The sequence below is a fragment of the Burkholderia lata genome, from assembly GCF_902499335.1.
Lineage (GTDB): Bacteria > Pseudomonadota > Gammaproteobacteria > Burkholderiales > Burkholderiaceae > Burkholderia > Burkholderia lata_B.
The window spans coordinates 1-115343 of sequence record NZ_CABVQK010000017.1 but is presented as its reverse complement, the minus strand read 5'-3'; the positions used below and the strand labels follow the sequence as shown (position 1 = coordinate 115343).

The following is a 115343-nucleotide window of genomic DNA, read 5'->3' as shown; positions in this document are numbered from 1 at the left end:
ACTTCGAGCGTGCCGCCGCTCGCTGCCGGTGCGGCCGCGGGTGCAGCAGCAGCCGGTGCCGGCGCTGCCGCCGGAGCCGGTGCAGCGGCGGGCGCTGCCGCGCCGTTCGCCTGCGCCGCGGCGCCGCCTTCGAGCAGGATGATCAGCGAGCCTTCCGACACGGAATCGCCCACCTTGACCTTGATTTCCTTCACGACGCCGCCTACCGGGCTCGGCACGTCCATCGTTGCCTTGTCCGACTCGAGCGTGACGAGCGACTGCTCCGGCTCGACGGTATCGCCGACCTTCACGCCGATCTCGATCACCGGGACGTCCTTGTAATCGCCGATATCCGGCACCTTCACTTCGATCGCTTGACTCATCTGTTTCTGTCTCCATGGCCGCGCGCGCCCCTCGCGGGAGCGGCGCGCGGCATCACACGGCGTGTGCGTTAAACGGTCATCGGGTTGGGCTTCGACGGATCGAGGTTGTACTTGGCGATCGCTTCCGCGACCACCTTGCGCTCGATCGTGCCCTCGTCGGCCAGCGCGTTGAGCGCGGCGACGGTGACCCAGTGACGGTCGACTTCGAAGAAGTGACGCAGCTTCTCGCGGGTATCCGAGCGGCCGAAGCCGTCCGTGCCCAGCACGACGAAGCGGCGATCGATCTGGCCGCGGATCTGGTCGACCAGCGCACGGACGTAGTCGGTCGATGCGATGACCGGGCCCTGCGTGTCCTTCAGGCACTTCTGCACGTGCGACAGGCGACGCTCTTCGGTCGGATGGAGCAGGTTCCAGCGTTCGATCTCGTGGCCTTCGCGCGCGAGCTCGGTGAAGCTCGGCACGCTCCACAGGTCGGCGGCGACGCCCCAGTCGTTCTTCAGCAGTTCGGCGGCAGCGATCACTTCGTTGAAGATCGTGCCCGCGCCGAGCAGCTGGACGCGCGGTGCCTTCTGGTCGGCGTCGGCCTTCTTGAACGCGTACATGCCCTTGATGATGTCGGCCGCCACGTGCTCGCCCTGCGGAATCGCCGGGTGCTCGTAGTTCTCGTTCATCACCGTGATGTAGTAGTACACGTCTTCCTGGTCCGCCACCATGCGGCGCAGGCCGTCCTGGATGATCACCGCGAGTTCGTAGCCGAAGGTCGGGTCGTAGCTCACGCAGTTCGGCACCGATGCCGCCCACAGGAGCGAGTGGCCGTCTTCGTGCTGCAGGCCTTCGCCGTTCAGCGTCGTGCGGCCCGCGGTACCGCCGAGCAGGAAGCCGCGCGAACGCATGTCGCCCGCGGCCCATGCCAGGTCGCCGATCCGCTGGAAGCCGAACATCGAATAGAAGATGTAGAACGGCAGCATGATCTCGCCGTGCGTCGAGTACGACGTCGCCGCAGCGATCCAGTCGCACATGCCGCCCGCTTCGTTGATGCCTTCCTGCAGGATCTGGCCGGTTTCCGATTCCTTGTAGAACATCAGCTGGTCGGAATCTTCCGGCACGTACTTCTGGCCCTGCTGGTTCCAGATGCCGATCTGGCGGAACAGGCCTTCCATGCCGAACGTGCGCGATTCGTCCGGGACGATCGGCACGACGCGCTTGCCGAGCGCCTTGTCCTTCAGCAGGATGTTCAGGATCCGCACGAACGCCATCGTCGTCGAGATCTCGCGACCTTCACCCGTGCCCTTCAGCAGCGGCTCGAACGCGTCGAGCGCCGGCACCGGCAGCGACGTCGCCTTCTCGCGGCGATGCGGCAGGTAGCCGCCGAGGTCCATGCGCTGCTTGCGCATGTATTCGAGTTCCTTCGAGCCTTCCTCGAACTTCAGGTACGGCACGTCGGCGATCTGCTCGTCGGTGATCGGCAGGCGGAACTGGTCACGGAACTTCTTCAGTTGCTCGACCGGCAGCTTCTTCTGCTGGTGAGTGATGTTCATCGCCTGGCCCGACTCGCCCATCCCGTAGCCCTTGATGGTCTTCGCGAGGATGACAGTCGGCGCGCCCTTCGTGTTGCTGGCTTCGTGGAACGCAGCGTAGATCTTGTGCGGATCGTGGCCGCCGCGGTTCAGCGCCCAGATGTCGTCGTCCGACCAGTCGGCGACGAGCGCCTTCAGTTCAGGCGTGTTGAAGAAGTGCTCGCGCACGAACGCGCCCGATTCCGACTTGTACGTCTGGTACTCGCCGTCGACGACGTCCATCATGCGGCGCATCAGCACGCCCGACTTGTCGCGTGCGAACAGCGCATCCCAGCGGCTGCCCCAGATGACCTTGATCACGTTCCAGCCGGCACCGCGGAACTCCGATTCGAGTTCCTGGATGATCTTGCCGTTGCCGCGCACCGGGCCGTCGAGACGCTGCAGGTTGCAGTTGATCACGAACACGAGGTTGTCGAGTTTCTCGCGGCTCGCCATCCCGATCGCGCCGAGCGATTCCGGCTCGTCGGTCTCGCCGTCGCCGAGGAACGCCCACACCTTGCGGCCTTCCGTCTTCGTGATGCCGCGCGCCTGCAGGTACTTCATGAAGCGCGCCTGGTAGATCGCCATGATCGGGCCGAGACCCATCGACACGGTCGGGAACTGCCAGAAGTCCGGCATCAGCCACGGGTGCGGGTACGACGAAATGCCCTGGCCGTCGACTTCCTGACGGAAGTTGTCGAGCTGCTCTTCCTTCAGGCGGCCGAGCAGGAACGCGCGCGAGTACACGCCCGGCGACGAGTGGCCCTGCACGAACACGAGATCGCCGCCGTGCTGCTCGGACGCTGCGTGCCAGAAGTGGTTGTAGCCGACGTCATAGAGCGTCGCGGCCGATGCGAACGATGCGATGTGGCCGCCGACGTTCGTGTCCTTGCCTGCGCGCAGCACCATCGCCAGCGCGTTCCAGCGCGTGTACGAACGGATGCGGTGCTCGAGGTCCTGGTCGCCCGGGATCTTCGCCTGCGCGGCGACCGGGATCGTGTTGATGTACGGGGTATTGGCGGAGAACGGCAGGTGTTCGCCGTGCATGCGGGCGAACTCGATCTGCTTTTCAATCAGGTAATGCGCACGGCCGGTGCCCACGGAGGAGATCACGCCATCGAGCGACTCCAGCCACTCGACGGTTTCTTGCGGGTCGTCGTCACGTTCGGCGGCGACATATTTCATCACTTCGTTCGGTACAGCGGACATTCTCGTCTCCTGGGTCCTGGAATGTGAGGATCGCTCTCGTGCAGACGACGCGACGCGACCGGCTGCGGGCAAGCTCGAACGGATTGTAATGAGCGTGCGCGGGCATGCGCAACAAAATTTTCGAATTGTGAGATCTTTTCTCGCAATGCGAAATATTGCTGCGCTGCACCCATATTTCGGGGCGCTCAGGCACGCCGCGGCTGAACAAATCCGTTTCCGTTCAACATATCCGGTATAGGTTTTCCATGTATTGCGCTGCGCTACAATCCTGCCATGTTGACCGATCGGCTTTTCGCACGCTCGGCGCGACCGTCTGGCCCGCCGGCGGAGTCGCAGCCGTCCCGTTGGCACCACGGACCGTGGTGGTCCAATTCCTATTTGCTGACGCCCCTGCTGTCGATCCTCGTGTTCCTGGTGGTGATGAGCCTCATCCTGTGGAGCCTCAATCGCCGCGAACAGCAGCAGCAGGAAGACACCCTCTTCCGTAACGTCGCGTGGGCTCAGCAGCAGATCCGCCTGTCGATGACGGGTGCGCAGGAACAGCTCCAGGCGCTGTCGCGCGATCTCGCATCCGGCCGTCTCGACCAGAACGCGTTCCAGATGGCCGTCGCGGACGTGATGCAAACGCATCCGGAAATCCTCTACCTGAACTGGTACACGTCGCCCGGCGTGCAGCGCTGGCCGACCGTGCATCCGCCGCTGCTCGGCCAGCGGCTCGCGAAACCCGGCGAAGCGCAGATGCAGGACGCCGTGCGCGGCGCCTACGACGAGGCGCGCAGCACGCGCCGCCAGGCCTATTCGCCGCTGATCTACGACGACTTCGGCAACGGCTTCATCACGCTGCAGACACCGGTGATGCGCGGCGACCGCGAGTACCTCGGCGCGATCGCCGCGGTGTTCTCGGTCGAAGGCATCCTGAAGCACGACATCCCGCAAGAGCTGTCGTCGAAGTACAAGATCTCGATCACCGACGCGAACAACCGCGAGCTGTCGTCCACGTCGACGCGCCCGCGCCTACCGCGCGACTCGCACTACGACCTGCCGCTCGATCCGCCCGGCCAGGGGCTGACCGTGCGCGTGTATGCATTCCCGCAGCTCACGAATCTGACCAACAACACGCTCGTGTGGCTCGTCGCGGGCCTGTCGTGCTTCGTGCTGTGGAGCCTCTGGAGCCTGTGGAAGCACACGCGGCAGCGCTTCGAGGCGCAGCAGGCGCTGTACGCGGAAGCGTTCTTCCGCCGCGCGATGGAAAACTCGGTGCTGATCGGCATGCGCGTGCTCGACATGCACGGCCGCATCACGCACGTGAACCCGGCGTTCTGCCGGATGACGGGCTGGGACGAAACCGACCTCGTCGGCAAGGTCGCACCGTTCCCCTACTGGCCGCGCGACGCTTACCCGGAAATGCAGCGCCAGCTCGACATGACGCTGCGCGGCAAGGCGCCGAGCTCGGGCTTCGAGCTGCGCGTGCGGCGCAAGAACGGCACGCTGTTCCATGCGCGCCTGTACGTGTCGCCGCTGATCGACAGCTCGGGCCGCCAGACCGGCTGGATGTCGTCGATGACGGACATCACCGAGCCGAAGCGCGCGCGCGAGGAACTCGCAGCCGCGCACGAGCGCTTCACGACGGTACTCGAAAGCCTCGACGCGGCAGTGTCGGTGCTGGCCGCCGACGAGGCCGAGCTGCTGTTCGCGAACCGCTACTACCGCCACCTGTTCGGCATTCGCCCGGACGGCCATCTCGAGCTGTCGGGCGGCGGCTTCGACCGCGCGCAGGCATCGTCCGACTCGATCGACATGGTCGACGCGTTCGCGGGCCTGCCGGCCGCCGCGCTGACGAGCAGCACCGCTGATGCGCAAGAGGTGTACGTCGAAAGCATCCAGAAGTGGTTCGAGGTGCGCCGCCAGTACATCCAGTGGGTGGACGGCCACCTCGCGCAGATGCAGATCGCAACCGACATCACGACCCGCAAGAAGGCGCAGGAACTCGCGCACCAGCAGGAAGAGAAGCTGCAGTTCACGAGCCGATTGATGACGATGGGTGAAATGGCGTCGTCGATTGCTCACGAATTGAACCAGCCGCTCGCCGCGATCAACAACTACTGCTCGGGCACGCTCGCGCTCGTGAAGAGCGGCCGCGGCACGCCGGAGACGCTGCAGCCCGCGCTGGAAAAGACCGCGCAGCAGGCGCTGCGCGCGGGGATGATCGTCAAGCGGATCCGCGAATTCGTGAAGCGCAGCGAGCCGAAGCGCCAGCCGGCGCGCGTCGCGGACATCGTCGCCGACGCGGTCGGGCTCGCCGAAATCGAGGCCAGGAAGCGCAGGATCCGGATCGTCACGGAAATCCTCGCAAGAATGCCTATTATTTATGTCGACCCCGTGCTGATCGAGCAGGTGCTCGTGAACCTGATGAAGAACGCGGCCGAAGCAATGGCCGACGTGAAGCCGGCGTCGGTGGACGGCGTGATCCGCGTCGTCGCCGACATCGAGGCGGGCTTCGTCGACATCCGCGTGATCGACCAGGGGCCGGGCGTCGACGAAGCGACCGCCGAGCGCCTGTTTGAACCGTTTTACAGCACCAAGTCCGATGGCATGGGCATGGGGCTGAACATCTGTCGTTCGATCATCGAATCGCATCGGGGGCGTCTGTGGGTGGTCAACAACGTTGAGCCGGATGGCCGCATTTCCGGCGCAACGTTCCACTGCAGTCTGCCCATTGGGGAACCCGCTGATCTCGGCCAAGGGGGGCGCGAGGCATCGGCATCACATACCGTTACGGGAGAACTATGAATAGCCCTGTCACCACCACTCAGGAAACCGTCTTTGTCGTTGACGACGACGAGGCCGTACGGGACTCGCTGCGCTGGCTGCTGGAGGCGAACGGCTATCGCGTGCAATGCTTCTCGAGCGCCGAGCAGTTCCTCGATGCCTACCAGCCTGCGCAGCAGGCCGGCCAGATCGCGTGCCTGATCCTCGACGTCCGGATGTCGGGCATGAGCGGCCTCGAACTGCAGGAGCGCCTGATTGCCGACAATGCCGCGCTGCCGATCATCTTCGTCACGGGTCACGGCGACGTGCCGATGGCCGTCTCGACGATGAAAAAGGGTGCGATGGACTTTATCGAGAAACCGTTCGACGAAGCCGAGCTGCGCAAGCTCGTCGAGCGGATGCTCGACAAGGCCCGAAGCGAAAGCAAGAGCGTCCAGGAACAGCGTGCCGCGAGCGAACGCCTGTCGAAGCTGACCGCGCGCGAGCAGCAGGTGCTCGAACGGATCATCGCGGGCCGCCTGAACAAGCAGATCGCCGACGATCTCGGCATCAGCATCAAGACGGTCGAAGCGCACCGCGCGAACATCATGGAAAAGCTCAACGTCAACACGGTGGCTGACCTGCTGCGCCTCGCGCTGTCGAAGAAGCAGGCCTGAGCGAGCGCCGGCCGCGGCGGCCCTGCCCGCCCGGCCCGCAGCCAGCCCTGGCCGCCCCGCGCGATGCGGCCCACTCGCGCGGCGGCGGCCGCTCTCCCGGCGCACGAGCGCCGCGGCCATGACGCTTCCTGCTTATTCGCTGTCGGACGGCAGCAGGCGAACGGTATAATCGCGTGCTTTGCTGCGACGCTTCTGGCGCCGCACGACCGCATTCCAACTTCCCGGCAGGACCACCACCATGACAGCCCTCCTCATCGACGGCAACGCCCTTTCGAAGACCCTGCGCGCACAGGCCGCCGAACGCGCCGCCGCCCTGACAGCACGCGGCCACCAGCCCGGTCTCGCGGTGATCCTCGTCGGCGCCAACCCGGCGAGCGAAGTCTACGTGCGCAACAAGATCAAGGCGTGCGAGGACAACGGCTTCTTCTCGTTGAAGGATGCGTACCCGGCCACGCTGTCGGAAGCCGACCTGCTCGCGCGCATCGACGAGTTGAACCGCGACCCGAAAATCCACGGCATCCTCGTCCAGCTGCCGCTGCCCGCGCACATCGACAGCCACAAGGTGATCGAGGCGATCGCGCCGGAGAAGGACGTCGACGGCTTCCACATCGCGAACGCCGGCGCGCTGATGACCGGCAAGCCGCTGTTCCGCCCGTGCACGCCGTACGGCGTGATGAAGATGTTCGAGGCACACGACATTCCGCTGCAGGGCGCGAACGCGGTCGTGATCGGCCGCTCGAACATCGTCGGCAAGCCGATGGCGATGATGCTGCTCGACGCCGGCGCGACCGTGACGATCTGCCACAGCAAGACGCGTGACCTCGCCGCGCACACGCGGCAGGCCGACGTCGTGGTGGCCGCGGTCGGCAAGCGCAACATCCTGACCGCAGACATGGTGAAGCCCGGCGCGACGGTGATCGACGTCGGCATGAACCGCGACGACGCCGGCAAGCTGTGCGGCGACGTCGACTTCGCGGGCGTGAAGGAAGTGGCCGGCCACATCACGCCGGTGCCGGGCGGTGTCGGCCCGATGACCATCACGATGCTGCTGATCAACACGATCGAAGCCGCCGAGCGCGCCGCCGACGCGGCCGCCTGACCCCTGCCCGTTCAGCCGGCGTGCGATTCCGCGCGCCGGCGCCTCGCCGGCCTCGCCGCACTACACGGCGTCGGCCGCGCCACCAGACGTCTCCCCTCCGCATTCGACCCCGCGCCAATCGCGTCGTTAGAAACTAACGATTGGAAAGCGCGCGATGCGCCCCAATAATGTCGATATCGGGCGCCGCGTTGCCTTGCGCGCCTTACCCTTTTCACTCCGGTTCATCCGGCAACAGACAGGGAGTCTTATGTCCGCCAGCGCCAACACCAACCCGCTTCTCGATTTCTCGGGCCTGCCCCGCTTCGGCGAGATCCGCCCGGAACACGTGACGCCCGCGCTCGACACGCTGCTCGATGCCGCCAACCGCGCGGTCGAGACGGCAAGCGCGGCCGCGACGCCGGCAACCTGGGCAGAAGTCGTCGAGACGGTCGAGCACGCGACGGAGCCGCTCGGCCGCGCGTGGGGCATCGTCGGCCACCTGAACGCGGTCGCCGATACACCGGAACTGCGGGCCGCCTATGGCGAGAACCTGCCGCGCGTGACCGAATTCTGGTCGAGCGTCGGCCAGAACCTCGCGCTGTACGAGAAGTACAAGGCGATCGCCGCAAGCGCTGAATACGCGACGCTGTCCATCGAACGCAAGAAGATCCTCGACAACGCACTGCGCGATTTCCGCCTGTCGGGCGCCGAGCTGCCCGAGGACCAGAAGCCGCGCTTCGCCGAACTGCAGGAACAGCAGGCCGCGCTGTCGAAGGCATTCTCCGATCACGTGCTCGACGCGACCAACGCGTATGCGTACATCGTGCAGGACGAGGCCGAACTGGCCGGCCTGCCCGGCGACGCGATCGAGGCCGCCCGCGAAGCCGCGCAAAAGGACGCCAAGGAAGGCTGGAAATTCACGCTGCACTTCCCGTCTTACTTCCCGGTGCTGCAATACGCCGACAACCGCGCACTGCGCGAGACGCTCTACCGCGCCTATGCGACGCGCGCGTCGGAACTCGGGCCTCAGTACGGCGACGGCAAGGCCGAATGGGACAACACGGCGATCGTCGCCGATGCGCTGAAGCTGCGCCGCGAAGAGGCGCTGATGCTCGGCTTCCGCAATTTCGCCGAAGTGTCGCTCGCACCGAAGATGGCCGAATCGCCGCAGCAGGTGATCGCGTTCCTCGAGGATCTCGCGACGCGCGCGCGCCCGCACGCGGACAAGGACTGGGACGAGCTGCGCACGTTCGCCGCGAAGGAACTCGGCCTCGCCGAACTCGCGCCGTGGGACGTCGCGTACTCAGCAGAAAAGCTGCGCCAGCAGCGCTACGCGTTCTCGGAAAACGAGGTCAAGCAGTACTTCCCGGAGCCGGCCGCGCTGAAGGGCCTGTTCACCGTCACCGAGACGCTGTTCGGCGTGCAGATCAAGCCGGACGACGCGCCGGTGTGGCACAAGGATGTGCGTTTCTTCCGCGTCGAGAACCGCGACGGCTCGCTCGTCGCACAGTTCTATCTCGACCTGTACGCTCGCGAAGGCAAGCGCGGCGGCGCGTGGATGGACGATGCGCGTTCGCGCGCGAAGCGCGGCAGCAGCGTGCAGACGCCGGTCGCCTATCTCACCTGCAACTTCTCGGCGCCGGTCGGCGGCAAGCCCGCATGCTTCACGCACGACGAAGTCATCACGCTGTTCCATGAATTCGGCCACGGGCTGCACCATATGCTCACGCGCGTCGACGAACTCGGCGTGTCGGGCATCAACGGCGTCGAATGGGATGCCGTCGAGCTGCCGTCGCAGTTCATGGAAAACTTCTGCTGGGAATGGGACGTGCTGTCGTCGATGTCGTCGCACGTCGACACGGGCGCCGCGCTGCCGCGCGAGCTGTTCGACAAGATGATCGCCGCGAAGAATTTCCAGAGCGGGCTCGGCACGCTGCGCCAGATCGTGTTCTCGATGTTCGACATGCTGCTGCACGTCGACTTCGACCCGGCGGGCGCCACCGGCGTGACCGCGTTCGCGCGCGAGATCAACGAACGCTATCACGTGATCCCGCAAGCCGCGTTCTCGCGCTGGCCGAACACGTTCAGCCACATCTTCGCGGGCGGCTACGCGGCCGGCTACTACAGCTACAAGTGGGCCGAGGTGCTGTCGGCCGACGCGTACGCGGCGTTCGAGGAAGCGGCTGCCGAGAGCGGCAGCGTGCTCGATGCGGCGACCGGCACGCGCTATCGCCGCGAAATCCTCGAGGTCGGCGGCAGCCGCCCGGCGATGGATTCGTTCAAGGCGTTCCGCGGCCGCGAGCCGCAGATCGATGCACTGCTGCGCCACAACGGGATGGCTGCGCCCACGCACTGAGTGCGGCCCTGCCCGCTCGGCTGCATGCAAGCAAAGGCACCGCTTCGGCGGTGCCTTTTTTCATGGCGCGGGCGATGCGTCGTCGAACAGCGAGAACTGCCCGTGGCGCTCGGCCGTATCCTCGTCGATGCGCACGCCGACACCCAGCAGCCGCACCGCCTGCGCACGCCGTTGCAGCCCCTTCGCGAGCAGCGTGACGGCCGTGTCCGCATTCGTCGCATCGGCCACGCACTCGACCGTCGTGCGCTGGAAATCGGCGAAGCGGATCTTCACGTACAGCTTGCGGATCGAGCGCGCGGCGCCCGCCCGTTCGATCCGCGCGTCGAGCTGCACGACGAGGCGGCGGATTTCGTCCGCGCATTGCTCGAGCGTCGTCAGGTCGGTCACGTAGGTCGTCTCGACGCTGACCGACTTGCGCTCCTGGTCGGCCTGCACGGGCCGCTCGTCGATCCCGCGCGACAGTTCGTACAGCCGCCGCCCGAACGCGCCGAATTCACGGTGCAGGTCGATCAGCGGCCAGTCGCGCAACTGCGCGCAGGTCTGGATGCCGAGCCGGTCGAGCCGCGTGGCCGTCACCTTGCCGACGCCGTGCAGCTTGCGCACCGGCAGCGCCGCGACGAACGCGTCGATCTCGTGCGGCCGCACCACGAACAGCCCGTCGGGCTTGTTCCAGTCGGATGCGATCTTCGCGATGAACTTGTTCGGCGCGACGCCGGCCGACACGGTCACGCCGACCGTGTCGTACACGCGCTGGCGGATCTCCCGTGCAATCAGCGTCGCACTGCCCTGGCACCGGTCCGACCCGCTGACGTCGAGGTACGCCTCGTCGAGCGACAGCGGCTCGACGTCGGGCGTGTAGTCGCGATAGATCGCCATGATCTGCCGCGACGCCGCGCGGTACTTGTCCATCGCGGACGGCAGGATCAGCAGGTCCGGGCACTTGCGCATCGCCAGCGCCGACGACATCGCCGAATGCACGCCGTAGCGCCGCGCCTCGTAGTTGCAGGTCGCGATCACGCCGCGCTGGTCGGGCCGGCCCCCGACCGCGAGCGGCCGGTTGCGCAGCGACGGGTCGTCGCGCATCTCGACCGACGCGTAGAAGCAGTCGCAGTCGCAGTGAATGATCTTGCGCATGCGCGGCAGCGCGTCGCCCGGCGGCGGCACGTGCGGATCGGCAGGCGGAATGATGGTCGGGTTCACGGTGCCGATACTGTACAAAAACACAGTGCCGGTTTCAACTGTCGCGTGCGGCCACGCCCGGCGGCGCCGTACCGGCCCGCTTTGCGCGGATCGTACCGGCCGGGCGCCGACCGCGGCGCCTATACTCGTCTGCCGCAATACACGAAACGCGAAGGTGACGGATGAAGACGATCGGACTGATCGGCGGGATGAGCTGGGAATCGTCGGCCGAGTATTACCGGATGATCAATCGCCATTCGAAGGCGTTGCACGGCGGGCACCACAACGCGAAGAGCGTGCTGGTCACGGTCGATTTCGCGGAGATCGAAGCGCTGCAGCGCACGCACGACTGGACGGCGCTCGGCGAACGGATGGCCGGTGCCGCGCGACAGCTCGAAGCGGCCGGCGCCGATCTCGTCGTGCTCACCACCAATACGATGCACCGCGTATGCGATGCGATCGAAGCCGCGGTGACGCTGCCGTTCCTGCACATCGCCGATCCGACCGGCGACGCACTGCGCGATGCGGGTGTCGAGCACGTCGCGCTGCTGGGCACGCGCTACACGATGGAGTTGCCGTTCTACGCAGAGCGGTTGCGCGGCAAATTCGGAATGGAGGTGCTCGTGCCGGACGACCGGGGGCGCAACGACGTGCACCGGATCATCTACGACGAGCTGTGCCACGGCATCATCTCGCCGGAGTCGCGCGCGACGTACGTGACGATCATCGAGGAACTGGCAGAACGCGGCGCGCAGGCCGTGATCCTCGGCTGCACGGAAATCACGCTGCTGATCGGCGCGGACGACTCGCCGCTGCCGGTGTTCGATACGACTGCCCTGCATGCGAAGGCGGCGGTCGAGTGGGCAGCGCGCTGACACCCGCGCGCCGTCGCACGGCGTTCGATCGGATGCCACCACGCTCGCCGGCAACCATCACCGCATTTTCGTGGCCGGATTATTCCGTGTGACGGGAATTACCCTTCCGGAGCCCTCGTCGCCCTGCACACAACACCTTGCTCTCGCCCGCTGGACGGGGCTCGGCAGGCACAGCCCGCGAATCGGACGGCGCGCACCATGCGGCCTCGTCAACGCGACCGGTTATCCCTTGGTAATAAAGTGAACGCAAATTGGTTTGCGAGCGGAGTCGCTGCAATCGACGCTGCTCGTGCGATCTCTTTTTCCACCAACAGGAACCTCGACATGAATGGATTCAGCTCCGTGGTCGGTGCGCTGCTCGCCGTGTCGACCATGCTCAACGCGCACGCCGATCCCAACATCACCGCGTCGGCCACGGCGACGCCCAACGGCGGCTTCGACCGCATGACATGGGATATCACACCCGAGGTCGTGCCGACCAACGTCAATGCCAGTTACTACTGGGCCAACCAGCTGTCGTCCGAGCACGGCGGGCACGCGATCTATACCGGCATCCAGCCGCGCACCCAAGGCAGCAATCTGGTGATCTTCAGCGCATTCGGCACTGGCACGACGCCGCTGTCCACGAATTGCCGCGGTGGCGCCGACGGCGGCGCGGGAACATCATGCTCGCTCGCCTACGCATGGAAACCGGGTCATGCGTACCGGCTGCAAGTTGTCCATGCGCAGGCCGATCGCAACGACGGGCGCTCGACCGTCGAAGGCTTCATCACGGACGTCGCCACCGGCGTCACGACACCGACCGGCAGCATCGCCGTACCGGCGGACTGGGGCGGCCTGTCGAGTTCGGCTTACCTGTTCGATGAGTACTTCCCGTTCAATGGCGCATCAAGCGACCCGATGAAGCGGCCGTGCGTGCCGTATGCACGGTACACGACGTCATTGCCGCATTTCTATCTGAAGGATGTGGACTATCCGACGACCGAACGGTCGATCCGGCTGAATACGGGCAAGGACAAGTGCGCGGTGCTGGCCGGTACGCCGAATGCACGGGCTACGCTCGTCAACACGTCGACGTATCGGCTCGAGAACGGCTTCCTGCCCGGGAGCCCGGGCGCGCCGAAATAACATTCGGACGCGGAAAACAAAAAACCCGGCACGGGGCCGGGTTCTTGTCGACGAAGCGCGCATCGGTCACTTGCGCTGCACATCGTCTGGTGTGCTTGGTTGCGGGGGTAGGATTTGAACCTACGACCTTCGGGTTATGAGCCCGACGAGCTGCCAGACTGCTCCACCCCGCGTCAGAGAAATAAATTATAGGGTGAGGGAGTACTCACGTCAACACTTTTGTCACAATTTCTTCTCCGTTCATCGAGACGGCTGCGCGCGGCGCCTCCCCCGCCCCGCACGATGCGCGCGTTCGCGCCGCGTGCTCGCGGTAAGATGGCGGCCTTCGCATTCACCCCGCACGCACACTCCCGTTCATGAAAATCGCCACCTGGAACGTCAACTCGCTCAACGTCCGCAAGCAGCATGTGCTCGACTGGCTCGCGCAAAGCGGAACCGACGTGCTGTGCCTGCAGGAACTGAAGCTGCCGGACGAGAAATTCCCGCGCGCCGAACTTGAAGCCGCCGGCTACCGCAGCTGGTTCACGGGCCAGAAGACCTACAACGGCGTCGCGATCCTCGCGCGCGACACGCTGTCCGTCGACGAAGCGGACGTCGTGCGCAACATCCCCGGCTTCGACGATCCGCAGCAGCGCGTGGTCGCCGCGACGGTCGACGGTGTGCGCATCGTGTCCGCGTATTTCCCGAACGGCCAGGCGCCCGACTCCGACAAGTTCGTCTACAAGATGCAATGGCTCGACGCGCTGCAGGCATGGCTGCGCACCGAGCTGCAGCGCTACCCGAAGCTCGCGCTGCTCGGCGACTACAACATCGCGCCGGAAGACCGCGACGTGCACGACCCCGCGAAATGGGAAGGCCAGAACCTCGTGTCGCCGCAGGAGCGCGCGCATTTCGCGCAGCTGATCGAGCTCGGCTTCGTCGATGCGTTCCGCCGCTTCGAACAGCCGGAGAAGACCTTCACGTGGTGGGACTACCGGATGATGGCGTTCCGCCGCAACGCGGGGCTGCGCATCGACCACGTGCTGCTGTCGCCGGCGCTCGCGGAAACCTGCACGTCGTGCGAAGTCGATCGCACGCCGCGCACGTGGGAACAGCCGTCCGACCACACGCCCGTCGTCGCGGTCGTCGGCTGATCTCTCGGGGAGCCCGCGCGCGTTCAGCGCCGCGCGGGCGCCGGCCCGAGATGGGCCCACAGGAACCCGAATTCGGCCGCATCGGCTTCCGCGCGTTCCAGATCGTCGGCGCTGCCGTGGCCGCCGTCGGTGTTCTCCCAGTACCACACCTGTTCGTGACCGAGCCCATGCATGCGCGCGGCCATCTTGCGCGCATGGGCGGGATGCACACGGTCGTCCCGCGTCGACGTCGTCAGCAGTAACGGCGGATAAGCGACGCCTTCGCGCACGCGGTGATACGGAGAGTACGCGGCCAGCGCCGCACCTTCGTGCGGATCGTCCGGGTCGCCGTATTCATCGAGCCATGCGGCGCCCGCGTGCAGCTTCGGATAGCGACGCATGTCGAGCAGCGGCACGCGGCAGAGCACCGCGCCGAACAGCTCCGGCCGCTGCACCATGCACGCGGCAACCAGCAGCCCGCCGTTGCTGCCGCCCTCGATGCCGAGCTGCGCGGCGGTCGTCACGCCGGTCGCGGCCAGATCCTCGGCCACCGCGATGAAATCGTCGAAGGAACGCTGGCGGTGTTCGCGCTGCGCATCGACGTGCCAGCGCGGCCCGAACTCGCCGCCGCCGCGGATGTGCGCGAACGCCATCACGCCGCCGCGCTCGAGCCACCCGATACCGAACGCATCGCTGTAGCCCGGCAGGTTCGGGATCGCAAAACCGCCATAACCCGACAGCAGACACGGCCGCGCGACCCGCGCGGCACCGTCGGCCACGTCGAGTGCATCGCGCGGCCCGATCAGCGTGTACGGCACCATCGTGCCGTCTTGCGAGCGCGCGCTCGCGCGGCGCACGACGAGCCCGGCCGCGTCGAACTGCACCGGTGGCCGGTCGAGCAGCACGCGACGCGACGGCGCGTCATCCGCGCGGTCGGCAAGATCGGCCAGCCAGCATTCGGGCGGATCGAGATAGGTGTCGACGTCCACGTAAATCTCGTCGTTCAGCGTCGACTCGACGGGCTCGACGTCGATCTGCGCATCGCCCGGCCCCGGCCACTCGAACGGCCGGGAATCCCACGTCCACGTACCGTCGTCGGCCTGGCTCGGCTGCCACAGCATCGTGCGGTTGTGCACGTCGTCGAGCCAGCTCGCGATCAGCGTCGTGCGCGTATGTGTCCACGTGCACGCGGAGGTCGACGGTTGCGGCGCGAACAGCGTCGTGAGTTCGCGAGACCCGGCCAGGAACGCCTGCTCGCGGATCGCGAGCAGCGAACCGCCCGCATGGCGCACACCGTCGCAATCCCAGTCGAGGCGCGGCTCCAGCATGAGCCAGCCTTCCCAGAATCCGACCTCGACATGGGTCGGCACGTCGTAGCGCGCCCATTCGCCCGTGTCGGTCAAACGGTACGCATGTGCGTCGAAGAAATCGACGCTGCGCCACGCGACATGACGGTTGTCGATCGGATCGAACCCCGCGCCCGCGCTGATGTCGTCGGGTTCGCCGCTGAAGACGACAGGCGCATCGGCAAGCGCCGTGCCGCGCACCCAGCGGCGCGCTTCATACGGATAGCCGGCCGCAGTCGCATGCGCTTCGCCGCGATCCCAGCTCACGTAGACGGTATCGCGATCGATCCAGCCGACCGTGTGATGCCCCGGCTCGTCGATCGTGAAGCCGCCGTCGACGAAGCGCCGTTCGACGAGATCGAATTCGCGCACGACGACCGCGTCGGCGCCGCCCGGCGACAGCGACAGCAGCGCGCGATCGCCGTCCGGATACAGGATCGAGTCCTGCTCGAACACCCACGACTCGCCCTCCTGCGCACCGAGCGCGTCGACGTCGAGCAGCGTTTCCCACACCGGGTTTCCCGCGCGCCAGTCGTCCCAGCGCGTGCGGCGCCACAGCCCTTTCGGATGGAGATCGTCCTGCCACAGGTCGTAGGCCCAGTCGCGCCAGCGGGTCGGGATCACCGGGCGTTCGCGCGGCAGGTACGCTTTGGCGAGACGCGCCGTCAGCGCGCGATACGCGTCGTCGTCACGCAGCGCGGCGCGTGTGCGCGCATTCTGCTCGTCGACCCACGTGCGGGCGCGCTTGCTGTCGAGCGCTTCGAGGAAACGGAACGGGTCGGCCCCGGCGGGCCAGCGGAAGGAATCGGACATTGCGGATTGGCGGAATGGCAAGCTGCGTGCAAACCGCGATTATGTCCGATTGCGGCATGCGCGATGCCCGCGCATGCCGCGAATCGTGCTCAGGGCTCCAGATGGAGCTCCTGGATCTTGCGGGTGATGGTGTTGCGGCCGATGCCGAGCCGCTCCGCGGCCTCGACCTTGCGGCCGCGCGTGAAGTCGAGCGCCTCGCGGATCACGGCCGCCTCGAAGCGGCGTGCGAGTTCGTCCATCACGTCGGCCGAGTTCTCGCGCAACAGCCGCGCGACTTCGGTGCGCAAGCCATGCTCCCAGACCGGATAGCCCGCCGGCGCGCCGCCGTTCGGCGCGGCCGCGACAGGCGCGGACGACACCGGCACCGCACCGATCGCCGTTTGCGAGAGCGCCGTATCGCCGCCGCTGACGTGCGCGTCCGCACCGTCGCCCGTCGCGACCACCGGCGCACCGGCCGGCACGAGGTCAGGCGGCAGGTCCTTGATCTCGACCGTTTGCGCGGGCGCCATCACGGTCAGCCAGTTCGCGAGGTTCTCGAGCTGGCGCACGTTGCCGGGAAACGCCAGCGACGTGAGGTAAGCCAGCGCATCGTCGGACACGCGCTTCGGCTCGACGCCGAGATCGCGCGCGCTCTTCTGCAGGAAGTGGCGCGTGAGCAGCGCGATGTCCTCGCTGCGTTCGCGCAGCGCCGGCAGGCGCAGCCGGATCACGTTGAGCCGGTGGTAAAGGTCCTCGCGGAACAGCCCCTGCCGCACGCGCGATTCGAGATTCTGGTGCGTCGCGGCGATCACGCGCACGTTCGCGCGCAACGGGTTGTGCCCGCCGACTCGATAGAACTGCCCGTCCGACAGCACGCGCAACAGGCGCGTCTGCAGGTCGAACGGCATGTCGCCGATTTCATCGAGGAACAGCGTGCCGTTCTCGGCCTGCTCGAAGCGGCCCTGCCGCGTCGTCTGCGCGCCGGTGAACGCGCCGCGCTCATGGCCGAACAGCTCGGATTCGAGCAGGTCCTTCGGAATCGCCGCGGTGTTCAGCGCGATGAACGGCCCGTTCGCACGCGGGCTGTGACGATGCAGCGCACGCGCGACGAGCTCCTTGCCGGTGCCCGATTCGCCGGTGATCAGCACGGTCGCGGCCGAGTGCGACAGGCGGCCGATCGCGCGGAACATGTCCTGCATCGCGGGCGCCTGGCCGAGCATCTCGGGCGCCTCGGCCACGCGCTCGTCCTGCGGCGCGCCGGCGCGCAGGCTTTCTTCCACCGCGCGGCGGATCAGCTCGACCGCCTTGTCGACGTCGAACGGCTTCGCGAGATATTCGAACGCGCCGCCCTGGAACGCCGCGACGGCGCTGTCGAGATCGGAGAACGCCGTCATGATGATGACGGGCAGGCCCGGCAGGCGCTCGTGCATCGCCTGCAGCAACTCGAGGCCCGAGCCGCCCGGCATCCGGATGTCGGATACGAGCACCTGCGGTGTCTCGTGGTCGAGCGCGGCCAGCGCGTCACGCACGTTCGCGAAGCTCTTCGTCGCGAAGCTGTCCCGGGCGAGTGCCTTTTCGAGCACCCAGCGGATCGATTGGTCGTCGTCTACTATCCAGATCGGCTTCATAGGTCGGTCAGATATTGGTGAATCTGGTGAATCGCCATGCCGCCGCTCAATGGTCGAGCGGCAGCAGGATCTGAAATTCGGTACGTCCGGGCCGGCTTTCGACCTCGATCATCCCGTCGTGCTGCTGCACGAACGTCTGCGCGAGCGTCAGGCCGAGGCCGCTGCCGTCATCGCGCCCGGACACGAGCGGGTAGAAGATCCGGTCGCGGATTTCTTCCGGAATGCCGGGCCCGTTGTCGATCACGTGCAAGTCCAGTGCCAGCCGGTACAGGCGCTTCGCGATCGTCACCTTGCGCGCGATGCGCGTGCGCAACTCGATCCTCGCGTCGCCCTGCGCGATCCGTTCGCGCAGCGCCTGCGCGGCGTTGCGCACGATGTTGAGCAGCGCCTGGATCAGTTGCTCCTTGTCGCCGCGCAGATCCGGCACGCTCACGTCGTAGTCGCGCTCGATCGTAAGCCCGCGCGGGAATTCGGCGAGCATCACCGCGCGCACGCGTTCGCATACTTCATGAATGTTCACGTCGCCGACGATGTGCGGATGCCGGTGCGGCTCCAGCAACCGGTCGACGAGCGTCTGCAGGCGGTCGGACTCCTTGATGATCACCTGCGTGTATTCGCGCAACTCGCCGCGCTCGCGCTCGCCGAGCTCGAATTCGAGCAGCTGGGCTGCGCCGCGAATGCCGCCGAGCGGGTTCTTGATCTCGTGCGCGAGGTTGCGGATCAGTTGCTTGTTGACCGCGGTCAGGTCGTGGATGCGCTCCTCGCGATCGGTGCGCGACTGCCGCTCGTTCTCGAACAGCTCGACGAGCACGAAATCGGGCGAGGTCTCGAGGAAGCCGACGATCGCATGCACATGCAGCGGTTCGCGGCCGGGCCGGTCGAGCACGGTATCGAGGTGCGTCGCGTGAAAGCGCTCCTCGCCGATCGCGGTGATCGTCGATGCCAGCTCGTTCGCATTCGGAAAAATCTCGCCCCACGGCCGCTGCGCGAGCTGCCGCCGCGAGATGTCGAGCATCGCCTCCGCGGACGGGTTCGCGAACGCGATCCGCAGCGTCTTGCGGTCGAGCACGATCACGACCGTCGGCAGCGCTTCCAGCCCCGCCAGCAGGCCCGAGCGTGCGAGCCGCTCGTCGTCCGTCAGTCGCTCGGGCTGCCCCGCTTTCGCCTTGATCAGATTCTTCAGAACCATCTGCGTGCTTGTCGCGCCTCAACGGGCCAGAAAAGGAAAATCACCGGAACAAAAAAGGGACGGCTGGACGCCGCCCCTTTCAGACTCCGCCGTTCCCGCCGCAGGCCGCGCGACGGGAACGAACCGGCATGACGGCGCTGAATCGAAGCGCCATCGCCGATTACAGCGAGTAGTACATCTCGAACTCGATCGGGTGCGTCGTCATGCGGAACTTCGCCAGCTCCTGCTCCTTCAGCGCAAGGTACGCGTCCAGCATGCCGTCCGTGAACACGCCACCGCGCGTCAGGAACTCGCGATCCTTGTCGAGTGCTTCGAGTGCCTGGTCGAGGCCCGCGCAAACGGTCGGGATCTTTGCATCTTCTTCCGGCGGCAGGTCGTACAGGTTCTTGTCCGCTGCTTCGCCCGGATGGATCTTGTTCTGGATCCCGTCGAGGCCGGCCATCATCAGCGCCGTGAAGCACAGGTACGGGTTCGCCATCGGATCCGGGAAGCGCGTTTCGATACGGCGGCCCTTCGGGTTCGACACGTGCGGAATGCGGATCGATGCCGAACGGTTGCGTGCCGAGTAAGCGAGCTTGACCGGTGCTTCGAAGTGCGGGACCAGACGCTTGTACGAGTTCGTCGTCGGGTTCGTGATCGCGTTCAGTGCACGGGCGTGCTTGATGATGCCGCCGATGTAGAACAGCGCCAGTTCCGACAGGCCGGCGTAGCCGTTGCCTGCGAACAGGTTCTGGCCGTCCTTCCAGATCGACTGGTGAACGTGCATGCCCGAACCGTTGTCGCCGACGACCGGCTTCGGCATGAACGTCGCCGTCTTGCCGTACGAGTGCGCGACGTTATGGATGATGTACTTCGACCATTGCGTCCAGTCGGCGCGCTCGACCAGCGTCGAGAACTTCGTGCCGATTTCGTTCTGGCCCTGGCCCGCCACTTCGTGGTGGTGCACTTCGACCGGGATGCCGAGCTGTTCGAGCAGCAGGCACATTTCCGAACGCATGTCCTGGAACGTGTCGACCGGTGCGACCGGGAAGTAGCCGCCCTTCGTGCCCGGACGGTGGCCCGTGTTGCCGCCTTCGAATTCCTTGCCAGCCGACCACGGTGCTTCTTCCGAGTTGATCTTCACGAAGCAACCCGACATGTCCGTGTTCCACTGGACCGAGTCGAAAATGAAGAATTCCGGTTCCGGACCGAAGAAGGCCGTGTCGCCGATGCCCGTGCTCTTCAGGTACGCTTCGCCGCGCTTCGCGAGCGAACGCGGATCGCGCTCGTAGCCCTTGCCGTCGGCCGGCTCGACCACGTCGCAGGTCAGGACCAGGGTCGACTCTTCATAGAACGGGTCGATGAATGCGGCGTTCGGGTCCGGCATGAGCAGCATGTCCGACGCCTCGATGCCCTTCCAGCCCGCGATCGACGAGCCGTCGAATGCATGACCGCTTTCGAACTTGTCTTCGTCAAACGCCGAAACCGGCACCGACACGTGCTGTTCCTTGCCGCGCGTGTCCGTGAAGCGGAAATCGACAAACTTGCAGTCCTCGTCCTTCACGAGTTGCATGACGTCGGCGACGGTTTTACTCATAACCTCTTCTCCTGATTGAACAATTCCGGCGGACTGGGAACCGCCTCGTTTATCGAGCTGACCGGGGTCTTGCTTTGGCGCAGCGCGCCCCGATTCGACCGAATTCTATATAGCAGCTTCCGTGCCATCTCTGCGCACGACTGGCGCGAATCGCGCCGGCGCTCGTCGCGACGGGGCTGTGCTGCGCAATTCCGGGGCTCGGCTTCGCACCGCCTGCCAACCGAAAGCACCGCGATGGTGCAATCGTTGCAACGCGCCGCGCCCACGGAATCATTCTGGTGCATGCGCGCCATTCTGCACTCTTTTGGTGAACGCGTGTGGGGTGCGCGCACCGTACCCCACACGGACATCCGACCCGCGACGCCGCGCTAGAATGTTCGTTTGACCGATAGGAGACTCCCTGCCATGAGTACGCTCGACCAGCTTTACGCGAAGGCCGACGAACGCCGCGCACAAGCCGCGCTGAACTACGCCGGGGCGCTGCTGCCGGCCGAGGCCTTCGAACTGCTGCAGCTCGATCCGTCGGCACGGCTCGTCGACGTGCGCACCCGCGCCGAACTCGACTGGATCGGCCGCCCGCTCGTCGGTGACGGCCAGTACCTGCACCTCGAATGGACGCGCTACCCGGGCGGCGTGCCGAATGCCGAATTCGTCAACGAACTGAAGGCAGCCCTCCCGGCCGATACGCCCATCCTGTTCCTGTGCCGCAGCGCCGCGCGCTCGAAGCTCGCCGCGGTCGCGTCCACGCAGGCCGGCTTCACGAAGGCGTTCGACCTCCTCGAAGGCTTCGAGGGCGCGAAGGACGCCGAAGGCCACCGCAAGACGGTCGAAGGCTGGTGCTTCCGGAAACTGCCGTGGATCGGCGCCTGACGGCACGCCGCTCACGCCGGCTGCGACAACCCCATCGTCGAGCCGGGCGATGACATGCCGATGACGGGCCGCGTTGCGCGGCCCGTGGTTTTTGTGCGGCTGATCGAGGGGCCGCTCAGGCGCGCGGCGTATCGGGCTCGACGACGTCGCCGCCGAGCAGGTGCACGCCTTCGCGCAGCTTCACGTACGCGGCCGCGACCGCTTCCGGTTCGCCCTTCACACCAAGATCGATGTGACGGCGCGCGTAGATCCCGCCGCGCTCCGCATCGCCGACGCTCGGCAGGCTGAACACGCGCACGCCCGGGAAATCGCGCTCGATGCGCTCCATCAGCGGCGTGAGCGTCGATTCCGGCAGCTCGAACACGTACAGCGAGCGTTCCGCGTGCGGCGTTGCGTGATGCAGGTGCGCGTACTTCGTATCGAGCACCCATTCGATCATCGGCCACGCCATCACCGGGAAGCCCGGCACGAAGTGCAGGTCGCCGACCGAGAACCCGGGAATCCGGTTGTAGCCGTTCGGGATGATCGTCGCGCCCACCGGGAACACGCCCATGTTGAAGCGGTGCTGGTTTTCCGGCGAATCGAAGTCGACCGGCGTGGCCGGATCGGTGTGCGTTTCGCGGATCCGCTCCGAAATCAGCACCTTCGCGTCCGGATGCAGCTCGAGCGGCACGCCGAGCGCCGCGGCCGCGCACTGGCGCGTGTGGTCGTCCGGCGTCGCGCCGATGCCGCCCGTCGAGAACACGATGTCGCCCGACGCGATCGCGCGCGCGAGGGTCGCCGTGATGCGCGCCGGATCGTCGCCGACGTACTCGGCCCAGTCGAGCGTGAGGCCGCGTGCGCCGAGCAGCTCGATGACCTTCGCCAGATGCTTGTCCTGCCGGCGGCCCGAAAGGATTTCGTCGCCGATGATGATGATGCCGATGCTCATGCCTGCCCCATGTCGATTGCGGTGGCGCGCGAACTCGCACGCAGGTCCTCCAGCGCGCGCAGGCAGTAATGCCCGAACCACAGCGCCGAGAAGACGAGGATGAAAGCGTAAACCCAGATCATGGCCGCTGCGACGAACGGGAACAGCACCATCATCCAGACCGACGATACCCACACGAAGGTCGGCACGGTGCCGAGCAGCCCGGTCGCGACCCCGATGCCGATCAGCGGCCAGCGGTGCTGCCGCACGAGCGCCCGGCGCTCGTCGCGGCTCGCGTGCAGCGCGAGCGCGTCGTAGGTCATCACGCGGTACGTGAGCCAGCCCCAGATCACCGGCGGCAGCAGCGCGAAGAACGGCGGAATCAGCCACAGCGGGATCGTGACGACCAGCACGACGACGCCGGCCAGCGCCGCCCACAGCGAATTGAACACGCTGCCGAAGAAGGTGCCGCCCCGTTTCGGCTCGAGCGCCGCGAACTGCCGGTTCGCCAGGTGCTTGATCACGACCGGCATCGAAATCGTCGCGATCAGCAGCAGCACGGTCAGCACGATCAGCGGGATCGCGAGCGACACGACCACGAACGGCGCGACGACCGCGTGCAGCTGCGACATGCCGATCGCGTCGAACGCGCGGTACAGCATGGCCGTCAGCACGAAGCCGTCGAGCGCGCCGCGTGCGAGGTCCAGCAGCGTCTGCCACGAGAACCACAGCACGACGCCCCACAGGACGGCCGAGACGAGAAACGGCATCAGGGTGAGCCAGAGCATGCGCGGATGCAGTGCGCTCGCCAATGCCCGGACGAAGGAACGCAGCAAGTCGTTCATGCGAGCCTGTATCGACGGAGAAAAACGGGGAAAGGATAAACCACGCGGCCCGCATGCGCCAAAGCACATGCGGGCCGCGTGGGAGAGCCGCTCAACGTGAAGATGGCCGGATCAGGCCGATGCCGCGCCGCGCTTGGCGGGGAACAGGCGCCGGAAGATCCGCACGAACGCGAGGCCGTGCTGCGCCCAGAAGCCTTCGCCGTAGGACACGCCTTCGACCTGGTCGCGGATGCCGGTCGGCTCGACCGTGCGGTTCCACGACGCGGTGCCGAACATCATGTCCCACCACGGGAACAGCACGCCGAAGTTACAGCCGTACTTCGTGCCTTCGTGGCCGTAGCCGACCGCGTGGTGGCGCCGGTGGAAGATCGGGCTCACGATCAGGCGCTCGCCGAGCCAGCCGAACGACAGCCGCGCATTCGTATGCTGAATGCTCTGCATGAAGTTCGTGACCGCGGTGAGCACGACGAACTGCGACGGCGTCACGCCGATCACGAGCGCGATCGCCGCGAAGAAGCACGACTGGATCACGTCGTCGAGCACGTGGTTGCGGTCGTCGCACCACAGCGACATCTGGCGCTGGCTGTGATGCACCGCGTGCAGCTCCCACCAGATGCCGAACTTGTGCTGCCAGCGGTGATACCAGTAGCCGGCGAAATCGAGCACGACGAGATAGATCGCGAACGCGACGATCGGCTTCGACGTCACGCCCGGCCACAGATAGTCGAGGTTGAGGTTCGCGATGCCGTGCAGGCGCAGCCACGCCTGGAAGTTGTCGAACAGCGGCTGCAGCGCGAAGAAGAAGAACAGCGAGTAGATGCCGAGCTTCGCGATCGCCGTGTAGATCACGTCGACCCGCACGGCCCGGCGGTTCGTCCAGCGCTCGACGGGCAGCAGCGCCTCGAGCGGGCGCAGCAGCACGAACATCAGCACCATCTGCAGCGCGCCGACGATCACCCAGTACAGCGCGTCGTAGGTGTCCTCGTCATAGTCCATCAGGTTGAACTTGAAGAGGAGCGGCTGCACGACGTCGACGTACAGCCAGGTCTGGATGTCCGATACGAACGCATCGATCAGGTGCAGCATCGTTCTCCCCCGCCCGTCACGCGCCGTTCGCGGCGCGCCACGGCGCGCGGTCGTAGAAATAGATGCCGTGCGGCGAGCGGCCGACGGCAATCGTCTGCACCAGCTTGCGCGACGCCAGGTCGATGATCCCGACCTTCTTCGCGAAGCGGAACGTCACCCACAACGTTTTCTTGTCGGCGGACAGCTCCATGTCGTCCGGGCCCGGCAGCAGGCCGGTGATGTCGCCGACGTTGGTGAGCGTGTTCTCGTCGATGATGCTGATCGTGTTCGCGACCCGGTTCGTCACCGCGACGTGCGTGCCGTCGGCGAGCGAGCGGAAGTTGTGCGCGCCCTTGCCCGTATAGATCTGCTTGACGACCTTCTGGTTGCGCCAGTCGACCACCGCGACGTAATCCGCGCCGGTCATCCCGACGAGCAGGTACTTGTCGTCCGGCGTGAGCCACAGGCCGGCCGGCACCTTGCCGACCTTCATCTTCCACTTGACCGTCTGCGTCGGCAGGTCGATCGCCGCGATCTCGCCGGAGACCTGCAGCGACACGAGCAGCGTCTTGCTGTCCTTCGTGAACGCAAGGTGGCTCGGCATCACCGCGAGCGGCACGCGCTTCACGAGCTTCAGGTCGCGGCCGTCGTAGCCGTAGATGTCGACTCGATCGAGCCGCAGGCCGGCCGCCGCGAACCATTTGCGGTCGGGCGAGAAGCCGAGCTGGTACGGATCGTCGATCCCTTCGACGGTGCGCTGCAGCTTGCCCGTCTTCGGATCGAGGAACATCAGGCTGTTCGAGACCGAATTTGCAACGATCAGCGACGAATTGTCGGGCGTTGCCATCAAGTGATGCGGTTCCTTGCCGGTCGGCATCGTGCTGACGACTTCGCGGGTCTGCTGGTCGATCAGTGAAAGCGTCGCTTCGGCCGAGTTGAGGATGATCACGTTATTCGCGTGTGCGGCGGGCGCCAGCACGGCGGCGGCCAGCGCGAGCGTGCGGCCGAGGGAAAGGAAAGTGCGCATGAAGACTCACGTCGTGGAACAACCGTCATTGTAAAACGTTCAACCGGCCCGGCCGGTTGACCGAAGCCGGCATTGCGCCACTTCGACGCACGCCGCGGCGGCCCGGTCGGCCGGCGCGGCAGGCGCCGCGCGGCCGGCCGGGGCCGGCCGCCGGTGCGGGCCCGGGTAACCGATGTTGCGCTAGCGCTGCATCGACTCCCAGACCTTGTGCAGACGCTTGACAGAGACAGGTATCGGCGTGCGCAGTTCCTGCGCGAACAGCGAAATCCGCAATTCCTCGAGCAGCCAGCGGAATTCCGCAAGCCGCGAATCGGCGACGCCGCCGCGCTGCGACACCGCGCGCTGGTATTGCTGGGCGAGCGGCAACAGGTCAACCGACTGCTTCGCGTCGCGCGCCGGATCGGCCTTCAGCTTGTCGATCCGCAGCGCGATCCCCTTCAGGTAGCGCGGGAAGTGCGCCAGTTGCGCGTACGGCGTATCGATCACGAAGCGCTTGCCGACCAGCGCGGCGAGCTGCTGCTGCAGGTCCGCGTGGGCCTGCGCGAACGGCTTCGCCTGCGCCAGCTTCTTCACGAGCCCCGCGTATTCGGCCAGGATCTGGCCGACCAGCCGCGCGATTTCCTGCGCGAGCAGGTTCAGGCGGCTCCGGCCCTCGTCGCGGCGCGCGTGGAAGCTCGCGTCGTCGTCGGGCAGCGGGTCCTGCAGGCACGCGCGGTCGAGCGCCGTGTCGATCAGCTGGTCGCGCAGCTCGTCCTGCGTGCCGAGCGACATGTACTGCATCGCCATCTCGCGCAGGCCCGGCAGGTTCTTCTCGAGGAACTTGATCGGCTCCTTCAGCTGCAGCGCGAACAGCCGCCGCAGGCCGGCCCGGTGAATGCGCGTGGCCTCCTCCGGGGAATCGAACACCTCGACGTCGCAGTGCGTGCCGCGATCGACGAGCGCCGGGTAGCCGTACAGCGTCTGGCCGCGCCGGCGGATCTCCAGCAGCTCGGGCAGCTTGCCGAAATTCCACGTCGTCAGGTTCTCGTACAGCGCCGTCGCGCCGGCTTCCGCCGGAGCGGCCGTCTGCGGCGCCGCGCCCTTGCCGGCCTTCGCGTTGCGGCCGGCGGCACCGGTCGTGGCGGCAGCCACCGCCGCCGGCGCCTGGCCTAGGGGCTGGCCGTCATCGGCATCGCCGCCGGCCGCGATCGTCGACGCCGCCGCGATCTTCTGGAACTGCTGCTGCGCCTGCGCGCCCAGCTCCTGGCGAAGCTGCGCGAGATTGCGCCCCATCGCGAGCTGGCGACCGTGCTCGTCGATCACCTTGAAGTTCATGAACAGGTGCGCGGGCAGCGTCTCGAGCTTGAAGTCGGCCGTTTTCATCGCGATCTGCGTCTCGCCGCGCACGTCGGCGATCAGCGCCTCGACGAGCCCGCCCGCGCCGAAGCGCTCGCGGCCCATCCGCTCGACGAAGCCGGCCGCGTACTCGGGCAGCGGCACGCAGTGCCGGCGCAGCTTCTGCGGCAGCGATTTCAGCAGCAACTGCACCTTTTCCTTCAGCATCCCGGGCACGAGCCACTCGCAGCGGCGCGCGTCGACCTGGTTCAGCGCATACAGCGGCACCGCGAGCGTCACGCCGTCGCGCGGCGTGCCGGGCTCGAAGTGATACGTGAGCGCCATCTCGACGCCGGCCATCGTCGCGCGCTTCGGGAACAGCTCGGTCGTCACGCCGGCCGCCTCGTGGCGCATCAGGTCGTCGCGCGACAGGTACAGCAGGCGCTGCCTGTCTTCCGCCTGGCCGCCCTTCTTCACCTCGTCGCGGTACCAGCGCTCGAACGCGGCGCCCGTGTGAATCCCTTCCGGAATCGCCTGGTCGTAGTACGCGTAGATCAGCTCGTCGTCGACCAGCACGTCCTGGCGGCGCGACTTGTGCTCGAGCTGCTCGATGTCGGCGAGCAGCTTGCGGTTATGCGCGAAGAACGGCAGCTTCGTGTCGAACTCGCCTTCGACCAGCGCGCCGCGGATGAACAGCTCGCGCGCACGCGACGGATCCTGCTTGCCGAACGCGATGCGCCGGCGGTGGTAGATCGGCAGCCCGTACAGCGTCGCGCGCTCGTACGCGCTGACCTGCGCCGGGCGCTTTTCCCAGTGCGGCTCCGACAGCGATTTCTTCAGCAGGTGCGCTCCGATCTTCTCGACCCATTCGGGCTCGATCTTCGCGAGGCAGCGCGCGTACAGCCGGCTCGTCTCGACGAGCTCGGCCGCCATCACCCAGCGGCCGGCCTTCTTCGCCAGCACGGAGCCCGGCCACAGGTAGAACTTGATCCCGCGCGCGCCGAGATAGTGCGGATCGTCGTCGGCCTTCATGCCGAGGTTGCCGAGCAGGCCCGTCAACAGGGCCAGATGGACCTGTTCGTAGGTCGCCTCGACTTCGTTCAGCCGCCAGCCATGCTCGCGCACGACCGTCAGCAGCTGCGAATGGACGTCGCGCCACTCGCGCAGCCGCAGGTGCGACAGGAAGTTCTGCCGGCATGCGTCGACGAGCTGGCGGTTCGACTTCTTGTGCGCGACCGCCTCTTCGAACCACGCCCAGATCTTCAGCCACTGCAGGAACTCGGAACGCTCGTCGGCGAACCGACGGTGTGCCTGGTCGGCCTGCTCCTGCGCCTCGATCGGGCGGTCGCGCGGATCCTGCACGGACAGCGCGCTCGCGATGATCAGCACTTCGCGCAGCGACTGCTGGTCGCGCGCGGCGAGAATCATCCGGCCGACGCGCGGGTCGAGCGGCAGCCGCGCGAGTTCGCGGCCGAGCGGCGTCAGCGCGTTGTCGTCGTCGACCGCGCCGAGCTCGTTGAGCAACTGGTAGCCGTCCGCGATCGCGCGGCCGGGCGGCGGCTCGAGGAACGGGAACGATTCGATCGCCGTCAGGTGCAGCGACTTCATCCGCAGGATCACCGACGCGAGCGACGAACGCAGGATTTCCGGATCGGTGAAGCGCGCGCGCGCCTGGTAGTCGCTTTCCTCATACAAGCGGATGCAGACGCCGTCGGCCACGCGGCCGCAGCGGCCCGCGCGCTGGTTCGCGGCCGCCTGCGAGATCGACTCGACCTGCAGCTGCTCGACCTTGTTCCGGTACGAATAGCGCTTCACGCGTGCGAGGCCGGTATCGACGACGTAGCGGATGCCCGGCACCGTCAGCGAGGTTTCGGCGACGTTGGTCGCGAGCACGATCCGGCGCGCGTTCGACGCCTTGAACACCTTGTCCTGGTCGGCCGCCGAGAGTCGCGCGAACAGCGGCAGGATCTCGGTGTGCGGCGGGTGGTGCTTGCGCAGTGCCTCGGCCGCTTCGCGGATCTCGCGCTCGCCGGGCAGGAACACCAGCACGTCGCCGGGGCCTTCGCGGCACAGCTCGTCGACCGCGTCGACGATCGCGTCCATCAGGTCGCGCTCGGCTTCGCGCGCGGTCTTCACGCGGTCGCGGCCGCCCGTGCCTTCGGCGTGCTTCACCGCCGGGCGATCCTCGGCCACGGGGCGGTAGCGCATCTCGACCGGATACAGCCGCCCGCTCACCTCGATCACGGGCGCCGGGCGCTCGTCGGTGCCGAAATGGCGCGCGAAGCGATCGGCGTCGATCGTCGCGGACGTGACGATCAGCTTCAGGTCCGGCCGTCTCGGCAGGATTTCCTTCAGGTAGCCGAGCAGGAAGTCGATGTTCAGGCTGCGCTCGTGCGCCTCGTCGATGATCAGCGTGTCGTACGCCTTCAGCAACGGGTCGGTCTGCGTCTCGGCGAGCAGGATGCCGTCCGTCATCAGCTTCACGGACGCGCCCGGCGCGAGATTGTCGGTAAAGCGCACCTTGTAGCCGACCACTTCGCCGAACGGCGTGCCGAGTTCCTCGGCGATCCGGCGGCCGGTGGACGACGCGGCGAGGCGGCGCGGCTGCGTATGGCCGATCAGGCCCGTGCCGCCGGCCCCGAGGCCGCGGCCGAGATCGAGACAGATCTTCGGCAGCTGCGTGGTCTTGCCCGAGCCGGTTTCGCCGCAGACGATGACAACCTGATGACCGGCGATCTCGCGCGCGATTTCATCACGCTTGCCCGACACGGGCAGGCTTTCGGGGTACGTGATCGGCGGGACGGGGTTCGGTGCGACGACGGCGCGCGGCGGACGCTCGCGGCGCGGCGCGCGCTCGCCCGTTGCAGACGCGTCCTTCGCGGCCGCCTGACGCGCGTCGCCGCGCGGTTCGTCGCCGCGCGGCCCGCGCGGCGCGTGTGCAGGCTTGCCCGCCTGCTGTTCCTGCGGCCGGCGCGGCGGCTGGCCCTGCTGCTGGCGTGCATCGGCCGCACCATCCGGGTGCCGGGCCGACGGCGCTTTGGCCCGCGTCGGCGCGGGACTTTTAGGTACATTCGACATGGGGGCGCATTATAATCCCGCCCATGAATTCCCAAACCGACCTCCCTCCCGCCCAGACCGGCGCCACGACGCCGCCGGTTGCCGACGACTCGGCCGCCAGTCACGCGCAGTTCGTCGACTGGATGCGCTCCGTCGCGCCCTATATCCACAAGTTCCGTAACAGCACGTTCGTCGTGGGGTTTGGCGGCGAGGTGGTGCAGCAGGGGCTGCTGAATGCGCTCGTGTCCGACATCGCGCTGCTGCAGGCGATGGGTATCCAGATCGTGCTGGTGCACGGCTCGCGCCCGCAGGTCGAGGAGCAACTGAGCCTGCACGGTGTCGAATCCGAGTTTTCGCACGGCCTGCGCATCACCGATGCGCGCGCGCTCGAATCCGCGAAGGAAGCGGCCGGTGAAGTGCGTCTCGACATCGAGGCCGCGATCAGCCAGGGTCTGCCGAACTCGCCGATGGCGCACGCGCACATCAGCGTCGTGTCGGGCAACTTCGTGACCGCGCGGCCGGTGGGGATTCTCGACGGGGTCGATTTCGCGCATACGGGCATCGTGCGCAAGATCGACGCCGAATCGATCCGTCATTCGCTCGCGAGCCGCAAGCTCGTGCTGCTGTCGCCGCTCGGCTTCTCGCCGACCGGCGAGGCGTTCAACCTGTCGATGGAAGATGTGGCTTCGGCCGCCGCGATCGCGCTGCGCGCCGACAAGATCGTGTTCCTGACCGAAGGCCCCGGCATCGTCGACGACGAAGGCGAACTGATCCGCGAAATGTCGCTCGATGCGGCGGCCGAGCTGCTCGATTCCGGCAACGTCCAGGGCGACGACGCATTCTTCCTGAAGCATTCGATCCGCGCATGCCGCGGCGGCGTGACCCGGGCGCACCTGATTCCGCAATCACTCGACGGCAGCATGCTGCTCGAACTGTTCCTGCACGACGGCGTCGGTACGATGATCTCGTACGAGAACCTCGAAAGCCTGCGCGAAGCGACGCCGGACGACGTCGGCGGCATCCTGTCGCTGATCGAGCCGCTCGAGTCGGACGGCACGCTGGTGCGGCGCGGCCGCCACCAGATCGAACGCGACATCGACCATTTCTCGGTGATCGAGCACGATGGCGTGCTGTTCGGCTGCGCGGCGCTGTATCCGTACCAGCAGGAGAAGATCGGCGAGATGGCGTGCCTGACGGTCGCGCCGGAAGCGCAAGGCTCGGGCGACGGCGAACGCCTGCTCAAGCGCATCGAGCAGCGCGCCCGCGCGCGCGGCCTCACGCATATCTTCGTGCTCACGACGCGCACCGAGCACTGGTTCCTCAAGCGCGGCTTCGTCAAGGTCAGCGTCGACGACCTGCCGGAAGACCGCCGCAAACTCTATAACTGGCAGCGCAAGTCGCTCGTGCTGATGAAACAGCTCTGAGCGCAGGCACGACTGCCCTCCCCCAGTCCGATTACAGGAGAAGTACACGATGGCTCGAATGATCCAATGCGCGAAGCTCGGCAAGGAAGCCGAAGGCCTCGATTTCCCGCCGCTGCCGGGCGAACTCGGCAAGCGCATTTACGAGAGCGTCTCGAAGGAAGCGTGGCAAGGCTGGCTGAAGCAGCAGACGATGCTGATCAACGAAAACCGCCTGAACATGGCCGACCCGCGCGCGCGCCAGTACCTGATGAAGCAGACCGAGAAGTACTTCTTCGGCGACGGCGCGGACCAGGCGTCCGGCTACGTGCCGCCGACGGAAGGCTGAAGACGCGTTGGCGCGCGGCCGGCGCAAGTTGCCGGCCACGCGCTCCGGAGAAAGCGGCACCGTGTTTCGCACGGTGCCGTTTTCTTTTGGGCGCGCGTTCGGTGTGTTCCGGCCTCGCGCGGGGCGGTATTCCGTGCGGCTCAGCCGGCCGGCTTCAGCGCACCGCCCTCGCCCGGCTGCGCGTTCCCGCCTGCAGCAGGTTCCTCGCTGCCGCCTTCGGCGCCCCATTCGGCCGCGTCGCTGCGCTCGGCCGTCGACAGTTCGTCCGCGCGATACCCGGTGCGATTCAGCAGCGCCACCATGCAGACGAGCGACACGCACGCGTAAAGCCCCGACGCAACCGCGACACCGACGATGCTGCCGGTCGCATTGAGGATCGCCTGCGCGAGCACGGGCGTGCCGCCGCCGACGACGAGCGCGCTCAGCTGATACGCGAGCGACAGGCCCGTGTAGCGGATGTTCGCCGGAAACACGCGTGCGAGCACGCCGCCGACCGCGCCATAGAACATCGCCGACGGAATCGTCGAGATGCACATGCCCGCAACGGCCACCCAGTACGAACGCGTCGCGAGCGCATGGAACATCACGGGCATCAGCACGATTTCCGGAATCAGGATCCAGCACATCGCGCGGCGCATGTCGACCTTCGACACGAACCACGCGCCGACCGGCTGCATCAGGAACTGCACGACGAGCGAGATCGACAGGATGCCGAGGAACGTGCCCTGCGCGTAGCCGAGCTCCTTGGTCGCCCACGACAGCGCAAACGTACTGCGGAAGTACGTGACGTTGATCACCGGCAGCGTGCCGGCCGCGAGCAGCACGACGACCCAGTGATCGCGCACGACGTCGCGCAGCGGCAGCCTCACGGTACGCTTGCGCGCGAGCACGCGCTGCATGTCGGCCGACTCCTCGAGCTTCAGCCGGATCACCATGCCGATGATCACCAGCACGGCCGACAGCAGGAACGGAATGCGCCAGCCCCACATCAGGAATGACGGGGTCGGCAGCGCGCTCAGCGCGAAGAACGCGGCCGTGGCCAACAGGTTGCCGGTGGGCGAGCCCTGCTGCGCGAACGCCGCGTACAGGATGCTGCGATGCTTCGGCGCGTTCTCGCTCGCGATCAGCACCGCACCGCCCCACTCGCCGCCGACCGCGATGCCCTGCAGCACGCGCAGCACGACGAGGCCGGCCGGCGCCCATACGCCGATCTGCGCATAGCCGGGCAACAGGCCGATGCCGGTCGTGGCCAGCCCCATCATCACCAGCGTGATCACGAGCGCGGTCTTGCGGCCGACACGATCGCCGAGATGCCCGAACACGATGCCGCCGAGCGGTCGCGCGGCGAAACCGGCCCAGAACGTGACGAACGCAAGCAGCGTCGCGACGCCGGGATCCATCGTGCTCGAAAAGAACACCTTGCCGAACACGAGCGCCGCGGCCGTGCCGTAGATGTAGAAGTCGTACCACTCGATCGTGGTGCCGACGAACGCCGCGAAGGCGGCGCGGCCGGGCCGCGGTTGCGGCGCGGCGGCCGGGGATTGCTGACGGCTCATCGATGTCTCCATGTTTGTGTTTCGGGGGCGCGACTGTCGCGCGCCTTTCCCGGGTGGCCGGCATGGCGCCGCCGGCCGGCGGCGTCGTAGCTGCCGAGGGCGCCTAGCCGGGGGCCTCCCTCAGCACGCCGGCGTCGAGCAGTTGCTGCTGGAGCGCGGGATCGACGCCGAGGCGATCGAGCACCGCACGCGTGTCGCCGCCCAACGCGGGCGGCGGCGAACGATAGGTGGCCGGCGTGCGCGACAACTTCACCGGCGACGCCGTGCCGCGATATGCGCCGATCTCGACGAACAGGTTCCGGTGCAGCGCATGCGGATCGTGCGCGACGTCGGCCACCGTTCGCACCGGCCCGCACGGCACGCCGGCCGCCATCAGGTCGCGCGCGAGCGGTTCGCATGCGTGCGCGGCGAGCCGTGCCTCCAGTTCGGCCTTCAGTTCGGACCGGTGCGCGCAGCGGCTGCGGTTGTCGACGAAGCGCGGATCGCTTGCGAGCGCCGGCACGCCGAGATGCGCGACGAGCCGCGCGAACTGCCGGTCGTTGCCGACCGCGAGGAAGATCGGCACGGTCGCCGTGCGGTAGCTGTCGTACGGCGCGATGTTCGGATGCGCGTTGCCGCTGCGCTCCGGCTCGCGCCCGGAACCGAAGAAGTTCGGCAGGTGCGGATGCAGCAGCGACACGCCGCAGTCGTACAGCGCGATGTCGATCGACTGCCCGCGCCCGCTCTTCTCGCGCTCCGCGAGCGCCAGCAGGATGCCCGCGAGCGCATTGAGGCCGGTGACCATATCGACGATCGGCAAACCGATGCGCATCGCGTCGCCGTCGCGCTCGCCGTTGACGCTCATCAGCCCGGCCATCGCCTGGATCACCGCGTCGTAGCCGGGCAGGCCGCCGAGCGGGCCGTCGTCGCCGAAGCCCGTCACCGCGCAGTGGATCAGCCAAGGGAAACGCGGCTGCAGGTCGCGTGCGTAGTCCATCCCCCAGCGCGCGAGCGTGCCGGGCTTGAAGTTCTCGACGAGCACGTCGGCCTCGTCGAGCAGGCGCCACAGGATCGCGCGCCCTTCTTCGCGCGACAGGTCGAGCGCGAGCCCTTCCTTGTTGCGGTTCACGCCCGTGAAATACCAGGCGGTATCGCCGAGGAACGGCGGCCCCCAGCCGCGCGTCTCGTCGCCGGAAGGCGGTTCGACCTTGATCACCGTCGCGCCGTGGTCGGCAAGCGCCTGCGTGCAGTACGGGCCGCCGAGCACACGGCTCAGGTCGACGACCTTCAGGCCGTCCAGTGCGCCACGCGTCGTGCTCATCGTTCGACCTCCGGCAGCAGGTCGAGCGCGGTATCGAGCGCGACCGGCGTGCCGCGCAGCAGCGCGTCGTATGCGGCCGATTCGTCGTCGCGCGATGCCGGCGCGAGCGGATCGACCGGCAGCAGCTTGTGGCGCACGACCAGGTGCGCGAGCGCGAGACGCCGGAAATCCGGCGCGAGCCGCGCGCCCTCGCACGCCATCAGCACGGCCGCGCTTGCGTAGTACAGCGCGGACGCGGCCTGCCGCACGCGAGCGTCGTCACCTTCGGCCGCGACCCGCGCGAGCGCGTCGCAGGCGCGCGCGACGATGCGCCGCAGCGCCGCACGGCTCGCATCGGGCAGCGGCGCCGCGCCGAGGCGGTCACCAAGAAATGTGCGCAGCGCGTCGAGCGCGTGCTCGCGCTGCGCGGCCCGCGCGACATCGAGCGCGACGATGTTGCTCGTGCCCTCCCAGATCGAGCCGAGATGCGCGTCGCGCACGACGCGCGCATCGCTCCATTCCTCGATGTAGCCGGTGCCGCCGCGCACTTCCATCGCATCGCCCGTCACGCGCCGTGCATCGCGGCACGCGCGGAACTTGATCAGCGGCGTCAGGATCCGCACGCAGCGCGCGGCCTGCTCGTCGCCCGCATCGGCCTGCGGCAGCAGCAGCGCGATCTGCATGAACATCGCGCGCGCGGCCTCGGCCGGCAGCAGCATCTTTAGCAACTGGCGCTGCATCAGCGGCATCTCGATCAGCTTGCGGCCGAAGGCCTCGCGGTGCGCGGCGACGTGCAGCGCTTCGTTCAGCGCGCGCCGCATCAGCCCCGCCGCGCGCACGCCGTTCGACAGCCGCGACATGTTGATCATGTCGGCCATCTGGTGAAAGCCGCGGCCGATCTCGCCGATCAGGTACGCCTGAGCGCCTTCGAGCGCGATCTCGCCGCTCGCCATCGAACGGCTGCCGAGCTTGTCCTTCAGGCGCACGATCCGGTAGCGGTTGCGCGTGCCGTCCGGCAGCGTCTTCGGCAGCAGGAACAGCGCGAGGCCCTTGATGCCGTCCGGCGCGCCGTCGGGCCGCGCGAGCACCATCGCGAGATCGGCGTCCGCGTTCGAGCAGAACCACTTGTCGCCGGTCAGGCGCCAGACGGTCTCGCCGTGCGCGTCCGTCTCGCGCGTTGCCTGCGTCGCGATCCGGCCGACGTCGGAACCGGCCGCCTGCTCGGTCATGAACATCGCGCCCTGGTACAGCGTGTCGAAGTCGCGCGACGCAAGCATCGGCAGGTAGCGCGCGACGAGCGCCGGATCGCCGAAACGGCGCAGCGTACGCGTCAGCGAATCGGTCATGCTGACCGGGCAGCACAGCCCGAATTCCGCCTGCACGAACAGGAACGTCAACGCGTACTTGACGAGCGGCGGAACCGATTCGGATCCGTGGCTCAGCGACGCGAGCCCGAGCTCGGCATACGCGACGCGTTCGAGCGCGACATACGCGGGATCCTTGTCGATCCGCTGCACGGCCTCGCCGCGCCGGTTGCGGTGCTCGAGCACGGGCGGGTGCTTGTCCGCGCGCGACGCCCATTCGTCGAGCTCGCCCGACACGCGTGCGCCGAGCGCGCGCAGCCGCGGCTCGAGTTCGGCATAGTGCGCATCGCCGAGATGCAGCTTCAGCAATGCGCCGAGGTCGGGATCGGCTGTGAAGAAATCGATGCCCCGGCTGTCGGGGATGTTGGATGCGCCGGTGTCCGGCGTGCGAGCGGTGTCGTTCATGCGTGCGTCTCCTGGGTTGACTGCACGTCGGCTGGAGGCGGCGCCGCGGCGCCCGGCCAATCCCGTGCAAAGCCTTCCGCAGAGCGTAGGCGCGCGATCGATAAGCGTCCAATACAGGATTTATCCGGTACGATAGATATCGCTTATCGATGCCGACGCCGCGAGGAGACACCATGGAACTGAGGCAGTTGCGCTACTTCGTGGCAGTCGCCGAGGAGCTGCATTTCGGGCGCGCGGCGAAGCGCCTGTTCATCTCGCAGCCGGCGCTGAGTTTCGACATCCGCAAGTTCGAGGACGCGCTCGGCGTCCAGCTGTTCTCGCGCACCAACAAGAGCGTCGCACTGACCAACGCGGGCGAGGTGCTGCTCGGCGAAGCGCGCCGGCTGCTGCTGCAGGCGGCCGAGGCCGAACGCCTGACGGTGCGCTCCGCGTCCGGTCTCGCGGGCCGGCTGCGAATCGGCTTCGTCCATTCGATGCTGTATCGCGGGCTGCCGGACGCCGTGCGGCGCTTCGAGGCCGACTACCCGGGCGTCGAGGTCGTGCTGAGCGAAATGAACACGCAGGCGCAGGTGCAGGCGATCCAGCGCGGCCAGATCGATCTCGGCTACGCGCACTGGGGCCACTTCCCGCCCGAGGTCGAATCGACGCCCGTTTACACGGAACCGTTCGTCTGCTGCCTGCCGGCCGCGCATCCGCTCGCGAAGCGCAAGCAGGTCGCGCTCGCCGCGCTGGCCGCGGAGCCGTTCATCCTGTTCCCGCGCGAAGCGGCGCCCCACTATCACGACCTGATCATCGCGCAGTGCGTGAATGCCGGCTTCAGCCCGCTGATCCGCCACGAGGCACGGCTGTGGCAGACCATCCTGTCGATGGTCGACTTCGGAATGGGTATCGCGCTCGTGCCGCGCGTGCTGCAGCAGGTGAAGAGCGACCGGCTCGCGTTCCGGCCGCTGAAGGATGCGTCGCTCGAATCGCGCACGCTCGCGCTGAAGCGCAGCGGCACCGCCGAACCGGTTGCGCTGCGCTTCGCGGATTACGTGCGCGCATCGATCGACGCACTGCCCGCGCTCGCGGGCTGAGCGCACGGCCCCACCGTTACATCACGACTTCGCGTCGGGCTGGAGTACCGGCTGCGCGTGCCGATACCACACCGCGTACACGACCGACAGCGCAACCAGGAACGGAATGCCGAAGATCAGCGTCATGTGGAATTCGGCCGTGAAGTAAGTCGTCACCATCACCGCGAGCATCAGGCCCGCGCCGAGCAGCGTCAGCAGCGGAAAACCGCGCATCCGGAACGCGGGCGCCGGCAGGCCGAGCGCCGCCCGGCGACGCCGGAAACAGTAGTGCGTGACGAAAATCATCATCCACGTGAACAGCGCGCCGAACATCGACACCGCCATCATGATCGTGAACGACGCGTCCGGATACAGCACACTCAGCACGGTCGCCAGCGCGATGCCGAGCGTCGACAGCATCAGCGCGCCGAACGGCACGCCGCGTGCGTTCACTTCCCCGAGCGCCTTCGGCGCATGGCCCGCACGCGACAGGCTGAACATCATCCGCGTCGTGATGTAGAGCTGGCTGTTCATCGCCGACAGCGCGGCGATCAGCACGACGAAGTTGATCAGCCCGGCCGCGCCCGGCAGGTGAATCGCCTCCATCACCTTCACGAACGGGCTTTCGTCGCGCCCCGCCGCCGTCCACGGCACGATCGCGAGCATCAGCGCGAGCGTGACGAGGTAGAACAGCACGAGCCGCACGATCGTCGAGCGGAACGCACGCGTGACCGCACGCTCGGGATCCTCGGCTTCACCGGCCGCGACCGCGATCATCTCGATGCTCAGGTAGCTGAAGATCGATACGATCACCGCGACCCACGTGCCCCACGCCCCCTTCGGAAAGAAGCCGCCGTGATCCGTGTAATGGTGGAATCCCGCGCGGGCGGCACCGTCGCCGACCAGCCCCGGATTGCCGAACACGACATAGGCGCCGAGCATGATGAAGCCGACGATCGCCGCGATCTTCACGACCGAGAAGCCGTACTCGACCGCGCCGAACACGTCGACGCTGCGCGCGTTGACGAACACCAGCAGCGCGGAGAACCCGACGATCCACAGCCAGCCCGGCACGCCCGGAAACCAGTACTTCATGTACAGCGCGATCGCGGTGACTTCGGTGCCGACCGCGAGCACGATGCACGCCCAGTACGCGTAGCGCACGAGGAATCCGGCCCACGGGCTCACGTAATGTTCGGCATACGCGCCGAACGAACCGGAGGTCGGGTGCGCGACCGTCATCTCCGCGAGACAGCCCATCAGCAGCAGCGAGATGAACGCGCCGATCGCGTAGCTGACGAGCACGCTCGGGCCCGCGAAGCCGATCGCGAAGCCGCTGCCGAGAAAAAGACCGGTGCCGATGGCGCCGCCGATCGCGATCATCGCCATCTGCCGCGCGGAAAGCGTGCGACGCAAGCCTTGCTCGCGCGCCGCGATATGCTGGAATTGCCCTTCTCGTTGCATCGAGTGACCTCGTTCGAAAGCGATTGTCCGGTCGAAACGTCGACGGCGCGCGGGCCGGCGCCGGACCTGCCGGCCGCCGCGCGCCGCGTGCTCAGAACAGGTGGCGCAGGCCGGCCGCGACGCCCGTCTGGTTGCCGCGTCCGGGCATTTCCGTGAACGCGCCGCCCGTCACGCGGTTGTAGTCGACCGTCGCGTAGACCTGCGTTGCCTTCGACAAAGCGTACTCGGCCTCGAGCACGCCCGTATAGCGCTTGCCGCCGTTGCCGGCGACGCCGTTGACGTTGCGGATGTCGTCGTAATACACGACGCCCGTCACCGACACGGCCGGCGTAACCTTGACGCTCGCGCCCGTATAGAAGATCGCATCGCGACGCGGGTTGTCCGCGAATGCGCCGTAGGTCACGTCGCGGCCCGGCGCGTTCAGCAGCTGCTGGTCGAGCATGCCCGTGCGGTCGATGCCGCCGAGATAGCCCGCGTACAGCGTCGCCGCGCCGAACGCGTAGCGTGCGCCCGCGCCCCACGCCTGCTGCGCGCGGCTGTTCAGGTCGCGCACCTGCTGGTACGTCGCGCCGACCATCAGCCCGCCCTGCGTGTACGACACGTGCGTGCCCCAGTACGCATTCGCGCCGAGGCTGCCCGCGACACCGCCGAAGCCGTAGCTCGCGCCGACGTTCAGCCCGCCGAACGTGCCGTCGTAGCTGACGACGTTGCTCGCACGCCCTTGCGTGAGGAAATACGGCCACATGTTGGCCGTGTAGTTGCCGACCGTCAGCGGATCGAGATCGCCGAACAGGTTGAACGCCTCGGTCGCCTGGCGGCCGAGCTTCACGGTACCCCAGTCGCTCGCGAGGCCCACATACGCGTAGCGGCCGAACAGCGCGCCGTCGAGCTGCCCGTTCTGCGGCTCGAAGCCGCTCTCCAGCTGGAAGATCGCCTTCAGCCCGCCGCCGACCGCCTCACTGCCCTTCAGTCCCCAGCGGCTGTTCGTGATCGCGCCGTTGGTCATCTGCACGCTCGCATCGTTCGACGCGTCGGCATGCGTCGTATAGCGAATGCTCTGGTCGACGATCCCGTACAGCGTCACGCTGCTCTGCGCCATCGCGCCGCTCGCGGCAAGCGCACCCACCATCATTGGTAGTACGAATCGATTGATTGTCCTCATGTTCTCCTCCAGTCCTGTTCTCGTTTGTCGATGATTGCGTGACTGCACACCGCGCAATGCGGTGTTCCTGCTAGGTGCGTGCCGCGGGCAACGCGACGTACGCGACGAGTTCGACGCGCATCGCCGGATGTGCGAAACCCTGCACACCGACGCACGTCCGGTTCGGATACGGTTCGCGGAAGTGGCGCCGGTATTCGGTATCGAATTCGGGCATCGCCTTCACGTCGGACAGGTAGACGAGCACCTGCGCGACGTCGTCCATCGTCGCGCCGGCCGCCGCGACGGCCTTCGCGAGATTCGCGAGCGTGATGCGCGCCTGTTCGGCCATCGTGTCGCCGGCAATCGCCCCGGACGCGTCGACCGGCCCGTGCCCCGTAAACATCAACCCGCCCGCGCGGGTCGCCCACGAGAACGGTTGTGCGAGCTGCGGCAGGTCGACCGGGATCGTTTCAGCCATCGTGTCCTCCTTCGGATCGGGGTCGGGAAATTCAGGCGGCCTGTCGCGACACGCCGCCGAGCACATCGGCGATCGTGTTCGCGACATGGTCGACGTTCGCATCGTTCAGGCCCGCGATGCACATGCGCCCCGAGCGCAGCAGATAGACGCCGTGCGATGCACGCAACCGGTCGACGTCGGTCGCGGCCATGCCCGTGTAGCTGAACATCCCGCGCTGCGTGACGAGTGCGTCGAACGCGCGATCCGGCAGCCGCGCATCGAGCCTGGCCTTCAGTTCGCCGCGCATCCGTTTGATGCGCGTGCGCACCTGCGCAACCTCGCCTTCCCAGCGCACGCGCAGCGCATCGTCGTTCAGCACGGTCGACACGAGTTGCGCGCCGAACAGCGGCGGGCTCGAATAGGTGCGGCGCACGCCGGCCTGCAACTGGCTCAGCACCGTCGCGGCCTCGCCCGCGTTCGCGCAGACGATCGACAGCCCGCCGACGCGTTCGCCGTACAGCGAGAAGTTCTTCGAAAACGAATTGCCGACGATCGCGGGCAGCCCGGCATCGACGATCGCACGCACGGCCCACGCGTCGTCGGCGAGACCGTCGCCGAACCCCTGGTACGCCATGTCGAGGAACGGAATCAGTCCGCGCCGCGCGAGCACGTCGATCACAGCGCGCCACGCGTCGCGGCCGAGGTCGAGCCCTGTCGGGTTGTGGCAGCACGGCTGCAGCAGCACGACGCTGCGCGCCGGCAACGCATCGAGCGTGGCGAGCATCGCGTCGACGCGGATGTCGTTGCGCATTGCGTCGTAGTACGGATACGTGTGCACGTCGAGGCCGGCGGCCGAGAAGATCACGCGGTGGTTGTCCCACGTCGGGTCGCTGATCCAGATCGCGCTGTCGGGGAAATAGCGCTTCACGAATTCCGCGCCGAGCCGGATCGCGCCCGATCCGCCGAGCGTCTGCAGCGTCGCGATGCGCCCTTCCGCGAACGCCGCGCAGTCGTCACCGAACACGAGGCGCTGCACGCCCTGCCGGTACGCGGCGAGCCCTTCCATCGGCAGATACGTGTGGGGCGCACCGGCATCGCGTAGCCGCGCGGCCGCGATGCGCGTGCTGTCGAGGACCGGAATCCGGCCCGCGTCGTCGTAGTAGAGGCCGATGCTCAGGTTGACCTTGTGCGGATGCGCATCCTGCTGGAATGCCTGGAACAGCGAAAGGATCGGATCGCCCGGGTAGGCGGGAACGTGTTCGTACATGGCGGAATGACGGTAAAGGTTGAAGACGGCGGTACAACCGGCGGCACCACGTTGCGTCGGGATGAGCGGCCGGGACATGGGGCGCATGTTATCGAGGACGAAATAGAATGAGCTTCACTTTTCGATGACGAACCAGCCCGATTGCAGTAGAGTCTGCGCATCTCATCTCAAAAATTCACCGGATTCTGCGAAATGACCCTGGATCGAACCGACATGCGGATCCTCCGGCACCTCGAACGGGACGGACGCATCAGCAATCAGGACCTCGCGAACGCGGTCGCACTGTCGCCGTCGGCATGCCTGCGGCGCGTGAAGCTGCTGGAGGAACGCGGCGCCATTGCCGGGTATCGCTGCGCGATCGAGCCGAAGAAGGTCGGCGTCGCGTTCGAGGCGCTCGTGCATGTGTCGATGCGGCCGGACGTACCCGAGTGGCACGACCGGTTCGTGGAGGCGATCCAGCAATGGCCGGAGGTCATCGCGGCGCAGATCGTCACGGGCGGGTCGAACTACGTGCTGACGGTTCGCGCGCGCGATCTCGATCACTATTCGGATTTCGTGATCAACCGGCTGCACCGCGCCGCGGGCGTGATGTCGATCAACTCGAGCATCGTGCTCGCGACGCTCAAGCGCGACGGGTCGATCCTCGATCTCGTCGAGCCGTCGACGGCCGGCTGACCGGTCGTTGCGTGGACTCGAACAATATTTGCAGAAAGTGCTTTACAGACCCCAAAACTCCTGACATAATCTTTTCTTCTTTGGGCGGTTAGCTCAGCGGTAGAGCACTGCCTTCACACGGCAGGGGTCACTGGTTCGATCCCAGTACCGCCCACCAAAGAATTCAAGGCCCTGCGTCTCACGACGCAGGGCCTTTTCGTTTTGGCGTCGCGCCTGACTCCCGGCGCACACGCCATGCTGCGCCAGCTTACTGCGCGCGCCCCACCCGCTGCGCCGTCGCATCGAACGCGCGCTTCGCCTTGTCGACGATCTCGTCGACCTCCGCCTCGCGAATCACGAGCGGCGGTGACAGCAGCATCCGGTCGCCGGTCGCGCGCATGATCAGGTTGCCGTTGAAGCAGAAGTCGCGGCAGATCGTGCCGATATCGACGTTCGCACCGAACCGCTCGCGCCGGTTCCGGTCGCGCGCAAGCTGAACGCCCGCGACCAGCCCCGCTCCCGCAATCTCCCCGACGATCGGATGGTCGCCCAGCGCATCGCGCAGCCGGCGCTGGAAGTACGGCCCGATGTCGTTCTTCACGCGTTCGACGATCCCTTCGTCGCGCAGCAGCTTCAGGTTCGCGACCGCGACGGCCGCCGCGACCGGGTGGCCCGAGTACGTGAGGCCGTGGTTGAATTCGCCGTTGTCGATGATCGGCCGCGCCACGCGCTCGTGAATGCCGACGGCACCCATCGGCACGTAGCCCGACGTGAGGCCCTTCGCCATCGTGATCAGGTCCGGTTCGAAGCCGAAATGCTGATGTGCGAACCATTCGCCGGTACGGCCGAAGCCGCCGATCACTTCGTCGGCCACGAGCAGGATGTCGTACTTGCGGCAGATGCGCTGGATTTCCGGCCAGTACGTCGACGGCGGGAAGATCACGCCGCCCGCGCCCTGGAAGGGCTCGCCGATGAACGCCGCGACGTTCTCCGCGCCGAGTTCGAGGATCTTCGCTTCGAGCTGCTGCGCGCGGGCCAGGCCGAACGCTTCCGGCGTTTCACCGGCCGCCGCTTCGCCGAAGAAATACGGCTGGTCGATGTGCACGATGTGCTCGACCTTCGACGGCATCTGCTCGTGCATGTAGCCCATCCCGCCGAGCGTGCCGCCCGCGATCGTCGAGCCGTGATAGCCGTTCTTGCGCGAGATCACGTATTTCTTCTGCGGCTGCCCCTGCACGCGCCAGTACTGGTGCACGAGGCGCAGCACGGTGTCGTTGCCTTCCGAGCCGCTGTTGCAGTAGAAGAAGTGGTTGAAGCCCTTCGGCGTGACTTCCGCGAGCATTGCGGAAAGCTCGATCACCGGCGGGTGCGTGGTCTTGAAGAACGTGTTGTAGAACGGCAGTTCCTGGATCTGGCGATACGCGGCGTCGGCGAGTGCCTTGCAGCTGTAGCCGACGTTCACGCACCAGAGGCCGGCCATCCCGTCGATGATCTTGTTGCCGTCCGAGTCCCACAGGTAGACGCCGTCGGCCTTCACGATCACGCGGCTGCCCGCGCGGTTCAGCGCGCCCATGTCGGAGAACGGGTGGATGTGGTGCGCGGCGTCGAGCGCGCGATAATCGGCGGTCGAATGCGGTGACAAGGCTTCGTTTCGATCGGTCATGTTTCCTCCGGATAACGGTGCCGCACGCTCACACGTGCAGCAGCAGATGTCTGCGCTCCCACGAGCTGATCACGCGGAAGAACGCTTCGTATTCGGTGTCCTTCAGCGCCAGGTACGCTTTCACGAACTTGTCGCCGAGAATGCCGGCCAGCGGCGTGCTGGCCGCCATCAGCGAAATGCCTTCCTCGAGATTGCGCGGCAGCTGGTACGGCAGGTTGTAGCCGTCCGACGCGATCGGCTCGGTCGGTGCGAGCTGCTGGGTCAAGCCGAGATAGCCGGCCGCGAGCGTCGCGGCAAACGCGAGGTACGGATTGCAGTCGACGCCGGGAATACGGTTCTCGATGCGGCGTGCCGACGGGCCCGACTGCGGGATGCGGAAGCCGACCGTGCGGTTGTCGTAGCCCCACTGCACGTTGATCGGTGCAGCCATGAAGCGCGACAGGCGGCGATACGAGTTGATGTACGGCGCGAAGATCGGCATCAACGCGGGCGTGTACTTCTGCAGCCCCGCGAGATAGCTGTGGAACATCGGCGACACCGCACCGTCTTCGTTGGAGAACAGGTTGCGTCCCGTGCGCGCATCGGCCAGGCTCTGGTGGATGTGCATCGCCGAGCCCGGCTCGTCCTGCATCGGCTTCGCCATGAAGGTCGCGTACATGTTGTGGCGCAGCGCCGCCTCGCGCACGGTGCGCTTGAACAGGAACACCTGGTCGGCGAGCGACAGCGCATCGCCGTGCACGAAGTTGATCTCCATCTGCGCGGCGCCGACCTCGTGGATCAGCGTCTCGATATCGAGCCCCTGCATCTCGCAGTATTCGTAGATGTCCTCGAACAGCGAATCGAACTCGTTCACCGCCTCGATCGAATACGACTGCCGGCCGGTCTCCGCGCGCCCGGTGCGGCCGACGGGCGGACGCAGCGGCAGGTCGGGATCGGCGTTCATGTCGACGAGATAGAACTCGAGTTCGGGCGCGACGACCGGCTGCCAGCCTTTCGCCTTGTACAGGTCGAGCACGCGTCGCAGCACGTAGCGCGGCGAGATCTCGACCGGCGAGCCGTCGAAGTGCACGCAGTCGTGGATCACCTGCGCGGTCGGGTCGACGGCCCACGGAATCAGGCAGATCGTCGACGGATCGGGCACGCACACCATGTCGGGGTCGGTCACGCCGGTCAGCGTACCGTCCTCCGGATAGTCGCCGGTAACGGTCTGCACCATCACAGCCTGCGGCAGGCGCATCGACTCGCCCGATTCGAACTTGTTGCGCGGAATGATCTTGCCGCGCGCGATGCCGGCCATGTCGGGAATGATCGCCTCGACCTCGGTGATGCGGTGCTGTCGCAGGAATTCGCTCAGTTCGGGTTGCATGATCGGCCTCTATCAGTCGACGTCGGATGCGGCCGGCGACGGCATCGCGCCACCGGCTGCATGAATGCGATGCGTCATGCGCGCGCGGCACGCCGCGCCGAATGCCGCGAAGATGTCGCGCGACAGCGGCTGTTCCGCGTAGCGCCATTCGGGATGCCACTGCACGCCGAGCGCGAACGCGCGCGCGCCGCGCACGCTGACGGCCTCGACCAGTCCGTCGGGCGCGCTGGCCTCGACGACGAGCCCTGCGCCGAGCTGCGCAATGCCCTGGTCGTGCAGCGAATTGACCGTCGCCTCCTGCGCGCCGCGCGCGACCCGCTGCAGCAGGCCGCCCGGCGCGATCTGCACGACGTGCGCGGGGCCGTACTGCCGTTCGAGCGAATCGGCCGGCCGCTCGCGGTGATCGTCGAAGCCGGCCGTCGCGTGCAGCCGCTGATGCAGCGTGCCGCCGTAGGCAACGTTCAGCTCCTGCATGCCGCGACAGATCGCAAGCACGGGCACGCCCGCTTCGATCGCCGCGCGGATCAGCGGTAGCGCGGTCGCGTCGCGCGCGGGATCGTGCAGCGTGTCGGGCGCGCTCGCGGCACCGCCGTAATGATGCGGCTCGACGTTCGAATAACTGCCGGTCAACAGCAACCCGTCGACCGCCGCGACGATCGCGTCGGCCGGCTGGCGCGCGCCGAGCGCGGGCAACACGAATGCGAGCACGCCGGCGCCGTCGACGAGTGCGGCCAGGTACTTCTCCCCCGCCGTGTGGTTCGGATGCGCACCGCGCAGGATGCGGTCGGCGGTGACGGCTACGATCGGGCGAACACGCATGGGTGTCTCTCCGGCAATCGCGCGCGACACGTTCGCGCGCGTGACGATGAAGGGTCGCGCCGGTGCCGCACGCGCGCATGACGACGCGGCGCGTGCCCATGCGCGATCCTGCCGCGCGGACCATGCGGCAACAGGCGGTGCGCCCCGGAACGGAAGCGGAAAACGACGCTAGGGCAACAACGATGCGCTGCCGTCGCACTGCACCGCGCTGAACACGCGCGCGGTCACGAGATTGAAGCGGCGCAGGCCGCGATGGAACATGGCGAAGAAACGAGGCTCGCGCAAAGGGGCGGCACGCGTGCCGCGATCAGCATGCCGGATCGGCCCGGCCTGAGGCGGCGCGCCCGCCGACGGACTTCGCGTCCGGCGTATCGAAGGGCTGGCGGCTTTCACGATGGTGCTCGACTGACTGATGAAGGCAGGACACGTGTCGCGATGATGCGCATGCGGCAATGCCGCGCGACGACACGTCGGCAAGGTGTCTCGCAGCGCATTCCGGTGCGGCGCGGCCACGATCGATGGCCCCGCCGCCGGTGCGCGCGTGACGACTTCCTAACATTCAGCTTATATCACCTAAAAATTGCGTCAAATTTTCAGGTGCCGATGACGACATCGATCAGACGAAAGCCTGACGAAAAAAAACGGCACCGATCTCGAGGATCGATGCCGTGTTGTGCATTGCATCGGTGCAGCACGCTGCGTGCCGGCGGACCGTGCCGCACCTGTTCCGCCGCGCTGCCGCATCCGTGCGGCCCGTGTTCAACGATGCGCGAGCGCGGTTTCGACGAGCGTCTGCAATAGCGGCACAATCCGCGCCGCACGCGCTTCGTCATACGCGTACGGCCGCGTCTCTTCCATGTAGGTGATCTGCGAGAGCTCGAGCTGCACGGCCTCGACGCCGGTGTCGGGCACGCCATAGTGACGCGTGATGTAGCCGCCCTTGAAGCGCCCGTTCGCGACGGCCGTATAGCCGCCATGTTCGAGCACGCGCGCGGCCAGCGCCTCTGCCAGGCCCGGCGTGGCACTCGCGCCGCTCGACGTGCCGAAGTTGAAGTCAGGCAGGCGACCGTCGAAGAAGCGCGGCACGTGCGAGCGGATCGAATGCGCTTCCCACACGAGCACGCGGCCGTGTTCGCGTTTCAGGCGCGCGACCTCGCCTTGCAGCGCCTCGTGATACGGCAGCCAGTAGCGGTCGCGGCGACGCATGATCTCGTCGTTGCCGGGCAACGCGTTCGCCGGATACAGCGGCGCCTTGTCGAACGTATCGACCGGCACGAGCCCCGTCGTGTCCTGCCCCGGGTACAGGTTCTCGTTGTCGGGCGGTCGGTTCAGGTCGACGACGTAACGCGCATGCGACGGTACGAGGATCGATGCGCCGAGGTCGGCCGCGAATCCGTACAGCCGTTCGAGATGCCAGTCGCAATCGTCGACGAAGCGCGCGTCGGCCGTCATCGTCGCGGCGATGTCGTCGGGGATGTGCGTGCCTGCGTGCGGAATCGAGATCAGCAGCGGCAGCGTGCCCTGCTTCAGCGTGAATACAGCCGGTTGTTCAGTCATGTCGCATCACCGTTGGAGGTCTGCCGGCGCACGCATGCGGCGTGCGCCGGTTGCGCGCGTCAGCGCAGCAGTTGCGCCAGCGCGGCGCGGTAGTCGGCATACGCGACGGCTTCGTCGCGATGACGGCGGCCGCTCACGACGCGCTCGCCGCCCGTGTAGACGTCGAGCACCGGCGTCTCGCCGTGCTCCGCGAACACGATACCCGACAACCACGACGTGCTGTCGTGTTCGGCGATCGCCGGATGATCGGGATCGAGCACGAGCCAGTCGGCGCGGCACCCTTCGCGCAGCGCACCGACACGCCGCCCGCTGGCCTGCGCGCCGCCCGCGAGCGATGCGTCGAACAGCCGATCGGCGACATGCGCCTGCGTATCGCTCGCCAGCACGTTGCGCGCGCGATGCACGAGCCGCTGCCCGTATTCGAGCAGGCGCAATTCCGAGCGCCAGTCGACCGACGCGTGGCTGTCCGAGCCGACGCCGATCACGCCGCCCTGCGCGAGATAGTCGACGGCCGGGAACACACCGTCGCCGAGGTTCGCTTCGGTCGTCAGGCACAGGCCGGCGACCGCGCGACGCTTCGCGAGCGCGGCCGTTTCGGCCGCGTCGACGTGCGTCGCGTGCACGAGACACCAGCGCGCATCGACGTCGAAGCGATCGAGCAGCCATTGCACGGGGCGCGCGCCGTACGAACGCACGCAGTCGTCGACTTCGGCCGTCTGCTCGGCGATATGGATATGCACGGGCGCATCGTTGGGCAGCCCTTCGAGCAGCACGCGCAATCCGTTCTCGGATACCGCCCGCAGCGAGTGCGGTGCAACGCCGTAGCGCAGCCCGCCGTGCTCCGGCGCCGCGCGACGCATCGCATCGAGCAGCTCGAGCAGGCCGTCGGGCGTATTGATGAAGCGGCGCTGGTCGTCGCGCGGCGGCTTGTTGCCGAAGCCGGCGAACTGGTACGACACGGGCAGCATCGTGATGCCGATGCCGGCCGTGCGCGCGGCGTCGATCACGCGCGCGCCGAGTTCCGCGATCTGCGGATAGCGCGAGCCGTCCTGCGTGTGGTGCACGTAGTGGAATTCGCACACCGACGTGTAGCCGCACTTGAGCATCTCGACATACAGCCAGCGCGCGATCGCGGCAAGCGCGTCCGGCGTGATCTTCAGCGCGAAGCGGTACATCAGGTCGCGCCAGCTCCAGAAGCTGTCGGCCGGATTCGCACGGTATTCGGTGAGCCCCGCCATCGCGCGCTGGAACGCGTGCGAATGCAGGTTCGGCATGCCGGGCAGCACCGGCCCGGCCGCACGCGCGACGCCCGCGGGTGCGTCGGTGTCCGGCGTCACACCGGTCAGCGTGCCGGCCGCGTCCCAACGCAGCAGCACGTTACGGCGCCAGCCATCGGGCAGGTACGCATGGTCTGCAAACAACGTCGTGTCGGTCATGAGGCTATCCATTCATCCGGCGAAATACGGTCGTGCCGCCGCGTACGACCTGCTCGCACAGCGGCCGGCCGATCCAGTAGGCAAGCTCCGCCAGCGAGCCGACCGACCAGGCGGCGAAATCGGCCTGGCGGCCGACCTCGAGCGCGCCGTGGCGATCCGCGCGGCCGAGCGCCGCGGCCGCATGGCGCGTCACGCCCTGCAGCACCTCGGGCACCGTCATGCGGAACAGCGTGCAGCCCATGTTCAACGTCAGCAGCAGCGATTCGAGCGGCGACGTGCCGGGGTTGTGATCGGTCGCGAGCGCGATCGGCACGCCGTGCTTGCGCAGCAGCTCGATCGGCGGCAGTTGCGTCTCGCGGATGAAGTAGTACGCGCCGGGCAGCAGCACGGCAACCGTACCGGCTGCCTTCATCGCCTCGATGCCGGCTTCGTCGAGAAATTCGAGGTGATCGGCGGACAGTGCGCGGTAGCGCGCGGCAAGCGCCGTGCCGCCCGCGTTCGACAGTTGCTCCGCATGCAGCTTCACGGGCAGCCCGCGCCGCGTCGCGGCCTCGAACACGCGCTCGGTCTGCGCGAGCGAAAAGCCGATGCGTTCGCAGAACACGTCGACCGCGTCGACGAGCCCCTCGTCGGCCAGCGCCGGCAGCATCCGGTCGCACACTTCGTCGATGTACGCATCCGCACGGCCCGCATATTCGGGCGGCAGCGCGTGCGCGCCGAGGAAAGTCGTGTAGACGGTGACCGGGAAGCGCTCGCCGAGCTGGCGTGCGACGCGCAGCATCTTGCGTTCGCTCGCGAGGTCGAGCCCGTAGCCCGACTTGATCTCGATCGCGGTCACGCCTTCGGCGAGTAGCGGCTGCAGGCGTGCCGCAGCCTGCACGAACAGCGTCGTCTCGTCGGCCGCGCGCGTCGCGCGCACCGTCGACACGATCCCGCCGCCCTGCCGCGCGATTTCCTCGTAGCTGACGCCCGCGAGGCGCTGTGCGAATTCGTCGGCACGCGTGCCGCCGTACACGAGGTGCGTATGGCAGTCGACGAGGCCCGGCGTCACCCACGCGCCGTGCAGATCCTCGCGCTGCCAGTGGGCATAACCGTGCGGCAGCGCGGACATTGCGCCGAGCCAGACGATCGTGCCGGTTTCGTCGACGGCGATCGCCGCGTCGTCGATCGTCTCGTCGGGATGGCCGTGCGGACACAGCCTCAGGTGATGCCAGACAGTCGGTTTCATGCGTTCAGTCTCGTTCGCCGATGGCGAGCGACACGGCGAGCAACGCGCCGCTACCGCTCACGACGACGTCAAACGCACGCCGCGACCCGTCGAGCCGCAGCGTGTCCATTTCTTCCAGTGTGTAGCGTGTGCCGTCGATTTCAACGGCGGCCTCGCCGGTCGCGCAATACAGCAGCACGGTATCGGCACGCTCGATGCGGTGGGCGCCTGCGCGCCATACGTCGAGCGCGCCGCGTGCGGCCGAACGGCGCGTCATCAGGTTGAAGTCGCGCGTCGCGCCGTCGTGCAGCGTCGCGTCGATCGCCGCCTCGCCCGCGAAATCCGCGCGGGCCAGCGGTGCGTCGAGCACATGGCGCGTGCCGCCTTCCTCGGCGAGCGTCATGCCCGCGCCGGACAGCAGCACGAGCGTGCGGTCGATCCCGTCGAAACGCGAGAACGGCCCGGCCGTGCCGACGTCGGCAACGCTCACGCGCCACGCGAACGCGTCGAGCGCGGCGCCCGGAGGAAACGCACCGATTTCGCGCGTCACGCCGCCGCCGTTCTTCCATGGCGACGCGACGAGATCCGCTGCGCGGATCATCGTCGCGATCACCGGCGCCTGGTGGAGCGCCGTCATGCTCAGCGGCCGAGCATCGGCAGCTTCAGGCCGGCTTCGCGGGCCGTCTGCTGCGCGAGTTCGTAGCCGGCATCCGCATGGCGCATCACGCCCGTCGCCGGGTCGTTCAGCAGCACGCGGCCGAGACGCTCGTGCGCTTCGGCGGTACCGTCGGCAACGATCACGACGCCCGAGTGCTGCGAGAAGCCCATGCCGACGCCGCCGCCATGGTGCAGCGACACCCACGATGCGCCGCCCGCAGTGTTCAGCAGTGCGTTCAGCAGCGGCCAGTCGCTGACTGCGTCCGAACCGTCCTTCATCGATTCCGTCTCGCGGTTCGGGCTGGCGACCGAACCCGTATCCAGGTGGTCGCGGCCGATCACGATCGGGGCCTTCAGTTCACCGTTCTTGACCATCTCGTTGAACGCCTGGCCGAGGCGATAGCGATCCTTCACGCCGACCCAGCAGATCCGAGCCGGCAGGCCCTGGAACGCAATGCGTTCACGCGCCATGTCGAGCCAGTTGTGCAGGTGCGGATCGTCGGGGATCAGCTCCTTCACCTTCTGGTCCGTCTTGTAGATGTCTTCCGGATCGCCGGACAGCGCGACCCAGCGGAACGGGCCCTTGCCTTCGCAGAACAGCGGGCGGATATACGCCGGCACGAAGCCCGGGAAGTCGAAGGCGTTCTCGACGCCCATTTCCAGCGCCATCTGACGGATGTTGTTGCCGTAGTCGAGCGTCGCCGCGCCGCGTTCCTGCAGCGCCAGCATCGCGCGCACCTGGACGGCCATCGACTGCTTCGCGACCTTCACGATGCTCTGCGGATCGACCTTCTGCGCTTCGCGCCATTGCGCGACGGTCCAGCCTTGCGGCAGGTAGCCGTTGATCGGGTCGTGCGCGCTCGTCTGGTCGGTCACGCAATCCGGCGTGATGCCGCGCGTGACGAGTTCCGCGAACACGTCGGCCGCGTTGCCGAGCAGGCCGATCGACACCGGCTTGCCGTCGCGCTTCGCTTCCTCGATCATGCCGAGCGCTTCGTCGAGCGTCGTCGCCTTCTTGTCGACGTAGCGCGTCTTCAGGCGGAAGTCGATACGGGTCTCGTCGCATTCGACCGCGATCATCGAGAAGCCGGCCATCGTCGCGGCCAGCGGCTGCGCGCCGCCCATGCCGCCCAGGCCGCCCGTCAGGATCCAGCGGCCCGACGGATCGCCGTTGAAGTGCTGGTTCGCGACCGAGAAGAACGTTTCATAGGTACCCTGAACGATGCCCTGGCTACCGATGTAGATCCAGCTGCCGGCCGTCATCTGGCCGTACATCATCAGGCCCTTGCGGTCGAGCTCGTGGAAGTGATCCCAGTTCGCCCAGTGCGGCACGAGGTTCGAGTTCGCGAGCAGCACGCGCGGCGCATCCTTGTGCGTGCGGAACACACCGACCGGCTTGCCCGACTGGATCAGCAGCGTCTCGTTCTCTTCGAGATCCTTCAGCGACGCGAGGATCTGGTCGTAGCATTCCCAGTTGCGTGCCGCGCGGCCGATGCCGCCGTACACGACGAGCGCATGCGGATGCTCGGCGACTTCCGGGTCGAGGTTGTTCTGGAGCATCCGGTAGGCCGCTTCGGCCAGCCAGGTCTTGCAGACTTTCTCGCTGCCGCGCGGCGCGCGGATCGTGCGCGTCGGATCGAGACGGGGATCGATGTGTTTCGGATGGTTCATGACGACTGCTCCCGAAGGAAAATGAATATCAAATAGGAATCAGAAATGCCCGGTGAAACGATAACGGCTGCCGGGATGCCACAGATTCGCCACCGAGGCGACGACGCCCTGCGACCAGGTGCGTCGATGTAAAACCAGACACGGCTCGACGTCGTCCATCCGCAGCTGCTCGCGCCGCTCCGGCGCCGGGGCCGCCGCTTCGATCCGGTACTCGACGCGCTGCAGCGGAGCCGCGCGCATCAGGTACTGGTTCGGCGTCGTGTTCGTGAAATCCTGCTCGGCATAATCCGGCGCGACCGCCGGATTCACCCATCGCTCTTCGAGCTGCACGGGCTCGTCATTCTCGAAGTGCAGCACCTGCGAATGAAACAGCTTCGCACGCACGGCCACCTGCATCTCGTCGGCGAGCGCCTCGTCGGCGCGGATCGTGTCGAGGCCGAGCACGCTGGCGTGATACGCATGCCCGCGTGCACCGACTTCCTCCGAGATGCTGCGGATCGCCACCAGCGTCGACTCGTACTTCGGCCGTGCGACGTAGGTGCCTGCGCCCTTCATGCGGGTGAGCACCTGCTCGGCCGTCAACTCGCGCAGCGCGCGGTTGACGGTCATGCGCGCCACCTTGAATTCGCGCGCCAGCTCGTTCTCGGACGGCACCTGATCGCCCTCCTCCCACTCGCCTGCGTGGATGCGGCCCAGGATGAAATCCTTGATCTCCTGGTAGACCGGCGCGCTCATGGGCTTACTGTTCCGACGCGAACGAGAACGGCGCAACCTTCGCGAACGCGCGCTCGCCGACCAGCTTCGCGATCACGGCGATGTCCGGTGCGAAGTAGTGGTCGAGCTCGTAGTGCGCGACCTTGCCGCGGATCGTTTCCATCACGGGCGCCAGCTTCGGGCTCGTGTGGTACGGCGCGCGCAGGTCGACGCCCTGCGCGGCGGCCAGCAGTTCGATCGCGAGGATGTGCTTCGTGTTGTCCGCGATGTCGGCGAGCTTGCGCGCGGCGAACGTCGCCATCGACACGTGGTCTTCCTGGTTCGCCGAGGTCGGCAGCGAGTCGACCGATGCCGGGTGCGCGAGCGTCTTGTTTTCCGATGCGAGTGCGGCAGCCGTCACGTGCGCGATCATGAAGCCCGAGTTCACGCCGCCGTCCCGCACGAGGAACGGGGGCAGGCCCGACAGCGTCGCGTCGATCAGCAGTGCGATGCGGCGCTCGGCCAGTGCGCCGATTTCCGCTGCGGCGAGCGCGAGGTTGTCGGCCGCGAACGCGACGGGCTCGGCGTGGAAGTTGCCGCCCGACAGCACTTCGCCGGTATCCGGGAAGATCAGCGGGTTGTCCGACACGGCGTTCGCCTCGACCAGCAGCACGTTGGCCGCATGGCGCATCTGGTCCAGACACGCGCCCATCACCTGCGGCTGGCAGCGCAGGCTGTACGGATCCTGCACCTTGTCGCAGTCGCGGTGCGACTGGTTGATCGGCGAGCCTTCGAGCAGGTCGCGATACGACGCTGCCGCATCGATCTGGCCTTGATGGCCGCGCAGTTCATGAATGCGTGCGTCGAACGGCTTCACCGAACCCGCAGCCGCGTCGACCGACAGCGCGCCGGCGACGAGCGCGGTGCGGTACAGGTCTTCGATCGAGAACATGTTGTCGAGCGCCAGCGCGGTCGATGCCTGCGTGCCGTTCAGCAGCGCGAGGCCTTCCTTCGCCTGCAGCGTCAGCGGCGCGAGGCCAGCGACGCGCAGACCGTCGAGTGCGCTTGCACGCTCGCCGCGGATGAACACTTCGCCGACGCCCAGCAGCACGGCCGACATGTGTGCGAGCGGCGCGAGGTCGCCCGATGCGCCGACCGAGCCCTTCACCGGGATCAGCGGCAGCACGTCCGCGTTGAACAGCTTGATCAGCGCGTCCATCACTTCGCGACGGATGCCCGAGTGGCCGCGGCCGAGGCTCGACAGCTTCAGTGCCATCAGCAGGCGCACCGACGAGCGCGCCATCGGCTCGCCGACGCCGACCGCGTGCGACAGCACGAGGTTCTTCTGCAGCAGTTCGAGCTGGTCGTGCGGGATGTGCGTGCTGGCCAGGCGGCCGAAGCCCGTGTTGATGCCGTAGGCCGGCTCGCCCTTCGCGGCGATGTCGGCGACGGCCTTCGCGCCGGCGTCGATCTTCGCGAAGCTGGCCGGATCGAGCGTCAGTTGCACGGTTTCGCGTGCGATCTGGCGCAGTTGCGGGAGGGTCAGGTGGCCGGGGGTCAACGTAATCATGTGAGCAATCCTGTCTAGACAAGTTCGGAATGGATTGAAGTGTAGCTACGCCAACTTGTCTAGACAACCCGTATTTCACCGATTTCGACTTGGGAGTTTCCCTGATGCCCGGTGCGGCCCGCCGAATCGGCTCGTGTGATCCGGCGCTTAACAGTTGTTGCAATTATTTTGTCTTTGGCAACATACGGATCACCATTCGCCACGGAGACCGCCATGCCCTTCCCGTCACGACTCGCCGCCCGGTTCGGCCGCCCCCTGCTGTTCGCCGCGTGCGCACTCGCATGCGGCGCGTCGCTCGCCGCGGAGCCGCTCTCGGGCACGCTCGAGAAGATCCGGCAGGGCAACCTGATCTCGATCGGCCACCGCGAAACGTCGGTGCCGTTCTCCTACGCCGATGCGAACGGCAAGGTCATCGGTTTCTCGCAGGACCTGTGCGACCGCGTGATCGCCGCCGTGAAGGCACGCACCGGCAAGCCCGACCTGCAGGTGCGCTTCATCCCCGTCACGTCGCAGAACCGCATTCCGCTCGTGCAGAACGGCACCGTCGATCTCGAATGCGGCGTCACCACGAACCTCGCCGCGCGTCACGCGCAGGTCGCGTTCTCGACCACCTTCTTCGTCGCGACGACGCGCCTGCTCACGCGCACGAGCTCGGGCATCCGCGACTTCCCGGACCTCGCCGGCAAGACGGTCGTGACGAACCAGGGCACGACGTCCGAGCGCCTGCTGCGCAAGATGAACGAGGAAAAGAAGATGAACATGCAGATCATCAGCGCGAAGGACTACGGCGAAGGACGCCTCACGCTCGAATCGGGCCGCGCGGCCGCGTACATGATGGACGACGTGCTGCTCGCGGGCGTGCGCCAGCTCGCCGCGAAGCCGGCCGACTGGCAGATCGTCGGCACGCCGCAATCGTCGGAGGCCTACGGGTTCATGCTGCGCAAGGACGATCCGCAGTTCAAGGCGCTCGTCGACGGCGTGCTCGTGCAGTTGATGAAGCGCGGCGAGATCGACGCGCTGTACGACAGGTGGTTCATGAAGCCGGTGCCGCCGAAGGGGCTGTCGTTCGACTTCGCGATGAGCGACGTGATCAAGGCGCGCTATGCGGCGCCGAACGACGCGCCGCTCGAATGAGCGCCGCGCGCCGATCCCGGCTCACGCACGCGTCCAAGCGACGCACGCCGCGTAGCCGGGCGCCGCATCGAGCCACGCCGCATCGAACGCCGCGACGCCGGCGGCGGGCGCGGCCGGCTCGACGATCGTCGTCGCAGGGGTCGCGACATCGCGCGGCGGCACGACCGCGAATGCGCTCAGCCCGCCGACGATGCCCGTGCCGAGCGCCTTGAGCAGCGCCTCCTTCGCACTCCAGACGCGCATGAATTCGCCGGCGCGCGCGGCAGCAGGCAGGCTGTCGAGATAGGCGGCCTCGGCGGGCGCGCAGACTTCGCGCGTCAGCGCACGCCAGTCGGTCGCGCGATTGCAGCACTCGATATCGACGCCGACGCGGCCCGCGGGGGCCCACGCAAGCAGCGCATGGTCGCCCGCATGCGACACGTTGAAGTCGAGCGACGCGCGATGCGCGCCGTCCAGCGACGGTCGCCCCGATGCGTCGACGACGATCGCCACCGCCTGCGGCGCGATGCCGAGGGCCGTGCCGAGCACGTCGCGCAGCGCGGCACGCGTCGCGGCGCTGCGTACCGCATCCTCATGCCGCATGAAGCGTGCTGCCCGCGCGCGTTCGCCATCGCTGAGTGCCGCATACGCGGGCGACGCAAGCGGCACGCGCCAGTCGAAATCGACACGCGCGATCTGAACGCCGGCGCGGGACGCGGCAGGCGGCGCGTCGAGCCGCTGCATGCGCCACGCGCGGGGAATGTCGGACGGAGAAGCGGAATCGGGCTGGTCGAGCATCGACGTGCGGCGGCCTGTGGAATGAAACGTCCGATGTTAATCGATCAGGCGGTGCGGCGAGCCGTTGCGGCCCGCCGGCGTCAACACCGGCACCGTGCGCGGCGCTGACGCTCGTCCTCTCGGCCTGCGCCAGCGTTACGCGGCCGCCCTGTCACCCGTTCGCGGCGACGCCCGGCACGCCGCCGCCCGTCCCCCGCCCACGCGACGCCGGGTGCAGCGCATGCACTTTGCCCGGCGCGTCGGCCGGCAGCACGCCGTGTTGCAGCCAGTAGAGCGCCAGCGGCCACAGTGTTTCGGTGAAGCGGCTGTGGAAAAACGCGAAATGGCCGATCGCTTCGACGCCGATGTCGGCCGGCGCGATCCGCAGATGCGTGACGTCGCTGCCCGTGTAGTAGCCGACCAGCCGCTCGATCGCCTCGACCGTGCCGAACCCGTCGTCCTCAAGGCCGATCGCGAGCATCGGCGCCGACAGCCCCGCGAAGCGGGCGGGCAACGCGGCGCGGCTCGCGGCAGGTTCGGCGAGCGGGCCGCTCGTATAGCCATCCTCGAAGCGCGCCTGCGAGCGCACCCACGACAGCGCGACGCCGCGCGGCGTGTCCTCCATCCAGCCGAGCCGCTTCGCGGGCACATAGCCGAACACGGCCGCGAGCACCGGCATCGCGACGTGCCACTTCCACCACATGCGCCGCCGTTCGGCCGGCAGGTAATCGCGCCAGTACGCATACTGCGCGCCGACCGTCACCGCATGCCGCACCTGTACGTTCGATGCCGCGAGCCCGAGCACGAACCCGCCGATGCTGTGTGCGACGACGTCGATCGGCTGGCCCGGAAACGCGTCGCGCGCGTATTGCAGCGCGGCTTCGCAATCGAGCCGCCCCCAGTCGAGCCAGTTCGCGCGCAGCTTCGCGAGGTGCGCCGGGCGCGACCCGCCGATGCCGCGATAGTCGTAGACGAGTACGTCGCGCCCCTGCGCGAACAGCCAGGCCGCGAAACGAAAGTAGTAGTCGCAACGCACCGACGTCGCGCAATTGATGACCGTCACGGGCCGCGCGACACTGCCGCCGCGATGGCGCCATACATGGCCGCGCAATGCAAAGCCGTCGGCCGCGCGCAGCGTCACGGGTTCGGGCGGCAATGCGTCCGCCGCGCGGCTGCCCTGCGTCATTCCGTTGCCTTCGTTCGAAATCGTCATCGTGTCTCCGGTCCCATGCTTCGCGATCCGTCCGGGTTGTCGCGTCAGTGCCGACTCATGCCCGCGCTTCGCAGCCGGCCCGGGCGTCTACGCACGTGCGCCCGCTCCCGCCCCGTCCTTCGCCGCCCACGCCAGCCTCCATTGAACTTGACGCGCCCCGCGTTCTCAACCAATCTTGCTGCTCCGTTCGCATGAGTCACGCGCATGTCAACGCCGCTCGTTCGTCTCCCGTCGCTCGACCTCGTCCGCGGTTTCGTCGCCGTCGGCCGCCGCATGAGCATCACGCTCGCCGCGCAGGACCTGTGCGTCACGCAATCGGCGGTCAGCCGCCAGGTGCACGCGCTCGAAGCGCATCTCGGCGTCGCGCTGCTGCAGCGCGGCTACCGGAAGATCGCGTTCACGCCGGAAGGCGAACGGCTGTTTCGCGTCGCGGATGCGGCGCTGCACAGCCTGCAGGACACCGTCGCGTCGCTCGCGGCCACGCGCGAGCGCCAGCCCGTCACGATCACCGCGAGCATCGGCGTCACCGCACTGTGGCTGCTGCCACGGCTCGGGCGGCTGCAGGCGCGCCTGCCGGAGATCGACCTGCGCGTCGCCGCGAACGACAAGGTACTCGATTTGCGCGCCGAAGGCATCGACCTCGGCATCCGCTATTGTCCACGCGACCGCGCGCCGGCCGGCGCGCTGCGCCTGTTCGACGAGATCGTCGTGCCGGTCGCCCATCCTGCGCTCGCCGGGCGGCCCATCACGAACGCGGCCGCGATCGCCGACCACGTCCTGCTCGAATTCGACGGGCCGCCGCAGCCGCAACTGCAGTGGCGCGCGCACCTGCACGCGGCCGGACTCGGCGACGCGCGCCCGAAAGGCGTGCTGCGCTTCAACCAGTACGACCAGGTGATCCAGGCCGCGATCGCGGGCCAGGGCGTCGCGCTCGGGCGCCTCGCACTCGTCGCGCCGATGCTCGCGGACGGCCGGCTCGCGGTGCTCGGGCCGCACACGCAAGCGCTGTCGGATGCGTACGGCTACTGGCTGTTCCAGCACGATCCGGCCCCGCGCCGCGAAGTCGCCGAGGTCCGCGACTGGATGCTCGCCGAAGCGGCCGAATGCGACACCGCGATGCGTGCGCACGACACGGCGTCGGCGTAAGCCGGCGCGGCCTCTGCAAACAAGCCCGACCGTTGCCGGGCGCTCCCGCCCCACCCCGCGCGCCCCGCGTCGCATTCCCCGCACGCATGCCAACCTGACCGAATGATCGCTTGAGCGACGACGGGCCCGATCGTCTAATCGGATCGAGCGCGGCCGTTTTGCCGCGCGCCATCCTCCGGAGACACGCATGACCCCGATCGAGCAGGAAGTTCGTCGCCGCTGGCTGCCCGTCCTGGCCGGCGGTCTGATCATGGGCGCCGCACTCGGCATCCGCCACGTGCAGGGCCTGTTCCTCGCGCCGGTGTCGCTCGATCATGGCTGGTCGCGCGAAGCGTTCGGGCTCGCGCTGGCGCTGCAGAACCTGATCTGGGGCGTCGCGCAGCCGTTCACGGGCATGGTCGCCGATCGCTTCGGCTCGCTGCGCGTGATCGTCGCCGGGATGCTGCTGTACGCGGCCGGGCTCGTCACGATGGCGCATGCGGCGACGACGGGCATGTTCACGGTCGGCGCCGGGCTCGTGATCGGCGTCGCGCTGTCGGGCTCGGCATTCGCATCGATCTATGGCGCGCTGAGCCGCCTGTTTCCGCCCGACCGGCGCGGCTGGGCGCTCGGCGTCGCAGGCGCGATCGGCGGGCTCGGCCAGTTCTGCATGGTGCCCGTCGCGCAGGAGCTGATCGGCGGCATCGGCTGGCGGCATGCATTCATCGCGCTGGCGCTCGTCGCGGCGCTGCTTGCACCGCTCGCCGTCCTGCTGCGTGACCGGCCCGCGCAGGCTGCCGGCGCCGCCGCGGGCCCCGACCAGTCGATCGGCGAAGCCGTGCGCGAGGCGTTCGCGCATCGCGGCTTCTGGCTGCTGAACGCGGGCTTCTTCGCGTGCGGCTTTCAGCTCGCGTTCATCGCGACGCATCTTCCCGCCTACCTGCTCGACCACGGGCTGCCGGCGCGCCACGCGAGCGTCGCGCTCGCGCTGATCGCGCTGACCAACGTAGCCGGCACCTATGCGTGCGGCCATCTCGGCGGGCTGCTGCGGCGCAAGTACGTGCTGTCGGTGCTGTACCTGGTGCGTGCGCTCACGATGGCCGTGTTCGTCGCCGCGCCGCTGTCGCCCGCGAGCGTCTATGTGTTCGCGGCCGTGATGGGGTTCACGTGGCTCGGCACCGTGCCGCTGACGAACGGCGTGATCTCGCAGGTGTTCGGCGTGCGCTACATCGCGACGCTGTTCGGCTTCGTGTTCTTCGGGCACCAGCTCGGCAGCTTCTTCGGCGTCTGGCTCGGCGCGGTCGTGTACGACGCGACGCATTCGTACATGCCGCTGTGGATCGGCTCGATCGCGCTCGGCATCCTCGCGGCGTTGCTGCACCTGCCGATCAACGACGCGCGCGTCGCGCGTCCGGCATCGGGCAACGCGGCATGGGCATGATCCGCGCGGCGCTGGCCGCCGGCACGCTCGCTTTCGTCGCATGGTGCGGCGCGGCCTACTTCGATTCGGGTGTCGCGTACGCGCTGCTCGAACACGTCGCGTTCTGCAATTGATGCGCCAAGCCGGCGCGCGCGGTCAGCGGCGCTTCGGCAATGCAGCCAGCGCATCGAGCGCGCGGGCACGCGCGGCCGCATGCTCGACGAGCGGCGCCGGATAATCGACGCCGAGCCGCACGCCGGCCGCATCGAGCTCCAGCGGCGACGCTTCCCACGGCGCATGGATCGATGCGTTGTCGAGGCCGGCAAGCTCGGGCACCCAGCGCCGCACGTACGCGCCGTCCGGGTCGAACTTCTGCCCCTGCGCGATCGGATTGAAGATGCGGAAATACGGCGCGGCGTCGGCGCCACAGCCGGCCACCCACTGCCAGCTCGCCGCGTTGTTGGCGGGATCGGCGTCGACCAGCGTGTCCCAGAACCACGCTTCGCCCGCGCGCCAGTCCACCAGCAAGTGCTTGATCAGGAACGACGCGACGACCATCCGCACGCGGTTGTGCATCCAGCCGGTCGTCCACAGTTCGCGCAGGCCCGCATCGACGAGCGGATAGCCGGTCAGCCCGCGCTGCCATGCGTGCAGCGCGGCGGGGTCGTCGCGCCACGGCATCGCGTCGAACTGCGCGCGGAAGTTGTCGGTCGCGAGTGCCGGGAAGTGATACAGCAGCGTGTAGCTGAACTCGCGCCAGCCGAGTTCGCTCAGGAATTTGTCGGCGTCCGCGGCGACCGCCGCACCGCCCGCGCTTGCGGCGCCCCGCACCGCATGCCACACCTGTCGCGGCGATACGTTGCCGAAGCGCAGGAACGGCGACAGCCGGCTCGTCGCGGGACGGTCGGGAAGGTCGCGCGCATCCGCGTAACCGGCAAGCGACGTCGTCAGGAAGGCGTCGAGCCGGGCGTGCGCCCCGGCTTCGTCCGGCGCGGGCCATGCGTCGCGCAGGCCGCCGGCCCAATCCGGCACCGGAGGACGCAAGGCGAGCGCATCGAGCGCCAGCGCGCGGTCTTTCACGGTCTTCGGCCACGGATGAAACGCGATCCGCTCGGGTTCCGGCAACGGCGCGGCGACGGAACGATCGCGCCGCGCCGCACGCCAGTACGCGGTGAACACCTGGTACGGCCCGCCGCTGCCCGTCAGCACCTCCCACGGCTCGTTCAGCAGGCTGCCGTTGCTGCTCTCGACCGTGACGCCGCGCGCCTTGAGCGCCGCCTTCAGCGCCGCGTCGGCGTCGCGCTGCGGTTGCGCATAGCGGCGGTTCCAGTACACGGCTTCCGCGCCCGTGTCGTGCACGACACGTTCGATCTCGCGCGGCGCGTCGCCGCGCAGCAGCAGCAGGCGCCCGCCATGACGCGCAAGCGCCGCGTCGAGCCCGGCCAGCGACCCGTGCAGCCACCAGCGCGCCGCGCCGCCGAGCGCTCGCCCGGCGCCGTCGCCCGTATCGTCGACGAATACGCAGACGAGCGGCCGGCCCGACGCGACCGCACGCGTCAGCGCGGGCTGGTCGGTCACGCGCAGATCGTCGCGGAACCAGACGATCGCGGGAGCAACGGACGACTTGGCAGGCACGGGCACCTCGATGACGAAAGCGGGAAGAGACCCGTATTGTCGCGGCTGCGTCGCGCGGTGTCGACGTTCGATGCGCCGGTGCCGGTGCCGGTGCCGGTGCCGCTGACGCTGACGCTGACGCTGACGCTGACGCTGACGCTGACGATCACAGCACTCGCACCGTTTCGCATCACCCGCCCGGTGAAACGCCTTAGTCCATTCCGACGATTCTTCGCCGCGTGGGCCGGCCTACGCTCGATGTCGGGTGCGCCGCGATGCGCGGGACGTGCCGGCCTCGAACGCCCCCGCACGTCCCGAGCCGCACCCGTCACGCGCGCCGATCGATACCGGCGCGAATCCTTCCGACCGCCGCGACGCTTCCCGCCACCCGGGTACGCGCGGCTTCATCCGATACGCCGCCATGACCAAACCCTCGAATCTCGTCACCTCGATCACCGTCGACATCGACGCACCGGCCTCCGTCGTGTGGGAAGTGCTGACCGACTTTCCGCGCTACGGAGAATGGAACACGTTTTGCGTCGGCTTCGAAACGACCGGCAAGCTCGGCGATTTCGTGCACATGCAGGTGCGCATTCCCGGCACGGAAACCGTGATTCCCGTCAACGAGATCCTCGTCGCGTACGAACCCGAACGCCTGCTGTCGTGGGAGCAGCGCCCGACCGACGACAACAAGGACGCCGCGCGCCGCGACCAGTACATCGATGCGACCGGCGCGGAGCGCTGCCGCTATTTCACGACCGACCAGTTCCTCGGCGTCAACGCGGACACGATCATGCAGAACCACGGTGCGTGGGTGAAACAGGGCTTCGACCAGTGCGCGCGCGACGTGAAGCAGCGCGCCGAAGCGGTCCATGCGGCACGCCGGCGCAACAGCGCGTGACCGGGAGCCGCCGATGCCCGATCTGAAAACGCTGTCCGACCATCACGACATCCGCGAGCTGGTCGTCGCGTATTCGACAGCGATCGACACGCGCGACTTCGACGCGCTCGACGCGGTGTTCACACCTGATGCCGCGATCGACTATCGCGCGATGGGCGGCATCGCCGGCCGCTATCCGGAGGTGAAGGCATGGCTGCGCACCGTGCTGCCGCAGTTTCCGCGGTACCAGCACATGGTCGGCAACCTGTCGATCCGGCTCGACGGCGATACCGCGCGTGGCCGCACGATCTGCTTCAATCCGATGGAAGTCGCGCTGCCGGACGGCAGCACGCAGGTGATGTTTCTCGGGCTCTGGTACGTCGACCGGTTCATGCGTACCGCCCAGGGCTGGCGCATCGTCGAGCGCGTCGAGGAGCGCTGCTACGGTCACAACGTGCCGGCCGTGCTCGCGGGCGCGACCGGTTAATCGGGCCACGATGCGCACGCCGTGCGATGGCTGCACGGCATGCGCGTCATCGCAGCCCGCTGCGTCAATCGAGCCTGAACGCCGCCTCGAATCGCTCGGCGAACGCGTCGAACTCGTCTTCCGGCAGATGGTTGATGCCGCCCGCGCGCTTGCGCCCGCCGCCGGTCGGAAAACCGCGACAGAACTCGTCGGCGCCGAGCGGCCGGCCGTCGGGCACGCGCACGCTGACGACGAGCCCGCCGTCCGCTCGCGGCGACAGCACCGCGAGCGCCGCATGCGGCGCGTTGCGCATCCGCTCGTTCGCGAGCATGCCCGTCGCGCGCCGCGCCCATGGATGATCAGGCATCCGGACCAGCGTCGCACCGGGCACCTCGCGCAGCGGCGCGAGTGCGCACGCACGCGCCATGTCGTCGCGGTAGCCGTCGCGCAGCGCGGCGAACACGGCCGTCTCGCGCACGAAATCGAGCGGATCGACGCAGGGCAGCATCGCGTCGGCGAGCGCCGCCGGGTCGAAATGCAGATCACCGACACACTCGCCGTACGCGTTGTAGTTCAGGTAGAGCCCGAGTTCGGCCAGCGTGTCGCATTCGGCGTCGTCGATCCCGTGCTCGCGCGCAAGCGTGCGGCCAAGCGCCGGCAACTCGTCGCCGAATGCCGCGACGATCGCCCAACGCACGTGCCGGCCGCCGAGATAACGGTTCACGATCGCGCTCGTGCAGACGTCGGCTGCCGTGTCGATATGCGCGTCGAAGCGCGGATCGTCGGGCAGCTCGCCCGCGAAGTGATGATCGAAATAGCGGACCGTCGCGCCATCGCGCAGCAGTCGCGCGCACGCATCGCGATTCTGGTCGTGCGACACGTCGAGCACGGTGACGATGTCGCCCGCGCACGCGTCGATCCGCTCAAGCAGCTTGATGTCGCGCTTCACGCCGGTCACGAGCGCGCCGTGCACGCCCTCCGCGAGCCGCAGTTGCTGAAGCGCGCACAGCCCGTCCGCGTCGCCGTTGAACGCAAAGAAATGTTGTGCGTCGTGGTTGTCCTGCATGTTCCTTTGCTCCGTCGTCAGGGCATGAAATCGCCGCCGTTCGCGTCGAGCGTCGCGCCCGTCACCGCGTTCGCGTAATCCGACGCGAGGAACAGCGCCGCGCGAGCGCAGTCGTCGTCGGTCGGCAGCTTCGCGAGTGCGATGTTCGACGCGATCGGCGCGATGATCTGTTCTTCCGTCATCCCGTACTCGGCAGCCGCCTGCCGGAAATACGTCTGGGTCGGCACGCCCCACATCCACCCCATGTGGATGCTGTTCGCGCGAATGCCGTGCACGCCGAGTTCGCGTGCCAGGTATTTTGCCGCAACCGCAAGCGCGCCCTTCGATACAGCGTAGCCGCCTTCCCCTGCAAACGGCTTGCGGGTCGCCTGCGTGTTGATCATCACGATCGCGCCGCGCTTTTGCCGCTTCATGTGCGGCACGACTTCCTGCGTGAGCGCCATCGTGCCGAACACGTTGGTGTCGAATACCGCGCGCCAGCCATCGAGGTCGGCTTCCTCCACCAGTTCCGGAAACGTGCCGTGCACGAATGCGCTGTTCACGAGCGCGTCGATCCGGCCGAAGCGCTCGACGGCCTGCGTCGCGAGCTGCCGGCATTGTGCACGATCGGTGATGTCGGTCTTCACCTTCAGCACGTTGCAGTCGACGCCGAGCTCATGGATACGCGTTTCGGCGTCGTCGAGCTTTTCCATCGTGCGCGCCGCGACGACGACGCCGCGTGCGCCCTCGCGCGCCGCCTCGACGGCGAGCTTCACGCCGAGCCCCGGCCCGATCCCGGAAATCACGACGATCTTGTCCTTCAGCAACATGGGTTGTCTCCTGGTTGTCGTTGGTCTCGCGAGCCAGGCCGTCAACCGGCCGCCCGCAGGTGCCGCGCGCGATACGCGGCGAAGTCGCGCGCGAGCTGCGCATCGGTGAAGCCGAAGCGCGTGATCGAATAGTCGTGCGCGGCACGCTTGTCGCGGCCGTTGCGCGCCATCCAGTCCGTCATCTCCGTGCGCTGCCGCGCATCGAGCGGCATTCCGGCAAACGCGTATACGGCCTCCGCAACGCCGAGCGGATTCGACACCGTGTCCTCGAAACGCACGTCGAGGAACCGGTCGGCCGGCAGCGCGTCGCGCGCGGCCATCGCCGCGCCGATCGCGCGCGCCATCCCCGCGTTCCACTGCGCGCCGACGGCGAGCGGATCGGGATCGTCCGCATACATCTGCCACAACGTATGCGCCATGCTGGCCATCGACGGAATCGTCTGCGCCGGATCGCGATGCGTCAGCACGACCTGCGCGCGTGGGAACACGCGGCACAGCACGTCGAGCGCATGCAGGTGCTGCGGCGTCTTCAGCAGCCAGCGCGCGGCCGGCGCGACGCCGCGCTGCGCCTTCTGCCACTGCAGGAACTGCAACATCCGCTTCAGGTACGTATAGACCGGCGTGAGATCCTGCCGCGCGAGCCATGCCGTGTAGCGCGGCACGTTCGCGTACGAATCCATCGCGCACACGAACGAATGCTCCATCAGCATGAACTCCTCGTCGGCGAGCATCGCATCGAGCGGATGGATCGTCAGGATCTGCGGAATGCAGTCGATCATCGTCGCGACCTCGGCCTGCGCACGTGCAATGCGCACCGTCGGCTCGGCAAGCGTCTCGCCCGCGAGCGGCGCCGGGTAGCGGGTTTCCCACCACGCGGCCGTGTGGAAACGCGGGTCGACGGCCAGCAGCCGCTGCAGCAGTGTCGTGCCCGTGCGCGGCAAGCCGACGATCACGAGCGGATCGTCGATTTCGATCTCCGCGATCTCCGGATGGCGGCGAAAGTAATACTCGACGACGAGCCGGTTCACGAGCTGGCCGACGAGCTTCTCGCGCATCATCTCCGCACCGCGCGCGGACAGGTTCGCTTCGTCGACCAGCGACGCGCACATCACGTCGAGCGCCTCGCGATACGGCCCGTCGCCGAACACAGTCAGTCCACCCGCGCGCGACACGGCTTCGGCGATCAACCCGTCGGCTGCAAGCAGCGTGCGGGTCCGGTCAAGCGGCGCATTCATGCGGCCTCCTTCAGCGTCGCGAGCTTCACCACACGCGTGCGTGGATGCACCGGCTGCACGGCGCCCACCCAGCGCCAGCAGATCGTGCCGGTGCGATGCCCGGCCGTATCGAGCCAGTTCGCATCGCCCGGCCGCGCGGCCGCGACGACCACCGTCACGCCGCCGTCCGCATTCAGCCGCGCGCTGTGCTTGTTCACGCAGATATCGAAGTGCCGGTAATCGAGCGACTCCATCCAGTAGTTGTTGAGCTGCACGTTCCAGAAATCGCAATCGGGCACCGTGTCGACGTCGATCACGAGCGCTTCGTCGTCGGCCAGCGACCAGCACGAGTGGTAGTAGTAGATGTTCGGATCGCCGCCGACCGACTGGCACAGCGCCTGGTCGGCGGGCGGCAGCGCATTCACGTGCGACCGGTAGCTCGCGGCCCAGTCCGCGAACAGCTTCGACGTCTGCTCGACGAACTGCGCGGCGCGCGTGAGGCCACTCTGCAGCACAAGCGGGTCGAGCGGCGCCGGGCGATCGTCGGCACCGATGCGCTCGATCTTCAACTGCGCCGGCGTTTCCGCACGACGGTCGAGGAAAGTCTGGCGCACCAGCAACGCGTTGGTGCCGGGCTCCATGCGCACCCAGTTGCCCGCGCGCGGTGTCTCGCTTAATACGATCTCGAAGCTGCCGTCCGGTGCGATCTCGAGTTGCTTCGCATCGAGAAAGCCCGTCTGCAGCATCTTGCCGTCGGTCTCGTAGCCGCCCTTCTGCGTGCCGAAGCTCAGGTACGCCACCGTGCCGCGCCGCCCCGTCACGCGGTATTCGCAGCGGCCGTCGAGACGCGCGTACTGGTACAGGTTGTCGGGATTGTCGGCGCCGATCTTCGCGGTCTCGTGCGACGGCGAGAAAAAGCCGGGCCATGCGCCGTCAGCGAACTCGACGTGCATTTCGAGCGCGATGCGCATCAGCCGGCTCAGGTAGCGGAATCCTTCCGCGCGCGTCAGCGGATCGTCCGGCGCCTCGGCGCGCAGGATCTGTTGTCCGCTGCGTTTCAGGGTGTCGCAGAAATCGGCCCAGGTCTGGCCCGAAAGCAATTGCGTGGCACGTGTGTCGTCCGTCATGTGTCGTCTCCGCCGATGGTCGAGCGCTCACCTTAAGCGCCGCCGCCGCGCGCCACTTCGTCCGGGTGGACTAAGGAAAGATCCGCTCCACCACCGCACCGCGGTTTAGTCCACCCGGACGAAGAGCGGCATGCCGCTCGCTCGATACCGTCGGTGTCATGCACGAAACGCCGCACATGTCGCGCGGCACCGGCATGAAACAAGGAGACGAACGATGTTGACCCACTTGGAGCGGCTGGAGGCCGAAAGCATCCACATCATGCGCGAGGTGGTCGCCGAGAGCGAGAACCCGGTGATGCTGTACTCGATCGGCAAGGACAGCTCGGTCATGCTGCATCTCGCGATGAAGGCGTTCTACCCGGCAAAGCCGCCCTTTCCGCTGCTGCACGTCGATACGACCTGGAAGTTCCGCGAGATGATCGCGTTTCGCGACGAGACGACCGCGCGCCTCGGCCTCGACCTGCGCGTGCACATCAACCCCGACGGCGTCGCGAACGGCATCAATCCGTTCACGCACGGCTCGGCCGTCCATACCGACGTGTGGAAGACGCAGGGGCTCAAGCAGGCGCTCGATCACTACGGCTTCGACGCCGCGTTCGGCGGCGCCCGCCGCGACGAGGAGAAATCGCGCGCGAAGGAGCGCATCGTGTCGCTGCGCTCGGAACAGCACCGCTGGGACCCGAAGCGCCAGCGCCCCGAACTCTGGTCGCTGTACAACGCGCGCAAGCGCAAGGGCGAAAGCCTGCGCGTGTTCCCGATCTCGAACTGGACCGAGCTCGACATCTGGCAGTACATCCAGCTTCACGACATCCCGATCGTGCCGCTCTACTTCGCGAAGGAGCGGCCCGTGGTCGAACGCGACGGCGCGCTGATCATGGTCGACGACGAACGCCTGCCGCTGCGCGAAGGCGAAGTGCCGCGGATGCGCAAGGTGCGCTTTCGCACGCTCGGCTGCTATCCGCTGACGGGCGCGATCGACAGCGACGCGACGTCGCTCGACGACATCCTGCAGGAGATGCGCGAGACGCGCACGTCCGAACGACAAGGACGACTGATCGACAGCGATTCGGCCGGTTCGATGGAAAAGAAGAAACAGGAGGGATATTTCTGATGGCACACGTACTCACCGCGCCCGACACGCTCGCGCGCCACGCACCCGATCCCCGCGCCGCCGACGAAGCGCACACGCCAACCCAGGACCTGCTGCGCTTCATCACGTGCGGCAGCGTCGACGACGGCAAGAGCACGCTGATCGGCCGCCTGCTCTACGAATCGAACATGCTGTTCGACGACCAGCTCACGCAGCTCGAAGCCGATTCGAAGAAAGTCGGCACGCAGGGCGGCGAACTCGATTTCGCGCTGCTCGTCGACGGCCTGTCGGCCGAGCGCGAGCAAGGGATCACGATCGACGTCGCCTACCGCTTCTTCGCGACCGCGCGACGCAAGTTCATCGTCGCCGACACACCCGGCCACGAGCAGTACACGCGCAACATGATCACCGGCGCGTCGACCGCCGATCTCGCCGTGATCCTGATCGACGCGCGCAAGGGCGTGCTCACGCAGACGCGCCGCCACAGCCATCTCGTCGCGCTGATCGGCATCAAGCGCGTGGTGCTCGCGATCAACAAGATGGACCTGGTCGACTACGACCGCGCCGTGTTCGAGCGCATCGACGCCGACTATCGCGCGTTCGCCGCCGAGCTCGGGCTGGCGGAGATCGTCAGCATTCCGATGTCGGCGCTGCGCGGCGACAACGTGATCGCGCCGAGCGCGCGGATGCCGTGGTACGCGGGTCCGACGCTGATGCAGCATCTCGACACGCTGCCGCTCGCCGCGCGTGTGACGCGCGACGAACCGTTCCGGCTGCCGGTGCAGTGGGTCAACCGCCCGCACCTGAATTTCCGCGGCTACGCGGGCAGCATCGCATCGGGCGAGATCCGTGTCGGCGAGCGCGTGCGTGTGCTGCCGTCCGGCAAGGAAAGCCGCGTCGCGTCGGTGATCACGCAAGGCGGCGCAAGCGACATCGCGCGCGCCGGCGACGCGGTCACGCTCACGCTCGCCGACGAGATCGACATCAGCCGCGGCGACATGATCGCGCGCGCGGATGCGCCGCCCGAGGTGGCCGACCAGTTCGAGGCGACGCTCGTGTGGATGCACGACGAACCGCTGCTGCCCGGCCGCCCGTATCTCGTGAAGCTCGGCACGCAGACGGTCGGCGCGACCTGCGCGACGCCGAAGTACAAGATCGACGTGAACACGCGCGAGCATCTCGCGGCGCGCACGCTCGCGCTCAACGAAATCGGCGTATGCAACCTGAGCTTCGACCGGCCCGTCGCATTCGATCCGTACGACCGCAACCGCCACACGGGCGGCTTCATCGTGATCGACCGCTTCACCAACGACACGGTCGGCGCCGGGATGCTGCACTTCGCGCTGCGCCGCGCGCACAACGTGCACTGGCAGGCAGTCGACGTCGATCGCGCCGCGCGTGCCGCGCAGAAGGCGCAAACGCCGCGCATCGTGTGGCTGACAGGCTTGTCGGGTGCCGGCAAGTCGACGATCGCGAACCTCGTCGAGAAACGGCTGCACGCGCTCGGCAAGCACACGTACTTGCTCGACGGCGACAACGTGCGGCACGGGCTCAATCGCGATCTCGGGTTCACCGAGGCCGATCGCGTGGAGAACATCCGGCGCGTCGCCGAAGTCGCGCGGCTGATGCTCGACGCGGGGCTCATCACGCTCGTGTCGTTCATCTCGCCGTTCCGCGCGGAACGCGACATGGCACGCGCGCTGGTCGGCCCCGACGAGTTCGTCGAGGTATTCGTCGACACGCCGCTCGCGGTCGCCGAGGAGCGCGACCCGAAGGGCCTGTACAGGAAGGCGCGGCGCGGCGAGCTGAAGCACTTCACGGGCATCGATTCGCCGTACGAGCCGCCCGCGCAGCCCGAACTGCGCGTCGACACGGTGGCTGAGGCGCCTGAAGAGGCGGCCGACCGCATCGTCGCGTACCTGCTGCGCGAGCGCGCGGCGTAAGCGCCGCAAGCGGGCAGCCCGGCGATTGCCCGCCTGCCCGCGTCGCCTACTCCGTTCGGATGACGCGGGCCGCCGGCCGGCCGGTATGCTGGTCCGGGAATCCTTCATCCCGACCAGGAGAACACGAGCATGCCCATCGCGCTGGCGCCCGGCGATCCGGCCGCACACGACGGTTTCGACGACGCGGCGTGGACGGCGCGCGAACTCAGCGCGTGGCTCGGGCTCGTCTATCAGGGCCCGTCGGAAGCGACCCCGTGGGCCGGCTTCCTCGAAGCGGTCCGCGTGCGGCTCGATGCGAGCTTCACGACCCTGGTGCTGCGCAATCCGGGCGGCGCACGGCACGGGCTCATCATCAACGCATCCGCGCACGGCCCGCTACTGCCCGGCGAGCCGTCGTACAGCGAGCAGTTCTACGCGCTCTGCCCGTTTCTCGATCAGCCGCCCGGCCAGGTTTTCACGGCCGATCGGCTGTTCGGCGAAACCGCGTGGCGCGCACACGATTTCTACCGGCAGTACCTGCAGCCGCTCGACCTGCGCTACATCCTCGGCGCGAACCTGCGCGGCGAACGCGGCGTCGAATGCGCGTTCTTCGTGAGCCGTGCGCACGGCGGCCGCGATTTCGACGCGGCCGAGCGCGCGCAGGTCGCGACACTGCTGCCGCACCTGCAGCGGGCAGTCGAGCTGCACGCGGCGTTCGACGTGCTCGATGCCGAACGCGCGCTGTACGCGGGCACCGTCGACCGGCTCGATGTCGGCACCGCGATCGTCGACGAGGACGGCCGCGTGATCAAGCGCAACCGCATCGCCGAACGGCTGATCGAGCAGCAGGACGGGCTGTGCGTTCGCCAGGAGCGGCTCCACGCGTCGTGCCCGCTCGACGAGCGCCGGCTGCAGAAGGCGCTGCAGGCCGCGCTCGAGCATTTCCGCGCGGGTGCGCTCGCGCGCATCGAAGCCACCACACTGTCGCGCCCCGGCGGCACGATGCCGTTGAGCGTGCTGCTGCGCCCGCTCGCGCCCTACCGCGGCGCGGAGGACCGCCAGCACCGGCCCGCGGTCGCGGTGTTCGTCCGCGATCCGGCGTCGTCGCCGCAGACGTCGCGCGACATGCTGCATCGGCTGTTCCGGCTCACGCCGATGGAAACCGAAATCGCGCTGCTGCTCGTCGACGGGCTCACGCTCGACGAGGCGGCCGCCGCGACCGGCATCACGAAGAACACGGCGCGCGCGCACCTGCGCGGCATCTTCGCGAAAACGGGCGCGACGCGGCAGGCCGTGCTCGTGAAGACGCTGCTCAACAGCGTCGTGTCGATGGCATAGCGGCCGCGACGGCGGGCGCAGGCGGGCTTGCCCGGTCAATGCCCGGCCGCACGGGTCGCGACCGGGTGTCCAGTGGTTAGCGCATACTCATTTCATGTCATACGTCATCAGACATGAATAAGTGATCACCGAATCTCATGAAATTCCCCAATAACTGGGAAAATTCCGGGTAAACCCGCGACGTCTTCATCGGCACTCAGGCGTACCATGTCATACGACGACATACTACACAGACCGCCATCCAAACGCTGACGCGAGCACCCGCTCCGTCCGCCGCCGCCCGACCGGAGACACGCTTGAACCCGCCCTCGCCCGCCCTGTCCGGACGCGACCCGCTCGCGTCCGCCGTCTCGAAAGTGAAGTGGCATGTGCTGCCGCTCGTGCTGATCATGTTCATCGCGAACTACATCGACCGCGTGAACGTCGGCTTCGTCGATCGTCACCTCGAAGCGTCGATCGGCATCGGTGCGGCCGCGTACGGCCTCGGCGCCGGGCTGTTCTTCGTCGGCTACGCGCTGTTCGAAGTGCCGTCGAACCTGCTGATGCAGCGCTACGGCGCACGTGTGTGGCTCGCCCGGATCATGGCGACATGGGGCATCGTCGCGGCCGCGATGGCGTTCGTGTGGAACGACACGTCGTTCTACACGCTGCGCTTCCTGCTCGGCGTGGCCGAGGCCGGCTTCTTCCCCGGCGTCGTGCTGTACCTGTCGCAATGGCTGCCGCCGCAGGAGCGCGGCAAGGCGATGGCGATCTTCCTCGGCGGCTCCGCATTCGCGTCGGTGCTGTCCGGGCCCGTCACCGGTGCGCTGCTGTCGATTCGCGGCTTCGGCCTCGAAGGCTGGCAATGGATGTTCCTGATCGAAGGGCTGTTCTCGGTCGTGCTGTGCGGCGCGAGCTGGCTGCTGCTGAAATCGCATATCCGCGACGCGACGTGGCTCACGGCCGAGGAACGCACGGCGCTGCAGAACGCGCTCGACGAGGAGCGCGCGACGCGCGACGTCCGCTCGAACGTGCCGGTGCGCGCCACCGCGCTGCTGCGCGATCCGCAGATCATGCTGTTCTGCTTCCTGTATTTCTCGATCCAGCTGACGATCTACGCGGCCACGTTCTGGCTGCCGACGATCATCCGCAAGATGGGCGGCCTCACCGATTTCCAGGTCGGCCTGTACAACACGATTCCGTGGATGATCGCGATCGGCGCGATGTACGGCTTCGCGGTGCTGTCGTCGAAGTGGAAGCATCCGCAGCGCTGGCTCGCGGTCGCGCTCGTGCTCGCCGCGTGCGGGCTGTTTGCGTCGACGTCGCACGATCCGGTATGGTCGTTCGCGTCGATCTGCTTCGCCGCGCTCGGCTTCAAGGCCGCGTCGTCGCTGTTCTGGCCGATCCCGCAGGGCTATCTCGACACGCGCGTGGCCGCGGCCGTGATCGCGCTGATCAACTCGGTCGGCAACCTCGGCGGCTTCGTCGCGCCGACGGCTTTCGGCTACCTGAAGCAACATACGGGTTCGATCACGGGCGGGCTGTATGCGCTCGCGATCGCTTCGCTCGTCGCCGCGGTCGCCGCGCTGTTCGCGCGCACGCACCGGCGCAGCGATCCGCCGCGCGGCCGGCCGGCCGACGAATCCTTCACGAATGCTTCGATGCTCCGCCATGCCGAACACTGACCGCCTGACCGTCGTCGTCTCGAATGCCGCCGACGGCGACCTTGCCACGTTCTCCCTCGCGGCCGACGGCGCGCTCGCGCCGCTCGCCCGCTACCCGGCCGCCGATGTCGCAATGCCGATCGCCGTGCAGGCCGACCGCGCGCGGCTCTACGTCGCGACGCGCGGCGAACAGCCGACGATCGTCGCGTTCCGCGTCGTGCCGGCCACCGGCGCGCTCGTGCGCATCGGCACGACCGCGATCGACGCCAGCCATGCGTACCTGTCGCTCGACCGCAGCGGCCGCTGGCTGCTCGGCGCGTCGTACGGCGGAAATTCGCTGAGCCTCTACGACGCCGCGCGCATGCGCGACGGCGACGGCACGCCGCTCCAAGTCGCGGGCGGCATCGCGAACGCGCACTCGGTGATCGTGTCGCCGGACAACCGTTTCGCCTACGTCAGTTCGCTCGGCTCGGATCGCGTGTTCAGCTTCGCGCTCGTCGAGGACGCGGCCGGCCTGCGTGTGCTCGAACACGGCGAAACGCGCGTGCCGGCCGGGTTCGGCCCGCGTCACCTGCAATTCGCGGATGACGGCCGTGCGCTCGTCGTCGTCAGTGAATTCCAGGCCACGCTCGCCACGTTCGCGCGCGATCCCGACACCGGCCGGCTCGGCGATGCACACGTGAGCGCACGCCATCCGGCCGTCGCCGAACTCGCGCAAGGCCAAGCACGGCCGCCTGCGCCCGTCGAGCCGTCCGTCTGGGCCGCCGACCTGCACCTGACGCCCGACGAGCGTTTCGCGTATGTCAGCGAACGCACGTCGAGCCGCCTGCTCTGCTATCGCCGCACCGAAGACGGCACGTTCGAACCCGCGCACGCGACCGCCACCGAGACGCAGCCGCGCGGGTTCGCGATCGACCCGTCGGGGCGCTGGCTCGTCGCCTGCGGCGAACAGTCGGAATACGTGTCGGTGTATGCGATCGCGCCGGACGACGGCGCGCTGTCGCCGCGCGCGCGCGTGCCGGGCGGGCGCGGTGCGAACTGGGTTGCGATCGTCTGAAGAAGGGACAGGTGCGGCATGACTCGGCAGGCCCGCCACGCGGGCCGGTGCATGCCCGCGTTCAGCGCCGCTCGCTCGGCGCGACGCCCGTCCAGCGCTTGAACGCACGCGTGAAATTGGCGCGATCCGTATAGCCGACGCGCGCGGCGATCTCGTCGACCGGCAGCCGTGTCCCCTCGAGCAGCCGCAGCGCGTCGCGCAACCGGATCTCGTCGAGCAGCGTCGAATAGGTCGCCCCGTACTCGGCGAGCTTGCGCTTGAGCGTACGCGCCGACACATGCAGTTCGCGCGCGACGTCGTCGACCGACGGATAGCCGCCCTCGCCGCAGATCAGCAGGTTGCGCACACGCTCGACGATGCTTTCCGCATAGCCGAGCCGCGCGAGTTCGGCCTCGCACTGCTGCACGATCATCTGCGCGGTATGCGCGTTCGCGGTGCCGATCGGTTCGTCCAGCAGCGCGGCATCGCAGCGGATGCGGTTCGCGCTCGCGTCGAAATGGCAGCGCGGCAGCCGCGCGCGATAACCGTCGAACCACGGCGGTTCGGGCCATTCGAAATGGAGTTCGGCACGCGACTGCAGCGTGCGCCCCGGCACCGGATACAGTAGCGAATTGAACAGGATCGCCGTCTCGACCAGGAAGTTCTCGACCGCGAACTGACGCAGCCGGCCGAGCGGAAACGCTTCGAGCACGTCGATGTCGACGATCCCGTCGAGCTGCGCGAGCCGCACCGAGAAGAACGGCACGCGGGTCGGCAGGTAGCGGATGCCGAGCGAAATCGCCTCGCCGAGCGTCGCGCAGCTCATCAGCCCGAAGCCGATCAGTCCCGCTTTCGTCAGGCTGCTACGCAGGCCGATCTCGATGGCGATCGACGGGTCGTCCGTCGCGTCGAGCAGGTTGAACACGATCGCCGCCTGCTGCAGCGGCGTGATGCGCGCATCGGGCTGCGCGAGCCGGTCGCGCTCGACGCCCGAGCCGGCAAGCACGCGGCCGCCGTCGATGCCGCGCTCTTCGGCCAGCATCAACATGAACAGCGCATACGCGGACGACACCGTCGCCTTGTTCAGCTGGCGCGCGGCATCCGGGACGGACAGGACCATGCGGCGGACTCCGGAGCGGTTTCGGCGGATTGTAGCGTCGCTGGCCCGCAATGACACCGGGGCGAGACTCTAGCCGCGCCGGCAGGCCATCGTGGCCCGAAATGACACCGCCATTGGCACCCGCGGCCCTCGCGTGCGGCCCGGTGCGCGCCTATGCTTGTCCCATCGGCATTGCGCCCCACCCTTTCCGCAGGAATCCCGGTCGATGAGCCAACCCGCACGAACCGCCTTTCGCAACGACGCGGACAAGGTCGCGTATGTCCGCCGCGAGGTCAACGCCGCGAGTGACGCGATCCGCGCGCGCTTTCCGCTGCTCGACAACCAGAACCTCGTCGGCGCGACCGTGATGGCCGTCTCGGTCAGCGCGATGCTCGCGATCGCCTGGCTGTATGCGCGCGGCGCGATCGCGTGGTACGTCGCGCTGCCGCTCGCCGCGTTCGTCACGTCGCTGATCCACGAGCTCGAGCACGACCTGATCCACCTGATGTACTTCAAGAAGACGCCGTGGGCCTATCACCTGATGATGGCGCTGTGCTGGCTCACGCGGCCCGGCACGATCAACCCGTGGACGCGGCGGCGCATGCACCTGCACCACCACAAGGTGTCGGGCGGCGAATCGGATCTCGAGGAATTCGGCATCACCAACGGCGAGCGCTGGGGCGTGAAGCGCCTGCTGATGATCGCGGACGGCATGCTCGCGGTCGTGCTGCGGCCGGCCGCGATGCGCCGCAAGGTGAAGCAGTACGTGGCGGCGCAGCCGGTGCAGGATCCGTCGGAGCGCCTGCAGTTGCGCGTCGAGCAGGTGTCGTCGTACATGCCGGTCGGTCACGTGTATTACGTGCTGTGGCATGCGTTCATCGTCTATCACGCCGGCCTGTTCGCACTGCATGCGTTCGGCTACCCGGTGACGGTGCCGGCCCTCGTCGAGCGCGTGATGAGCGTCGTCGATTTCCTGGCCGTGGTGTGGCTCGGGCCGAACTTCGTGCGCAGCTTCTGCATCAACTTCGTCAGCTCGAACATGCATTATTTCGGCGACATCGATTCACGCAACGTGATCCAGCAGACGCAGGTGCTCAACCCGTGGTGGATGCTGCCATTCCAGCTGTTCTGCTTCAATTTCGGCAGCACGCACGCGATCCATCACTTCGTGGTGCGCGACCCGTTCTACATCCGCCAGCTGACCGCGCGCACCGCGCATGCGGCGCTGCGTGAAGTCGGCGTGCGCTTCAACGACGTCGGCACGTTCGCGCGGGCGAATCGCTGGGGCGGTTATCGCGCGTCGCGTGGTACGCGCCAGGCTCGGGCGGACGCGTAACGCACCGCATCACTCGCCGATCGGCGGCATCGGCCCTTGCCCGCGGATCCACGACCAGTTCGCGAGCTCGGCCATTTCCTTGTCGCCGCGGCTGTCGCCGTACGCGAACAACTGCTTCGGCGGCCGGTTGCCCCACCATCCACGCAGCCGCACGACCTTCTGCGGCCCCCAGCAGTTTTCGCCGTCGAGCCGCCCGGCGAAGGTGCCGCGCTCGAACGCCAGCCGCGTCGCGAGCACCGCATCGAAGCCGGCCGTCTTCGCCCACTTCTCCAGATACAGCGACGGCGACGCACTCACCAGCACGACTTCGTGCCCGCGTGCCCGATGCTCGCGAACGCGTTCGAGCATTTCCGGACGCACGAGGCCCGGCAGATAGGTGTCGACGAACGTGCGCGCCTGCGCATCGAGCGCGTCCTCGCGCACCGGCCCGAACGCGAACGACGCGAACTTCGCCTTCGCGTCGCCGCGCGACAGCAGCCCGGCCTTCATCGCGACGATCCACGGCAGCGCGCGCAATCCGGCCCACGCGAAGCGCGGCGTGCCGACCGCATAGCGGACGAAATGGCGAAAGCTGTCGGTCGTCGTGATGGTGCCGTCGAAATCGAATGCGGCAACGATGCGGTCAGTCATGGAGAATCGGCGGGAAAGCAATGAGATGCCCCGGAAGATAGCAGACTCGCGCCGGTGCACGTGAATTGGTGTAACGCGGCGTGTCCTGCGCAGCGAACACGCGCGCCGCCGCGCGCGCATTCGTGCCGTTCGTTCCCTTCGTGCCGTGCGCTCAGCGCTGCGGCCGCGCCGCCAATGCCGCCGGCAGCACGACGTTCATCAGGTGATCGGCACGCGACAGCAGATCGGTCACGCGCTCGTCGAGCCCGCGCAATTGCGCGGGTTGCATGCGGATCTGCTGCACCGCCTGCCCGACGATGTTGCGGCGGTCGAACAGCGTGCGCTCGACACCCGCATCGTCCGGGGCGCGCACGACGTCCGACACTGCGCTCAGCGCCGCGAGCACGACCACGAGGTTTTCTTCCGCATGGCGGACCTTCGCGGCAAGCTCCTCGGTACGGCGTGGAAAGAAGCCGAGCGACTGCTTGAGCGCCCCGATCGCCGCACGGTAGTCGACCTGGCCGGACGCCGCGCCGAACCAGCGTTCGAACATGCCGGCCTTGCGCGTCGCCTGCGCGAGCATGCCGGCCATCATGTCGGCCGCGCCGAGTTCGTTGAACTCGCGCGTCGTCGCCGCGACGGCTTCGACGAGGTTGCCTGCCGTCTCCAGCGCACCGTCGCCGATCATCGCGACCGTCGCGAGCTTCAGCGGCACCAGTTGCCGGATGTGCCGCTCGATGCGCGGTGCGTAGTCGGGGTAAAGATTCGGGAAACTGGCCTGCGCGGCGCGGAAGCATGCTTCGAGCTGCGGATGGTTCGATTCGCCGAACACCGCGCGGCCGACCGCCTCGGCCGGCGCCGTGCGCACGGCCTTGCCGGACGCGGGCGCCGGCCCGAAGTCGAGCGCCTGCGGCGCGGGCCGCTCGGGCGCACGCGCAACCGGCGTCGCGGCCGCGGGCGGCGCATCGAACGCAAGACGCCCGGGCGTGCGCTCGGGCGTCGTATCGAACTCGAGCCGCTTGGGCTCGTCAGACGGATTCGTCATCGCTGCTTCCTGCCCGGCGCGGCGGTGTCCCGCCGGCCGGGCTGCCGCCAGTCAGACCGCGCCGCCGTACGCGCGCACGAAGTCGCCCAGGCCGCGGTTGTAGCCGGCGCCGACCGCCTTGAACATGAATTGGCCGTCGCGGCGATAGAAGCTGCCCACCTGCACCGACGTCTCCATCGAGAAGTCTTCCTCGAGCGCGTATTTCGCGATCACCGCGCCCGACACTTCGTCGGCGATCTGGATGTAGCTGTTGCGCACCTGGCCGAAATTCTGGCGACGCGCTTCGGCCTGGTCGATCGTCACGACCACCGAGATTTCCTCGATGTCGGCCGCGAGCTTCGTCACGTCGATGAAGATCACTTCGTCGTCGCCGTCGCCGCTGCCCGTGCGGTTGTCGCCGCTATGCACGACACCCAGGCACTTCGACGCGGGCATCCCGCGCTTCGGGAAATCGTCGCCCGGCTGGATGAAGGTGTCCTTGCGCTCCATCGTGCGCACTTCGCTGTTGTAGAACACGAAGTGCTGATCCGAGATCAGCTTCGGATTGCTCTGCGCGTCGTACTTGCACAGGAACACCGACACGTCGAGATCGAAATCCGTACCCGTGTCGGTCGAGTTTGCATCCCAACCGAGACCGATGCGGAACTTCTGCGTGCCGGGCGCTTCCTTCGACAGGTTGACGCGACCGCCTTTCGACAAATTGATCATCTGAACCTCTTCTGCTGGAACCGCCGTTGTGCCGGCGGCAATGCCGGGCCGCCCTGCGCGGCCCCTCGTTGATGGTGTTCGACCCGCGCGTGACGCGTGGTTACTCGCCTGCGACGGCAGTCCGGTCTTCCTTGCGCTGCACGACGATCGACGACCACACGGCCGCGGCGATCATCGCCGCGCCGACCAGGCCGGTGATGACCTCGGGCACCTCGAACTTCACGCCGAGGAACATGATCGTTGCAAGCGCACCGATTGCCCAGAACGCGCCGTGTTCGAGATAGCGGTATTGCGCGAGCGTGCCCTTCTTCAGCAGCACGAGCGTCATCTCCCGGATATAGGCCGCGCCGACGCCAAGGCCCAGCGCGATCAGGAAGATGTTGTTCGACAGCGCGAATGCACCGATCACGCCGTCGAAGCTGAACGACGAATCGAGCACTTCGAGATACATGAAACCCGCGACGCCTTCGCGCACCACGCGCGTACCCGTTTCCTCACCGCCGATCAGATCGCCGATGCCGTGGGCGATCACGAAGCTGATCACGCCGAACGCACCCGCGAGCAGGAAGCCCACTTGCTCGACCGCCGGCACGTAGAGCGACGCGATGATGATGATCGCGAGCGTCAGCGCCACTTCCAGCGCCGTGATGCGGCCGAGGTGGCTCATCGGGCCTTCCAGGAAGCCGATCCAGTGCTCGTCCTTCTCGGTGTCGAGCATGAACTTGAAGAACACCATCAGCAGGAACGCGCCGCCGAATGCGGATACCTGGTGATGCGCGGACGTGAGGATCGACGCATACTGCTCCGGCGACTCGATCGCGAGCTTCAGCGCGTCCCACATGCCGATGTGGCCGATCACCGCGACGATCAGCAGCGGGAACACGAGCCGCATGCCGAACACGGCGACCGGCAGGCCGAACACCATGAAGCGGTTGCGCCACTTCTCCGACCAGTTTTTGAGCACCGATGCATTGACGACCGCGTTGTCGAGCGACAGCGAGATTTCGAGCACCGACAGGACCGCGACGATCAGCATGTCCTTCACGCCGCCGAGGAGATAGGCCGCGATCAGCGCGAGCACCGTAAGCGACAACGGGATCTTGAAGTCTTTCAACATGATGGGGGTAATCGAGTTCTGGATAAAAGGCGGGCGGGCTGCGCTTACTTCGCGCGCACCCAGTTGCAGAATTCCTGCGTGATCAATTGTTCGTAGATATGTTCGTCGCTGACGTCGAGCGATTCGAGATGCAGGAAGCCGACGTTCGGCATCTCGTCCGCGACTTCCGCGAGGAAACCGAATTCGCTCGGATCGCCGACGCCGACGAGCGACCAGTACAGCGGGTAGTGCTGCGACTCGGCCAGCAGTTGGCGCACGCGCTTGCGGTCGTTCTTCGGATTCTGGCCGTCGGTGACGAACAGCACCCATGCGGGCAGATGGCCATTCACCGGCGCGGAGACGGCCGGCGCGGGCGTGTCGTCCGAACCGCCGAACAGCCGGCTCAGGAAGCCGCGCTTCTCTTCGCGCTTCGGCGACGGCTCCGGCGCGCGGAAGAAGAAGTCGACGATGTCGTTCATCACCGGCGCGTACTGCGTGCCGCCCCACTTGTCGATCCGCGCTTCGAGCACGTGGTCGGAGATGTACGAGCCGTAGTTGTCCGGCGTCGCGGTCGGCAGCCGGTCGTAGCCTTCGGTGAAGGTCCACGTGTCGACTTCGCCGTTGTCGTCGAACTTCAGAGCGATGCCGAGGATCCGGTCGTGCGTGTCCTGGATCACGCCCGACTGATACAGCGGCTTCGCGGAGCCGGAGATGTCGAGCGCCGCGCCGACGCGCACGACGGGCGGCTTCAGGATCTGGCGTTTTTCGAGGACGATCGCGACCTTCGCCGCGCGTTTCTCAAGCGTAATCATGCGGTGTTCTCTCGGTTCTTTCAGTTGTGCTTCGGAGCGAATCGGGTGATCAGGTCCTGTTCGAGCTGGCGCAGGCGCGGTGCGTCCTGCTCACGCTGGCGCTTGCCGTCGGCGATGATCTGCGTGACGTCGTCGAATGCGCCGAACAGCTGCTGCTGCGCGTATTCGAACGTGTCGGTCGAGATCACCGGGCGCTGGCCGAGCTTCGCGACTTCCTGCGCGTTCTGGCGGTTCAGGTCGGCCTGCGCGCGGATCGCCTCGTCGGCCGCTTCGTACGTCGCGTTCGCGAGCGCTGCCGCGCGCTTCGTGCTGAGTTGCTCGAGGTAGAGCGCGAACGCGTTGGTCCACGCGGGGATCAGCACGGTCTTGATCGTCATGAACTTCGACGTCAGCGTGCGTTTCTGGTCCTGCTCCATCCGGATCTGCGGCGCGAGCTGCTTCGACATCAGCATCGCGCGGTCGAGGTCGTCGAGCTTGCTTTCGAGCGCGTCGACCTTGCGCTTCACGTCGAGCAGGCGTTGCGCGGCGAACGCGTCGTCCGCCGGCTGCTGGCCGGCCGCGAGATGCGCGCGCAGCGTCGCGAGCGCCGTTTCGCCGTGCGCCTTCGACTGCGCGAGCTCCTGGTGCAGCGCGTAGTTGTCGTTGTACATCCGCTCGAGTTCGTCGATGCCGGCCTTCTGGCGCTGCGCATGGTTCTCGAGTTCGACGACGAGCGTGTCCATCCGCTTGCTCACCGACTCGTATTGCGACAGCAGCTTCTCCTTGGTCGAGCGGAACAGCCGCGTGACCTGCGTGAGCAGCCCGCCCTTGTCGGCGCCGCGCGGGTCGAGCCCCTTCGCGGTCGCGATGAGTTCGTTGAGCTTGTCGCCGAACTGGTCGGCATCCGACGCGCGGACGCTCGCGAGAATCTGCTGGGAAAAGGCCGCGATCCGCGTGCCCTGCGTCGCGCCGAGCTGGTCGATCTCGTCGACGGTGATCAGGCGGGCGTTCTCCACCGGGCGTGCTGCCGGCACGGCAACGGCGGCGGTGGGCACGGTGGCGAGCACGGCAGCGGGTGACGAAGACGGGGTGGAAGGACGATCGCTGACCGCATCGGAGTTCTTGTCGTCGAATAGCGGCTTCATGTGGCTACCACGTTTCCTTTTCTGCTTTTTGCTGCGTGTTGTCATGCGCGCGAGGCGCGCATCCGCGATTGCCGCCGTGCTCTCTCACGGGCGGCAGACGGACAATAAATGGCTCGAGCGCCTTGCGTCAAGGGAAGGAATTCTTTCACCTTCCATTCATTTTGTAATGTTTCGAGCGAACGCCATGCCCGACCGTCGCCGTTCCTGCCGCCATGCATGTTGGCCGCGCAGGATTCGGACACATCAAAACTTACATGTCTGATCAATGCGAAAGAGAAATGAAACCGCCCGTTTTGGCGGGTTTCAGACGGCGCACATGCACGGGCAACGCACTCGCAAGCGCCGATCGCGCATTACCGGTCCTGTATGCGATTCATCCCTAGCCGCGGCAACACGAACGGCACCGATCGGTCACGAATCGTGAAATCCCACCGTCCGTCGATGTCGACGAACGTCGCGCTGAAATGCCGGTCGTCGGACCATGTCATGTCGTCCAGATGGCACGACGCGTACATCGCGCCGACCGTGCGCCGCGCGAGCTCCTTCAACGGTTCCTTCGACACGAGCGTGAACGTGACGGCCTCCTCGAACAGGCAGTCGTAGTCGGTGACGAGCAGATAGGCGGACGGCGTCTCGAACTGGCGGAGCAGCACATAGCCGGACACGGTGAGGCCGCAACGCTCGCCGCTCACGAGCACATGAGTGCGCGACGGCCAGGTTTCATACGGACCGTCGTGCGTTTCGAGCGTGAAGCGCTCGATCGGCTTCATCGCCGGGCCGGTTGGCCAGGAACGTGTTCCCGAAACATCGCCGCGTCAGTTCGCGGCCTTGCGATACAGCGCGACATACCCCGCGAGCATCAGCAGCAGCGACCCGCTGACGCGGTTCAGCCACTTCTCCCCGGCTGCTTTCCACACGCGCACCGAATGCACGCCGAGCAGCGCGTAGCCGGTCATCCCGACAACGTCGATCGCGACGATCGTCGCCGCGAGGATCGCGTACTGCGGCGCGATCGCATGCGACCGATCGACGAACTGCGGCAGCAGCGCGGACATGAACAGGTAGTACTTCGGGTTGCTCATTGCGACGAAAAAGCTCTTCAGGAACGCGGTCCGGCGATCGGGCGTCGCGGGATCGAACGCCTGCGCAGCGGCAGAGCCGCCGGATGACAGCAGCATCCGTACGCCGACATAGGCGAGCCACGCAGCGCCGGCCAGCTTCAGCGTGACGAATGCCGTTTCCGACGCGTCGAGCAGCATCCCGAGACCCAACCCGACCAGCGCAACGAGCACGACATCGGCCGTGACGGCACCCAGCATGCCGACCATCGCGTGACGCAATCCGTACCGCGAGCCGTTGCTCATCGCGAGCAACACCGTCGGGCCGGGCGTCGCGACGCCGACGGACAGGATCAGGGCAAAAGCGAGCAAGGCGGACAGCGACATGGCGTGGCGTTCCTTCTGAAGGGAGCTTGCGTACGGGAAGGCGTCGCCGTCTCCCCCGCGCGGGCCGCTGCCGGCACGCGCGAATCATGACGACGAAGTTGAACGGCTCATGATCGCATGTTCGCCTCGATGCCCGCTCGGTGGCGATGCGACCTCGATCCCGCCCCGCGCTCGCCCGCCATCCCGGATAGTGAGCGATCATTTTCGTAAACGACAATGATTCTCGTTTACGTTAGACTCCGCCGCTCGATAAAAAAAACGTCCGCGACAGCACGGACGCATCACACCGCCCGGATTCCGACTTGCCGCCCTGGGATGGATTACCGACCACACCCGATTTGCGTCCCATGTCGACACTTTCGTTACCCGCCCGGCGTCTCACGCCGATTGCCTTCGGCATTGCGCTGACCTGCGCGCTCGCTCCCCCCGCGCAGGCCCAGCAGGCCGCGTCCGCCGCCACTGTCGCGCCCGACACGTCGGTGCTGCCGTCGATCAACGTAACGGGCGCCGCCGAGCCGCTGCCCGGCGACCTCGCGCCGACCTACGCGGGCGGCCAGGTCGCGCGCGGTGCGGACTACGGCGTGCTCGGCCGGCAAAAGGCGAGCGACGTGCCGTTCAGCATGACCACCTACACGTCGAAGCTGATCGAGGACCAGCAGGCGCGCACCCTCGCCGACGTGCTCGACAACGATCCGGCCGTGCGCAGCGCGTCCGGTTACGGCAACTTCTCGCAGGTATTCATCATCCGCGGCTTCCAGCTCGCCGGCGACGACGTATCGCTGAACGGCCTGTACGGCGTCACGCCGCGACAGCTCGTCCAGACCGATGCGGTCGAACGCGTCGACGTGCTCAAGGGCGCGAATGCATTCCTGAGCGGCGCATCGCCGAACGGCTCCGCGGTCGGCGGCGGCGTAAACCTGCAGTTGAAGCGCGCGGACGACAAGCCGCTTACGCGCGTGACCGTCAATGGCGAGGTGTCCGGCTCGATCGGCACGCACATCGACATCGGCCGCCGCTTCGGCAGCGAGGGCCAGTTCGGCGTGCGCGTGAACCAGTCGATCGGCGGCGGCGACACGGCCGTTAGCGACGAGCGCCACCGCAACAACGTGACGGCCGTAGCGCTCGACTGGCGCGGCGACAAGCTGCGCCTGTACGGCGACTTCCTGTATCAGCGCAAGCGGATCGACAACGGCCGCCCCGTCGTGCTGATCGGCGGCAACCAGGTGCCGGCCGTGCCGTCCGCGACGCACAACTACACGCAGCCATGGAGCTTCAGTGAGCTCGAGGATACAGTCGGGATCGTGCGCGCCGAATACGATTTCCTTCCCGCATGGACCGCCTATGTGTCAGCCGGCGCCCGACGTACGAACGAGCACGGCGACTACTACACGCCAACCTACTCGTCGTCAGGCACGACCGGCTACCGCCTGAGCGTGCCATACAAGCAGGATTCGCAGTCGGCCGAGGCCGGCGTGCGAGGTCACTTCACGACCGGCCCCGTGTCGCACTTCGTGACGGCCGGCGCGTCGTTCATCCGCATCGACAGCCAGACCGCGTACACGATGTCGGGCACGTTTCCGACGACGCTCTACGATCCGGCGCCGGTCGCGTTCCCGCCGACCGCCTATGCGGGCGGCGACATGAGCGACCCGGGCACGGTCACCAAGACCTGGCTGCGCAGCGTCGCGGTGTCCGACACGCTCGGCTTCCTCGGCGACCGCGTGCTGTTCACGATCGGCGCGCGCCGCCAGTCGATCTCCGTCGACAATTTCGACTACACCGGTGCCGTGTCGTCGACGTACAGCGACGCGATCACGACGCCCGTGTTCGGTCTCGTCGTCAAACCGTGGCAGAACGTATCGATCTTCGCGAACCGCAGCGAGGCGCTCGCGCAGGGCGAAATCGCGCCGAACACCTCGCGCAATGCGGGCCAGTCGCTGTCGCCGTTCCGGTCGAAGCAGGTCGAGGCCGGCATCCGCTACGACACCAGCAAGTACGGCGCGTCGCTCGCGCTGTTCCAGATCGAGAAGCCGATGGCATACACCGATCCGGTGTCGAAGCTGTTCGGCGCCAACGGCACGCAGCGGCACCGCGGCGTGGAAACGGCCGTCTACGGCGAACCGTGGAAAGGCGTGCGGCTGATCGCGGGTGCGACGTACATCAACGCGACGCTGCAGAACACGGCGGGCGGCGCGAACGACGGCAACCGGCCGATCGGCGTGCCGTCGTTCCTGCTCAATGCGGGTGCAGAATACGACGTGCCGATGCTGCGCGGCCTCACGCTGACCGCGCGCTGGATCCACACGGGCCCGCAGTACGTGGACGTTGCGAACACGGCGTCGATCCAGGCGTGGGACCGCTACGATCTCGGCGCGCGCTACGCGACTGAACTGTTCGGCCGGAAGACGACGTTCCGCGCGACCGTGCGCAATGTCACGAACAAGTCGTACTGGTCGTCGACGACCGGCGGGTACCTGACGCAGGGCGATCCGCGCTCGGTGTGGCTGTCGATGACGACGGATTTTTGACGATCACGGAAGGGAGTGGCGGGCTGCCACCAGAGTTTGCTATACTCTCGGTCTTCCGGAGAGATGGATGAGTGGTTTAAGTCGCACGCCTGGAAAGCGTGTATAGGTTAATCGCCTATCGGGGGTTCGAATCCCCCTCTCTCCGCCAGTATTTAAATGCCCGCGCCAGCGGGCATTTTCGTTTCTGGAGAGAAGCAAGCCGACAGTTCGGCTTGTGCGGGAGATTCGAAGGGATTCGCTTGCAAGCGAATCCGCGGCCCGCGCTCGTGTGGGCGAATCCCCCTCTCTCCGCCAGGACATCAGCAAAAACGGGCCGCTCGGCCCGTTTTTCATTTCCGCACGCCAAAACGCCCGTCAATCACCGGTGTGGCGACCGTTGGCGGCGCCCGTGACGTGCTCTTGCATCGTTGATTTCCCTCTGGTAACCGGGATGCGCGCGCTACGCAGACACGCTCGCCATCATGCGCTTCGCATCGATTTCTGCCATCAGGCATCAAGCGCGGGTACCGCGCCATGCTATTCAACGCGCTTCTTGTCGCTCCATTGTCTTTCTCGGCCCGACGACGCCCATTCAGCCCGTCATTCGAAATTGAATAACGATCGTGAATCCGCATCACGGATTCGGCTTCTCAAATTTTCCGGTATGCGACCGTTACACTGACTTCCCGAAAAACAACCGGATCCAGCGCCCTTGCGTGGCCGGCCCCCGCTTCCTAGTCTGGGCCGAGCGTGCAGCGCAAAGCGAATCCCGAACACCGCACGCTAAAGATGTGTATTCTCCTGACGATATCCAGGGTTTCATCACCGCGAGTCAGATCCATGCGATTGAGTCCACGGTTCGCCATGATGTCTGTCGCGGCGACAATGCTGTCAGCTTGCGCAACGGCATTTTCGCCCGCGACGATCAGCACCACCGTCGCGGTCACATCTCCCCCGCCGCTCGAGAAATCGCTGCGCGACGGCGGATCGTCGACCGACCTGTCGGTCATCGGTCAGCCTGCATCTCAATTTCGCACGCTTCTTTCGGTTCGCGAATGCGCTGCCGCCAAATGCGCGGCGGGAATCGCCAAGCCGACGCTCGCGGTCACGGTCCAGCGCGTGTCCGAAGGACAGGCAGCGATACGCTTCTCGGTCAACGGCGAGATCGGCAGCAGCCAGACGCTGAAATCGCAAGCCGGGAAAGCCACGTCGGAAGTGACCATGTCGATCCCGTCGGGCGTGACGCCGATCAACGATCAATTTGCCGTTGAACGGGTCGCGACGATCAAGGTTGGCGAGTTCCGACACGTGGCCTTGCCGCATGGCATCCGTGCCTATGTCTGCGTCGCCATACCGAACGCCAATGGCGTGACGGATGGGAGCTGTGATTTCAGCCGCGTGCAGACGACCAAGGGCGCCGAGCTCGCCATTTCGGCGCTCTGACCGGCCCGTCACCGCGCCGGTACGGGCGGATCGCGGCACTTGAGCAATACCGAACGCCCCTCGTGTCACGGATGCCGGATGTAATCCACCAGTGCCCGCGTATATTCATCCGGCTTTCGATCGAACAGACTCACGACGATCGCCACCGCGAACCCCGCTGGCACCCCGAACACCCCCGAGCTGATCGGTTCGATCCCGAACCACGTGCGCCCCGCGAACCCCGTCAGCTGCGTGAAGTACGGATAGGTGGACACGATGTAGTACACGCACACCGCGAGCCCGGTCACCATCCCGGCGATCGCACCGCGCGTCGTCGTGCGCTTCCAGAACACGCCGAGCACCAGCACCGGAAAGAAGCTCGAAGCCGCGAGCGAAAACGCGGCGCCGACGAGAAACAGGATCTTCCCGGTATTGAGCGACGCGACATACGACGCGAACAACGCGACGCCGAGCAGCAGCACCTTCGAGATCGTCACGCGCCGCTGGCTCGATGCGTCCGGCGCGACCATGCAGTAGTAGACATCGTGCGACAGCGCGTTCGCGATCGTCAGCAGCAGCCCGTCCGCGGTCGACAGCGCCGCGGCAAGCGCACCGGCTGCAATCAACCCCGACACGACATACGGCAGCCCGGCGATCTCCGGCGCGGCCAGCACGACCATGTCCGGCTGCATCTGGATTTCCGACCAGTGCACGATACCGTCGCGAATCACCTCGACGACGCTGATCAGGTCGGGTTCGAAGTGATGCCATTGCGTGACCCACGCCGGCAACTCGGCGAACGGCCGCCCGACGAGGTTCGCGAGGATCTCGTACTTGATCAGCACCGCGAGCACCGGCACGCTCAGGTAGAACAGCGCGATGAAGAACAAGGTCCAGCCGACCGAGCGCCGTGCCGACGCAACCGACGTGGTCGTGTTGTAGCGCGTCAGGATGTGCGGCAGGCTCGCCGTGCCGAGCGACAGGCACAGCAGCAGCGCAAGGAAGTTCCGCTCGCGCGGCTTTCGTTCGTCGTCGCTCGCGGCGGGAAACGGTTCGTGCATCGGCACGGGCGGTTCGGCCCGGGCCAGCAGATCGTCGCGCGCCTGCGTCCACGCGACACGCGCCGCCGCCGGATCGCGCGGGAAGTCGGCCAGTTCGCGCTCGCGCTGGCTGATCTCGCGCAGCGGCCCATTGTGGCGCCGCAGGTCGGCAAGCTGGTCGGTGAGATGACGGCGTGCGTCCGCATAGGATGCCGGTAGCCGGTCGAGCCGCGTCTGGATATCCGCGGCTTGCCGACGGTATGCGTCGCGCACCTGCTGTTCGTCGGTCGCATCGCGCACCTGCGCCTCGCGCGCCGCGACGCGCTCCATCAGCTTGCCGTAGCTGAACTGCGGCACGGGGCCGAGCCCGTTCTTCATCGCGATCAGCGACACCGGAATCAGGATCGCGCTGATCAGGATGATGTACTGCGCCACCTGCGTCCACGTGACCGCGCGCATCCCGCCGAGAAACGAGCACACGAGAATGCCCGCGAGCCCGCAGAAGATCCCGATCGCGAAATCGACGCCGATGAAGCGCGTCGCGATCAGGCCGATCCCCTGGATCTGCGCGACCAGGTACACGAACGAACACAGGATCGCCGCGCCGGCCGCCAGTGCGCGCACGGCCGTGCTCGAAAAGCGCGTCCCGAGAAAATCGGGAATCGTGTAGCGAGCGAGCTTGCGCACATAAGGCGCGAGCAGGAACGCGACCAGGCAGAACCCGCCCGTCCAGCCCATCACGTAGGCAAGCGCGTCGTAGCCGGTCGCGTAGAGCGAGCCGGCCAGGCCGATGAACGACGCGGCCGACAGCCAGTCGGCCGCCGTCGCCATCCCGTTGAACGCGGACGGCACGCGCCGCCCGGCCACGTAGTACTCGACGAGATCAGACGTGCGCGACAGCAGCCCGATCACCGCATACACGGCGATCGGCACGAACAGGAACACATAGCCGATCCAGACGCCGGAGCCGGTGGCGCGCTCGATCCGCCACATCAGCAGCACGAACCCGAGAAACCCCAGCGTGTAGAGCGCATACGCGCGAATCAGTCGATGCGTCAGCATGAGTCAGCGCCCGCCGCGTGCGTTGCCGGCCAGCGCCGCATGGTCGTCGTATGCACGGCGCAGCGTCCGGTCCGCGCGTTGCATCAGCCCGATGTAGACGACGATCAGCACGAGATACACGAGAATCGCGCCCTGCGCGCCGACATAGAACGGCAGGCTGAACCCGGCGAAGCGGATACCCGCGAGCGCGGGTGCGAAGAACGGCACGATGAACGACACCGAAAAGCCGATCACCATCAGCACCGCGATCAGCGCGACGTTGAAGCGCCAGTAGCGCGCATGGGCACGCGCGAGCGGTTCGGGAACGGGCGGTGGCGCAGCAGGCGCCGAACGGGTCGGAACGGTCATGCCGTTATGTAACAAAAAGCCCCTGCTCGGGCAATCGGGATTGCCGCGCAGGGGCTCGTGCGCGTGATGCGCAACCGGTACGGTCAGCGCACTTCGGCGAGCTGCTCGAGGATGGCCGGGTTCTCGAGCGTGGACGTGTCCTGCGTGATCGCCTCGCCCTTCGCTAGCGAACGCAGCAGGCGGCGCATGATCTTGCCCGAACGCGTCTTCGGCAGGTTGTCGCCGAAGCGGATGTCCTTCGGCTTCGCGATCGGCCCGATCTGCTTGCCGACCCAGTCGCGCAGCGTCTTCGCCAGCGCCGCAGCTTCCTCGCCTTCCGGACGCGAACGCTTCAGCACCACGAACGCAACCACCGCCTCGCCCGTCGTATCGTCCGGACGGCCGACCACGGCTGCCTCGGCCACGAGCTCGTGCGAAACCAGCGCCGATTCGATTTCCATCGTGCCGAGCCGGTGGCCCGACACGTTCAGCACGTCGTCGATCCGGCCCATGATCGTGAAGTAGCCGGTGTCCTTGTCGCGCACCGTGCCGTCGCCGGCGAGATACAGCGTGCCGCCGAGTTCCTCCGGGTAGTAGCTCTTCTTGAAGCGCTCCGGGTCGCCCCAGATCGTGCGGATCATCGCGGGCCACGGGCGCTTGACGACGAGGATGCCGCCCTGCCCGTTCGGCACGTCCTGGCCGGTTTCGTCGACCACCGCGGCCATGATGCCCGGCAGCGGCAGCGTGCACGAACCGGGCACGGTCGGCGTCGCGCCCGGCAGCGGCGTGATCATGTGGCCGCCCGTCTCGGTCTGCCACCACGTGTCGACGATCGGGCAGCGCTCCTGGCCGACGTGCTTGTGATACCACATCCACGCTTCCGGATTGATCGGCTCGCCGACGGTGCCGATGATGCGCAGGCTCGACAGGTCATAGCTCTTCGGATGGACCTTGTCGTCGGCTTCGGCCGCCTTGATCAGCGAGCGGATCGCGGTCGGCGCGGTGTAGAACACGGTGACCTTGTGGTCGCCGATCATCTTCCAGAAGCGGCCGGCGTCCGGATAGGTCGGCACGCCCTCGAACACGACCTGCGTGCCGCCGCATGCGAGCGGGCCGTACGTGATGTACGTGTGGCCCGTGACCCAGCCGATGTCGGCCGTGCACCAGAACACGTCGCTGGGCTTCCAGTCGAAGGTCCACTTCATCGTCTGCGCGGCCCACAGCAGGTAGCCGCCCGTGCTGTGCTGCACGCCCTTCGGCTTGCCGGTCGAGCCCGACGTATACAGGATGAACAGCGGATGCTCGGCACCGACCCATTCCGGCTCGCACTGGTCGGATTCGCCGGCCGTCAGTTCGTGCATCCACAGGTCGCGCTCGGCGTGCCAGTCGATCTTGCCGCCGGTGCGGCGATAGACGATCACGCTCTTCACGGCCTCGCAGCCGCCCAGCGCGATCGCTTCATCCGCGATGCTCTTCAGCGGCAGCGTCTTGCCGCCGCGCGCCTGCTCGTCGGCCGTGACAAGCGCCGTCGCGCCGACGTCGACGAGCCGCTCGTTCAACGACTTCGCGGAGAAGCCGCCGAACACGACCGAGTGCGTCGCGCCAATGCGTGCGCAGGCCTGCATCGCGACGATGCCTTCGATCGACATCGGGATATAGATGACGACGCGGTCGCCCTTGCCGATCCCGCGCTTCTTCAGTGCATTCGCGAAACGCGACACGCGCGCGAGGAGATCCGCATAGGTGACGCGCGTGACGGTGCCGTCGTCGGCTTCGAAGATCACCGCGACGCGCTCGCCGTTGCCGGCTTCGACGTGACGGTCGAGACAGTTGTACGACGCGTTCAGCTCGCCGTCGTCGAACCACTTGTAGAACGGCGCGTTGGACTCGTCGAGCACTTTCGTGAACGGCTTGTGCCACGCAAGACCCTCGCGCGCGAGACGCGCCCAGAATCCTTCGAAATCGTTCTCGGCCTCGGCGGCGAGCGCACGATAGGCCGGCATGCCGGAAATGGTCGCCGCCTGTTCGAGCGCCGCGGGCGGCGCAAACTGACGGGTTTCGTGAAGAACCGATTCAATCGCAGACATCGACTACCCCTTGGTGAACATGAATCCTCTGCATGGCGGCGCGATCGTGCGCGCCGCGTGTCTTGGCCGGCGCAAGCGCGCCGCTGTCTCCTACCCATCACCCGCGCACGGCCCGAGGGCTGCTGCGCGATGCTGCGCCGCACCACGTCGCGCGATGGCGACCGGGCGACCCGACAGTGTCCACAATAAGCGCTCGAACTTACCCGTCACTTACGCGGCACGGCCGTTTCGCCCGCCGGGCGGCGCCCGCTTGCAGCTTTACGCTGTAACGAGCGCGACCCTACAATCCTAACTGAACTCGCCTTCCGGATTCCAGCTTGAATCGCTACGCTTTCTTTCTCGTGCTGTCGATGCTGTTCGTCGGCAGCAATGTCGGTATCGGCAAATCGATCGTCGTCTTCGTCCCCGTCGCCATCCTCGCCACGCTGCGCTTCGTGATCGCGATCGCCGTGCTGTGGCCGCTGTTCAGCCCGGTGAAGATGCGCACGGTCAAGCGCGGCGAATGGCTGAACCTGTTCCTGCAGGCGTTCTTCGGCACCTTCATGTTCACGCTGCTGATGCTGAACGGCGTGCAACGCACGAGCGCGGTCGCCGCCGGCGTGATCACCAGCACGATCCCGGCGATCGTCGCGCTGTTCGCGTGGCTGATCCTGCGTGAAAAACCGAACGGCCGTGCGCTCGTGTCGATTGCACTCGCGATCGCCGGCGTCGTGACGATCAACCTCGCGAACGGCAGCGCTGCCGGGCACGGCGCGTCGTCGTCGCTCACCGGCAACCTGCTGATCCTCGGCGCGGTGTGCTGCGAATCGATCTACGTGATCCTGTCGCGCCGCCTCACGCAGACGCTCGCGCCGATCGACATCTGCGCGTACACCCACCTGTTCGGCCTGTGCCTGATGCTGCCGCTCGGCGCGACGGCCATGTGGCATTTCGATTACGCGAGCGTGCCGGCCGGCACCTGGGCGCTCGTCGTCTGGTACGGCCTGTCGGCCAGCATCTTCTCGTTCTGGCTGTGGATGAAAGGCATCCGGCACGTGCCGGGCAGCCTGGCCGGCGTGTTCAGCGCCGTGCTGCCGGTCGCGGCCGCAGCGTATGGCATCGCGTTCCTCGGCGAGCGCCCGACGCTCGCCCACGGCATCGCGCTCGCGTGCGTCGTCACCGGTATCGTGCTCGCGAGCCTGCGCGTGAAACGCGTGCCGGCTGCCGCCTCCTGATCCGTCCCTGGAAGAGCCGGCGCGTCACTGCAGTCGCGCCGGCCGACGCGTTACAATAGCGCGCCTTTTCAAGATTACCCCCGATACCTGCGCACCGCGCCCGACTTTCCACCATGTCTGCCCCGCATTCGCCCGGCCGCCCCGCGCGTCGCCCGCTTCGCCCCCTTCCCGCGCTGATTTTCATGAGCCGCTGGCTCCAGGTTCCGCTTTACCTCGGCCTGATCGTTGCGCAAGCCGTCTACGTGTTCCTGTTCCTGAAGGAAGTCTGGCACCTGCTGTCGCATGCGACGAGCCTGGACGAAATCAGCGTGATGCTCGCGGTGCTCGGCCTGATCGACGTGGTGATGATCTCGAACCTGCTGATCATGGTGATCGTCGGCGGTTACGAAACGTTCGTGTCGCGCCTCGGCATCGAGGGCCACCCCGACGAGCCCGAATGGCTCGACCACGTGAACGCGGGCGTGCTGAAGGTCAAGCTGTCGATGGCGCTGATCAGCATTTCGTCGATCCACCTGCTGAAGACGTTCATCAACCCCGACCAGCACACGATGCACGCGATCATGTGGCAGGTGATCATCCACGTGTCGTTCCTGGTGTCGGCGCTCGTGATGGCGTGGGTCGACCGCCTGACGACGCACACTCACCCGGCCCATTTCCACGAGCCGCACGCCCACGAGGCGCACGCGCCCGCAGCGAACGAGCCCCGCAAGCCGGCCGACGCAGCCGTCAACGCATAAACGCATTCCCCACAGTCCCCACAGAGTCTCAGCCATGACCGTCATCAAACAGGAAGACCTGATCCAGAGCATCGCGGATTCGCTGCAGTACATCAGCTACTACCATCCGCTCGACTACATCCAGGCCCTCGGCCGCGCGTACGAGCTGGAAGAAAGCCCGGCCGCGAAGGATGCGATCGCGCAGATCCTCACGAACAGCCGCATGTGCGCGGAAGGCAAGCGCCCGATCTGCCAGGACACCGGCATCGTCACGATCTTCGTGAAGGTCGGCATGGACGTGCGCTGGGACGGCGCGACGATGGGCCTCACCGACATGATCAACGAAGGCGTGCGCCGCGGTTACACGCACCCGGACAACGTGCTGCGCGCGTCGATCGTCAATCCGCCGGAAGGCGCCCGCAAGAACACGAAGGACAACACGCCGGCCGTGATCCACTACGAGATCGTGCCGGGCAACAAGGTCGACGTGCAGGTTGCGGCAAAGGGCGGCGGCTCGGAGAACAAGTCGAAGTTCGTGATGCTGAACCCGTCCGACTCGATCGTCGACTGGGTGCTGAAGACGGTCCCGACGATGGGCGCGGGCTGGTGCCCGCCCGGCATGCTGGGGATCGGCATCGGCGGCACGGCTGAAAAGGCGATGCTGATGGCGAAGGAATCGCTGATGGAGCCGATCGACATCCAGGAAATCATCGCGCGCGGCCCGAAGGACTGGGTCGAGGAACTGCGCGTCGAGCTGCACGAGAAGGTCAACGCGCTCGGTATCGGCGCGCAGGGCCTTGGCGGCCTGGCGACCGTGCTCGACGTGAAGATCATGGCCGCACCGACGCACGCGGCATCGAAGCCGGTCGCGCTGATCCCGAACTGCGCGGCGACGCGCCACGCGCACTTCGTGCTCGACGGTTCGGGCCCGGCCAAGCTTGAAGCGCCGTCGCTCGACGCGTGGCCGAAGGTCAACTGGGAACCGAATACCGAAACCAGCAAGCGTGTCGACCTGAACACGCTGACGCCGGAAGAAGTCGCCAGCTGGGCACCGGGCCAGACGCTGCTGCTGTCGGGCAAGATGCTCACCGGCCGCGACGCCGCGCACAAGCGCATCGCCGACATGCTCGCGAAGGGCGAGAAGCTGCCGGTCGACTTCACGAACCGCGTGATCTACTACGTCGGCCCGGTCGATCCGGTCCGCGACGAAGTGGTCGGCCCGGCAGGCCCGACGACGGCCACGCGCATGGACAAGTTCACCGAGACGATGCTCGCGCAAACCGGCCTGATCTCGATGGTCGGCAAGGCCGAGCGCGGCCCGGTCGCGATCGACGCGATCAAGAAGCACAAGGCGGCCTACCTGATGGCGGTCGGCGGCGCGGCTTACCTCGTGTCGAAGGCGATCCGCGGCGCGAAGGTGCTCGCATTCGAAGACCTCGGCATGGAAGCGATCTACGAGTTCGACGTGCAGGACATGCCTGTAACAGTTGCTGTCGATTCGTCGGGCACGTCGGTGCACCAGACCGGTCCGAAGGAGTGGCAGGCGAAGATCGGCAAGATCCCGGTCGCAGCCGCTTAAGCGCGATCGAACGAAAGGCCGGACGGAAGTCCGGCCTTTTTACTTCTCATTCTCATTATTGTGTGTGGCCGGTCATACGAGGCTGATTCTCATTACACGCAAAAGGCAGGCCCGGCAAGGCTTTGAGGCTTGGCTTTTCTCGTTCGAGCGATTATCTTTCGGTTTCTGAAGCCCCACTGAACAAGGAACAAGCCATGCAAGGCGACAAGAAAGTCATCGAATATCTGAACGCCCAGTTGAAGAATGAACTCACGGCGATCAACCAGTACTTCCTGCATGCGCGCATGTACAAGCACTGGGGCCTCGAGAAGCTCGGCAAGCACGAGTACGACGAGTCGATCGGCGAGATGAAGCACGCCGACTGGCTGATCGAGCGCGTCTTCATGCTCGACGGCCTGCCGAACCTGCAGGACCTGCACAAGCTGCTCGTCGGCGAGGAAACCGAAGAGATCCTGAAGTGCGACCTGAAGCTCGAGCAGATCTCGCAGTCCACCTGCAAGGAAGCGATCGCCTACTGCGAATCGGTTCGTGACTACGTGTCGCGCGAGATCTTCGAAAAGATCCTCGACGACACCGAAGAGCACATCGACTGGCTGGAAACGCAGATCGACCTGATCGGCAAGGTCGGCCTGCAGAACTACCAGCAAACGATGATGGGTACGCCGGAGTAAACTCTCTCCACGCTTCCCGTAATCGCCCCCAGCCCGTTCATGTCGACACCTTCCGTTATCGCAGCGACGGCCTCGACCGTCGCCCCCATCGGCATCTTCGATTCAGGGCTGGGCGGCCTGTCGGTGCTGCGCGCCGTGCGCGCGCAGCTGCCCGACGAATCGTTCATCTACGTCGCCGATTCGCACCATGCGCCGTATGGTCCGCGCGATGAGGCGTTCATTACCGAACGCACGCTAGCAATCGGCGAGTGGCTGGCCCGCGAAGGGGCAAAAGCACTCGTGATCGCCTGCAACACAGCGACCGCACGCGCGATCGCCGCGACCCGCGAACACCTGTCGATGCCGCTCGTCGGCGTCGAACCGGGCATCAAGCCGGCCGCCGCCGTGTCCGCGAGCGGCGTCGCGGGCGTCCTCGCCACGCAGTCGACGCTGAACAGCCCGCGCTTCCAGGCGCTGCTCGACCGCTACGGCGCCGGCCGCCGCTTCATCTGCCAGCCCGGACACGGGCTCGTCGAGGCCATCGAGCGCGGCGACACGAATTCGCCCGCATTGCGCGCGTTGCTCGACAGCTACCTGCAACCGATGCTCGACGACGGCGCCGATACGCTGGTACTCGGCTGCACGCACTACCCGTTCTTCACCGAAACGATTCGTGACCTTGTGGGCGACCGCCTGACGATCGTCGACACCAGCGATGCGATCGCGCGCCAGCTCGTCCGGGTGCTCGACGAGCGCCAACTGCGCGCGCCCGCCGGCACGCGCGCGGCGCCGCCCCGCTTCTGCTCGACCAGCGACGGCCGGCAGTTGCAGGTACTCGCATCGACGCTGCTCGGCCTCACTGCGCCGGTCGAATCCGTCACCATTTCCTCGCCGAACGCGCGCGCCTGCGCGACCGCCTGATACCGGCCGGCACGCCCTCCTCCGCGTGCCGTTCCACCGCCCCGACGTTTCAAGGGTCCGATGACCTTAAAAAAAGCCCGCCCCAGGCTTGTCAACGTCCGCAAATTTAATGATAATAATTCGCATTACCGTTAGCTATCGCAACTCATCATGATCGTCTGCGTGTGCAAGTCTGTTTCCGATCGCAAGATTCGCGCGTCCCTCGCTGAGGGCGTGACCTCTTTCGATGAACTCCAGTTCGAGCTCGGCGTGGCCACGTGCTGCGGCAAGTGCGAGGAGTCCGTACGCGACCTCATGGCCGAACAAGGCGTCTGCGCGAGCCAGTGCGGTGTCGAGCACCATGCTCACCCGATCCCGGTCACGTTCTACGATCGCAAGGCCGCCTGACCGGCGCCGAGTGTGCGTATGCGGCCCAGGCCGCATTTTTTGTTTTGACCGTCAGCAAGCCACCGTCTGCGCGAGCCAGCGGCTTACCTGCCAAGGAGCCTGTCATGGAATTGCTGATCGGATTTGTGACCACCGTTTGCATCTCGCTGCTGATCTTCCGCAAGTGATGCCGATTCACCCGCCGCGCCCCGGGTGCGACATCGTTCTTTCAAGCTAACATGCAGGCTTCGCATTCCGCTCCTGCCGGCGTCTTGCCGGCTGCACCACGTATGAATCCCCGAGTGATCGTCGCCGCGGTCGGTGTGCTTGCCGCACACGCGATCATGCTGACGGCCGCCTGGCTCCATCGCAACGCGCCGCCGCCGCCGAAGGAGATCGAGGTTCAGTCGATCACCGCGCAGCTCATTCCGCCTGCGCCCCCTGCCCAGCCGGTCGCGGTCCAGTCGGCCGCGCAACAGCCGACGCCGCCCAAGCCCACGCCGCGCGTGAAGCCGAAGGTCGAGCCGAAGCCGGTGCAGAAAGCAGTGCCGACGCCTCAGCCGGTCTCGCAGGCGCCGTCGCCGACGCCCGCGCCGGCAGCCGTCGCTCCGACACCGGCTCCCGCCGCGCCGGCGCCTGCTGCGCCCGCTGCAGCGCCTGGCCCGGCTCGCGAGACGATGCAGGTCAGCGCGCCGAAGAACGTATCGGCACTCGCCTGCAATTTCGTGAAGCCGACCTATCCGTCGATGTCGCGCCGTCGCGGCGAAACGGGCACGGCCTATGTTCACTTCATCATCGGCGTGACGGGCAAGATCGAAAGCGTCCAGCTGCAGAAGAGCAGCGGCTATCCGCGTCTCGACGAAGCCGCGCTCGAAGCGACGCGCGCCAGCACCTGTCCGCCGTATATCGAGAACGGCCAGGCGATCCGCGCCGCCCATACGCTGCCCTTCAACTTCACGCTTGACGACTAACCCGTCATATTCGGTAGATTCAAAGGAAACAAGAAAATGCAAAGCTACGGTATCGCGCACGTCTGGGCGCAAGGTGATTTCGTCACGCGCGCCATCGCGATCACGCTGCTCGTGATGTCGGTCCTGTCGTGGATCGTGATCGTCATCAAGGGCTGGAACGTGATCCGCCTGAACCGCCTGACGAAGAACGCCGAACAGGCGTTCTGGCATTCGGACGACTTCGACGACGGCATCAAGAAGCTCGGGCTCGCCGCCTCGACGCCGAACGACAACCCGTTCCTCGCGCTCGCGCTGTCGGGCAAGGAAGCCGCCGATCACCACCACCAGACGCAGCCGCACCTGCACGACCGCATGGACGTGTCGGACTGGGTCACGCGCTGCCTGAAGGACACGATGGACGAAGGCATCTCGCGCATGCAGAGCGGTCTCGCGATCCTCGCGTCGATCGGCAGCACGGCACCGTTCGTCGGCCTGTTCGGTACGGTCTGGGGGATCTACCACGCACTGCTCGCGATCGGCGCATCCGGCCAGACGTCGATCGACCAGGTCGCGGGCCCGGTCGGCGAATCGCTGATCATGACCGCCTTCGGCCTGTTCGTCGCGATCCCGGCCGTGCTCGGCTACAACGCACTCACCCGTGCGAACAAGGGTGTCGTCAGCAAGCTGCGCCGCTTCGCACACGGCCTGCACGCATACTTCGTGACGGGCGCGAGCCTCGCGTCGTCGTCGGCTCGCGACGGCCTGCGTCTCGCGACGCGCGCCAGCTGAGGCGGGGTGAACCATGGCAATGAACACCGGTTTCAGCGACGATGACGACGATGCAGTAATGAGCGAGATCAACATGACGCCGCTCGTCGACGTCATGCTCGTACTCCTGATTATTTTCCTCGTGACGATCCCGGCGATGCAGCATGCGGTGAAGATCGACCTGCCGCACGCCAGCAGCCAGCCCGTCGACGAAAAGCCGCAGACGGTCGACGTCGCGATCCAGGGTGACGGCACGATCCTGTGGGACGACCACACCGTCACGCGCGAACAATTGCAGGAACGCATCGCGGAAGCGGCAAAGCGCACGCCGCAACCGGAGTTGCACCTGCGTGCCGACCGCAAGGTCGCCTACGAACACGTCGCGGAAGTGATGTCGGATGCACAGGCAGGCGGCCTGACGAAGCTCGGCTTCGTGACGGAGCCGACCGCGAAAGCGAAGTAACGCACGCGCTGTACGAGGTGCCGGTAGCACCTCGTCGGCCGTACCTAGCCGGCCGCACCTCGCCGGCCGCGCCTCGCCGGCCGCGCACAAAGTAAAAGGCCTTCATCGCCAGATGAAGGCCTTTTTTCATGCGCACGCGGGCGCCTTCGGGCGGCGGGCTCTTTGGCGGTATCGGTTGCGCCTCGAGCAACGCAAATGCGACTCTGCCGTGGTCTGCACGGACTGCGCGTTCTGCCCTATCTGGCTCGCAATATATGCGGCCACCTGATTTCGCTCAGAACTTCCTTCACGAAATGGGATTTCAATATAGGCCCGCGCGCCCGCGCATTCAAGGTTCTGGCGATTGAAACTTGCGATTGCAGGCGACGCTTCAATGACAAAACAAATTTGCCTCGCCGTGCACGTCGTGTTCAGGTCGCCGAAACATCGGCCGCCGCTTCCTTCTTCGCACGCTCCGGGCACCCCGGATCCTTGTAGGCGCCGTGATCGAGCTTCTCGACCAGATAGTCGACGAACGCACGCACCGCGGGCGGCATCCCCTGCCGCGACACGAACACCGCGTACAGTTGCGGCACCGGCAGCGTCCAGCCCGGCATCACGGGCGACAGTTGCCCCGCGCGCAGCGCGTTGCCGTACATCATCTCCGGCAATGCCGCGATGCCGAGGCCATCGAGCACGGCTTCGCGGATCGTCATCAGGTCGGCCGTTACGAGCCGCGGCTCGTGCTCGTGCACGTGACGCGTACCGTCCGGCGCGATCAGGTTGAACACGTGCCGCCCGTCGACGCTCGGCGTATCGAGTGTCTCGAATCCGCTCAGGTCGTCCGGCACCAGCGGCGGCGCATTCTGGCTCAGCAGGCTCGGCGCGCCAACCAGCATCTGCTCGGTGCGCCACAGCGGCCGCACGACGATGTTCGCGTTCTGCGGCGGCTCCGAGCGCACGCGCAGCGCGACGTCGATCGAATCCTCGAACAGGTCGATCACGCGATTCGTCACGCGGACGTGCACCTTCACCTCGGGATAGCGGCGCAGGAATTCGGGCAGGATGCGCGACAGCATCGTCTGCGACAGCGTCACGGGCACGCTGACGCGCACCGAGCCGCGCGGCGACGAGCGCAACTGCTGGACCGCGTTCATCGCGGCCTGCGCTTCGGCCAGCATCGCCTGGCAATGCTGGTAGAACAGCTCCCCTGCCTCGGTCAGCGCGAGCTTGCGTGTCGAGCGCTGCAGCAGGCGCACGCCGAGCGCCGCCTCGAGTTCGGTCAGGCGCCGCGACAGGCGCGATTTCGAGATGCCCAGCACGCGCTCCGCGGCCGAGAAACCGCCGTGTTCGACGACCTGCGAAAAGTACATCAGGTCGTTCAGGTTATGTGCATCGATATTCATCTCATCGTTCCATTTTCAGAACAATCCATTGCGAACCGTCGCGAATCGAACGGTAAAACGCCCAATATAATAGCGCTATGTTTCAAAAATAACGCTATTCCGATCATTTCGAGGGAATCCGCATGACGACCGCCCGCTCGCTTGACCGCACGTACCCCGCGCTTCGCACGACCGAAGGCGGCGGTTTCGTGGTTCACCGCCCGTTCCCGACCCGGCTGCTGATGGATTTCGATCCGTTCCTGCTGCTCGACGAAATGGGCCCCGTCGACTACGCGCCCGGCGAGGCCAAGGGCGCCCCCGATCATCCGCATCGCGGCTTCGAGACCGTGACCTACGCACTCGACGGGCGCTTCCGCCATCGCGACTCGTCCGGCCATGCCGGCACGCTCGGCCCGGGCGACGTCCAATGGATGACGGCAGGCGCCGGTGTCGTGCACAGCGAGATGCCGGATCCGGAATTCGCGCAGACGGGCGGGCGCTCCCACGGCTTCCAGCTGTGGGTCAACCTGCCGCGGCGCGACAAGCTGATCGCGCCGCGCTACCAGGAGATCCCGGCCGACCGCATCCCGACCGCGACGTCACCTGACGGCCGCGCACGTGTGCGCGTCATCGCCGGCGAAGCGTTCGGCGTCCGCGCCGCGATCGAGACACGTACACCGATCCTCTACCAGCATTTCACGCTGCAACCCGGTGCAACGGTCACGCAGTCCGTTCCTGCAGGCTATCGTGTGTTCGCCTATCCGATCGACGGAACGGGCCTCTACGGGCCCGCCAGGCAGGCGGTCGACGCACGGCATATGGTCGTGTACTGCGACGACGGCGACACGGTCACGTTCGCTGCCGGCGACGCGCCGCTCGACCTGCTGCTGATCGGCGGCGTACCGCTCAACGAGCCGATCGTCCGCTACGGCCCGTTCGTGATGAATACCGAAGAAGAGATCCGGCAGGCGGTCGTCGACTACCAGACCGGTCGCATGGGCCGCATCGAAGCATGACGCCCGGACGGGCGCGCACGTGCCGCGAAACCACCCGTTTTGCGTCACAATGACTTCTTGAACCATGTGGCCGCCCGCCACCAGAAGGAACCCGTCCCCTTGAACTTCGAACATCTGATCCAGATCAATTCCGACGATCCGGCCGTGCCGACCCTCACCCGCGACCAGCTCTGGGAAGGTCTCGTGCTGCGCGCCGAACAGCCGCAACTGTTCGTGCTCGGTCTCGACAGCTGTGTCGTCCACGAACGGACGGACACGACGCTCGAACGTGAGCTGCACTACGGTCACGCGACCGTGCGCGACCGCGTCACGTTCACGCCGAATCAGCAGGTTCGCTATGACATCCTCGCCGCCGACGGCGAGATCGGCGGCTCGCTGACGATGACGATCGAGGAACGCGACGACCACGAGCTGTTCCTGCGTTTCGAATACCGCACGACGCTCGTCGTCACGGACGACAGCGAAGACGCGCGTCAGACACACGGGATCGTCAAGGAAGCGTACCGCACGTCGGATATCGACACGGTCCGCCTGATCCGCGAATACGCGCAGGGCCGCAAAGCCCCCGATCCGCTGCACTGAACCCGGTGGCGGCCTGCGGGCCGCCCCTTTGACTCAAGCTATCAGGTTCACCTTTCCGATCGATAAAGAGTTTTTGTAAATGGGAATAGTTATCATTTAGAATTCATTCCATCGTATCGACAGTCACCGATCAACCGAATGACCGACACCATGCGCCCGACCACGCTGACCTTGCGCCACACGACCGGCACCGCAGGCAGCAGCCGACAGAAGACGGCAGCGGTCACCACGCCGGCGAAACCCGCCGGCAACCGCGATGCAGGCACGCGGGTCGTCAGCAGCGATGCGCTGCTGCAAGGCCAAAGCCACGTCAGCATCGCGCATAACGGAGAGACTTATCAGTTGCGCGCCACACGGCTCGGCAAACTGATCCTGACGAAGTAACGACAGAGTATTGTGGGGACCACCTCCCTGAGAGGTGTTGGGCAGTAGCCAGCGTAACGGCTTGCACGCGAGATCTAGACCCCTTCGTGCAAACACACTCAAGCAGCCGTTGCAGCAAGCCAAGCCACTTTTTTTGGTTCTCGCACAAGGAAGAAAAAAAGCGACACGTCATCCGACGTGTCGCTTTTTTGTTTGGGCGGCCAATGCGTAAAGTACCCCGCCCAGGTTCGTTACCGCGTCGATGCGTGACCGCCGAAGCGGCACGCGATCCGCTTCAGAAACCCCAGAACATCAACCACCATGCGCTGTCGATGACGGCAAGCGCGGCGGCGAACCACGCAAATGCCGCAAGCCGGCGCGGCCAGCCCGCATAGCGCCCCGTCACTTTCCACGCGAGCCACGCACTCCATGCGTTGGCGCCGACAAGAATCGCGAGGCGCACATCGGTCGCCCAGCCGAGCGGCACATGTTCGGCACGCAGCAACGACAGCGTCGTGGCCGACAGGCCAAGGAACACGCCTGCACCTGCGATCGGGATCAACGCCTGCGCGAGATGATGCAACCGCACACGATCGAAGCGGCCGAGCATCAGCGTGGCACCGGCCAGCAGCACCAGCAGCGCCGTGCCGTACACGAGCCCCGTGCCGACGATGTAGCTGACGACCAGCCCCCCGTCGAGCCAGGAGAACACGTCGTTGCGATCCGGGTAGTGCGTGAGCAGGAACCACGGCGCATTGGTTTCGAGCGGCCATGTGATGTCATGGTCGATCAGCCAGCCCGCGAGCCATTGCTTGATCTGCACGAACCACGGGCTGACGGTCCAGTGGAACGCACCGATCGCGACGCCGAGCAGGCCGTACAGGATCAGCGCAGTGTCCCACGGGTTCGCCTGCTGCGCGCCGAGGTTCACGACTTCGTCGGACGGCGAGCGCAACGACAGCGAGATCGCGTCGCGGTGCCCGCTGCAGCGGCCGCACATGTGGCAGTCCGCCGCGCCCTTCATGTTGCGCAACGGCACGAGCGGCGCGCAGTTGATCGGAATCACGCGATGGCCATGCTCGCCGTTCTTGTACGAGCGGCGCCATGCATCCTCGTCGACCTTGTAGCGCATCGGCGCGAGCCGCGCGAGCAGCCCGAACACGCCGTTGACCGGGCACAGGTACTTGCACCACACACGCTTCTCGCGGCCGTACAGCACACCGATCACGATCGCGCCGACGGTCGAGCCGCCGAGCACGAACAGCACCGCGAGCGGGTACTGATACACGCTCACCATCTGCCCATAGATCGTCGTGAGCCCGAACGCGACGAACGGCCAGCCACCCCACCGCATCCAGCGCGGAATCGGGCCGCCGCGGCCGAACTTGCTCGCGAATTCGGTGAGCGCGCCCTCCGGGCACAGCACGCCGCACCAGACACGGCCGAGCATCACCATCGACAGCAGCACGAACGGCCACCAGATGCCCCAGAACGTGAATTGCGCGATCAGCGTGAGGTTGTTCCACAGGTGTGCGGAGTCGTCCGGCAGCGGCAACACCGCCGGCACGATGATCAGGAACGCATAGATCGCAACGACGGCCCACTGGATGCCGCGGATCAGCGCGCCATGGCGCTGCATCCACTGGCCGGCCTGCGCGAGCCAGCCCTGCTTGGCTGCGGCGACAACGCTCATGCCGCGCGACCTGCAGCGACGGCCGGACGACGGCTCGCGCGCTTCATCAGCAGCCAGACCACCGCCCAGTACACCGCATAAGCGACCAGGTTGGTCAGTGCCGGGTGCGCACGATAGCCGGTCAGCGTTGCGACGAGCGAGCCGAAGGTGCCCGAATCATCGAGGATCGCGGACGTGTCCCACACCTGCGAAATACCGAGCGGCAGGATTTCCTTGTCGATCAGCTTGTCGACACCGGTCTGGAACAGGCCTGCGCCGAGGAACAGCAGCATCACTTCGGTGACGCGGAAGAAATGCCGCCACGAGAAGTACTTGCCGCCGAGTTGCAGCAGATAAAACGTGAGGAATGCAAGACCGAGGCCGATCACGACCGCGAGCATCTGGCTGCCATCGACATGGCCCGACTGGCCGAAACCGAGGCCGTACAGGAAGATCACAGTCTCGCTGCCTTCACGCGCGATCGCGAGCGCGACCAGCACCGCGACGCCCCACCAGTTCGAATCACGCGTGCTCTGCTGCAGCGATTGTTCCATGTCGCGCTTCAGCGTGCGGCCGTGCCGGCGCATCCACAGCACCATCTGCACGATCAGCACGCATGCGATCAGCACCATGGCCGTCTGGAAGTAGTCCTGCGCGTCGCCGGACAGCACTTCGGTGAAACCGACCAGCGCGGCGCCGAGGCCGACGGCCATCAGCAGGCCGACACCGACGCCGGCCCAGAGAAAAGGCAGGCCGCGGCGCGCGTCGTCGTCGCCGTTTTTCAGCCATGCATAGAGAATGCCGACGACGAGCAGCGCTTCGACGCTCTCCCGCCAGACGATGAACAAGATCTGACCCATCGATACCTCCTGACGCGCAGTACACCGGGCAGGTGGCCTGCGCGCAGATAAAACGCGTTACTTCGCGACGATCACGCCCTGCGCCTGCTGGTGGAAATCGTCGAAAAACTTGTATTCACCCGGTGACAACGGAGCGACGACCACGAACGAATCGGCGCCCGGCGCGAGCACCTTTTCCTTGCGCAGTTGCACGCTCTCGAATTCGGCGGCGCCCTTGCCGGTGTTCTTGATCTCGATCTTGAAACGCTGACCGGCCGGCACTTCGATGCGGGCGGGATTCAGCTTGCCGTCCGTCATCTCGAGCTTGAACGTCGGCAGATCGGCAGCGTGCGCTGCGCCGGCAAGCCACAACGCAGCGGCTGCGACAACGATTTTCTGGGGAATTTTCATTCTGGGTTCTCTACGCCGACGGCGCGCCGAAGCGCGCCGTACGTGATGCCACCGATCAGTAACCGCCCTTCTTGCCGATACCGGCGAACGGGAAGTCGTACTCGAGGGTAACGGGCTTGAACCACGCGCCCACACCCGTTTCCTTGTCGATGTGACGCCCGAACGCCATGTGGCCCGTCTGCATCGGCGGCTTGACGACCATCGTCAGGTGGTACTTGCCCGGGCCGTTCAGCTTCACGTTGTCGCCGTAGTGCGGACCATCGCTCGCAACCATGCCCATCAGGTCGCCTTCAGCCTTCCACTTCGTGTCGCCCTGCTTCGTCAGCTTGTACGTGACCTGCAGGTACGGCATCCAGTCGCCTTCCGCGAAACCCGTCGGGTTGTTCTTGACCGCATGGATGTCGGCCTCGAGGTGGATGTCGGAATCCGACGCCTTGCGCATCATCCCTTCCGGGTCCATCGTGATCGGCTGCAGGTACACCGCGCCGATTTCCATGCCGCCCTGGATCTGCTGCTTGCCGATCGGATATTCGGCAGCCGAGGCCGACATTGCGGCAAGCGCCGCCGCTACCGCAACCGTCGTGCGGATGAACGAAGAACCCAACATGGACACTCCTTGTTATTTGATCTGGAACCATGCGGACCGGCCGCCAGGCCTGCCCGCCGAAAACACTAACGCGATGAAGAACGTTAATGCGAACAATTCTCAATAATTGCGGAGTTTAGCACCGAACCTGTTTCCGAACAAACGGGGAGCCGTGTAAACCCCTGATCCGACAAGGCTTACAGGCTCGTTACCGCACGGTTTCGGTGACGCTTGGAAAGATTTACCGGCCGCCGTTGACGTGATCGCCGACGTTCGCGCCGAACACGCGCTCACGCAGCAGCGCAAGCTGGTCGCGGGTCGCGGCGGCCTTCTCGAACTCGAGGTTCTTCGCGTAGTCGGCCATCTGCTTCTCGAGGCGCTTGATTTCCTTGGCGAGCTGCTTTTCCGACATGTCCTCGAATTTCGCGCGCTGCTGCGCTTCCTTCAGCTCGGCGCGTGCCTCATCCGCGTTGTAAACGCCGTCGATGATGTCCTTGATGCGCTTCACGACGCCGCGCGGCGTGATGCCCATCTTTTCGTTGTGCGCGATCTGCTTCGCCCGGCGGCGCTCGGTCTCGCCGATCGCGCGCTTCATCGACTCGGTCATGTTGTCCGCGTACAGGATCGCCTTGCCGTTCACGTTCCGCGCCGCACGGCCGATCGTCTGGATCAGCGAGCGCTCGGCGCGCAGGAAGCCTTCCTTGTCCGCGTCGAGGATCGCGACGAGCGACACCTCGGGAATGTCGAGCCCTTCCCGCAGCAGGTTGATCCCGACCAGCACGTCGAACGTGCCGAGCCGCAGGTCGCGGATGATCTCGACGCGCTCGACCGTATCGATGTCGCTGTGCAGGTAACGCACCTTGACCCCGTGGTCGGCGAGAAACTCGGTGAGCTGCTCGGCCATGCGCTTCGTCAGCACGGTGATCAGCACGCGCTCCTCGGCCTTCACGCGCGCGTTGATCTCGGCCAGCACGTCGTCGACCTGCGAGCTCGCCGGCCGCACTTCGATTTCCGGATCGACGAGGCCCGTCGGCCGCACGACCTGCTCGGCGATCTGCCCGGTCACGCGCTTCTCGTAGTCGGCCGGCGTGGCCGACACGAACACGACCTGGCGCATCTTGCGTTCGAACTCGGGGAACTTGAGCGGCCGGTTGTCGAGCGCCGACGGCAGCCGGAAGCCATAGTTGACGAGGTTTTCCTTGCGCGCGCGGTCGCCGTTGTACATGCCGTTCAACTGGCCGATCAGCACGTGCGATTCGTCGAGCAGCATCAGCGCATCGGGCGGCAGGTAGTCGACGAGGGTCGGCGGCGGATCGCCGGGCTCTGCGCCCGAGAAATGCCGCGAGTAATTCTCGATGCCCTTGCAGAAGCCGAGTTCCTGCAGCATCTCGAGATCGAAGCGCGTGCGCTGTTCGAGGCGCTGCGCCTCGACGAGCTTGCCGTCGCTGTGAAAGTACTCGAGGCGCTCGCGCAGTTCGTCCTTGATCGTCTCGACCGCCCGCATCACGGTGTCGCGCGGCGTCACGTAATGCGACGACGGATACACGGTGAAGCGCGGAATCTTCTGTCGCACGCGCCCCGTCAGCGGGTCGAACAGGTGCAGCGTCTCGACCTCGTCGTCGAACAGCTCGACGCGCACGGCCAGCTCCGCGTGTTCGGCCGGAAAGATGTCGATCGTGTCGCCGCGCACACGGAACGTGCCGCGCTGGAAATCCTGGTCGTTGCGCGTGTACTGCATCGCAATCAGCCGCGCGATCACGTCGCGCTGGCCGAGCTTGTCGCCGGTGCGCAGCGTCAGGATCATCTGGTGATATTCGGACGGGTTGCCGATACCGTAGATCGCCGACACCGTCGCGACGATCACGACGTCGCGGCGCTCCATCAGGCTCTTCGTCGCCGACAGCCGCATCTGCTCGATGTGCTCGTTGATCGACGAGTCCTTTTCGATGAACAGGTCGCGCTGCGGCACATACGCTTCAGGCTGGTAATAGTCGTAGTACGAGACGAAATACTCGACCGCGTTGCGCGGGAAGAACTCGCGGAATTCCGAGTAGAGCTGCGCGGCGAGCGTCTTGTTCGGCGCGAACACGATCGCCGGGCGGCCGAGCCGCGCGATCGTATTGGCCATCGTAAAGGTCTTGCCCGAGCCCGTCACGCCGAGCAGCGTCTGGAACGAGAGACCGTCCTCGACCCCTTCGACGAGCGTCTCGATCGCGGTCGGCTGGTCGCCTGCGGGCGGATACGGTTGATACAGCTGGAACGGCGACCCTTCGAAGGTCACGAATTTCGATTCGTCGAGCGCGTCGCCGGTTTCGGCTTTATGTTCGGACATGGAATGCGGCCGGAGCGAGGGCAAAGAAAGCATTCTAGCGCTTCGCGGCCTCGCGAACTGCTGTCGGCTCCTGACGCGCGACGGCCGCCGGGAATCGCGATTCCCGGCCGAATTTCGCCGCTGAAACGCCGCCCCCGCCTGCGTGAATTCGCTACAATGTCAGGCTGCTGCGCTTTCCGGCGTCGTGCCTGCCTGCGCGCGGTCCGCCGCGCCCGCCCCGCCTGTTGAAAGCCTGACCCTCTTTTCACTACTGCCGAATCATCATGTCGCTCTTCTCCGCTGTCCAGCTTGCTCCCCGCGACCCGATCCTGGGCCTGAACGAAGCCTTCAACGCCGATGCGCGTCCGACCAAGGTCAACCTCGGCGTCGGTGTGTACACGAACGAAGAAGGCAAGATTCCGCTGCTGCGTGCGGTTCGCGAAGCAGAGAAGGTGCGTGTCGAGGCCGGCCTGCCGCGCGGCTACCTGCCGATCGACGGGATCGCCGCCTACGATGCGGCCGTGCAGAAGCTGCTGCTCGGCAACGACTCGCCGCTGATCGCAGCCGGTCGCGTGGTCACGGCCCAGGCACTGGGCGGCACCGGCGCGCTGAAGATCGGCGCCGATTTCCTGCGCACCGTGAACCCGAACGTGAAGGTCGCGATCAGCGATCCGAGCTGGGAAAACCACCGCGCGCTGTTCGAAGCAGCCGGCTTCGAAGTCGTTGCGTACCCGTATTACGACGCTGCCACCAACGGCGTGAACTTCGAAGGCATGCTGTCGGCACTGAACGGCTACGCGGCAGGCACGGTCGTCGTGCTGCACGCGTGCTGCCACAACCCGACCGGCGTGGACCTGACCGAAGCGCAATGGCAACAGGTCGTCGACGTCGTGAAGGCGCGCAACCTCGTACCGTTCCTCGACATGGCCTACCAGGGCTTCGGCGAGAACATCGAGGCCGATGCTGCCGCCGTGCGCCTGTTTGCCGCGGCCGACCTGAACGCATTCGTGTCGTCGTCGTTCTCGAAGTCGTTCTCGCTGTACGGCGAGCGCGTCGGCGCACTGTCGATCATCACGTCGAGCAAGGAAGAAGCAACGCGCGTGCTGTCGCAACTGAAGCGCGTGATCCGCACGAACTACTCGAACCCGCCGACCCATGGCGGCGCCGTGGTCGCAGCGGTGCTCGCATCGCCGGAACTGCACGCTTCGTGGGTGCAGGAACTCGGTGAAATGCGCGATCGCATCCGCGCGATGCGCAACGGTCTCGTCGAGCGCCTGAAGGCCAGCGGCGTCGATCGCGACTTCAGCTTCATCAACGAGCAGCGCGGGATGTTCTCGTACTCGGGCCTGACCTCGGCGCAAGTCGATCGCCTGCGCGACGAGTTCGGCATCTACGCGGTCGGCACGGGCCGGATCTGCGTCGCCGCGCTGAACACGCGCAACCTGGACGCGGTCGCCAATGCGGTCGCAGCCGTCCTGAAGTAACTCGGCGTAAGCGGGCGGCAGCCGTCATCGGCCCCGCCCCGCTGAAATGAAAACGCGCTCCGTGGAGCGCGTTTTTTATGCCGTTCGCCGGCGGGCGGCTACATCGCCCGCGCCCGCCTCACTGCATGAACCAGCCGTGGCTGACGACGACCGACTGGCCCGTGAGCGCGGCGCTCGGGAAGGCCGACAGGAACAGCACCGTCTGCGCGACGTCCTGAACGGTCGTGAACACGCCGTCGACCGTATTGCCGAGCATTACCTTCTTCACCACTTCCTCTTCGCTGATCCCGAGCTCCTTCGCCTGCTCCGGAATCTGCTTGTCGACCAGCGGCGTGCGCACGAAACCCGGACACACGACGTGCGAGCGCACGTTGTGCTTCGCGCCTTCCTTCGCCAGCACGCGGGCCAGGCCGAGCAGGCCGTGCTTGGCCGTCACATAGGCCGACTTCAGCGGCGACGCTTCGTGCGAGTGCACCGAACCCATGTAGATCACGACACCGCCGCGATCGTCCTTGTACATGTGCTTGAGCGCGGCCTTGGTCGTCAGGAACGCGCCGTCGACGTGAATCGCCTGCATCTTCTTCCAGTCGGAGAACGAGTAGTTCTCGATCGGGTTGACGATCTGGATGCCCGCGTTCGACACGAGGATGTCGACCGAGCCGAACGTTTCGGCCACCTTGTCGATACCGCTGTTCACGGCTTCCTCGTTCGTCACGTCCATCGCGATGCCGATCGCCTTGCCGCCCGCCTTGACGATCTCGTCGGCAACGGCGTTTGCGCCGTCCTGGTTCAGGTCGGCGATCGCGACGGCCGCGCCCGCCTTCGCGAGCTCGAGTGCGATTTCCTTGCCGATGCCGCTCGCGGCGCCCGTGACGACTGCGGTCTTGCCGCTCAGATCTGCTGCCATGTCCGTCTCCTCCCGTTGTCGGATCGATAAAAGCACACACCCGCCGCATCCGCTACCGTCGCGCGATCGTACTGGCGGGCCAGCCGTCATTGTGCACGATCGGCCCCGCCGTTCGCGCGCAAAACGTCTAAGCTTAAGGTCGGTTCCCTCACGCAGGAGATTCGCATGCACTATCGACGGCTAGGCCGCTCCGGCCTGCAGATCAGCGCGCTGTCGCTCGGTTCGTGGGTGACGTACGGCAACCAGGTCGACCAGCGGGTCGCGCGCGAATGCCTGGCTGCGGCGCGCGACGCAGGCGTCAATTTCTTCGACAACGCCGAGGTCTACGCCGGCGGCAAATCCGAGGAAATCATGGGCCACGCGCTCAAGTCGCTCGACTGGCCGCGCGTCAGCTATATCGTGTCCACGAAGTTCTTCTGGGGGCTCGCCGAAGCGCCGAACCAGTATCACACGCTGAACCGGAAATACCTGCTGAACGCCATCGACGGCTCGCTGCGCCGCTTGCAGCTCGACTATGTCGACCTCGTCTATTGCCATCGCCCCGATCCGAACACGCCGATCGAGGAAACCGTCTGGGCGATGAGCGACATGATCGTGCGCGGCAAGGCGCTGTACTGGGGCACGTCGGAATGGAGTGCCGAAGAGATCCGCGCCGCGTGCGAGATCGCCGAACGACATCACCTGCACAAGCCGGTCGTCGAACAGCCACAGTACAACCTATTCCACCGCACACGTGTCGAACGGGAATATGCGCGGCTCTACGACGACTACGGCCTCGGCCTCACGACCTGGAGCCCGCTTGCATCGGGCCTGCTCACCGGCAAGTACCGTAACGGCGTGCCGCCCGGTAGCCGCGCGCAATTGCAGGGTTACGACTGGATGCGCGACCGCCTGACCGATCAGGCCGCCAACGATATCGTCGAACGGCTCGGCGAAATTGCGGCCGAGCTCGGCTGCAGCACGAGCCAGCTCGCGATCGCGTGGGTGCTCGCGAATCCGCGCGTGAGTTCGGTCATCACGGGCGCATCGCGGATCGAGCAGATCAGTGACAACATGCGCGCGCTCGACGTTGCCGCGAAGCTGACGCCGGACGTGAAGCAACGCATTGAAGAGGTGGTCGGCGATGCGTACGAATAAGGCGATGCACGGCCACTCGCGTACAATACGCGGCCCGCATCGGCGCCCGGCCTGACGGCCGCGCACGATCGATCGCTTTCATCGATTCACCTTTCGTTTCAGGCAGCCCGCCATGCTCAGTTATCGTCACGGTTTTCACGCAGGCAACCACGCGGACGTGCTCAAGCACGCCGTCGTCGTCCAGCTGTTGCGCTACCTGAACAAGAAAGACAAGTCCTACTGGTACATCGACACGCATGCAGGTGCCGGCGTGTACTCGCTGCGCGACGGCTATGCGGCGAAGACGTCGGAATTCGACACAGGCATCGGCCGGCTGTGGAACGAAAAGAACCTGCCGGAAGCGCTGGGCGACTATGTGGATGAAGTCCGCGCGCTGAACGACGACGGTGAACTCCGCTTCTATCCCGGTTCCCCGTACATCGCGTGGCGATCGATGCGCGATCAGGACCGCATGCGCCTGTTCGAAATGCACACGACGGAAATCGACGTGCTGCGCCACAATTTCCGCGACGCGGGGCGACGCGCGATGATCTTCGCAGGCGATGGCTTCGAAGGCATCAAGGCGCTGCTGCCGCCGCCGCCGCGACGCGCACTCGTGCTGATCGACCCGTCCTACGAGGACAAGAAGGATTACGCGCGCACGGTAGCGTGCGTGACGGAGTGTCTGAAGCGTTTCGCGACGGGCTGCTACGCAATCTGGTACCCGCAGGTGACCCGGACGGAATCGCAGCGTTTTCCCGAGCAGTTGAAGCGCCTGCAACCGAACAACTGGCTGCACCTGACGTTGACGGTGTCGAATCCGCCGACTGACGGGCTGGGTCTCTACGGCAGCGGGATGTTCATTCTGAATCCGCCGTATACGCTCGCCCAGAGCATGAACGAGGCACTGCCCTATCTGGTCGAGATGCTGGGACAGGATAGCGGCGCCCGCTGCCAGATCGAGCACCGCGGAAACTGATCGGGCGACTGGCTGTTATGGCTGAGGTCGCGGCGCGGGCCTTGGCTGGTTGGCCGGTTGCCCACCCCACGCGGGAACATTGATATACGGCGCGACGAACAGCGGAACCGACGTGTTCGGCGCCTGCCCGGCCGGAGCCCGCATGCGTGCCGGCTCGACGATCGGCTCGGAAGACAACGGCGCCGTCTGCAGCACCAACCCACCCTTGCCGTCCTGGATACCGCGTTGCGTATCAAGAATCAGCGGTTTGGACGACGTCGCGGCCGCGGCCGCGAGTCCATGGACAAGTACCGCCGCGCCCAGAACGAGACGCGCGCGGGCACTTCGACGCACATCGAGACGCAAACGCATGATCGTGTCCTTCAGGATGAAAAGCAGGTGCATACCATAGCGCTGCACTGACGATTGCGCCAGATCCGGCGCACAAAAAACAAAGCCCCGTCAAATACGGGGCTTGCTTATCGTTCGGTGCCACGTGACACCTGACGGTGACTCCGATTACAGCGAGTAGCCGTTGGTTTCGAGCGAGCGGATGCGGCTCTCGAGCTGGACGATGTCCGACGACGTAGCGAGGTAAGCCTCACGGCGTTCACGTTCTGCGGATTCGAACCAGTTGCTCAGCTTTTCGACGATGTAGGCGATCATGACGTTCTCCAAGGAAGGGGGACCCCTGGTGAATCGGTGTTCAGGGATTTCCCGTATAGGGTTATCCCGAATTATAGCGATGCCGCACCAAGATGCTAGTGAAATACTTGCATGGAAGCCATTCCATTTCGGAATATCCGGTCGCCGACCTAGCGTAACCTGTTGATTTTTATAAAAATAGAATCGAGGCCTGTTTTTGACCTCGAGTGTGCGCACTAATTTGGTTCATCGACGGGGTCGGACAGACGCGCCAGAATCGGGCATTCGGGCCGCCCGTCACCATGACAGTGCGCAGCGAGATCGGCCAATGTGTCGCGCATGTCGCTCAGCTCCGTGATGCGCTTGTCTAGTTCGGCCACGTGTTCGAGGGCAATCGACTTCACTTCTGCGCTCGCGCGGGAGCGGTCCTGCCAGAGCATCAACAGCTTGCGGATGTCCTCGACGAGAAAGCCAAGGCGTCGCGCCTGACGGATGAAACGCAGGATATGGATTTCGTCTGCGCCGTAGATCCGGTAGCCGGCGTCGGTACGCTTGCTCGGCGCAAGCAGGCCGACCTGTTCGTAGTACCGGATCATTTTTGCGCTGACTCCGGATTCGCGCGACGCGTCGCCGATATTCATTCCCGCCCTCTCCATCAAGCCCTGGTTTCGAACATGAACGTCGACGACTGCAATCGCCGACGGCACTTCGATCGTATCAAATCGCGTGGTTTCGTTCCGGGGTAAGGCTTGACTGCGGGATGGCAGCCGAGTGATCTGGCGTGCGAGCCAGGGGCACGTGATGAATGGAGCGCACTTCTCCTACCGCACGTGCGTTTTTTGTCGCTGAAATGCAAAAACCCCCGCCTTTCGGGCGGGGGTTCTTGGCTTAGGGAGCCTGACGATTACCTACTTTCACACGGGAATCCGCACTATCATCGGCGTAGAGTCGTTTCACGGTC

General features: G+C 66.7%; 100 protein-coding genes and 3 tRNA genes (1 of these 103 running past the window's edge). 43 read left to right on the top strand and 60 right to left on the bottom strand.

The window, feature by feature from the left end:
• On the bottom strand, positions 1-362 hold the start of the coding sequence (gene aceF / locus BCO18175_RS33535) for a dihydrolipoyllysine-residue acetyltransferase (RefSeq protein WP_174987328.1). It extends 1288 nt beyond the left edge of the window; 362 of the gene's 1650 nt are visible here — the first part of the coding sequence; the start codon lies at positions 360-362; its stop codon lies beyond the left edge, outside the window.
• Between the two features lie 68 nt (positions 363-430).
• Positions 431-3127: a pyruvate dehydrogenase (acetyl-transferring), homodimeric type gene (gene aceE, locus BCO18175_RS33530; RefSeq protein ID WP_174987326.1), complete on the bottom strand. Its 2697-nt coding sequence runs from the start codon at positions 3125-3127 to the stop codon at positions 431-433.
• Between the two features lie 273 nt (positions 3128-3400).
• Between aceE and fixL the strand changes: the two genes are divergently transcribed.
• From fixL to BCO18175_RS33510, 4 genes are all read left to right on the top strand, one after another.
• On the top strand, positions 3401-5917 hold the full coding sequence (gene fixL, locus BCO18175_RS33525) for an oxygen sensor histidine kinase FixL (protein WP_174967299.1): 2517 nt from the start codon (positions 3401-3403) through the stop codon (positions 5915-5917).
• Entirely contained in the window at positions 5914-6552 is a 639-nt protein-coding gene (fixJ, locus tag BCO18175_RS33520) for an oxygen response regulator transcription factor FixJ (RefSeq protein ID WP_006493245.1), read from the top strand. The genes fixL and fixJ overlap by 4 nt, the downstream gene beginning before the upstream one ends.
• A 238-nt stretch (positions 6553-6790) precedes the next feature.
• Entirely contained in the window at positions 6791-7651 is an 861-nt protein-coding gene (gene folD, locus BCO18175_RS33515; RefSeq protein ID WP_060063379.1) for a bifunctional methylenetetrahydrofolate dehydrogenase/methenyltetrahydrofolate cyclohydrolase FolD, read from the top strand.
• A 247-nt stretch (positions 7652-7898) separates the two neighbouring features.
• On the top strand, positions 7899-9986 hold the full coding sequence (locus BCO18175_RS33510; protein ID WP_174987324.1) for a M3 family metallopeptidase: 2088 nt from the start codon (positions 7899-7901) through the stop codon (positions 9984-9986).
• A gap of 60 nt (positions 9987-10046) precedes the next feature.
• On the opposite strand, the gene dinB is transcribed toward BCO18175_RS33510, so the two are convergent.
• Complete coding sequence (gene dinB, locus BCO18175_RS33505) at positions 10047-11210, bottom strand: DNA polymerase IV (protein WP_174967298.1); 1164 nt, start codon at positions 11208-11210, stop codon at positions 10047-10049.
• Positions 11211-11347: 137 nt separating this feature from the next.
• Between dinB and BCO18175_RS33500 the strand changes: the two genes are divergently transcribed.
• Entirely contained in the window at positions 11348-12040 is a 693-nt protein-coding gene (locus BCO18175_RS33500) for an aspartate/glutamate racemase family protein (RefSeq protein WP_174987322.1), read from the top strand.
• A gap of 324 nt (positions 12041-12364) precedes the next feature.
• Complete coding sequence (locus tag BCO18175_RS33495) at positions 12365-13168, top strand: DUF3472 domain-containing protein (RefSeq protein WP_174987320.1); 804 nt, start codon at positions 12365-12367, stop codon at positions 13166-13168.
• A gap of 96 nt (positions 13169-13264) precedes the next feature.
• Here the strand turns inward: BCO18175_RS33495 and BCO18175_RS33490 are convergent.
• A tRNA-Met gene (locus tag BCO18175_RS33490) sits at positions 13265-13341 on the bottom strand.
• A 183-nt stretch (positions 13342-13524) separates the two neighbouring features.
• On the opposite strand from BCO18175_RS33490, the gene xth reads away from it, so the two are divergent.
• Complete coding sequence (xth, locus tag BCO18175_RS33485) at positions 13525-14301, top strand: exodeoxyribonuclease III (RefSeq protein ID WP_043190389.1); 777 nt, start codon at positions 13525-13527, stop codon at positions 14299-14301.
• Between the two features lie 23 nt (positions 14302-14324).
• Here the strand turns inward: xth and BCO18175_RS33480 are convergent, their stop codons facing one another.
• The 4 genes from BCO18175_RS33480 to glnA form a co-directional block, all read right to left on the bottom strand.
• Complete coding sequence (locus BCO18175_RS33480; protein ID WP_174987318.1) at positions 14325-16439, bottom strand: prolyl oligopeptidase family serine peptidase; 2115 nt, start codon at positions 16437-16439, stop codon at positions 14325-14327.
• A gap of 89 nt (positions 16440-16528) precedes the next feature.
• On the bottom strand, positions 16529-18046 hold the full coding sequence (gene ntrC, locus BCO18175_RS33475; protein WP_174987316.1) for a nitrogen regulation protein NR(I): 1518 nt from the start codon (positions 18044-18046) through the stop codon (positions 16529-16531).
• 46 nt (positions 18047-18092) lie between these two features.
• Positions 18093-19235, bottom strand: a complete 1143-nt coding sequence (glnL, locus tag BCO18175_RS33470; RefSeq protein WP_174987314.1) for a nitrogen regulation protein NR(II) — start codon at positions 19233-19235, stop codon at positions 18093-18095.
• Positions 19236-19395: 160 nt separating this feature from the next.
• Entirely contained in the window at positions 19396-20811 is a 1416-nt protein-coding gene (gene glnA, locus BCO18175_RS33465; RefSeq protein WP_174918835.1) for a type I glutamate--ammonia ligase, read from the bottom strand.
• Positions 20812-21216: 405 nt separating this feature from the next.
• Between glnA and BCO18175_RS33460 the strand changes: the two genes are divergently transcribed.
• The gene (locus BCO18175_RS33460; RefSeq protein WP_089425784.1) at positions 21217-21681 is read left to right on the top strand and encodes a rhodanese-like domain-containing protein; all 465 of its coding nucleotides are present in this window, start codon (positions 21217-21219) and stop codon (positions 21679-21681) included.
• A 115-nt stretch (positions 21682-21796) separates the two neighbouring features.
• Here the strand turns inward: BCO18175_RS33460 and BCO18175_RS33455 are convergent, their stop codons facing one another.
• From BCO18175_RS33455 to hrpA, 5 genes are all read right to left on the bottom strand, one after another.
• A complete protein-coding gene (locus BCO18175_RS33455; RefSeq protein WP_174918836.1) occupies positions 21797-22612 on the bottom strand; it encodes a competence/damage-inducible protein A in 816 nt (271 codons plus the stop codon).
• Positions 22609-23436, bottom strand: a complete 828-nt coding sequence (locus BCO18175_RS33450) for an EI24 domain-containing protein (RefSeq protein WP_069248376.1) — start codon at positions 23434-23436, stop codon at positions 22609-22611. Before BCO18175_RS33450 ends, BCO18175_RS33455 begins: the two co-directional genes overlap by 4 nt.
• 111 nt (positions 23437-23547) lie before the next feature.
• Positions 23548-24522, bottom strand: coding sequence for a sterol desaturase family protein (locus tag BCO18175_RS33445; RefSeq protein WP_174987312.1), 975 nt, complete (start codon positions 24520-24522; stop codon positions 23548-23550).
• 16 nt (positions 24523-24538) lie between these two features.
• Entirely contained in the window at positions 24539-25528 is a 990-nt protein-coding gene (locus tag BCO18175_RS33440) for a beta-propeller fold lactonase family protein (RefSeq protein WP_089425787.1), read from the bottom strand.
• 180 nt (positions 25529-25708) lie between these two features.
• Entirely contained in the window at positions 25709-29920 is a 4212-nt protein-coding gene (gene hrpA / locus BCO18175_RS33435) for an ATP-dependent RNA helicase HrpA (RefSeq protein WP_174987310.1), read from the bottom strand.
• Positions 29921-29943: 23 nt separating this feature from the next.
• On the opposite strand from hrpA, the gene argA reads away from it, so the two are divergent.
• Together argA and BCO18175_RS33425 are read left to right on the top strand one after the other, a co-directional pair.
• Entirely contained in the window at positions 29944-31323 is a 1380-nt protein-coding gene (gene argA, locus BCO18175_RS33430) for an amino-acid N-acetyltransferase (protein ID WP_174987308.1), read from the top strand.
• A gap of 49 nt (positions 31324-31372) precedes the next feature.
• Positions 31373-31648, top strand: a complete 276-nt coding sequence (locus tag BCO18175_RS33425) for an oxidative damage protection protein (RefSeq protein ID WP_006478357.1) — start codon at positions 31373-31375, stop codon at positions 31646-31648.
• A gap of 140 nt (positions 31649-31788) precedes the next feature.
• Here BCO18175_RS33425 and BCO18175_RS33420 read toward each other — a convergent pair whose 3' ends face one another.
• The 3 genes from BCO18175_RS33420 to BCO18175_RS33410 form a co-directional block, all read right to left on the bottom strand.
• Positions 31789-33204: an MFS transporter gene (locus BCO18175_RS33420; RefSeq protein WP_174987306.1), complete on the bottom strand. Its 1416-nt coding sequence runs from the start codon at positions 33202-33204 to the stop codon at positions 31789-31791.
• Between the two features lie 103 nt (positions 33205-33307).
• The gene (locus BCO18175_RS33415; protein ID WP_174987304.1) at positions 33308-34504 is read right to left on the bottom strand and encodes a CaiB/BaiF CoA transferase family protein; all 1197 of its coding nucleotides are present in this window, start codon (positions 34502-34504) and stop codon (positions 33308-33310) included.
• The gene (locus tag BCO18175_RS33410) at positions 34501-36252 is read right to left on the bottom strand and encodes an acyl-CoA dehydrogenase family protein (protein ID WP_174987302.1); all 1752 of its coding nucleotides are present in this window, start codon (positions 36250-36252) and stop codon (positions 34501-34503) included. The genes BCO18175_RS33415 and BCO18175_RS33410 overlap by 4 nt, the downstream gene beginning before the upstream one ends.
• Positions 36253-36425: 173 nt before the next feature.
• Between BCO18175_RS33410 and BCO18175_RS33405 the strand changes: the two genes are divergently transcribed.
• Positions 36426-37328 (top strand): LysR family transcriptional regulator, encoded by a 903-nt coding sequence (locus BCO18175_RS33405; protein ID WP_174917734.1) that lies wholly within the window; start codon positions 36426-36428, stop codon positions 37326-37328.
• Between the two features lie 21 nt (positions 37329-37349).
• Here BCO18175_RS33405 and BCO18175_RS33400 read toward each other — a convergent pair whose 3' ends face one another.
• The 4 genes from BCO18175_RS33400 to BCO18175_RS33385 all read right to left on the bottom strand — a co-directional run bounded on the left by BCO18175_RS33400 (position 37350) and on the right by BCO18175_RS33385 (position 41636).
• The gene (locus BCO18175_RS33400) at positions 37350-38771 is read right to left on the bottom strand and encodes an amino acid permease (RefSeq protein ID WP_174987300.1); all 1422 of its coding nucleotides are present in this window, start codon (positions 38769-38771) and stop codon (positions 37350-37352) included.
• Between the two features lie 91 nt (positions 38772-38862).
• Complete coding sequence (locus BCO18175_RS33395; RefSeq protein ID WP_438820524.1) at positions 38863-39933, bottom strand: porin; 1071 nt, start codon at positions 39931-39933, stop codon at positions 38863-38865.
• A gap of 70 nt (positions 39934-40003) precedes the next feature.
• Entirely contained in the window at positions 40004-40390 is a 387-nt protein-coding gene (locus BCO18175_RS33390; RefSeq protein WP_174917732.1) for a RidA family protein, read from the bottom strand.
• 31 nt (positions 40391-40421) lie between these two features.
• Positions 40422-41636, bottom strand: coding sequence for an amino acid aminotransferase (locus BCO18175_RS33385; RefSeq protein WP_174987298.1), 1215 nt, complete (start codon positions 41634-41636; stop codon positions 40422-40424).
• Between the two features lie 192 nt (positions 41637-41828).
• Here BCO18175_RS33385 and BCO18175_RS33380 point away from each other — a divergent pair, with 192 nt between their 5' ends.
• Complete coding sequence (locus BCO18175_RS33380; RefSeq protein ID WP_174917730.1) at positions 41829-42311, top strand: Lrp/AsnC family transcriptional regulator; 483 nt, start codon at positions 41829-41831, stop codon at positions 42309-42311.
• Between the two features lie 82 nt (positions 42312-42393).
• A tRNA-Val gene (locus BCO18175_RS33375) sits at positions 42394-42468 on the top strand.
• 90 nt (positions 42469-42558) lie between these two features.
• On the opposite strand, the gene BCO18175_RS33370 is transcribed toward BCO18175_RS33375, so the two are convergent.
• The 11 genes from BCO18175_RS33370 to hutH form a co-directional block, all read right to left on the bottom strand.
• A complete protein-coding gene (locus BCO18175_RS33370; RefSeq protein WP_174987296.1) occupies positions 42559-43953 on the bottom strand; it encodes an aspartate aminotransferase family protein in 1395 nt (464 codons plus the stop codon).
• Between the two features lie 28 nt (positions 43954-43981).
• Positions 43982-45319 (bottom strand): glutamine synthetase family protein, encoded by a 1338-nt coding sequence (locus BCO18175_RS33365; RefSeq protein ID WP_174967283.1) that lies wholly within the window; start codon positions 45317-45319, stop codon positions 43982-43984.
• 12 nt (positions 45320-45331) lie between these two features.
• Entirely contained in the window at positions 45332-46138 is an 807-nt protein-coding gene (locus BCO18175_RS33360; RefSeq protein ID WP_174987294.1) for a gamma-glutamyl-gamma-aminobutyrate hydrolase family protein, read from the bottom strand.
• Between the two features lie 168 nt (positions 46139-46306).
• Positions 46307-46531, bottom strand: coding sequence for a hypothetical protein (locus tag BCO18175_RS33355; protein ID WP_174917715.1), 225 nt, complete (start codon positions 46529-46531; stop codon positions 46307-46309).
• A 366-nt stretch (positions 46532-46897) separates the two neighbouring features.
• Positions 46898-47695: an N-formylglutamate deformylase gene (gene hutG / locus BCO18175_RS33350; RefSeq protein WP_174967281.1), complete on the bottom strand. Its 798-nt coding sequence runs from the start codon at positions 47693-47695 to the stop codon at positions 46898-46900.
• A 59-nt stretch (positions 47696-47754) separates the two neighbouring features.
• Positions 47755-49131: a formimidoylglutamate deiminase gene (locus BCO18175_RS33345; protein ID WP_174987292.1), complete on the bottom strand. Its 1377-nt coding sequence runs from the start codon at positions 49129-49131 to the stop codon at positions 47755-47757.
• Positions 49132-49135: 4 nt separating this feature from the next.
• Positions 49136-50359, bottom strand: a complete 1224-nt coding sequence (gene hutI, locus BCO18175_RS33340) for an imidazolonepropionase (RefSeq protein WP_011352606.1) — start codon at positions 50357-50359, stop codon at positions 49136-49138.
• A gap of 4 nt (positions 50360-50363) precedes the next feature.
• The gene (locus BCO18175_RS33335; RefSeq protein ID WP_174987290.1) at positions 50364-50975 is read right to left on the bottom strand and encodes a HutD/Ves family protein; all 612 of its coding nucleotides are present in this window, start codon (positions 50973-50975) and stop codon (positions 50364-50366) included.
• Positions 50976-50977: 2 nt separating this feature from the next.
• On the bottom strand, positions 50978-52666 hold the full coding sequence (gene hutU / locus BCO18175_RS33330; protein ID WP_174917710.1) for a urocanate hydratase: 1689 nt from the start codon (positions 52664-52666) through the stop codon (positions 50978-50980).
• A gap of 39 nt (positions 52667-52705) precedes the next feature.
• Positions 52706-53401 (bottom strand): histidine utilization repressor, encoded by a 696-nt coding sequence (gene hutC / locus BCO18175_RS33325; RefSeq protein ID WP_174987288.1) that lies wholly within the window; start codon positions 53399-53401, stop codon positions 52706-52708.
• 4 nt (positions 53402-53405) lie between these two features.
• A complete protein-coding gene (gene hutH / locus BCO18175_RS33320; protein WP_174917709.1) occupies positions 53406-54929 on the bottom strand; it encodes a histidine ammonia-lyase in 1524 nt (507 codons plus the stop codon).
• Between the two features lie 213 nt (positions 54930-55142).
• On the opposite strand from hutH, the gene BCO18175_RS33315 reads away from it, so the two are divergent.
• Positions 55143-56063, top strand: a complete 921-nt coding sequence (locus BCO18175_RS33315; RefSeq protein ID WP_174987286.1) for a glutamate/aspartate ABC transporter substrate-binding protein — start codon at positions 55143-55145, stop codon at positions 56061-56063.
• A 21-nt stretch (positions 56064-56084) separates the two neighbouring features.
• Here BCO18175_RS33315 and BCO18175_RS33310 read toward each other — a convergent pair whose 3' ends face one another.
• Together BCO18175_RS33310 and BCO18175_RS33305 are read right to left on the bottom strand one after the other, a co-directional pair.
• Entirely contained in the window at positions 56085-56840 is a 756-nt protein-coding gene (locus tag BCO18175_RS33310) for a 4'-phosphopantetheinyl transferase family protein (protein ID WP_174987284.1), read from the bottom strand.
• Positions 56841-56991: 151 nt separating this feature from the next.
• Positions 56992-58032: an alpha/beta hydrolase family protein gene (locus BCO18175_RS33305; protein WP_174987282.1), complete on the bottom strand. Its 1041-nt coding sequence runs from the start codon at positions 58030-58032 to the stop codon at positions 56992-56994.
• 204 nt (positions 58033-58236) lie between these two features.
• Here BCO18175_RS33305 and BCO18175_RS33300 point away from each other — a divergent pair, with 204 nt between their 5' ends.
• From BCO18175_RS33300 to BCO18175_RS40910, 3 genes are all read left to right on the top strand, one after another.
• On the top strand, positions 58237-59178 hold the full coding sequence (locus BCO18175_RS33300) for a LysR substrate-binding domain-containing protein (RefSeq protein ID WP_174987280.1): 942 nt from the start codon (positions 58237-58239) through the stop codon (positions 59176-59178).
• Positions 59179-59365: 187 nt separating this feature from the next.
• Positions 59366-60598 (top strand): MFS transporter, encoded by a 1233-nt coding sequence (locus tag BCO18175_RS33295; protein WP_254608215.1) that lies wholly within the window; start codon positions 59366-59368, stop codon positions 60596-60598.
• A complete protein-coding gene (locus BCO18175_RS40910) occupies positions 60589-60711 on the top strand; it encodes a hypothetical protein (RefSeq protein WP_006478335.1) in 123 nt (40 codons plus the stop codon). Before BCO18175_RS33295 ends, BCO18175_RS40910 begins: the two co-directional genes overlap by 10 nt.
• A gap of 22 nt (positions 60712-60733) precedes the next feature.
• Here the strand turns inward: BCO18175_RS40910 and BCO18175_RS33290 are convergent, their stop codons facing one another.
• Positions 60734-62212: a cryptochrome/photolyase family protein gene (locus tag BCO18175_RS33290; protein WP_174987278.1), complete on the bottom strand. Its 1479-nt coding sequence runs from the start codon at positions 62210-62212 to the stop codon at positions 60734-60736.
• A 400-nt stretch (positions 62213-62612) separates the two neighbouring features.
• On the opposite strand from BCO18175_RS33290, the gene BCO18175_RS33285 reads away from it, so the two are divergent.
• On the top strand, positions 62613-63092 hold the full coding sequence (locus tag BCO18175_RS33285) for an SRPBCC domain-containing protein (protein ID WP_174917702.1): 480 nt from the start codon (positions 62613-62615) through the stop codon (positions 63090-63092).
• A gap of 13 nt (positions 63093-63105) precedes the next feature.
• Positions 63106-63558 carry a nuclear transport factor 2 family protein gene (locus BCO18175_RS33280; protein ID WP_174987276.1) on the top strand — a complete coding sequence of 151 codons (453 nt, stop codon included), beginning with the start codon at positions 63106-63108 and terminating at the stop codon, positions 63556-63558.
• Positions 63559-63622: 64 nt separating this feature from the next.
• On the opposite strand, the gene BCO18175_RS33275 is transcribed toward BCO18175_RS33280, so the two are convergent.
• From BCO18175_RS33275 to BCO18175_RS33260, 4 genes are read right to left on the bottom strand one after another with little or no spacing between them, the layout of a single operon-like run.
• The gene (locus tag BCO18175_RS33275; RefSeq protein WP_174987275.1) at positions 63623-64603 is read right to left on the bottom strand and encodes an acetyltransferase; all 981 of its coding nucleotides are present in this window, start codon (positions 64601-64603) and stop codon (positions 63623-63625) included.
• 17 nt (positions 64604-64620) lie between these two features.
• Positions 64621-65412, bottom strand: coding sequence for an SDR family oxidoreductase (locus BCO18175_RS33270; RefSeq protein WP_174987273.1), 792 nt, complete (start codon positions 65410-65412; stop codon positions 64621-64623).
• 41 nt (positions 65413-65453) lie between these two features.
• Entirely contained in the window at positions 65454-66647 is a 1194-nt protein-coding gene (locus tag BCO18175_RS33265) for a sulfotransferase family protein (RefSeq protein WP_174987272.1), read from the bottom strand.
• Positions 66644-67753: a DUF1214 domain-containing protein gene (locus tag BCO18175_RS33260; RefSeq protein WP_174987270.1), complete on the bottom strand. Its 1110-nt coding sequence runs from the start codon at positions 67751-67753 to the stop codon at positions 66644-66646. Before BCO18175_RS33260 ends, BCO18175_RS33265 begins: the two co-directional genes overlap by 4 nt.
• 130 nt (positions 67754-67883) lie before the next feature.
• Between BCO18175_RS33260 and cysD the strand changes: the two genes are divergently transcribed.
• From cysD to BCO18175_RS33235, 5 genes are all read left to right on the top strand, one after another.
• The gene (gene cysD / locus BCO18175_RS33255; RefSeq protein ID WP_174987268.1) at positions 67884-68864 is read left to right on the top strand and encodes a sulfate adenylyltransferase subunit CysD; all 981 of its coding nucleotides are present in this window, start codon (positions 67884-67886) and stop codon (positions 68862-68864) included.
• On the top strand, positions 68864-70786 hold the full coding sequence (gene cysN / locus BCO18175_RS33250; protein ID WP_174987266.1) for a sulfate adenylyltransferase subunit CysN: 1923 nt from the start codon (positions 68864-68866) through the stop codon (positions 70784-70786). The genes cysD and cysN overlap by 1 nt, the downstream gene beginning before the upstream one ends.
• A 129-nt stretch (positions 70787-70915) precedes the next feature.
• Positions 70916-72103 (top strand): helix-turn-helix transcriptional regulator, encoded by a 1188-nt coding sequence (locus BCO18175_RS33245; protein WP_174987264.1) that lies wholly within the window; start codon positions 70916-70918, stop codon positions 72101-72103.
• 296 nt (positions 72104-72399) lie between these two features.
• Complete coding sequence (locus BCO18175_RS33240; RefSeq protein WP_174987262.1) at positions 72400-73767, top strand: MFS transporter; 1368 nt, start codon at positions 72400-72402, stop codon at positions 73765-73767.
• Positions 73754-74803, top strand: coding sequence for a lactonase family protein (locus BCO18175_RS33235; RefSeq protein ID WP_174987260.1), 1050 nt, complete (start codon positions 73754-73756; stop codon positions 74801-74803). The genes BCO18175_RS33240 and BCO18175_RS33235 overlap by 14 nt, the downstream gene beginning before the upstream one ends.
• Before the next feature lie 61 nt (positions 74804-74864).
• On the opposite strand, the gene BCO18175_RS33230 is transcribed toward BCO18175_RS33235, so the two are convergent.
• Positions 74865-75902 (bottom strand): AraC family transcriptional regulator, encoded by a 1038-nt coding sequence (locus tag BCO18175_RS33230; protein ID WP_174987258.1) that lies wholly within the window; start codon positions 75900-75902, stop codon positions 74865-74867.
• 205 nt (positions 75903-76107) lie between these two features.
• On the opposite strand from BCO18175_RS33230, the gene BCO18175_RS33225 reads away from it, so the two are divergent.
• Positions 76108-77217, top strand: coding sequence for a fatty acid desaturase (locus BCO18175_RS33225; RefSeq protein ID WP_174967258.1), 1110 nt, complete (start codon positions 76108-76110; stop codon positions 77215-77217).
• A gap of 9 nt (positions 77218-77226) precedes the next feature.
• Here BCO18175_RS33225 and BCO18175_RS33220 read toward each other — a convergent pair whose 3' ends face one another.
• From BCO18175_RS33220 to BCO18175_RS33185, 8 genes are all read right to left on the bottom strand, one after another.
• Positions 77227-77847, bottom strand: coding sequence for an HAD family hydrolase (locus tag BCO18175_RS33220; protein ID WP_174987256.1), 621 nt, complete (start codon positions 77845-77847; stop codon positions 77227-77229).
• A gap of 151 nt (positions 77848-77998) precedes the next feature.
• Positions 77999-78871, bottom strand: coding sequence for a hypothetical protein (locus tag BCO18175_RS33215; protein ID WP_174987254.1), 873 nt, complete (start codon positions 78869-78871; stop codon positions 77999-78001).
• Between the two features lie 51 nt (positions 78872-78922).
• Positions 78923-79579, bottom strand: coding sequence for a TerD family protein (locus BCO18175_RS33210; RefSeq protein ID WP_174987253.1), 657 nt, complete (start codon positions 79577-79579; stop codon positions 78923-78925).
• Positions 79580-79679: 100 nt separating this feature from the next.
• Positions 79680-80696, bottom strand: coding sequence for a DUF475 domain-containing protein (locus tag BCO18175_RS33205; RefSeq protein WP_174987251.1), 1017 nt, complete (start codon positions 80694-80696; stop codon positions 79680-79682).
• 44 nt (positions 80697-80740) lie between these two features.
• Positions 80741-81487 (bottom strand): VWA domain-containing protein, encoded by a 747-nt coding sequence (locus tag BCO18175_RS33200; protein ID WP_174987249.1) that lies wholly within the window; start codon positions 81485-81487, stop codon positions 80741-80743.
• A 20-nt stretch (positions 81488-81507) separates the two neighbouring features.
• Positions 81508-82611, bottom strand: coding sequence for a toxic anion resistance protein (locus tag BCO18175_RS33195; RefSeq protein WP_174987247.1), 1104 nt, complete (start codon positions 82609-82611; stop codon positions 81508-81510).
• Positions 82612-82964: 353 nt separating this feature from the next.
• Entirely contained in the window at positions 82965-83381 is a 417-nt protein-coding gene (locus tag BCO18175_RS33190; RefSeq protein WP_174987245.1) for a hypothetical protein, read from the bottom strand.
• Positions 83382-83426: 45 nt separating this feature from the next.
• Entirely contained in the window at positions 83427-84056 is a 630-nt protein-coding gene (locus BCO18175_RS33185) for a LysE family translocator (RefSeq protein WP_174987244.1), read from the bottom strand.
• Positions 84057-84403: 347 nt separating this feature from the next.
• On the opposite strand from BCO18175_RS33185, the gene BCO18175_RS33180 reads away from it, so the two are divergent.
• From BCO18175_RS33180 to BCO18175_RS33170, 3 genes are all read left to right on the top strand, one after another.
• On the top strand, positions 84404-86584 hold the full coding sequence (locus tag BCO18175_RS33180; RefSeq protein ID WP_174987243.1) for a TonB-dependent receptor: 2181 nt from the start codon (positions 84404-84406) through the stop codon (positions 86582-86584).
• A gap of 57 nt (positions 86585-86641) precedes the next feature.
• Positions 86642-86732 (top strand) — tRNA-Ser (locus BCO18175_RS33175).
• Between the two features lie 671 nt (positions 86733-87403).
• A complete protein-coding gene (locus BCO18175_RS33170; RefSeq protein WP_174987242.1) occupies positions 87404-88006 on the top strand; it encodes a hypothetical protein in 603 nt (200 codons plus the stop codon).
• Positions 88007-88071: 65 nt separating this feature from the next.
• On the opposite strand, the gene BCO18175_RS33165 is transcribed toward BCO18175_RS33170, so the two are convergent.
• From BCO18175_RS33165 to acs, 3 genes are all read right to left on the bottom strand, one after another.
• Positions 88072-90087 (bottom strand): sodium:solute symporter family protein, encoded by a 2016-nt coding sequence (locus tag BCO18175_RS33165; protein ID WP_174987241.1) that lies wholly within the window; start codon positions 90085-90087, stop codon positions 88072-88074.
• A 3-nt stretch (positions 90088-90090) separates the two neighbouring features.
• A complete protein-coding gene (locus BCO18175_RS33160) occupies positions 90091-90435 on the bottom strand; it encodes a DUF4212 domain-containing protein (RefSeq protein WP_174987240.1) in 345 nt (114 codons plus the stop codon).
• Positions 90436-90518: 83 nt separating this feature from the next.
• Complete coding sequence (acs, locus tag BCO18175_RS33155) at positions 90519-92501, bottom strand: acetate--CoA ligase (RefSeq protein ID WP_174987239.1); 1983 nt, start codon at positions 92499-92501, stop codon at positions 90519-90521.
• Positions 92502-92818: 317 nt separating this feature from the next.
• Between acs and BCO18175_RS33150 the strand changes: the two genes are divergently transcribed.
• From BCO18175_RS33150 to BCO18175_RS33110, 9 genes are all read left to right on the top strand, one after another.
• A complete protein-coding gene (locus BCO18175_RS33150) occupies positions 92819-93715 on the top strand; it encodes a DMT family transporter (protein WP_027786899.1) in 897 nt (298 codons plus the stop codon).
• 113 nt (positions 93716-93828) lie between these two features.
• A complete protein-coding gene (locus BCO18175_RS33145; RefSeq protein WP_174918926.1) occupies positions 93829-94452 on the top strand; it encodes a TIGR00645 family protein in 624 nt (207 codons plus the stop codon).
• Positions 94453-94486: 34 nt separating this feature from the next.
• Entirely contained in the window at positions 94487-96010 is a 1524-nt protein-coding gene (locus tag BCO18175_RS33140) for a fumarate hydratase (RefSeq protein WP_174987238.1), read from the top strand.
• Between the two features lie 194 nt (positions 96011-96204).
• Complete coding sequence (bfr, locus tag BCO18175_RS33135) at positions 96205-96681, top strand: bacterioferritin (protein WP_039370101.1); 477 nt, start codon at positions 96205-96207, stop codon at positions 96679-96681.
• Between the two features lie 39 nt (positions 96682-96720).
• Positions 96721-97581, top strand: coding sequence for a glutamate racemase (gene murI, locus BCO18175_RS33130; RefSeq protein ID WP_174987236.1), 861 nt, complete (start codon positions 96721-96723; stop codon positions 97579-97581).
• 150 nt (positions 97582-97731) lie between these two features.
• Complete coding sequence (locus BCO18175_RS33125; RefSeq protein WP_174987234.1) at positions 97732-97968, top strand: (2Fe-2S)-binding protein; 237 nt, start codon at positions 97732-97734, stop codon at positions 97966-97968.
• Positions 97969-98186: 218 nt separating this feature from the next.
• Positions 98187-98918, top strand: a complete 732-nt coding sequence (locus BCO18175_RS33120) for an energy transducer TonB (RefSeq protein WP_174987232.1) — start codon at positions 98187-98189, stop codon at positions 98916-98918.
• Positions 98919-98954: 36 nt separating this feature from the next.
• Positions 98955-99686 (top strand): MotA/TolQ/ExbB proton channel family protein, encoded by a 732-nt coding sequence (locus BCO18175_RS33115; protein WP_174918922.1) that lies wholly within the window; start codon positions 98955-98957, stop codon positions 99684-99686.
• A gap of 13 nt (positions 99687-99699) precedes the next feature.
• Positions 99700-100128 carry an ExbD/TolR family protein gene (locus tag BCO18175_RS33110; protein ID WP_021163407.1) on the top strand — a complete coding sequence of 143 codons (429 nt, stop codon included), beginning with the start codon at positions 99700-99702 and terminating at the stop codon, positions 100126-100128.
• Between the two features lie 410 nt (positions 100129-100538).
• On the opposite strand, the gene BCO18175_RS33105 is transcribed toward BCO18175_RS33110, so the two are convergent.
• Positions 100539-101513 carry a LysR family transcriptional regulator gene (locus BCO18175_RS33105; RefSeq protein ID WP_174987230.1) on the bottom strand — a complete coding sequence of 325 codons (975 nt, stop codon included), beginning with the start codon at positions 101511-101513 and terminating at the stop codon, positions 100539-100541.
• Between the two features lie 122 nt (positions 101514-101635).
• Between BCO18175_RS33105 and BCO18175_RS33100 the strand changes: the two genes are divergently transcribed.
• The 3 genes from BCO18175_RS33100 to hemP all read left to right on the top strand — a co-directional run bounded on the left by BCO18175_RS33100 (position 101636) and on the right by hemP (position 103474).
• Entirely contained in the window at positions 101636-102508 is an 873-nt protein-coding gene (locus tag BCO18175_RS33100; RefSeq protein ID WP_174987228.1) for a pirin family protein, read from the top strand.
• Between the two features lie 99 nt (positions 102509-102607).
• A complete protein-coding gene (locus tag BCO18175_RS33095; RefSeq protein ID WP_174918919.1) occupies positions 102608-103090 on the top strand; it encodes an SRPBCC family protein in 483 nt (160 codons plus the stop codon).
• A gap of 138 nt (positions 103091-103228) precedes the next feature.
• On the top strand, positions 103229-103474 hold the full coding sequence (hemP, locus tag BCO18175_RS33090; protein ID WP_174918918.1) for a hemin uptake protein HemP: 246 nt from the start codon (positions 103229-103231) through the stop codon (positions 103472-103474).
• Between the two features lie 274 nt (positions 103475-103748).
• Here hemP and BCO18175_RS33085 read toward each other — a convergent pair whose 3' ends face one another.
• The 5 genes from BCO18175_RS33085 to uvrB all read right to left on the bottom strand — a co-directional run bounded on the left by BCO18175_RS33085 (position 103749) and on the right by uvrB (position 109293).
• Positions 103749-105146, bottom strand: coding sequence for a 4Fe-4S binding protein (locus tag BCO18175_RS33085; RefSeq protein WP_174987226.1), 1398 nt, complete (start codon positions 105144-105146; stop codon positions 103749-103751).
• Positions 105143-105985 carry an FTR1 family iron permease gene (locus tag BCO18175_RS33080; RefSeq protein ID WP_027784952.1) on the bottom strand — a complete coding sequence of 281 codons (843 nt, stop codon included), beginning with the start codon at positions 105983-105985 and terminating at the stop codon, positions 105143-105145. Before BCO18175_RS33080 ends, BCO18175_RS33085 begins: the two co-directional genes overlap by 4 nt.
• 57 nt (positions 105986-106042) lie before the next feature.
• Entirely contained in the window at positions 106043-106375 is a 333-nt protein-coding gene (locus tag BCO18175_RS33075) for a cupredoxin domain-containing protein (protein ID WP_174987224.1), read from the bottom strand.
• A 55-nt stretch (positions 106376-106430) separates the two neighbouring features.
• Positions 106431-106982 (bottom strand): iron transporter, encoded by a 552-nt coding sequence (locus tag BCO18175_RS33070; RefSeq protein ID WP_174918916.1) that lies wholly within the window; start codon positions 106980-106982, stop codon positions 106431-106433.
• Positions 106983-107202: 220 nt separating this feature from the next.
• Positions 107203-109293, bottom strand: coding sequence for an excinuclease ABC subunit UvrB (uvrB, locus tag BCO18175_RS33065; RefSeq protein WP_174918915.1), 2091 nt, complete (start codon positions 109291-109293; stop codon positions 107203-107205).
• Positions 109294-109556: 263 nt separating this feature from the next.
• Between uvrB and BCO18175_RS33060 the strand changes: the two genes are divergently transcribed.
• Entirely contained in the window at positions 109557-110756 is a 1200-nt protein-coding gene (locus BCO18175_RS33060; protein ID WP_043188767.1) for an amino acid aminotransferase, read from the top strand.
• A 118-nt stretch (positions 110757-110874) separates the two neighbouring features.
• On the opposite strand, the gene BCO18175_RS33055 is transcribed toward BCO18175_RS33060, so the two are convergent.
• Complete coding sequence (locus BCO18175_RS33055; protein ID WP_174987223.1) at positions 110875-111663, bottom strand: 3-hydroxybutyrate dehydrogenase; 789 nt, start codon at positions 111661-111663, stop codon at positions 110875-110877.
• A gap of 165 nt (positions 111664-111828) precedes the next feature.
• Between BCO18175_RS33055 and BCO18175_RS33050 the strand changes: the two genes are divergently transcribed.
• Together BCO18175_RS33050 and BCO18175_RS33045 are read left to right on the top strand one after the other, a co-directional pair.
• Positions 111829-112800 (top strand): potassium channel beta subunit family protein, encoded by a 972-nt coding sequence (locus tag BCO18175_RS33050; RefSeq protein ID WP_174974845.1) that lies wholly within the window; start codon positions 111829-111831, stop codon positions 112798-112800.
• 112 nt (positions 112801-112912) lie between these two features.
• Positions 112913-113758, top strand: coding sequence for a 23S rRNA (adenine(2030)-N(6))-methyltransferase RlmJ (locus BCO18175_RS33045; protein ID WP_174918912.1), 846 nt, complete (start codon positions 112913-112915; stop codon positions 113756-113758).
• Between the two features lie 15 nt (positions 113759-113773).
• Here the strand turns inward: BCO18175_RS33045 and BCO18175_RS33040 are convergent, their stop codons facing one another.
• The 3 genes from BCO18175_RS33040 to cueR form a co-directional block, all read right to left on the bottom strand.
• Positions 113774-114142: a hypothetical protein gene (locus BCO18175_RS33040; protein WP_174987221.1), complete on the bottom strand. Its 369-nt coding sequence runs from the start codon at positions 114140-114142 to the stop codon at positions 113774-113776.
• 114 nt (positions 114143-114256) lie between these two features.
• A complete protein-coding gene (locus BCO18175_RS33035; RefSeq protein WP_006478295.1) occupies positions 114257-114403 on the bottom strand; it encodes a DUF3563 family protein in 147 nt (48 codons plus the stop codon).
• 215 nt (positions 114404-114618) lie between these two features.
• Complete coding sequence (gene cueR, locus BCO18175_RS33030; RefSeq protein WP_174987219.1) at positions 114619-115023, bottom strand: Cu(I)-responsive transcriptional regulator; 405 nt, start codon at positions 115021-115023, stop codon at positions 114619-114621.
• Positions 115024-115343: the final 320 nt, after the last annotated feature.

What these genes read in the sequence shown, in the direction of transcription:
- aceE (WP_174987326.1), bottom strand. Translation starts at nt 3,127, where the DNA reads ATGTCCGCTGTACCGAACGAAGTGATGAAATATGTCGCCGCCGAACGT.
- fixL (WP_174967299.1), top strand. Translation starts at nt 3,401, where the DNA reads ATGTTGACCGATCGGCTTTTCGCACGCTCGGCGCGACCGTCTGGCCCG.
- fixJ (WP_006493245.1), top strand. Translation starts at nt 5,914, where the DNA reads ATGAATAGCCCTGTCACCACCACTCAGGAAACCGTCTTTGTCGTTGAC.
- folD (WP_060063379.1), top strand. Translation starts at nt 6,791, where the DNA reads ATGACAGCCCTCCTCATCGACGGCAACGCCCTTTCGAAGACCCTGCGC.
- BCO18175_RS33510 (WP_174987324.1), top strand. Translation starts at nt 7,899, where the DNA reads ATGTCCGCCAGCGCCAACACCAACCCGCTTCTCGATTTCTCGGGCCTG.
- BCO18175_RS33500 (WP_174987322.1), top strand. Translation starts at nt 11,348, where the DNA reads ATGAAGACGATCGGACTGATCGGCGGGATGAGCTGGGAATCGTCGGCC.
- BCO18175_RS33495 (WP_174987320.1), top strand. Translation starts at nt 12,365, where the DNA reads ATGAATGGATTCAGCTCCGTGGTCGGTGCGCTGCTCGCCGTGTCGACC.
- xth (WP_043190389.1), top strand. Translation starts at nt 13,525, where the DNA reads ATGAAAATCGCCACCTGGAACGTCAACTCGCTCAACGTCCGCAAGCAG.
- BCO18175_RS33480 (WP_174987318.1), bottom strand. Translation starts at nt 16,439, where the DNA reads ATGTCCGATTCCTTCCGCTGGCCCGCCGGGGCCGACCCGTTCCGTTTC.
- ntrC (WP_174987316.1), bottom strand. Translation starts at nt 18,046, where the DNA reads ATGAAGCCGATCTGGATAGTAGACGACGACCAATCGATCCGCTGGGTG.
- glnL (WP_174987314.1), bottom strand. Translation starts at nt 19,235, where the DNA reads ATGGTTCTGAAGAATCTGATCAAGGCGAAAGCGGGGCAGCCCGAGCGA.
- glnA (WP_174918835.1), bottom strand. Translation starts at nt 20,811, where the DNA reads ATGAGTAAAACCGTCGCCGACGTCATGCAACTCGTGAAGGACGAGGAC.
- BCO18175_RS33460 (WP_089425784.1), top strand. Translation starts at nt 21,217, where the DNA reads ATGAGTACGCTCGACCAGCTTTACGCGAAGGCCGACGAACGCCGCGCA.
- BCO18175_RS33455 (WP_174918836.1), bottom strand. Translation starts at nt 22,612, where the DNA reads ATGAGCATCGGCATCATCATCATCGGCGACGAAATCCTTTCGGGCCGC.
- BCO18175_RS33450 (WP_069248376.1), bottom strand. Translation starts at nt 23,436, where the DNA reads ATGAACGACTTGCTGCGTTCCTTCGTCCGGGCATTGGCGAGCGCACTG.
- BCO18175_RS33445 (WP_174987312.1), bottom strand. Translation starts at nt 24,522, where the DNA reads ATGCTGCACCTGATCGATGCGTTCGTATCGGACATCCAGACCTGGCTG.
- BCO18175_RS33440 (WP_089425787.1), bottom strand. Translation starts at nt 25,528, where the DNA reads ATGCGCACTTTCCTTTCCCTCGGCCGCACGCTCGCGCTGGCCGCCGCC.
- hrpA (WP_174987310.1), bottom strand. Translation starts at nt 29,920, where the DNA reads ATGTCGAATGTACCTAAAAGTCCCGCGCCGACGCGGGCCAAAGCGCCG.
- argA (WP_174987308.1), top strand. Translation starts at nt 29,944, where the DNA reads ATGAATTCCCAAACCGACCTCCCTCCCGCCCAGACCGGCGCCACGACG.
- BCO18175_RS33425 (WP_006478357.1), top strand. Translation starts at nt 31,373, where the DNA reads ATGGCTCGAATGATCCAATGCGCGAAGCTCGGCAAGGAAGCCGAAGGC.
- BCO18175_RS33420 (WP_174987306.1), bottom strand. Translation starts at nt 33,204, where the DNA reads ATGAGCCGTCAGCAATCCCCGGCCGCCGCGCCGCAACCGCGGCCCGGC.
- BCO18175_RS33415 (WP_174987304.1), bottom strand. Translation starts at nt 34,504, where the DNA reads ATGAGCACGACGCGTGGCGCACTGGACGGCCTGAAGGTCGTCGACCTG.
- BCO18175_RS33410 (WP_174987302.1), bottom strand. Translation starts at nt 36,252, where the DNA reads ATGAACGACACCGCTCGCACGCCGGACACCGGCGCATCCAACATCCCC.
- BCO18175_RS33405 (WP_174917734.1), top strand. Translation starts at nt 36,426, where the DNA reads ATGGAACTGAGGCAGTTGCGCTACTTCGTGGCAGTCGCCGAGGAGCTG.
- BCO18175_RS33400 (WP_174987300.1), bottom strand. Translation starts at nt 38,771, where the DNA reads ATGCAACGAGAAGGGCAATTCCAGCATATCGCGGCGCGCGAGCAAGGC.
- BCO18175_RS33395 (WP_438820524.1), bottom strand. Translation starts at nt 39,933, where the DNA reads ATGAGGACAATCAATCGATTCGTACTACCAATGATGGTGGGTGCGCTT.
- BCO18175_RS33390 (WP_174917732.1), bottom strand. Translation starts at nt 40,390, where the DNA reads ATGGCTGAAACGATCCCGGTCGACCTGCCGCAGCTCGCACAACCGTTC.
- BCO18175_RS33385 (WP_174987298.1), bottom strand. Translation starts at nt 41,636, where the DNA reads ATGTACGAACACGTTCCCGCCTACCCGGGCGATCCGATCCTTTCGCTG.
- BCO18175_RS33380 (WP_174917730.1), top strand. Translation starts at nt 41,829, where the DNA reads ATGACCCTGGATCGAACCGACATGCGGATCCTCCGGCACCTCGAACGG.
- BCO18175_RS33370 (WP_174987296.1), bottom strand. Translation starts at nt 43,953, where the DNA reads ATGACCGATCGAAACGAAGCCTTGTCACCGCATTCGACCGCCGATTAT.
- BCO18175_RS33365 (WP_174967283.1), bottom strand. Translation starts at nt 45,319, where the DNA reads ATGCAACCCGAACTGAGCGAATTCCTGCGACAGCACCGCATCACCGAG.
- BCO18175_RS33360 (WP_174987294.1), bottom strand. Translation starts at nt 46,138, where the DNA reads ATGCGTGTTCGCCCGATCGTAGCCGTCACCGCCGACCGCATCCTGCGC.
- hutG (WP_174967281.1), bottom strand. Translation starts at nt 47,695, where the DNA reads ATGACTGAACAACCGGCTGTATTCACGCTGAAGCAGGGCACGCTGCCG.
- BCO18175_RS33345 (WP_174987292.1), bottom strand. Translation starts at nt 49,131, where the DNA reads ATGACCGACACGACGTTGTTTGCAGACCATGCGTACCTGCCCGATGGC.
- hutI (WP_011352606.1), bottom strand. Translation starts at nt 50,359, where the DNA reads ATGAAACCGACTGTCTGGCATCACCTGAGGCTGTGTCCGCACGGCCAT.
- BCO18175_RS33335 (WP_174987290.1), bottom strand. Translation starts at nt 50,975, where the DNA reads ATGACGGCGCTCCACCAGGCGCCGGTGATCGCGACGATGATCCGCGCA.
- hutU (WP_174917710.1), bottom strand. Translation starts at nt 52,666, where the DNA reads ATGAACCATCCGAAACACATCGATCCCCGTCTCGATCCGACGCGCACG.
- hutC (WP_174987288.1), bottom strand. Translation starts at nt 53,401, where the DNA reads ATGAGCGCGCCGGTCTACCAGGAGATCAAGGATTTCATCCTGGGCCGC.
- hutH (WP_174917709.1), bottom strand. Translation starts at nt 54,929, where the DNA reads ATGATTACGTTGACCCCCGGCCACCTGACCCTCCCGCAACTGCGCCAG.
- BCO18175_RS33315 (WP_174987286.1), top strand. Translation starts at nt 55,143, where the DNA reads ATGCCCTTCCCGTCACGACTCGCCGCCCGGTTCGGCCGCCCCCTGCTG.
- BCO18175_RS33310 (WP_174987284.1), bottom strand. Translation starts at nt 56,840, where the DNA reads ATGCTCGACCAGCCCGATTCCGCTTCTCCGTCCGACATTCCCCGCGCG.
- BCO18175_RS33305 (WP_174987282.1), bottom strand. Translation starts at nt 58,032, where the DNA reads ATGACGATTTCGAACGAAGGCAACGGAATGACGCAGGGCAGCCGCGCG.
- BCO18175_RS33300 (WP_174987280.1), top strand. Translation starts at nt 58,237, where the DNA reads ATGTCAACGCCGCTCGTTCGTCTCCCGTCGCTCGACCTCGTCCGCGGT.
- BCO18175_RS33295 (WP_254608215.1), top strand. Translation starts at nt 59,366, where the DNA reads ATGACCCCGATCGAGCAGGAAGTTCGTCGCCGCTGGCTGCCCGTCCTG.
- BCO18175_RS40910 (WP_006478335.1), top strand. Translation starts at nt 60,589, where the DNA reads ATGGGCATGATCCGCGCGGCGCTGGCCGCCGGCACGCTCGCTTTCGTC.
- BCO18175_RS33285 (WP_174917702.1), top strand. Translation starts at nt 62,613, where the DNA reads ATGACCAAACCCTCGAATCTCGTCACCTCGATCACCGTCGACATCGAC.
- BCO18175_RS33280 (WP_174987276.1), top strand. Translation starts at nt 63,106, where the DNA reads ATGCCCGATCTGAAAACGCTGTCCGACCATCACGACATCCGCGAGCTG.
- BCO18175_RS33275 (WP_174987275.1), bottom strand. Translation starts at nt 64,603, where the DNA reads ATGCAGGACAACCACGACGCACAACATTTCTTTGCGTTCAACGGCGAC.
- BCO18175_RS33270 (WP_174987273.1), bottom strand. Translation starts at nt 65,412, where the DNA reads ATGTTGCTGAAGGACAAGATCGTCGTGATTTCCGGGATCGGGCCGGGG.
- BCO18175_RS33265 (WP_174987272.1), bottom strand. Translation starts at nt 66,647, where the DNA reads ATGAATGCGCCGCTTGACCGGACCCGCACGCTGCTTGCAGCCGACGGG.
- BCO18175_RS33260 (WP_174987270.1), bottom strand. Translation starts at nt 67,753, where the DNA reads ATGACGGACGACACACGTGCCACGCAATTGCTTTCGGGCCAGACCTGG.
- cysD (WP_174987268.1), top strand. Translation starts at nt 67,884, where the DNA reads ATGCCGCTCGCTCGATACCGTCGGTGTCATGCACGAAACGCCGCACAT.
- cysN (WP_174987266.1), top strand. Translation starts at nt 68,864, where the DNA reads ATGGCACACGTACTCACCGCGCCCGACACGCTCGCGCGCCACGCACCC.
- BCO18175_RS33245 (WP_174987264.1), top strand. Translation starts at nt 70,916, where the DNA reads ATGCCCATCGCGCTGGCGCCCGGCGATCCGGCCGCACACGACGGTTTC.
- BCO18175_RS33235 (WP_174987260.1), top strand. Translation starts at nt 73,754, where the DNA reads ATGCCGAACACTGACCGCCTGACCGTCGTCGTCTCGAATGCCGCCGAC.
- BCO18175_RS33230 (WP_174987258.1), bottom strand. Translation starts at nt 75,902, where the DNA reads ATGGTCCTGTCCGTCCCGGATGCCGCGCGCCAGCTGAACAAGGCGACG.
- BCO18175_RS33225 (WP_174967258.1), top strand. Translation starts at nt 76,108, where the DNA reads ATGAGCCAACCCGCACGAACCGCCTTTCGCAACGACGCGGACAAGGTC.
- BCO18175_RS33220 (WP_174987256.1), bottom strand. Translation starts at nt 77,847, where the DNA reads ATGACTGACCGCATCGTTGCCGCATTCGATTTCGACGGCACCATCACG.
- BCO18175_RS33215 (WP_174987254.1), bottom strand. Translation starts at nt 78,871, where the DNA reads ATGACGAATCCGTCTGACGAGCCCAAGCGGCTCGAGTTCGATACGACG.
- BCO18175_RS33210 (WP_174987253.1), bottom strand. Translation starts at nt 79,579, where the DNA reads ATGATCAATTTGTCGAAAGGCGGTCGCGTCAACCTGTCGAAGGAAGCG.
- BCO18175_RS33205 (WP_174987251.1), bottom strand. Translation starts at nt 80,696, where the DNA reads ATGTTGAAAGACTTCAAGATCCCGTTGTCGCTTACGGTGCTCGCGCTG.
- BCO18175_RS33200 (WP_174987249.1), bottom strand. Translation starts at nt 81,487, where the DNA reads ATGATTACGCTTGAGAAACGCGCGGCGAAGGTCGCGATCGTCCTCGAA.
- BCO18175_RS33195 (WP_174987247.1), bottom strand. Translation starts at nt 82,611, where the DNA reads ATGAAGCCGCTATTCGACGACAAGAACTCCGATGCGGTCAGCGATCGT.
- BCO18175_RS33190 (WP_174987245.1), bottom strand. Translation starts at nt 83,381, where the DNA reads ATGAAGCCGATCGAGCGCTTCACGCTCGAAACGCACGACGGTCCGTAT.
- BCO18175_RS33185 (WP_174987244.1), bottom strand. Translation starts at nt 84,056, where the DNA reads ATGTCGCTGTCCGCCTTGCTCGCTTTTGCCCTGATCCTGTCCGTCGGC.
- BCO18175_RS33180 (WP_174987243.1), top strand. Translation starts at nt 84,404, where the DNA reads ATGTCGACACTTTCGTTACCCGCCCGGCGTCTCACGCCGATTGCCTTC.
- BCO18175_RS33170 (WP_174987242.1), top strand. Translation starts at nt 87,404, where the DNA reads ATGCGATTGAGTCCACGGTTCGCCATGATGTCTGTCGCGGCGACAATG.
- BCO18175_RS33165 (WP_174987241.1), bottom strand. Translation starts at nt 90,087, where the DNA reads ATGCTGACGCATCGACTGATTCGCGCGTATGCGCTCTACACGCTGGGG.
- BCO18175_RS33160 (WP_174987240.1), bottom strand. Translation starts at nt 90,435, where the DNA reads ATGACCGTTCCGACCCGTTCGGCGCCTGCTGCGCCACCGCCCGTTCCC.
- acs (WP_174987239.1), bottom strand. Translation starts at nt 92,501, where the DNA reads ATGTCTGCGATTGAATCGGTTCTTCACGAAACCCGTCAGTTTGCGCCG.
- BCO18175_RS33145 (WP_174918926.1), top strand. Translation starts at nt 93,829, where the DNA reads ATGTCTGCCCCGCATTCGCCCGGCCGCCCCGCGCGTCGCCCGCTTCGC.
- BCO18175_RS33140 (WP_174987238.1), top strand. Translation starts at nt 94,487, where the DNA reads ATGACCGTCATCAAACAGGAAGACCTGATCCAGAGCATCGCGGATTCG.
- bfr (WP_039370101.1), top strand. Translation starts at nt 96,205, where the DNA reads ATGCAAGGCGACAAGAAAGTCATCGAATATCTGAACGCCCAGTTGAAG.
- murI (WP_174987236.1), top strand. Translation starts at nt 96,721, where the DNA reads ATGTCGACACCTTCCGTTATCGCAGCGACGGCCTCGACCGTCGCCCCC.
- BCO18175_RS33125 (WP_174987234.1), top strand. Translation starts at nt 97,732, where the DNA reads ATGATCGTCTGCGTGTGCAAGTCTGTTTCCGATCGCAAGATTCGCGCG.
- BCO18175_RS33120 (WP_174987232.1), top strand. Translation starts at nt 98,187, where the DNA reads ATGCAGGCTTCGCATTCCGCTCCTGCCGGCGTCTTGCCGGCTGCACCA.
- BCO18175_RS33115 (WP_174918922.1), top strand. Translation starts at nt 98,955, where the DNA reads ATGCAAAGCTACGGTATCGCGCACGTCTGGGCGCAAGGTGATTTCGTC.
- BCO18175_RS33110 (WP_021163407.1), top strand. Translation starts at nt 99,700, where the DNA reads ATGGCAATGAACACCGGTTTCAGCGACGATGACGACGATGCAGTAATG.
- BCO18175_RS33105 (WP_174987230.1), bottom strand. Translation starts at nt 101,513, where the DNA reads ATGAATATCGATGCACATAACCTGAACGACCTGATGTACTTTTCGCAG.
- BCO18175_RS33100 (WP_174987228.1), top strand. Translation starts at nt 101,636, where the DNA reads ATGACGACCGCCCGCTCGCTTGACCGCACGTACCCCGCGCTTCGCACG.
- hemP (WP_174918918.1), top strand. Translation starts at nt 103,229, where the DNA reads ATGACCGACACCATGCGCCCGACCACGCTGACCTTGCGCCACACGACC.
- BCO18175_RS33085 (WP_174987226.1), bottom strand. Translation starts at nt 105,146, where the DNA reads ATGAGCGTTGTCGCCGCAGCCAAGCAGGGCTGGCTCGCGCAGGCCGGC.
- BCO18175_RS33080 (WP_027784952.1), bottom strand. Translation starts at nt 105,985, where the DNA reads ATGGGTCAGATCTTGTTCATCGTCTGGCGGGAGAGCGTCGAAGCGCTG.
- BCO18175_RS33075 (WP_174987224.1), bottom strand. Translation starts at nt 106,375, where the DNA reads ATGAAAATTCCCCAGAAAATCGTTGTCGCAGCCGCTGCGTTGTGGCTT.
- BCO18175_RS33070 (WP_174918916.1), bottom strand. Translation starts at nt 106,982, where the DNA reads ATGTTGGGTTCTTCGTTCATCCGCACGACGGTTGCGGTAGCGGCGGCG.
- uvrB (WP_174918915.1), bottom strand. Translation starts at nt 109,293, where the DNA reads ATGTCCGAACATAAAGCCGAAACCGGCGACGCGCTCGACGAATCGAAA.
- BCO18175_RS33060 (WP_043188767.1), top strand. Translation starts at nt 109,557, where the DNA reads ATGTCGCTCTTCTCCGCTGTCCAGCTTGCTCCCCGCGACCCGATCCTG.
- BCO18175_RS33055 (WP_174987223.1), bottom strand. Translation starts at nt 111,663, where the DNA reads ATGGCAGCAGATCTGAGCGGCAAGACCGCAGTCGTCACGGGCGCCGCG.
- BCO18175_RS33050 (WP_174974845.1), top strand. Translation starts at nt 111,829, where the DNA reads ATGCACTATCGACGGCTAGGCCGCTCCGGCCTGCAGATCAGCGCGCTG.
- BCO18175_RS33045 (WP_174918912.1), top strand. Translation starts at nt 112,913, where the DNA reads ATGCTCAGTTATCGTCACGGTTTTCACGCAGGCAACCACGCGGACGTG.
- BCO18175_RS33040 (WP_174987221.1), bottom strand. Translation starts at nt 114,142, where the DNA reads ATGCACCTGCTTTTCATCCTGAAGGACACGATCATGCGTTTGCGTCTC.
- BCO18175_RS33035 (WP_006478295.1), bottom strand. Translation starts at nt 114,403, where the DNA reads ATGATCGCCTACATCGTCGAAAAGCTGAGCAACTGGTTCGAATCCGCA.
- cueR (WP_174987219.1), bottom strand. Translation starts at nt 115,023, where the DNA reads ATGAATATCGGCGACGCGTCGCGCGAATCCGGAGTCAGCGCAAAAATG.